This window comes from Streptomyces sp. NPDC047981 (genome assembly GCF_040653315.1).
Lineage (GTDB): Bacteria > Actinomycetota > Actinomycetes > Streptomycetales > Streptomycetaceae > Streptomyces.
This window is the reverse complement of sequence record NZ_JBEZNQ010000019.1, coordinates 31,122-119,790: the sequence shown is the minus strand read 5'-3', so window position 1 is coordinate 119,790 and position 88,669 is coordinate 31,122. Positions and strand designations below refer to the sequence as shown.

At 72.7% G+C, this 88,669-nt stretch carries 83 protein-coding genes; 29 read left to right on the top strand and 54 right to left on the bottom strand.

Annotated elements, in window-relative coordinates:
- Nucleotides 1-96 precede the first annotated feature (96 nt).
- The 8 genes from AB0E14_RS14450 to AB0E14_RS14415 form a co-directional block, all read right to left on the bottom strand.
- A complete protein-coding gene (locus AB0E14_RS14450; RefSeq protein WP_362416256.1) occupies nucleotides 97-894 on the bottom strand; it encodes a class F sortase in 798 nt (265 codons plus the stop codon).
- Nucleotides 881-1,615: a hypothetical protein gene (locus AB0E14_RS14445; protein WP_362416253.1), complete on the bottom strand. Its 735-nt coding sequence runs from the start codon at nucleotides 1,613-1,615 to the stop codon at nucleotides 881-883. The genes AB0E14_RS14450 and AB0E14_RS14445 overlap by 14 nt, the downstream gene beginning before the upstream one ends.
- A gap of 174 nt (nucleotides 1,616-1,789) precedes the next feature.
- The gene (locus AB0E14_RS14440) at nucleotides 1,790-3,226 is read right to left on the bottom strand and encodes a citrate:proton symporter (RefSeq protein WP_362416250.1); all 1,437 of its coding nucleotides are present in this window, start codon (nucleotides 3,224-3,226) and stop codon (nucleotides 1,790-1,792) included.
- Nucleotides 3,227-3,373: 147 nt separating this feature from the next.
- The gene (locus AB0E14_RS14435) at nucleotides 3,374-5,581 is read right to left on the bottom strand and encodes a molybdopterin oxidoreductase family protein (RefSeq protein ID WP_362416248.1); all 2,208 of its coding nucleotides are present in this window, start codon (nucleotides 5,579-5,581) and stop codon (nucleotides 3,374-3,376) included.
- Between the two features lie 85 nt (nucleotides 5,582-5,666).
- On the bottom strand, nucleotides 5,667-6,353 hold the full coding sequence (locus tag AB0E14_RS14430; RefSeq protein ID WP_362416245.1) for a TetR/AcrR family transcriptional regulator: 687 nt from the start codon (nucleotides 6,351-6,353) through the stop codon (nucleotides 5,667-5,669).
- Between the two features lie 120 nt (nucleotides 6,354-6,473).
- Nucleotides 6,474-7,769, bottom strand: coding sequence for a hypothetical protein (locus AB0E14_RS14425; RefSeq protein ID WP_362416242.1), 1,296 nt, complete (start codon nucleotides 7,767-7,769; stop codon nucleotides 6,474-6,476).
- Complete coding sequence (locus AB0E14_RS14420) at nucleotides 7,766-8,563, bottom strand: hypothetical protein (RefSeq protein WP_362416239.1); 798 nt, start codon at nucleotides 8,561-8,563, stop codon at nucleotides 7,766-7,768. Before AB0E14_RS14420 ends, AB0E14_RS14425 begins: the two co-directional genes overlap by 4 nt.
- On the bottom strand, nucleotides 8,560-10,764 hold the full coding sequence (locus AB0E14_RS14415) for a right-handed parallel beta-helix repeat-containing protein (protein ID WP_362416236.1): 2,205 nt from the start codon (nucleotides 10,762-10,764) through the stop codon (nucleotides 8,560-8,562). The genes AB0E14_RS14420 and AB0E14_RS14415 overlap by 4 nt, the downstream gene beginning before the upstream one ends.
- 221 nt (nucleotides 10,765-10,985) lie before the next feature.
- On the opposite strand from AB0E14_RS14415, the gene hmgA reads away from it, so the two are divergent.
- The 3 genes from hmgA (at nucleotide 10,986) to AB0E14_RS14400 (ending at nucleotide 14,316) form a co-directional block, all read left to right on the top strand.
- Nucleotides 10,986-12,308 (top strand): homogentisate 1,2-dioxygenase, encoded by a 1,323-nt coding sequence (gene hmgA, locus AB0E14_RS14410; protein WP_362416233.1) that lies wholly within the window; start codon nucleotides 10,986-10,988, stop codon nucleotides 12,306-12,308.
- Nucleotides 12,309-12,338: 30 nt separating this feature from the next.
- Nucleotides 12,339-13,088, top strand: coding sequence for a GntR family transcriptional regulator (locus AB0E14_RS14405; protein WP_362416230.1), 750 nt, complete (start codon nucleotides 12,339-12,341; stop codon nucleotides 13,086-13,088).
- 70 nt (nucleotides 13,089-13,158) lie between these two features.
- On the top strand, nucleotides 13,159-14,316 hold the full coding sequence (locus AB0E14_RS14400; RefSeq protein WP_362416278.1) for a type ISP restriction/modification enzyme: 1,158 nt from the start codon (nucleotides 13,159-13,161) through the stop codon (nucleotides 14,314-14,316).
- Nucleotides 14,317-14,359: 43 nt separating this feature from the next.
- Here AB0E14_RS14400 and AB0E14_RS14395 read toward each other — a convergent pair whose 3' ends face one another.
- Complete coding sequence (locus AB0E14_RS14395; RefSeq protein ID WP_362416227.1) at nucleotides 14,360-14,725, bottom strand: peptidase inhibitor family I36 protein; 366 nt, start codon at nucleotides 14,723-14,725, stop codon at nucleotides 14,360-14,362.
- 135 nt (nucleotides 14,726-14,860) lie between these two features.
- Here AB0E14_RS14395 and AB0E14_RS14390 point away from each other — a divergent pair, with 135 nt between their 5' ends.
- Nucleotides 14,861-15,673 carry a helix-turn-helix domain-containing protein gene (locus AB0E14_RS14390; protein ID WP_362416224.1) on the top strand — a complete coding sequence of 271 codons (813 nt, stop codon included), beginning with the start codon at nucleotides 14,861-14,863 and terminating at the stop codon, nucleotides 15,671-15,673.
- A 44-nt stretch (nucleotides 15,674-15,717) separates the two neighbouring features.
- Here the strand turns inward: AB0E14_RS14390 and AB0E14_RS14385 are convergent, their stop codons facing one another.
- A complete protein-coding gene (locus tag AB0E14_RS14385; RefSeq protein WP_362416221.1) occupies nucleotides 15,718-16,437 on the bottom strand; it encodes a TetR/AcrR family transcriptional regulator in 720 nt (239 codons plus the stop codon).
- A 63-nt stretch (nucleotides 16,438-16,500) separates the two neighbouring features.
- Here AB0E14_RS14385 and AB0E14_RS14380 point away from each other — a divergent pair, with 63 nt between their 5' ends.
- The 3 genes from AB0E14_RS14380 to AB0E14_RS14370 all read left to right on the top strand — a co-directional run bounded on the left by AB0E14_RS14380 (nucleotide 16,501) and on the right by AB0E14_RS14370 (nucleotide 19,492).
- Entirely contained in the window at nucleotides 16,501-17,439 is a 939-nt protein-coding gene (locus AB0E14_RS14380; protein ID WP_362416218.1) for an ATP-binding cassette domain-containing protein, read from the top strand.
- On the top strand, nucleotides 17,436-18,212 hold the full coding sequence (locus AB0E14_RS14375; RefSeq protein ID WP_362416215.1) for an ABC transporter permease: 777 nt from the start codon (nucleotides 17,436-17,438) through the stop codon (nucleotides 18,210-18,212). The genes AB0E14_RS14380 and AB0E14_RS14375 overlap by 4 nt, the downstream gene beginning before the upstream one ends.
- Before the next feature lie 83 nt (nucleotides 18,213-18,295).
- A complete protein-coding gene (locus AB0E14_RS14370) occupies nucleotides 18,296-19,492 on the top strand; it encodes a CaiB/BaiF CoA-transferase family protein (RefSeq protein ID WP_362416212.1) in 1,197 nt (398 codons plus the stop codon).
- Between the two features lie 116 nt (nucleotides 19,493-19,608).
- Here AB0E14_RS14370 and AB0E14_RS14365 read toward each other — a convergent pair whose 3' ends face one another.
- A complete protein-coding gene (locus AB0E14_RS14365) occupies nucleotides 19,609-19,872 on the bottom strand; it encodes a hypothetical protein (RefSeq protein ID WP_362416209.1) in 264 nt (87 codons plus the stop codon).
- Nucleotides 19,873-20,207: 335 nt separating this feature from the next.
- On the opposite strand from AB0E14_RS14365, the gene AB0E14_RS14360 reads away from it, so the two are divergent.
- A complete protein-coding gene (locus AB0E14_RS14360) occupies nucleotides 20,208-21,824 on the top strand; it encodes a serine/threonine-protein kinase (RefSeq protein WP_362416206.1) in 1,617 nt (538 codons plus the stop codon).
- On the opposite strand, the gene AB0E14_RS14355 is transcribed toward AB0E14_RS14360, so the two are convergent.
- Nucleotides 21,808-22,614 carry an SGNH/GDSL hydrolase family protein gene (locus AB0E14_RS14355; protein ID WP_362416203.1) on the bottom strand — a complete coding sequence of 269 codons (807 nt, stop codon included), beginning with the start codon at nucleotides 22,612-22,614 and terminating at the stop codon, nucleotides 21,808-21,810. The two genes, AB0E14_RS14360 and AB0E14_RS14355, sit on opposite strands and share 17 nt — an antisense overlap.
- A 608-nt stretch (nucleotides 22,615-23,222) precedes the next feature.
- On the opposite strand from AB0E14_RS14355, the gene AB0E14_RS14350 reads away from it, so the two are divergent.
- From AB0E14_RS14350 to AB0E14_RS14340, 3 genes are read left to right on the top strand one after another with little or no spacing between them, the layout of a single operon-like run.
- Entirely contained in the window at nucleotides 23,223-24,062 is an 840-nt protein-coding gene (locus AB0E14_RS14350) for a glycosyltransferase family 2 protein (RefSeq protein WP_362416200.1), read from the top strand.
- A complete protein-coding gene (locus tag AB0E14_RS14345) occupies nucleotides 24,059-25,132 on the top strand; it encodes a glycosyltransferase family 2 protein (RefSeq protein WP_362416198.1) in 1,074 nt (357 codons plus the stop codon). The genes AB0E14_RS14350 and AB0E14_RS14345 overlap by 4 nt, the downstream gene beginning before the upstream one ends.
- A complete protein-coding gene (locus AB0E14_RS14340) occupies nucleotides 25,129-25,926 on the top strand; it encodes a polysaccharide deacetylase family protein (RefSeq protein WP_362416195.1) in 798 nt (265 codons plus the stop codon). Before AB0E14_RS14345 ends, AB0E14_RS14340 begins: the two co-directional genes overlap by 4 nt.
- A 75-nt stretch (nucleotides 25,927-26,001) precedes the next feature.
- On the opposite strand, the gene AB0E14_RS14335 is transcribed toward AB0E14_RS14340, so the two are convergent.
- Nucleotides 26,002-26,250 carry a hypothetical protein gene (locus AB0E14_RS14335; protein WP_362416192.1) on the bottom strand — a complete coding sequence of 83 codons (249 nt, stop codon included), beginning with the start codon at nucleotides 26,248-26,250 and terminating at the stop codon, nucleotides 26,002-26,004.
- Nucleotides 26,247-28,865, bottom strand: a complete 2,619-nt coding sequence (locus AB0E14_RS14330) for a DNRLRE domain-containing protein (RefSeq protein ID WP_362416189.1) — start codon at nucleotides 28,863-28,865, stop codon at nucleotides 26,247-26,249. Before AB0E14_RS14330 ends, AB0E14_RS14335 begins: the two co-directional genes overlap by 4 nt.
- A 266-nt stretch (nucleotides 28,866-29,131) precedes the next feature.
- Between AB0E14_RS14330 and AB0E14_RS14325 the strand changes: the two genes are divergently transcribed.
- Nucleotides 29,132-30,277, top strand: coding sequence for a DUF5925 domain-containing protein (locus tag AB0E14_RS14325; RefSeq protein ID WP_362416186.1), 1,146 nt, complete (start codon nucleotides 29,132-29,134; stop codon nucleotides 30,275-30,277).
- 51 nt (nucleotides 30,278-30,328) lie between these two features.
- Here the strand turns inward: AB0E14_RS14325 and AB0E14_RS14320 are convergent, their stop codons facing one another.
- Nucleotides 30,329-30,703, bottom strand: coding sequence for a GntR family transcriptional regulator (locus AB0E14_RS14320; RefSeq protein WP_362416183.1), 375 nt, complete (start codon nucleotides 30,701-30,703; stop codon nucleotides 30,329-30,331).
- A 73-nt stretch (nucleotides 30,704-30,776) separates the two neighbouring features.
- On the opposite strand from AB0E14_RS14320, the gene AB0E14_RS14315 reads away from it, so the two are divergent.
- Together AB0E14_RS14315 and AB0E14_RS14310 are read left to right on the top strand one after the other, a co-directional pair.
- Nucleotides 30,777-31,697, top strand: a complete 921-nt coding sequence (locus tag AB0E14_RS14315; protein WP_362416180.1) for a GNAT family N-acetyltransferase — start codon at nucleotides 30,777-30,779, stop codon at nucleotides 31,695-31,697.
- A complete protein-coding gene (locus tag AB0E14_RS14310; protein ID WP_362416177.1) occupies nucleotides 31,678-32,172 on the top strand; it encodes a DUF402 domain-containing protein in 495 nt (164 codons plus the stop codon). The genes AB0E14_RS14315 and AB0E14_RS14310 overlap by 20 nt, the downstream gene beginning before the upstream one ends.
- Nucleotides 32,173-32,238: 66 nt before the next feature.
- Here the strand turns inward: AB0E14_RS14310 and AB0E14_RS14305 are convergent, their stop codons facing one another.
- The 5 genes from AB0E14_RS14305 to AB0E14_RS14285 form a co-directional block, all read right to left on the bottom strand.
- Nucleotides 32,239-32,652 carry a DUF6299 family protein gene (locus tag AB0E14_RS14305; RefSeq protein WP_362416174.1) on the bottom strand — a complete coding sequence of 138 codons (414 nt, stop codon included), beginning with the start codon at nucleotides 32,650-32,652 and terminating at the stop codon, nucleotides 32,239-32,241.
- A gap of 75 nt (nucleotides 32,653-32,727) precedes the next feature.
- Nucleotides 32,728-33,189: a GNAT family N-acetyltransferase gene (locus AB0E14_RS14300; protein WP_362416171.1), complete on the bottom strand. Its 462-nt coding sequence runs from the start codon at nucleotides 33,187-33,189 to the stop codon at nucleotides 32,728-32,730.
- A complete protein-coding gene (locus tag AB0E14_RS14295; RefSeq protein WP_362416168.1) occupies nucleotides 33,186-34,682 on the bottom strand; it encodes a tripartite tricarboxylate transporter permease in 1,497 nt (498 codons plus the stop codon). Before AB0E14_RS14295 ends, AB0E14_RS14300 begins: the two co-directional genes overlap by 4 nt.
- A gap of 3 nt (nucleotides 34,683-34,685) precedes the next feature.
- Entirely contained in the window at nucleotides 34,686-35,231 is a 546-nt protein-coding gene (locus AB0E14_RS14290) for a tripartite tricarboxylate transporter TctB family protein (protein WP_362416165.1), read from the bottom strand.
- The gene (locus tag AB0E14_RS14285; RefSeq protein WP_362416162.1) at nucleotides 35,228-36,211 is read right to left on the bottom strand and encodes a tripartite tricarboxylate transporter substrate binding protein; all 984 of its coding nucleotides are present in this window, start codon (nucleotides 36,209-36,211) and stop codon (nucleotides 35,228-35,230) included. Before AB0E14_RS14285 ends, AB0E14_RS14290 begins: the two co-directional genes overlap by 4 nt.
- Before the next feature lie 121 nt (nucleotides 36,212-36,332).
- Between AB0E14_RS14285 and AB0E14_RS14280 the strand changes: the two genes are divergently transcribed.
- Nucleotides 36,333-37,001 carry a response regulator gene (locus AB0E14_RS14280; RefSeq protein ID WP_362416159.1) on the top strand — a complete coding sequence of 223 codons (669 nt, stop codon included), beginning with the start codon at nucleotides 36,333-36,335 and terminating at the stop codon, nucleotides 36,999-37,001.
- 21 nt (nucleotides 37,002-37,022) lie between these two features.
- Here AB0E14_RS14280 and AB0E14_RS14275 read toward each other — a convergent pair whose 3' ends face one another.
- The gene (locus AB0E14_RS14275; protein WP_362416155.1) at nucleotides 37,023-37,646 is read right to left on the bottom strand and encodes a hypothetical protein; all 624 of its coding nucleotides are present in this window, start codon (nucleotides 37,644-37,646) and stop codon (nucleotides 37,023-37,025) included.
- Nucleotides 37,647-37,830: 184 nt separating this feature from the next.
- On the opposite strand from AB0E14_RS14275, the gene AB0E14_RS14270 reads away from it, so the two are divergent.
- On the top strand, nucleotides 37,831-38,841 hold the full coding sequence (locus AB0E14_RS14270; protein ID WP_362416152.1) for a lytic polysaccharide monooxygenase: 1,011 nt from the start codon (nucleotides 37,831-37,833) through the stop codon (nucleotides 38,839-38,841).
- Nucleotides 38,842-38,855: 14 nt separating this feature from the next.
- On the opposite strand, the gene AB0E14_RS14265 is transcribed toward AB0E14_RS14270, so the two are convergent.
- The 3 genes from AB0E14_RS14265 to dnaE form a co-directional block, all read right to left on the bottom strand.
- Nucleotides 38,856-39,728, bottom strand: coding sequence for an alpha/beta fold hydrolase (locus AB0E14_RS14265; RefSeq protein ID WP_362416149.1), 873 nt, complete (start codon nucleotides 39,726-39,728; stop codon nucleotides 38,856-38,858).
- A gap of 126 nt (nucleotides 39,729-39,854) precedes the next feature.
- Nucleotides 39,855-40,895, bottom strand: a complete 1,041-nt coding sequence (locus AB0E14_RS14260; RefSeq protein ID WP_362416147.1) for an ImpB/MucB/SamB family protein — start codon at nucleotides 40,893-40,895, stop codon at nucleotides 39,855-39,857.
- Nucleotides 40,892-44,377: a DNA polymerase III subunit alpha gene (dnaE, locus tag AB0E14_RS14255; RefSeq protein ID WP_362416144.1), complete on the bottom strand. Its 3,486-nt coding sequence runs from the start codon at nucleotides 44,375-44,377 to the stop codon at nucleotides 40,892-40,894. Before dnaE ends, AB0E14_RS14260 begins: the two co-directional genes overlap by 4 nt.
- A 220-nt stretch (nucleotides 44,378-44,597) precedes the next feature.
- Between dnaE and AB0E14_RS14250 the strand changes: the two genes are divergently transcribed.
- Complete coding sequence (locus AB0E14_RS14250) at nucleotides 44,598-45,686, top strand: DUF3533 domain-containing protein (RefSeq protein WP_362416141.1); 1,089 nt, start codon at nucleotides 44,598-44,600, stop codon at nucleotides 45,684-45,686.
- Nucleotides 45,687-45,828: 142 nt separating this feature from the next.
- Here AB0E14_RS14250 and adhE read toward each other — a convergent pair whose 3' ends face one another.
- Nucleotides 45,829-48,444 (bottom strand): bifunctional acetaldehyde-CoA/alcohol dehydrogenase, encoded by a 2,616-nt coding sequence (adhE, locus tag AB0E14_RS14245; RefSeq protein ID WP_362416138.1) that lies wholly within the window; start codon nucleotides 48,442-48,444, stop codon nucleotides 45,829-45,831.
- 225 nt (nucleotides 48,445-48,669) lie between these two features.
- On the opposite strand from adhE, the gene AB0E14_RS14240 reads away from it, so the two are divergent.
- The gene (locus AB0E14_RS14240; RefSeq protein WP_362416135.1) at nucleotides 48,670-49,533 is read left to right on the top strand and encodes an alpha/beta hydrolase; all 864 of its coding nucleotides are present in this window, start codon (nucleotides 48,670-48,672) and stop codon (nucleotides 49,531-49,533) included.
- Nucleotides 49,534-49,568: 35 nt separating this feature from the next.
- On the opposite strand, the gene AB0E14_RS14235 is transcribed toward AB0E14_RS14240, so the two are convergent.
- The 6 genes from AB0E14_RS14235 to AB0E14_RS14210 form a co-directional block, all read right to left on the bottom strand.
- Nucleotides 49,569-50,201: a hypothetical protein gene (locus AB0E14_RS14235; protein ID WP_362416132.1), complete on the bottom strand. Its 633-nt coding sequence runs from the start codon at nucleotides 50,199-50,201 to the stop codon at nucleotides 49,569-49,571.
- Nucleotides 50,202-50,298: 97 nt separating this feature from the next.
- Nucleotides 50,299-51,048 carry a hypothetical protein gene (locus AB0E14_RS14230; RefSeq protein ID WP_362416129.1) on the bottom strand — a complete coding sequence of 250 codons (750 nt, stop codon included), beginning with the start codon at nucleotides 51,046-51,048 and terminating at the stop codon, nucleotides 50,299-50,301.
- Between the two features lie 97 nt (nucleotides 51,049-51,145).
- Nucleotides 51,146-52,036 (bottom strand): S1 family peptidase, encoded by an 891-nt coding sequence (locus AB0E14_RS14225; protein ID WP_362416126.1) that lies wholly within the window; start codon nucleotides 52,034-52,036, stop codon nucleotides 51,146-51,148.
- 241 nt (nucleotides 52,037-52,277) lie between these two features.
- On the bottom strand, nucleotides 52,278-53,075 hold the full coding sequence (locus AB0E14_RS14220; RefSeq protein ID WP_362416123.1) for a DUF1684 domain-containing protein: 798 nt from the start codon (nucleotides 53,073-53,075) through the stop codon (nucleotides 52,278-52,280).
- Nucleotides 53,062-54,897, bottom strand: coding sequence for an FAD/NAD(P)-binding protein (locus AB0E14_RS14215; protein ID WP_362416121.1), 1,836 nt, complete (start codon nucleotides 54,895-54,897; stop codon nucleotides 53,062-53,064). The genes AB0E14_RS14220 and AB0E14_RS14215 overlap by 14 nt, the downstream gene beginning before the upstream one ends.
- A 104-nt stretch (nucleotides 54,898-55,001) precedes the next feature.
- Nucleotides 55,002-56,258 (bottom strand): DUF5685 family protein, encoded by a 1,257-nt coding sequence (locus tag AB0E14_RS14210; RefSeq protein WP_362416118.1) that lies wholly within the window; start codon nucleotides 56,256-56,258, stop codon nucleotides 55,002-55,004.
- A 322-nt stretch (nucleotides 56,259-56,580) separates the two neighbouring features.
- On the opposite strand from AB0E14_RS14210, the gene AB0E14_RS14205 reads away from it, so the two are divergent.
- Nucleotides 56,581-57,015, top strand: a complete 435-nt coding sequence (locus AB0E14_RS14205) for a cell division protein SepF (RefSeq protein ID WP_362416115.1) — start codon at nucleotides 56,581-56,583, stop codon at nucleotides 57,013-57,015.
- 74 nt (nucleotides 57,016-57,089) lie between these two features.
- Here the strand turns inward: AB0E14_RS14205 and AB0E14_RS14200 are convergent, their stop codons facing one another.
- Complete coding sequence (locus AB0E14_RS14200; RefSeq protein ID WP_362416112.1) at nucleotides 57,090-58,763, bottom strand: MFS transporter; 1,674 nt, start codon at nucleotides 58,761-58,763, stop codon at nucleotides 57,090-57,092.
- 407 nt (nucleotides 58,764-59,170) lie between these two features.
- Here AB0E14_RS14200 and AB0E14_RS14195 point away from each other — a divergent pair, with 407 nt between their 5' ends.
- Nucleotides 59,171-60,202 carry a phosphatase PAP2 family protein gene (locus tag AB0E14_RS14195; RefSeq protein WP_362416109.1) on the top strand — a complete coding sequence of 344 codons (1,032 nt, stop codon included), beginning with the start codon at nucleotides 59,171-59,173 and terminating at the stop codon, nucleotides 60,200-60,202.
- Between the two features lie 80 nt (nucleotides 60,203-60,282).
- Here the strand turns inward: AB0E14_RS14195 and AB0E14_RS14190 are convergent, their stop codons facing one another.
- Nucleotides 60,283-60,486: an I78 family peptidase inhibitor gene (locus AB0E14_RS14190; protein ID WP_362416106.1), complete on the bottom strand. Its 204-nt coding sequence runs from the start codon at nucleotides 60,484-60,486 to the stop codon at nucleotides 60,283-60,285.
- A gap of 329 nt (nucleotides 60,487-60,815) precedes the next feature.
- On the opposite strand from AB0E14_RS14190, the gene ctaD reads away from it, so the two are divergent.
- The gene (gene ctaD, locus AB0E14_RS14185; protein ID WP_362416103.1) at nucleotides 60,816-62,519 is read left to right on the top strand and encodes a cytochrome c oxidase subunit I; all 1,704 of its coding nucleotides are present in this window, start codon (nucleotides 60,816-60,818) and stop codon (nucleotides 62,517-62,519) included.
- Here ctaD and AB0E14_RS14180 read toward each other — a convergent pair.
- From AB0E14_RS14180 to AB0E14_RS14165, 4 genes are all read right to left on the bottom strand, one after another.
- Nucleotides 62,467-63,444 carry a YafY family protein gene (locus AB0E14_RS14180; RefSeq protein WP_362416100.1) on the bottom strand — a complete coding sequence of 326 codons (978 nt, stop codon included), beginning with the start codon at nucleotides 63,442-63,444 and terminating at the stop codon, nucleotides 62,467-62,469. The genes ctaD and AB0E14_RS14180 overlap by 53 nt on opposite strands.
- Before the next feature lie 87 nt (nucleotides 63,445-63,531).
- Nucleotides 63,532-64,809: a glycosyltransferase family 4 protein gene (locus AB0E14_RS14175; protein WP_362416097.1), complete on the bottom strand. Its 1,278-nt coding sequence runs from the start codon at nucleotides 64,807-64,809 to the stop codon at nucleotides 63,532-63,534.
- 122 nt (nucleotides 64,810-64,931) lie between these two features.
- Nucleotides 64,932-66,221: an ABC transporter substrate-binding protein gene (locus AB0E14_RS14170; RefSeq protein WP_362416094.1), complete on the bottom strand. Its 1,290-nt coding sequence runs from the start codon at nucleotides 66,219-66,221 to the stop codon at nucleotides 64,932-64,934.
- On the bottom strand, nucleotides 66,199-66,714 hold the full coding sequence (locus AB0E14_RS14165) for a hypothetical protein (protein WP_362416091.1): 516 nt from the start codon (nucleotides 66,712-66,714) through the stop codon (nucleotides 66,199-66,201). The genes AB0E14_RS14170 and AB0E14_RS14165 overlap by 23 nt, the downstream gene beginning before the upstream one ends.
- Before the next feature lie 150 nt (nucleotides 66,715-66,864).
- On the opposite strand from AB0E14_RS14165, the gene AB0E14_RS14160 reads away from it, so the two are divergent.
- Genes AB0E14_RS14160 through AB0E14_RS14150 form a run of 3 tightly spaced genes read left to right on the top strand, consistent with a single transcriptional unit; the run spans nucleotide 66,865 to nucleotide 70,504 of the window.
- Nucleotides 66,865-67,299, top strand: coding sequence for a hypothetical protein (locus tag AB0E14_RS14160; protein ID WP_362416088.1), 435 nt, complete (start codon nucleotides 66,865-66,867; stop codon nucleotides 67,297-67,299).
- Complete coding sequence (locus AB0E14_RS14155) at nucleotides 67,287-69,857, top strand: ATP-binding cassette domain-containing protein (RefSeq protein WP_362416084.1); 2,571 nt, start codon at nucleotides 67,287-67,289, stop codon at nucleotides 69,855-69,857. Before AB0E14_RS14160 ends, AB0E14_RS14155 begins: the two co-directional genes overlap by 13 nt.
- The gene (locus AB0E14_RS14150) at nucleotides 69,854-70,504 is read left to right on the top strand and encodes an ATP-binding cassette domain-containing protein (protein ID WP_362416081.1); all 651 of its coding nucleotides are present in this window, start codon (nucleotides 69,854-69,856) and stop codon (nucleotides 70,502-70,504) included. The genes AB0E14_RS14155 and AB0E14_RS14150 overlap by 4 nt, the downstream gene beginning before the upstream one ends.
- Here the strand turns inward: AB0E14_RS14150 and AB0E14_RS14145 are convergent.
- Nucleotides 70,497-71,063, bottom strand: a complete 567-nt coding sequence (locus AB0E14_RS14145) for a transglycosylase family protein (protein WP_362416078.1) — start codon at nucleotides 71,061-71,063, stop codon at nucleotides 70,497-70,499. The genes AB0E14_RS14150 and AB0E14_RS14145 overlap by 8 nt on opposite strands.
- 194 nt (nucleotides 71,064-71,257) lie before the next feature.
- Here AB0E14_RS14145 and AB0E14_RS14140 point away from each other — a divergent pair, with 194 nt between their 5' ends.
- Both AB0E14_RS14140 and AB0E14_RS14135 read left to right on the top strand, forming a co-directional pair.
- Nucleotides 71,258-72,040 carry a hypothetical protein gene (locus tag AB0E14_RS14140; RefSeq protein WP_362416075.1) on the top strand — a complete coding sequence of 261 codons (783 nt, stop codon included), beginning with the start codon at nucleotides 71,258-71,260 and terminating at the stop codon, nucleotides 72,038-72,040.
- A 131-nt stretch (nucleotides 72,041-72,171) separates the two neighbouring features.
- Nucleotides 72,172-72,501, top strand: coding sequence for a hypothetical protein (locus AB0E14_RS14135; RefSeq protein WP_362416072.1), 330 nt, complete (start codon nucleotides 72,172-72,174; stop codon nucleotides 72,499-72,501).
- Between the two features lie 90 nt (nucleotides 72,502-72,591).
- Here the strand turns inward: AB0E14_RS14135 and der are convergent, their stop codons facing one another.
- The 6 genes from der to AB0E14_RS14105 form a co-directional block, all read right to left on the bottom strand.
- Complete coding sequence (der, locus tag AB0E14_RS14130; RefSeq protein WP_362416069.1) at nucleotides 72,592-74,040, bottom strand: ribosome biogenesis GTPase Der; 1,449 nt, start codon at nucleotides 74,038-74,040, stop codon at nucleotides 72,592-72,594.
- Between the two features lie 78 nt (nucleotides 74,041-74,118).
- Nucleotides 74,119-74,706, bottom strand: a complete 588-nt coding sequence (locus AB0E14_RS14125) for a lysophospholipid acyltransferase family protein (RefSeq protein ID WP_362416275.1) — start codon at nucleotides 74,704-74,706, stop codon at nucleotides 74,119-74,121.
- Nucleotides 74,707-74,759: 53 nt separating this feature from the next.
- Entirely contained in the window at nucleotides 74,760-75,446 is a 687-nt protein-coding gene (gene cmk, locus AB0E14_RS14120) for a (d)CMP kinase (RefSeq protein ID WP_362416066.1), read from the bottom strand.
- A gap of 105 nt (nucleotides 75,447-75,551) precedes the next feature.
- Nucleotides 75,552-76,640, bottom strand: a complete 1,089-nt coding sequence (locus tag AB0E14_RS14115) for a prephenate dehydrogenase (RefSeq protein WP_362416064.1) — start codon at nucleotides 76,638-76,640, stop codon at nucleotides 75,552-75,554.
- Nucleotides 76,637-76,999, bottom strand: a complete 363-nt coding sequence (gene aroH, locus AB0E14_RS14110; RefSeq protein WP_362416062.1) for a chorismate mutase — start codon at nucleotides 76,997-76,999, stop codon at nucleotides 76,637-76,639. Before aroH ends, AB0E14_RS14115 begins: the two co-directional genes overlap by 4 nt.
- A gap of 137 nt (nucleotides 77,000-77,136) precedes the next feature.
- Complete coding sequence (locus AB0E14_RS14105) at nucleotides 77,137-77,565, bottom strand: YidB family protein (RefSeq protein ID WP_362416060.1); 429 nt, start codon at nucleotides 77,563-77,565, stop codon at nucleotides 77,137-77,139.
- 121 nt (nucleotides 77,566-77,686) lie between these two features.
- On the opposite strand from AB0E14_RS14105, the gene AB0E14_RS14100 reads away from it, so the two are divergent.
- From AB0E14_RS14100 to AB0E14_RS14090, 3 genes are all read left to right on the top strand, one after another.
- The gene (locus AB0E14_RS14100) at nucleotides 77,687-78,022 is read left to right on the top strand and encodes a DUF952 domain-containing protein (protein WP_362416272.1); all 336 of its coding nucleotides are present in this window, start codon (nucleotides 77,687-77,689) and stop codon (nucleotides 78,020-78,022) included.
- A gap of 92 nt (nucleotides 78,023-78,114) precedes the next feature.
- The gene (locus tag AB0E14_RS14095; protein WP_362416058.1) at nucleotides 78,115-78,600 is read left to right on the top strand and encodes a Rieske 2Fe-2S domain-containing protein; all 486 of its coding nucleotides are present in this window, start codon (nucleotides 78,115-78,117) and stop codon (nucleotides 78,598-78,600) included.
- A gap of 10 nt (nucleotides 78,601-78,610) precedes the next feature.
- Nucleotides 78,611-79,306 carry a nucleotidyltransferase domain-containing protein gene (locus AB0E14_RS14090; protein ID WP_362416056.1) on the top strand — a complete coding sequence of 232 codons (696 nt, stop codon included), beginning with the start codon at nucleotides 78,611-78,613 and terminating at the stop codon, nucleotides 79,304-79,306.
- On the opposite strand, the gene AB0E14_RS14085 is transcribed toward AB0E14_RS14090, so the two are convergent.
- From AB0E14_RS14085 to AB0E14_RS14040, 10 genes are all read right to left on the bottom strand, one after another.
- On the bottom strand, nucleotides 79,303-80,073 hold the full coding sequence (locus tag AB0E14_RS14085; protein WP_362416054.1) for a nucleotidyltransferase domain-containing protein: 771 nt from the start codon (nucleotides 80,071-80,073) through the stop codon (nucleotides 79,303-79,305). The two genes, AB0E14_RS14090 and AB0E14_RS14085, sit on opposite strands and share 4 nt — an antisense overlap.
- Nucleotides 80,074-80,096: 23 nt before the next feature.
- Nucleotides 80,097-81,116, bottom strand: a complete 1,020-nt coding sequence (locus AB0E14_RS14080; protein ID WP_362416052.1) for an ADP-ribosylglycohydrolase family protein — start codon at nucleotides 81,114-81,116, stop codon at nucleotides 80,097-80,099.
- Complete coding sequence (locus AB0E14_RS14075; protein WP_362416050.1) at nucleotides 81,113-81,862, bottom strand: NUDIX domain-containing protein; 750 nt, start codon at nucleotides 81,860-81,862, stop codon at nucleotides 81,113-81,115. Before AB0E14_RS14075 ends, AB0E14_RS14080 begins: the two co-directional genes overlap by 4 nt.
- A complete protein-coding gene (locus AB0E14_RS14070; RefSeq protein WP_362416048.1) occupies nucleotides 81,859-82,938 on the bottom strand; it encodes an AAA family ATPase in 1,080 nt (359 codons plus the stop codon). Before AB0E14_RS14070 ends, AB0E14_RS14075 begins: the two co-directional genes overlap by 4 nt.
- Nucleotides 82,935-83,591, bottom strand: coding sequence for a nicotinamide riboside transporter PnuC (pnuC, locus tag AB0E14_RS14065; protein WP_362416046.1), 657 nt, complete (start codon nucleotides 83,589-83,591; stop codon nucleotides 82,935-82,937). The genes AB0E14_RS14070 and pnuC overlap by 4 nt, the downstream gene beginning before the upstream one ends.
- 116 nt (nucleotides 83,592-83,707) lie before the next feature.
- Complete coding sequence (locus tag AB0E14_RS14060) at nucleotides 83,708-84,817, bottom strand: pseudouridine synthase (RefSeq protein WP_362416044.1); 1,110 nt, start codon at nucleotides 84,815-84,817, stop codon at nucleotides 83,708-83,710.
- Nucleotides 84,817-85,437 (bottom strand): SMC-Scp complex subunit ScpB, encoded by a 621-nt coding sequence (scpB, locus tag AB0E14_RS14055; RefSeq protein WP_362416042.1) that lies wholly within the window; start codon nucleotides 85,435-85,437, stop codon nucleotides 84,817-84,819. The genes AB0E14_RS14060 and scpB overlap by 1 nt, the downstream gene beginning before the upstream one ends.
- Nucleotides 85,434-86,534 (bottom strand): segregation/condensation protein A, encoded by a 1,101-nt coding sequence (locus AB0E14_RS14050; protein ID WP_362416270.1) that lies wholly within the window; start codon nucleotides 86,532-86,534, stop codon nucleotides 85,434-85,436. Before AB0E14_RS14050 ends, scpB begins: the two co-directional genes overlap by 4 nt.
- A gap of 93 nt (nucleotides 86,535-86,627) precedes the next feature.
- Complete coding sequence (locus AB0E14_RS14045; protein WP_362416267.1) at nucleotides 86,628-87,167, bottom strand: hypothetical protein; 540 nt, start codon at nucleotides 87,165-87,167, stop codon at nucleotides 86,628-86,630.
- Nucleotides 87,164-88,189 (bottom strand): ParA family protein, encoded by a 1,026-nt coding sequence (locus AB0E14_RS14040; RefSeq protein ID WP_329125763.1) that lies wholly within the window; start codon nucleotides 88,187-88,189, stop codon nucleotides 87,164-87,166. The genes AB0E14_RS14045 and AB0E14_RS14040 overlap by 4 nt, the downstream gene beginning before the upstream one ends.
- Nucleotides 88,190-88,669: the final 480 nt, after the last annotated feature.

Here is an 88,669-nt window from a genome sequence, read left to right as displayed (position 1 = left end):
GGTTCGACAGGGCGGCGGCGCTCGCGGCGGAGCTGCCGTATCCGGCGGGCTCGCTCCGGGTGGCCCGGGCGCGCGGCGACGCGGGCGGCGCCCCGGTCAGATCGTCCGGGCGACGTCCGTGAGATGCGCGAAGACGACGATGTTCGACGCGTAGCCCTTCTTGGCGTCGAAGGCACCGCCGCAGGTGAGCAGCCGCAGTTCGGGGCGGCCCGTGGAGCCGTAGACCTCCTGGTCGGGGAACTGCTCCTTGGTGTACGTCCGGACCTTGTCGACCTTGAAGACGGCGACCTTGCCGTCCGCGCGGGCGACCCGGACGGTGTTGCCGGGGGTGAGCGAGTCGAGGTTGAGGAAGATGGCGGGCCCGGTGCGGGTGTCGCGATGGCCCACGACGACCGCGGTGCCGAGTTCGCCCGGGGCCGGGCCGCGCTCGTACCAGCCGACGAGCCGGGGGTTCTCGATCGGCGGTGAGCCGAGTTGCCCGGACCCGTCGAGGCCCAGGCCCATGACGGGGGCCTCGATGGTGATCGCCGGGATGGCGAGGTCGGTGGCGCGCGAGCGGGCCAGGGGCGCGGGCGACGGTACGGGTCTGACCGGGGCCGTCCTGGGGCGGGCCTTGGCCGGAGCACGCGCGTCCGGTGCCTTGGTCCGGCCCTCGGCCCTCGTTTCGGCCTTCGACTTCTGGTCGCGCTCCCGCGCCGCCTGCCCCGGGGGTCCGGCCGCGCCCGGTTCCACCGCGCGCGTGGCCGCGGCGGCGGCCGCCGATGGGTCGGACGGTTCGTCGTCCGTGGCCCACCAGATGCCGCCGCCGACCAGGGACAGCGTCACCGCCACGGTCCGGGCGAGCCGGAGGCGGCGGCGCTGCCTGCGCGAGGTGCGGTACCTACGACGCGCCATGCGTGCGGCGTCGCGACCGGCGTACGAGGATCAGGCCCGCCGTGCCCGCGAGGCCCGCGGCGAGGGCCGCTCCGACCCCGAAGGCGGAGTCGCCTTCGGGGGACGAGGCGTCCACACTGCCGCCTCCGCCCGCCCCGACAGCACCGTGCGGGGGCTTGTGGGTGGTGCCGCCGCCGTTCTGCTGCCAGCCGCTGCCTCCGTTGCTGCCGTTGCCGCCGCTGCCGCCGTTGTTGTTCGGTGGGGCGGTGCCGTTGCTGCCGTTCCCGTTCCCGCCGTTCTCACCGCCTCCGTTCGGTGGCGGGCTGGTGATGTCGTCGAGGCACTTGACGGTGAACTCCTTGCTCTTCTTGGCGCCGAGCTGGCCCACCCAACTCCATTCGATCCGGTACTTGCCGTCGGGCAGTTCCATGTCGGCGGTGAAGCCGTCGCCCTCGGCGTTGATGGCGATGTCGCCCTCCTTCACCGGGCTGACCTTGTTCTCGGGGACGATCTCCCAGTGGACCGAGAGCAGGTCGTCGAAGTTGAAGGCCGCGAGGTGGAACTTGCACACCCTGGGGTGGTTGCTCTGATTGGGTTCGGTCGTACCCTCACGGTGGATCTTGACGTCGCCGTTGTCGCCGGGCGCCGCGTAGGCGGCGGGAGCGCCGGCCAGGGCGACGGCTCCGAGGGCGATCGACGCCGCGGCGACGGACAGCAGGGGACGTACTGCCAGAGCGGTCATGCGGGGGTTCCTCCAGTCATGCAGACGCGGACAGATCAACAGATAATCTGACTATCTGCCATGACAAGAACACGGAGAGTGGTAGCGTCGCCGCACCACTCTCCGAGATTCACTCCCCCAGCGGAGGGCCGGTCGCCCTCCGCGACGCCCACCTCCGGCCGGTCCGCACCCGCCCTAGATGATCCCGAACAGAATCCCCGCCGCGAGGACCACCAGCGAGGTGAGCGCCGCCCACTTCACGGTGAACCGGGTGTGGTCGCCGAACTCGACCTTCGCCATGCCGACCAGGACGTACACGGCCGGGACCAGCGGGCTGGACATGTGCAGCGCCTGGCCGACGATCGAGGCCCGGGCGATCTCCAGCGGCGACACGCCGTGCGCCGCGCCCGCCTCCGCGAGCACCGGCAGGACGCCGAAGTAGAACCCGTCGTTCGACATGAAGTAGGTGAGCGGAAGGCTCAGCACGCCGGTGACCAGCGCCATGTGCGGACCCATGCCCTCCGGGATCGCACCCACGAGCCAGTCGGCCATGTGCTTGACCATGCCCGTACCGGTCAGGACACCGGTGAAGACGGCGGCGGCGAAGACCATGCCCGCCACGTTGAGGACGTTCTCGGCGTGTGCGGCGATCCGGGCCTTCTGGTCGGCCATCCTCGGGTAGTTGACCGAGAGCGCGAGGGCCGCGCCGAGGAGGAAGAGGACCGGGATCGGCAGCAGTTCGAGGATCATCGCGGTCAGCAGGGCGACGGTGAGGCCGGCGTTGAACCAGTACAGCTTGGGCCGGAGCGTCGCGCGGTTCGGGTCGAGCCCCTGGAAGCCCCCGTCGGGCGCCTCCTCGGCTCCGGAACCGGAGGCGACGGAACCGGCGGGACCTCCGGAACCGGCGGAACCGGATCCGGTCACCTGCCCCACGCCCGCACCCCGGCCGTCGTCGCCGCCGCCCGCCTTCACCAGAACGGTCTCGGTCTGCGGCTCCAGCACCTCGTCCAGGGTGAGATAGCCGATCCGCTTGCGCTCGCGGCGGCCGAGGACGTACGCGAGGGCGAAGACGAAGAGCAGACCCACCCCGAGCGCGGGGATCATCGGGACGAAGATGTCGGCGGCGTCCACCTTGAGCGCGGTCGCGGCGCGGGCCGTCGGGCCGCCCCAGGGCAGGGTGTTCATGACGCCGTTGGCCGTGGCGGCGACGCCGGTCATGACGACCAGGCTCATCCCGAGCCGCTTGTAGAGCGGGTACATCGCCGAGACGGTGATCATGAAGGTGGTGGACCCGTCGCCGTCGAGCGAGACGATCGCGGCGAGCACCGCCGTACCGACCACCACCCGCACCGGGTCGGCCTTGCAGAAGCGCAGGATGCCCCGGACGATCGGGTCGAAGAGGCCGACGTCGATCATCACGCCGAAGTAGACGATGGCGAACATGAGCATCGCGGCGGTCGGCGCGAGCTTCTCCACGCCGTCGATGACGTAGTCGCCGAGCTGGGCGCCCTGCCCGACGGCGACACAGAACAGCGCGGGAATCAGCACGAGCGCCGCGATCGGCGACATCTTCTTCGTCATGATCAGGACCAGGAAGGTCGCGATCATGGCGAAGCCGAGGACGGTCAGCATGGAGGACACCTCACGTTCACCCTTGAACTCACACCGGGGCGGCTCCCTCCGGTGCGGCGGTCCGGATGACGTTAGGTGCCCCCTTCTGCCGTCAGCAAGACGTCGACGCGTGAGCAATACGAGCAAAACCCCAGGTCAACGCCGCCTCTACGGCAGGGGCGCCAACTCGACCGGGAACCCGTTGAGCACGGCCGTGCCGGAGAGCGGGTCGAGCCGGGAGCCGTCGAGGAGCTGGTTGACGTTGACGCCGGGGCGGGCGGCGGCGACCGCGAGGCGAGTGCCGTCCCGGTCGTGGCCCCAGCCGTGCGGCAGGCTCACCACCCCGCTCCGTACCGCGTCGGTGATCTCCACCTCGACGTCGAGCGAGCCGCCCTCCGCGGCGATCCGGGCGGGTTTGCCGTCGGCGAGGCCGAGCCGGTCGGCATCGGCCGGGTGGACCTGCAGGGTGCACCGGTTCGAACCGCTGTTGAGGGACGGCGCGTTGTGCATCCAGCTGTTGTTGGAGCGCAGATGGCGGCGCCCGACCAGGACGAGGCCGCCCGGCTCGGCGTCGAGGGCGGCACGCAGCCGCGGCAGGTCGGCCGCGATCGGGGCGGGCAGCAGCTCGACGCGCCCGCTGCGGGTCTTCAGGAGCCCGGGGAGCCGGGGCTTCAACGGGCCGAGGTCGATGCCGTGCGGTGCCCGGCGCAGGTCGTCGAGGGTCAGGTCGTACGGGCCGAGGCGGAGCATCAGGTCGAGCCGCCGTTCGGGCCCGGTCGTACCGCTCAGGCCGGCGGCGACGGCCTCGGGGTCGGCGCCGTGGACGGGCGAGTGCGGCTGGGTGACGGCCTTGGCCAGGGTGGTCTCGATCGCGAGCTCGTCCACCGCCGACGGCGGGGCGCCCCGCATCCCCGAGACGGCGAGGATCAGCCGGGCGTGGATCTCGCACTCGTCCATGCGCCCCTCTTCCAGAGGGACGGCGGCCGGGGTGAAGCGGACCTGGTTGCGGACGGCGAAACCGTTGAAGGCGAAGTCGAAGTGGGCACTGCGCGAGGGCGGCGGCGGGGGCAGCAGGACGTCGGCGTGGCGGGTGGTCTCGTTGAGGTACGGGTCGACCGAGACCATGAAGTCCAGGGTGCCGAGCGCCCGGTCGAGGCGCAGCCCGTCGGGCGCGGACAGGACGGGGTTGGCGGCGAGCGTGATGACCGCGCGGATGCGGCCGTCGTCCTCGGTCGCGCCCGCCGTCTCGATCTCCTCGGCGAGCGCCGCCATCGGGAACTCGCCCTTGGCCTCGGGGTGGCCGGAGACCCTGCTGGTCCAGCGGCCGAGCGCGAAGCCCTTGCCCGGACCGGCCGGCCGGGGCGCGGGGGCGGTGGCGGAGAGCGGGAAGAGCGCGCCGCCGGGCCGGTCGAGGTTGCCGGTGAGGACGTTCAGGACGTCGACCAGCCAGTTGGCGAGGGTTCCGTACGCGACGGTGGAGCTGCCCATGCGGCCGTAGACCGCCGCGGTGGGCGCGGCGGCCAGCTCGCGGGCGACGGTACGGACGGTGGCGGCGTCCAGGTCGCAGGCGGCGGCGACGGCCTCGGGCGTGAACTCCCGTACCGCTTCCCGTACGTCCTCGATGCCCTGGACGTGGTCGGCGAGCGGGCCGGGGGCGGCGAGGTCCTCGGCGAAGAGGGTGTGGACGAGCGCGGCGAGGAAGAGGGCGTCGGTGCCGGGGCGGATGGCGAGGTGGCGGTCGGCGAGCCGGGCGGTGCGGGTGCGGCGCGGGTCGACGACGGTGAGGGTGCCACCGCGCCGGCGGAGCGCCTTGAGCTTTCCGGGGAAGTCGGGGGCGGTGCAGAGACTGCCGTTGGAGTCCAGCGGGTTGGCACCGAGCATCAGCAGATGGTCGGTGCGGTCGAGGTCGGGGACGGGGATGGCGAAGGGGTCGCCGTAGAGCAGGCCGCTGGAGACGTGCTTGGGCATCTGGTCGAGCGTGGAGGCGGTGAACAGGTTGCGGGTGCGCAGGGCGCCGATCAGCAGGGGCGGGTAGAGCGCGCCCGCCATGGTGTGGACGTTCGGGTTGCCGAGCACGAGGCCCACCGCGTTCGGCCCGTACGTCTCGATCAGGGGCCTGATCCGGGCGGCGATGGTGTCGAACGCCTCCTCCCAGGTGGCTTCCTGGAGCCTGCCGTCCTTGCGGACGAGGGGTCCGGTGAGCCGGTCGGGGTCGGCGTCGACCTCGCCGAAGGAGGCGCCCTTGGGGCAGATGAAGCCCCGGCTGAAGACGTCGTCGCGGTCGCCCCGCGCACCGGTGATCCTCGTGCCGTCGAGGGTCAGGGTCAGCCCGCAGGTGGCTTCGCAGAGGGGGCAGATGCGCAGGGCGGTGGACATGGCGACTCCCTGGAGCGGCGACGGTGGCGCGCGGGCACCAGCGAGCATACCGACCGGTACGGACGGTGGGGAGGGGCCGGATCCGTCAGCTCAGCGAGGGCGCGAGATAGGCGTAGAGGAGCTCCCGCGTCTCGGCGATGAGCGCGGGGTCACCGGAGGGCGCGGCGCGGAAGGCGAGCTGGAGCAGCGCGTCGGCGGCCTCGACCCCGACCAGGACCTTGCGGCGCAGGGCCTCGTCCGGGTCGAGGCCGAGGTGGTCGGCGAGGAGGCCGCAGAGGCGGTCGGCGACGAGGTGGTTGGCGTCGAGGTGGTGGGCGCTCGGGTCGCTCTCGCCGGGCGCCCCGCGTTCGCCGTCGCCGCCGGGGGCCCCGTCGGAGGCGTCCTCGCCCGAGGTGGGCGCGGGGACACCGAAGTCGACGAGCGCGAAGCCGGGAACGGTGCGCTTCATCGCGATGTACTCGTCCAGGACGCCGTCGATCGCACCGTACGCGTCCACCTTGCCGGCCGCGGCGAGGCGGGCGGAGATGCGGTCGGCGTAGCGGTCGAGGTTGCGGTGGGCGAGGGCGTCGGCCATCGCGCGCTTGTTGCCGAAGAAGCGGTAGACGGAGCCGATGGGGACACCGGCGCGCACGGCGACCGCGCGGGTGCTCAGCTGCTCGTAGCCGGTCTCGTCGAGGAGTTCGGCGCAGGCGTCGAGGATCCGGGCGAGACGCTCGGCGCTGCGCTGCTGGACGGGGGTGCGGCGGAGGGATGGCTGGGGCACGGGGTCCATGATGCCGCTCCGTTCCCGGTCGGGTCAGGCGATGGGCGTGGCGTCCGGCGGCGGGAGCCGGCGATGGGCGGGCGTCCGGTGCCCCGGGCAAGGCGACGGGCGGGCCGTCCGGCGCCCGGGTCAGGCGATGAGGAGGCCGATGCCGCCGAGGGTGTACGCGATCATCAGCGCGAACAGCGGGAGTTGGCCGGCCACGGCCCGCGCGGGCGGGAAGAGACGCACGGCCCGGTCGTGGGCGGCGACGACGCCCAGGACGTGGCCGGTGACGATGGCGCCGACCTGGAGGGCGGCGAGGGCGCCGGGGGCCAGTGGCGGGGCGGGCGCGGAGGCGTTGTCAGTGCCGGCTGCCAACATGACGGTACGTGGCCCTTCGGTGACGAAGAGTGTGAAGTAGTGGGCGACGAGATAGCCGAGGGCGATCGGCAGGAGGGAGTGGGCGAAGGACGTGAGGGGGCTGGTGAGCGCGCGGGACATCAGACGCAGGGTGCCGGCGCAGAGGCCGTAGAGGGCGGCCACGAGGGCGATGGCGGCGAGGAGGCCGAGGGTGGCGGTGGCGGTCGGGCCGAGGGGGGAGGTCTGGAGGGCGGTGCTCCAGCGGGGGTTGTCGGAGAAGCCGTCGTAGGCGGTCGAGCCGAGCAGGACGCAGACGGTGGCGACGAGGCCGGGGAGTTGGGGGGTGGAGTCGAGGCTGTGGAAGGGAGAGCGCAGGACGAGCCGGCCGTCGGCCCGGCGGCCGAGCGGTGAGAGCCGGCCGAGGAGGGCGGAGTAGACCTCGAAGGGGTCGGCGTGGGCGAACCAGTCGGGGCCGTGGCGGGCGGCGCCGAGGAGGCCGGTGGCCGTGAGGACGGCGAGGAAGGTCAGGAGGGTGGTGGTGGACGCGGGGTCGGGGGCGGCCAGTTCGAGCCAGGCGAACAGGAGGAGTCCCGCGGCGGCGGGGCGGATGCCGAGACCGGCGGGGAGGGGGCGGGGCGTTCGGGGAGCGGGGAGCAGCGCGTGGACGGCGCGCAGGGGGTTGAGGAGGCGCCAGACGGGTCCGAGGAGGAGGGAGGCCGGGACGAGGCCCACCCAGAGCAGGACGTAGACGGCGCCGGGCGCCGGGTTGCGCTCGGGGTCGTCGGGGCCGAGGAGGAGGTGCAGGAGGACGGCGGTGGCGGCGGCCGCGCCGACGAGGCGCAGCGCGGTACGGGTGGCCGGGGCGTCGGCGAGGCGTTGGACGGCGGCGGGCAGCGGGCGGCCCGCCCGGTCGCCGCGGAACCGGGAGGTGGGCCAGAGCAGGCCGAGGGCCAGGAAGGAGACGAAGAGCGCGGCGAAGGCACCCGCGTAGGCGTAGAAGGGCGAGAGCGGGAGGTCGTGCTGGGAGCCGATGCCGTGGGCGAGGAGCTGGGCGGGGGTCGGGGGGTGCGCGGCGGGGGTCACCGGACGACGAGTTGGGTGAGGAGGAGCCCCGAGCCGTGGGTCTCGACCTCGAAGAGGCCGGTGCGGTCGGCGGTGAAGGTGAGGGTGCCGGGTTCGCCGGGGGTGAGGGGCAGTTCGCGGTCGTAGCCGTGGACGTGGAGGGTGTCGGCGCGGTCGGCGGTGACGCGGAGGGTGATCTGCTCGCCCTTCTTCAACTCGATACGGGAGGGGGGTGGTTGGACGGACTTTCCGGTGACGGTGATCTCGACGGCCCGGCCGGGGGCGGGGGTGGTGGGGACCGCCGTCGGCGCCGGCGGGGTGGCGGCGCCGGTGGCGGCGGGCGCGAGGGGGACGGTGGCCTCGACCGGCTTGCCCGCGACCGCCCAGACGGTGTGGTCGTCGGCGTGGAGCCGGACGGTGACCGAGCGGGCGCCGGGCGGGACGTGGTGCCAGGGGCCGTAGATCCGGCCGGTCTCCTTGCCGTCGACGAGGAGCCGGGCGTGGCCCCGGCCGGGGATGGCCGCCCCGCCGACGCTCTCGGGGGTGAAGCGGAACCTCTCCACGGTGAGGTGGACGTTCCAGCCGCCCTCGGTGTCGGGCCGTGCCTCGACGCGGACGGCGGGTGCCCCTTCGGCCGGTACCTCCCGCAGTCGGTGCCCGGTCTCGTCGGTCGCCGCGAGCAGGGTGCCACTGCCCCCGGTCGCCTCCTGGTGGCTGGTGCCCGGCTTGTGGTGCGTGGTCGCCCGCCCGCCGCAGCCGGTGGCGGTCAGGACGACGGCGAGCAGGACCCCGGCGAGCGCGCCCGCCCGCCTCACGAGGCACCTCCGCCGCGCGTCTCACCGCGCGAGCCCTCGTCCGCCCGGCCACGCGTACCGCCGCGCATCCCACCGCGCGCGCCGTCGTTGCCGTCGTTGCCGTCGTTGCCGTCGTACGCGTGGCGCGCCGCCGCGGTCACCGGAGGTGGGCCCGGGTCCGCGGCGGGTGCACGGTCGCCCGTCTCCCCCGGGGCGCGGCGGCCGGCGGCGATCACGGCCCAGAGCACCCAGACCACCGCGAGGAGCCCGCGCAGCCAGGCCGGGCTGAGGGGGATCCAGGGGATCATGAGGACGGCCTTGTCGAAGGCGTCCAGGAGGGTGAGGGCGCCGAGCACGACCGTGGTCCAGGCGAAGGCGGGGCGGGTCGGGCGCAGCGCGAGGCCGACGACGGTCCACCAGGCGCCGATCAGGAGGAGCGCGAGGGCCGGGAGCGGTCCCGAGGCGAGGCCGAGCGTGGAGCCGGCCACGTCGAGGGCCAGGCCCACGAGCCCCAGGAGGGTCGCGAGGGTCGCCGCCCGGTGACCCCGGAGACGGCGCCACCACAGGGCGCCGCCCACGAGGGCGAGGACGACGGCGATCCCCAGGGCGAGCTGGGTCTCCACGCGCTGGATCCCCCGCGCGCCGTACCAGTCGCAGCCGGCGGGCAGTCGGCGCGCCTGGACGTTGTAGTCGGCGCACACCAGCAGGTGGGCGAGCTTGGCGGGTTCGCCGACGAGCCGGTCGGTGTCGCCGGTGACCTCGCCGCGCCGCTCGCCGCACTCGGGCAGCGCACCGGGGCTGGAGGCCCCCGTCGGCCTGCCCTCGGCCTGCCAGCAGTTGCCGCCGCCCTGCCCGTCCCACCACACGTCCGTGCGGTTGGGGCGGGAAGCGCCCGACGTGTCGACGCCCAGGTGGTTGCCGGCGTAGCGGTTGTGGTGGGAGGTGTCGGTCTGCTTGCCCCAGGCGGACTCGCCCCGGATGAAGGCGGGGACGGCGCTGAGGAAGAAGGCGGCGCGCTGGTGTCCGTACACCCAGTTGTTCTCGTACAGGTTCCAGTTGCCGCCCGCCGTGATGATGCCGGTGCCCGGCGGCATGGAGATCTGCGGGCAGACGACGCCCTGCTCGTAGCCGCGCTCGACCGGCGGCTTGGCGCAGGTGCCGTCGGCGACGTACCGGTAGTAGTTCTGGTTGTTGTCGTGGATCAGGTTCCGCTCGAAGCGGGCGTGGTTCTGCGGGAGTCCGGGGTGGCCGGGGAAGGCGGAGTCCATCGAGGCGCCGCCCATGTTGTGGTCGAACTCGTTGTCGTGGACGTAGACGGAGTCTCCGGCCGTGCCGCTGTAGCCGACCATGTTGTGGTGGCTGCGGCAGCCGGTGATCTCGATCGAGTAGCGCGGCACGTCGTAGCCGCGGCCGTCGTTGATGTCGGAGGCCGAGCCCGGGTAGATGCCGGAGTCGCCGTTGCCGTACGACTCGCAGTTCTTGTAGAGGCCGTGGTCCGAGGCGAAGGTGAGGAAGCCGTACTCGTCGTTCCACCGGGTCAGCACGTCGTCGATGACGAAGCCGTCGGCCGCGAGGACGTACAGCGAGTTGAAAGTGGTGCGCTGGGCGGTGAAGTTGCGGAAGTAGATGCCGTCGGAGGCGTCGGCGCGCAGCGCGTTGAGCTTGGTGTACTTCGCGTCGAAGACGACGTCGAGGCGGGAGGCGCCGGTGCCCTCGATCTGCAGGTTCTTCTTGCCGAGGATGGCGACCAGGTTCTGGTTGTGCGGGCACTGCTTCTGCTGCTCGTACGACAGGATCTGGTAGCCGAACGACGACTTCGGGGCCTTCAACGCGGCGCAGGCGCCCGTCGGCGCGGGCTGTGAGGGCTCCTCCTCGTAGAGGCCGGGCAGGACGGCGATGGTCATGCCGGGCCGGTCGACGGCGTCGACGGCCTGCTGGAGATGGCGGTAGCCGCTGCGGGCGCAGCGCTCGAACAGGGCCAGGTTCCGGGCCTTCAGCTCGGCGGGGAAGCCGGAGATCCGGCGGTCGAACGCGGCCCGGTCGGTCTTGCAGACCAGGAGATCGGGCTCCCCGGTACGGAGCTTCGGCACGCTGCCGGTGCCGTCGGGAAAGGTGACGGGCCGCTCCTCGTGGGCCTGGGCCCCGGGGGCGGCGACGAGGGCGGCGACGAGCGCCGCGAGAACGACCGAGAGCGCGACAAGGAGCCTGCGGGTCCACGACATGGCGGTGAGAGTAGAGCATTGTTCATCTTTTGGAACCCCTCATGCACACATCACGTCGAATCGAGACCTCGGGCGACCCCGGGCGACCCCGGGCGACCCCGGGCGACCCCGGGAAGACCTCGGGAGATCCCGTAGACCCTCGGTGCCCCGTTGACGCGGGCGGGCGCGGAATCCTACGGTCATGCATAGGATTGTTTTGGGCGTCAGGACAGGAGCGTGCGATGACCACGGAGAACATCGAGCAGGCGAGAAAGACCGCCGACGGACTCCCGTACTCCACCGGCTTCGGCAACGAGCACAGCTCGGAAGCCGTACCCGGTGGGCTGCCGCACGGCCGCAACGCACCACAGCGCGCACCTCTCGGCCTGTACGCGGAGCAGCTGAGCGGCAGCGCGTTCACCGAGCCGCGCGCCCACAACCACCGCTCGTGGCTCTACCGGATCCGCCCCTCGGCCGCGCACCCCCCGTTCAGCCGGATCGAGAACGGCGCCGTCCGCTCCGCGCCGTTCACCGAGACCGTCCCCGACCCCAACCGGCTGCGCTGGAACCCGCTCCCCGACCCGGCGCGGGGCACGGACTGGCTGGCCGGCCTCTGGACGCTCGGCGGCAACGGCGACGCCACGCAGCGCACGGGCATGGCGGTGCACCTGTACCACGCGAACGCCTCCATGGAGCGGGTCTTCAGCGACGCCGACGGTGAGCTGCTGATCGTCCCCGAGCGCGGCGGCCTGCTCCTGCGGACGGAACTCGGCCTGCTCGCCGCCCGCCCGGGCGAGATCGCCCTGATCCCCCGGGGCGTCCGCTTCCGTGTCGAGCTCCTCGACGCCACCGCCCGCGGCTATGTCTGCGAGAACTACGGGGCGCCGTTCCAGCTCCCCGACCTCGGCCCGATCGGCGCCAACGGCCTGGCGAACGCCCGCGACTTCCGGGCGCCGGTCGCCGCGTACGAGGACGTGGAGGGCCCGGTCGAGGTCGTCAACAAGTTCTGCGGCAACCTCTGGTCGGCGACCTACGACCACTCCCCGCTCGATGTCGTCGCCTGGCACGGCAACCACACCCCGTACGTCTACGACCTGCGTACCTTCAACGTCATCGGGTCGATCTCGTACGACCACCCGGACCCGTCGATCTTCACGGTGCTCACCTCGCCGACCGACACCCCCGGTCTCGCGGGCGTCGACTTCGTCGTCTTCGCGCCGCGCTGGTTGGTGGGCGAGGACACCTTCCGGCCGCCGTACTTCCACCGCAACGTGATGAGCGAGTACATGGGCCTCATCGAGGGCGCGTACGACGCCAAGGCCGAAGGGTTCGTCCCCGGCGGTGGCTCGCTGCACAACATGATGTCCGCGCACGGGCCCGACCGGGAGACCTTCGACCGGGCCAGCGCCGCCGAGCTGAAGCCGCAGAAGATCGACGACGGTCTGGCGTTCATGTTCGAGACCCGCTGGCCGGTGACCGCCACCGCCCAGGCTGCCGGCGCCGACCACCTGCAGAACGCCTATGACGACGTATGGCAGGGTCTGCAGCGCCACTTCCGGCCGTAGAGTCTCGTTGTCGTCGTACGGAGAATCGCCGTGACCGCCTTCGCCCCCGACTCGCTGGTCCTGAACCGCAAGCTCCCGCTCTGGTATCAGGTCTCGCAGTCGCTGCGCGCCTCCATACTGGGCCGCACGCCCGACGCCTCGCTGCGGCTGCCCACCGAGGAGCAGCTCGCCGCGCACTACGGCGTGAGCGTGCTGACGATGCGCCAGGCCCTCAAGGAGCTGGAGCAGGAGGGCCTGATCAGCAGGCACCGGCGGCGCGGCACCTTCATCGAACCGGGCGCCCGGCGGGCCTCCCCGCGCCGGCTGCTCGGTTCGATCGACGCGATCGTGGCCCAGCAGTCCGGCGAGCGGACCACCGTCCTGGACCACGGCACCGAGCCGGTGCCCGGTGAGCTCGCCGAGTTCTTCCCCGACGTGACGGAGGTGGTCGCGTACAAGCGGCTGCGGCGCGACGGGGAGAGCGGCGAGCCCACCAACTGGGCGGAGAACGCGGTCCGGCCGGAGGTGGCGGCCGGGCTCGACCCGGCCGACCTGGAGCGCTGGCCGATGACGAAGGTGCTGCGGGACGTGGTGGGGGTCCGGATCAGCCGGATCACGGACACGGTCGAGGCCCGGCTCGCCGATCCGGAGACGGCGGCCCTCCTCCAGGTTCCGCTGCTCTCGCCGATCCTGCACTACACGGGCGTCACGTACGACGACGAGGGCCGGGTGGTCGACGTGGCCCGGATCCGGTACCGCGGCGACCGCTTCTCCTTCACGGTGACGGTGGAGGCGCACTGAGCCCGCTCGCTAGCATCCGGGGGTGACCGAAGACGTGCGGCTGGACGAGGCGCCCCTCCTGGACGAGCTGATGCCGTGGTCCGTCGCGCCGCTGCGGCTCGGCCGTTCCTGGGTCGTGGCGCCGGACGTGCGGACCCTGCGCGAGCGCTGGAACCGGCTGGTCGCCGCGGGCCCGGAGGAGCGCGAGGAGCTGTTCCGGCCCAGCCGGGCGCGTACGCCGTCGAGTTCGGTGGCCGCGCTGCCGGGGCAGCGGACCGGCACGGTCCGGTTCGCCCGGGAGGCCGGTCCGTGCCCGGATCCGGTACGGCTCGCCCACGGCCCCTTCGACGAGCAGTGGCTGCTCCCCGACCATCGGCTCATCGACACCGCCCGCCCCGAGCTGTGGCGCGTCGCCGACGAGCACCAGCTCTTCGCCGTCGAGCAGGGGTACGTGCCGGGCGCGGCCGGCACCGCGCTGCTCGTGACGGCCGCGCTGCCCGCGGGCCGCTCCCCCGCCGGGCGCCCGGGCCGGATCCGTCCGCTGTTCCGCCGCCCCGGGGGCGAGGAGCCGAACCTCGCGCCCGGGCTGCTGTCCTGGCTGAGCGAGCGGTACGGGCGTGAGGTCGGCGCCCCCGAGATGCTGGCCTGGGCCGTGGCGGCCGCCCGCCCCTCCCCCGCCGGCTGCCGCGTACCGCTCCCGGCGGACCCGGACAGCTGGGCGACGGGTGTGGCACTCGGCCGCGGGCTCCTGGACGTCCAGCTCCGGGGCGCCCGGGGCGGCGAGCGCCCCCGGTTGCCCGGCGGCCGCAGGCCCTATGTGCGCGCCCCGATCCCGGCCCGGCCGGCCACGCTCGCGTACGAGCCCGGGGAGGAGACCCTGACGCTCGACGGCGGCAGGATCTCGCCGGTGCCGGCCGAGGCCTGGGACTACCAGGTGGGAGGTGTCCGGATGCTGGAGCAGTGGTTCACGCACCGGACTGCGGCCGCCGAGCCGGGCGCCCTCGAGGCGATCGGCCCGGCGGCCTGGCCGCAGGAGTGGACCTCCGAACTCCTGGAGCTCATCACCGTGCTCGCGCTGCTCGCCGCCCGTGAACCGGAGTGCGCAGCGCTCCCCGGCGCCGGACCGCTCCTGTCCCGGACCGCGCTGCGCGAGGCGGGCGTCCTGCCGGTCCCGGACGCGTCCCGCCGCCCCGCCTCCGTCCTCGACCATCAGGAGGAGGGCCCGGAAGGGCAGTTCGCGCTGCTCTAGAGCGGCCGGTGGACCGAGGGACCGCGAGCGTGTCCCCGGGCGGTCACTCCGTGCAGGCTATGCCGTAGTACCCGAAGGCGAGGCCGGCGTTGCTGCTGAACCGACCGGGGAGGATCGTGCCGTCCAGGTAGTAGCGGCCGTCGGAGCCCCGGTCCCAGACAGTCGCCTTGACCGACATGTTGTTCACGTACGACTTGACCGAGGTGAGGCCGTACGAGGGCAGGTCCCAGCACGTGTCGACGCTGCCCGTCCGCAGCTTCATGTTGGTGAAGCCGGTGCCCGCGTACAGGCACAGTTGCCCGGCCGGGCACGCCTCGGCGGCTGCCGCCGTCGGGGCGGTCGCCACCATCCCGGTCACGGCCAGCCCGGCGGCGAGTGCGATCGATGCCAACTTGCGCTTCAGCTTCATCAAAGTCCTCCGTTGAACGAGTAGTTGCTCAGGAGGAGAGTCTTGTGCCGTGTGATCATCGTTTCCAGGGACCGTTGTTGCAGATAAACGGGCCGTCCGTTCGCGGACGGACACAGCGCGAGGGAAGGGTGCCGGATGAAGCCGTCGGCCGGGGACCGGAGCCGCCTCAAGGAGATGCTCCGGGCGCGTCGAGCGGCGATCGACCCGGTGGCCATGGGATTTCCCCGGCGCATGCCAGGTCCCGGCCGGCGCGCCGCCGGTCTGAGCCAGGAGCAGCTGGACGTGCTCCTCCACCGCACACCGGGGACGTACAACCGGTTCGAGAACGGTCAGCTCGCCTGTCCCGGCGTCGAATTCCTCACCGCCGTCGCCAGGACGCTGCGGCTGGGCGAGCAGGAGTGGGCGTTCCTGTGGCTGGTCACCCGCAAGGAGAACCCGCCGCACGCCCTGTACGACACCTCGGGGACGTCCGTCGCCCACGTGTGGCAGCAGGTCGTCGACCGGATCACCGGCGCGACGGCGTACATCAGTGATGCCGAGTGGAACGTCGTCCTGCACCACGAGGACTTCCGGCTGCTCTTCCCCCGCGGGCGGGCGCCGGCCAACATCATGCGCTGGATGGTCCTCGACCCCGAGGCCCGCACCGAGGTCCTGACGCACTGGGAGACCCGCTGGATGCCGGCCCTGCTGCCCGCCTTGAAGGAGAGCGTGGCGCTGCGCCCGGAGAACGCGTCGCTCGCCCGCCTCGAGCGCGATGTGCTGGCCGATCCCGCGGCCGGAAGGCTCTACCGCGACCACGCCTGCGCACCCGTGCCCTACGTCGACGGCTCCGAACTGCCCCTCCGCCACGCCGTCCACGGCCCCGGCACGCTCACGACCTGCCTCGCCGAACCCTTCGCGCAACCGGGTGCCCGCCTCAACCTGAGCCTCTTCACGCCCGCGGGCTGATGCCCGTCCGGCGGGGTGACCGGCCGGTCACCCCGACCGGCCGGTCACCCCGCCGGGACGAAGGAGTCGAGGGCGCGTCCCAGGGTCCGGTCGAAGACCTCCTCGGGGTCGAGGGGCTCGATCCCGGCCGCGCCGATCACCGCCGCCAGTCTCGGGTACTCGCCGCCCGCCAGCCGGCCCGCCAGATAGGCACCGCGCGCGGCCTGTTCCTGCTCCTCGGACCAGGGCAGCCCGCGGGCGCGCTCGGCGAGGGCGAGTTCGTTGGCGACGATCGTCATCACGGTGCCGTTGACGGTGGCGATCAGCTCCATCTTCGTGCCGCCGGGCAGGTCGAGACCGTCCAGGCAGGCCAGACACCCCTCCAGGAAGCGCAGCGCGTGGGGGCCGAACGCGTACCCGGTCGTCATCAGCCTGATCACCCACGGGTGGCGGCGCAGGATGTCCCGGGCCTGCCGGCCCACGTGGAGCATGTCCGCGCGCCAGTCCCCGCTCGGCGGGTCGGGGAGGTCGTACTCGGCGCTGACGGCGTCGACCATCAGCTCGTACAGGTCCTCCTTGCGCGGCACGTAGTTGTAGAGCGACATCGTGCCGCAGCCGATGTCGGCCGCGATCCGTCGCATGGAGAGCGCCTCGATGCCGTCGGCGTCGGCGATGCGGACGGCGGCGGCCACGATGTCGGCCCTGCTGTACGCGGGTTTCGGGCCGCGGCCCGTGCGCTCGGGGCGCGCCCAGATCACTTCGGGTTCGGCCGCTCGGCCCGCCATGGATCATCACCTCGCCCACCATCGTAGTTACGTACACCGTACGTAGTGCGGTACGGTCGACCCATGACTACTACGTACGCTGTACTTAGTGAGGGTCTGCAGAAGCGCTACGGCGAGGTCCACGCGCTGCGCGGGCTCGACCTGGCGGTCCCCGAGGGCACCGTCTGCGGGGTGCTCGGCCCCAACGGCGCGGGCAAGACGACCGCCGTCAGAGTCCTGACCACGCTGGCCGCCCCGGACGCGGGCAGCGCCCGCGTCGCCGGGTGCGACGTGGTGCGCGACCCGGCGGGGGTACGGAAGCGGATCGCGGCCACCGGGCAGTACGCCTCGGTCGACGGCGACCTCTCCGGCGCCGAGAACCTCCGGCTCTTCGCCCGGCTGCTGCGCGCCCCGCGCGCCCGCGCCGACGAACTGCTCGACCGGTTCGGGCTCACGGAGGCGGCCGGACGGCCCGCGCGCACCTACTCGGGCGGGATGCGCCGCCGACTCGACCTCGCGGCGAGCCTGCTCGTACCGCCGCGGGTGCTCTTCCTCGACGAGCCGACGACGGGGCTCGACCCGCACAGCCGGAACGGGATCTGGGACGCCGTACGGGGGTTGGCGTCCCGGGGCACGACCGTGCTGCTCACGACGCAGTACCTGGAGGAGGCCGATCAGCTCGCCGACGACATCGTGCTGATCGACGAGGGCCGGGCCGCCCAGCGCGGCACTCCGGCCGAGCTCAAGGCGCTGATCGGGAGCTGGGCGGAGGTCGTGGTCGCCGACGCCCGGTACCTCGACGCGGCGGCGGGCGTGCTCGACCGGCTGACCGGCTCGGCCCCGGCGCTCGACGCCGAGCGCCGCACGGTCGGCGTGGTCACGACGGACGGCACGCTCACCCTCCCCCGGATCGTCCGCGAGATCGACGCGGCCGGGGTTCCCCTCATGGACGCGTCCCTGCGCCCGCCCACCCTCGACGAGGTGTTCCTCCGCCTCACCGGCCACAAGGAGCTCGCCGCATGAGCGCACTGGTCCACGACGGGGCCGCAGTCCTCGGCAGGCATCTGCACAAGGTCCGCCGGGCGCCGGCGATCACCGTCATGACGCAGACGATGCCGATCGTCTTCCTGCTCTTCTTCGGGTACGTGTTCGGCAGCGCGCTGGCCATGCCGGGCACCGAGTACCGGGCGTACCTGGTCCCGGGCCTGCTCGTGGCGACGGCGGCGGGCGGTGTGATGACGGGGATGTTCCAGGCCGCGCAGGACGCGCACCGGGGCGTCATGGACCGCTTCCGGACCATGCCGGTCAGCCGGGCCGCCGTGCCGCTCGGTCAGGCCCTCGCCGACCTCCTGACCAGCGCGGTCGGCATGGTCCCGCTCATGCTCGTGGGGCTCGCGATGGGCTGGCGGATCGAGGGCACGGCCCTGGAGGCGCTGGGGGCGTTCGGGCTGCTGCTGCTCTTCCGGTTCGCGGCGACCTGGGTGGGGATCCTGCTCGGCCTCGCCTCGAAGAGCGAGGAGGCGGCCGGCCAGCTGGGCAGCGCCACCTTCATGCTGCCCCTGCTCTCGAACGCGTACATCCCGACCGAGAACATGGCGGGCTGGCTGCGGACGGTCGCCGAGTGGAACCCGATCTCGGCGGTCACGACGGCCGTACGGCAGCTCTTCGGCAACGGGGCCGTGCCGGCGGACGCCGCCTGGCCGGTGGCGCACCCGGTGGCCGGCTCGCTGCTCTGGTCCCTGGCCCTGATCGCCGTCTTCGCGCCCCTGGCGGTCCGGCGGTACGCGCGCGGGTGACGGGGCGACCGGCGGGGGCGACCGGCGGCGGGTGACGAGGGCGACGGTGACACGAGGCCGCCCGCAGGGTAGGCAGGGCTGTCATGAGCACTCAGCCACTCCCCCTGGAGGGGATCACGGTCGTCGCCGTCGAGCAGGCCGTCGCCGCCCCCTTCGCCACCCGCCAGCTCGCCGATCTGGGCGCCCGGGTCATCAAGATCGAGCGCCCCGACGGCGGTGACTTCGCGCGGGGTTACGACACGGCGGCCCGTGGCCTCGCCTCGCACTTCGTGTGGTGCAACCGGGGCAAGGAGTCGGTGGCCGTCGACCTCAAGGACGGGCGCGGTCTCGACCTGGTCCGCCGGCTCGTGGCCCGCGCGGACGTCTTCGTGCAGAACCTGGCACAGGGGGCGGCGGCCCGGCTCGGCCTGGACGCGGCGACCCTGTGCGCCGCGCATCCCCGGCTGATCGCGGTCGACGTCTCGGGGTACGGGCCGGGCGGGCCGTACACGCACAAGCGGGCCTACGACATGCTCGTGCAGTGCGAGGCGGGCCTGGTGTCGGTGACCGGGACGGCGGAGCAGCCGGTGAAGTCGGGGATCCCGGCCGCGGACATCGCGGCCGGGATGTACGCGTACTCGGGTGTGCTCGCCGCGCTCGTGCGGCGCGGGACGACCGGACGGGGCGGTCCGGTGGAGGTGTCGCTGCTCGACTCGCTGGCCGAGTGGATGGGTCACCCTCTGCACCACGGGATGCACGGAGGCACGGCCCCGGCGCGCACGGGGCTCGCGCACGCCGTGATCGCGCCGTACGACGCCTATCCGACGGCCGACGGGAGCCTGGTGCTGCTGTCGGTCCAGAACGACCGGGAGTGGCGCCGGCTGGCCGAGCGGGTGCTCGATCGGCCGGACCTGGCGGAGGATCCGGCGTTCGCGACGAACACGGCCCGGGTGGCGGGCCGCGCGGCGACGGACGCGGTGGTGGCCGCAGCCCTCGCGCCGCTGACGGCGGCGGAGGCGCTGGCGCGGCTCGACACGGCGGGGATCGCGTGCGCGCGGTTGAACACGGTGGCGGACCTCGCGGCCCATCCGCAGCTCGCGGCGCGGGAGCGGTGGCGTGAGATGGGCTCGCCGGTGGGGCCGCTGAGGACGCTCGTGCCGCCGGTCACGTTCCCGGACGGGCCGGACGCACCGATGGGGCGTGTGCCGGGTCTTGGCGACGACACGGACGTCGTACTGGGGGAACTGGGCGTTCCCCCGGAGGAGCTTCGGGCGCTACGGGCGGACGGTGTCGTGGCGTGACGCCCGACGGGGTGGGCGCACCGCGGGGTGGGAGCACCGTCACCCGGGGTGAAAGCCCACCTCGCTCCGCCTCGGCGGAACGAGGGCTCACACCCCCACCGGTCGGTCCTTCGTCCTCAGCCCCGGCTGCCGAAGAGGCTCCGGCGGAGGCGACGGAGGGGGGCGAAGAGCGAGACGCGCGCGCTCTTGTGACGACGGGTGTGCGTGGCGTCGCGCGAGGTCAGCTCGCGCATCAGCAGCGTCGCCTCGGCCGCCTCGCGCTGGGGCACGACGGGGCCGCCGAGCACCGCGAGATGACGGTCGAGCCGCGAACTGGTCGCACTGCTCCCGCATGTGATGGCAGGCACTCGCGGCCTGCTGCGCATTGCTATCTGTTCCATGAGACTCCCCACCCTAACGAGGGCACCCGGCCCGGGCAGGTTAACCCTATCGCTCCGCTGTGACACTCGTGTATCCCGACGGCAGGATTCACCACACTCGTACGGGGGTTGACGACTACTGTCCGAATCCATCTGATTTCAGGGTGAGTTGGACAGGGCTCGAACACCTGCCGAACCGTCACGAACCATCCTGCGCCCACGGCCGCCGTCTGTCGCCACCTGACGGTGTGTGATCTCCGCCACCAAGATCACTCCACGTTCTCCACGCCGTGTTCGAAGTCCGCGGCCCGGGGGCAGAAATGGACCACCGAGGCCGACGACGGACGGGGAACGCCATGACCGTGATCGCGGGGCGGTACCGGCTCCTGGACGTCCTGGGGCAGGGCGGCATGGGCACGGTCTGGCGCGCCAGGGACGAGGCGCTCGGCCGTGACGTGGCCGTGAAGGAGGTCCGCGCCCCCGCGGGGCTGAGCGGCCCCGACGAGCGGCGGCTGTACGCGCGCCTGGAGCGCGAGGCCTGGGCGGCGGCCCGGATCACCCACCGGAACGTGGTGACCGTCTACGACGTGGTCACCGAGGACGGCCGCCCCTGGATCGTGATGGAGCTGATCCACGGGCTGACCCTGTCCGACGTCCTCGACGCGGAGGGGCCGATGCCGGCGCGGCGCGCCGCGCTGATCGGCGCCGAGGTTCTCGCGGCGCTGCGCGCGGCGCACGAGGCCGGTGTGCTGCACCGGGACGTGAAGCCGGGCAACGTCCTGCTCGCCAACGACGGCCGGGTCGTGCTGACCGACTTCGGGATCGCGGCGGTGGAGGGGACGTCCCCGCTGACGATGACGGGCGAGCTGATCGGCTCCCCCGAATTCCTGTCCCCCGAGCGGGCGTTGGGCCGCACACCCGGCCCGCCCTCGGACCTGTGGTCGCTCGGGGTGCTGCTCTACGCCGCGGTGGAGGGCGGTTCGCCGTTCCGCCAGGACACGCCCCTGGCCACGTTGCGCGCCGTCGTGGACGAGGAACTGCCGCCGCCGCGCAGGGCGGGAGCGCTCGCCCCGGTCATCGAGGGCCTGTTGCGCAAGGATCCGGGCGAGCGGCTCGGGGCGGAGTCGGCCGAGCGGCAGTTGAGGCTGGTCGGCGCGGGCGGTGCGCCCCGTTCGGGACCGGTGCGCTCGGAGCCGTACGGCGCGGGCGGCCGGCCTCCCGAGGGGGAGCAGGGCGGGCCCGCGCCCCGGAGCGCGCCCCCGAGCCCCACGCCGCCGCTCCCCCTGCCGACGCCGGCGCGGCACGACGATCCGGCCTCCCAGGAGCGGTCCGGGCGGGCCGTGGCCGTGCTCGCCACGGGGGTGGCGCTGCTGCTGCTCGCCGTGGGCGGACTCACGTACGCGCTGCTGCGGAACCAGGACCGCGACGGCGGGGGCGGCGCTCCGGTGTCGAGCCCACCGACGACGGGTGCGCCTCCGACCGGCTCCCCCACCGCGGCGACCACTGCGGCACCGACGCCGACCCGCACGACCGCGACGGCCACCACCACGGCGCCGCCCACCACGGTCCTGGTGTACGTGCGGGCCGTGCGCGGCAGTTACAGCGGCGCCTGCCCGCCGGCCGAGCACCGGGCACCGGCCTTCACCGCCACGCTCACGGTGGGCCGGACGCCTACGTCGGTGGAGTACCGCTGGGTCACGGACAGCGGGGAGAGTTCGGCGGAACAGGGCTGGCGGACGCTGGAGTTCCCGGCGGGCGGGCCCCAGGAGAAGAACGTAGAGCACACGGAGTCGACGCACCGGGCGGGTGGCACCTGGCGCGACCGGATCCGGATGGAGGTGCGCGCTCCGGTCGAGAAGCGCTCGAACCGGGTGGAGTTCTCGGTGACCTGCGAGCAGGTGACCCCGACCGGCGGGGCCACCCACCCGAGTGGTTCGGCGACGCCGACCGCTACACCTACGCCACAGCCCTGAAGCTGGGCAGGTAGCCACCGGACTGGCCGGCGGCGGTGGGGTGGTACGACTCACCGATGTTGAGCCAGTTGACGCTGTGCAGCCAGGACGCGCTGGAGCAGATCTCGTGGCCGGTGAAGGCGGGGACCACGCTGGCGAAGGTGTAGCCGTGGTCGGCCGCGCGCTTGGCGGTGGCCTCGTTGAGGACGTCCGAGCCCTCGTTGATGGCGCGCCGTTCGTTCTCGCTCAGTCCGGCGACGCAGCTGCCGCCGAGCTTGTAGAAGCGGGGGTAGCCGAGGACGACGACCCGGGCGTTCGGGGCCTTGGCTCTGATGGCCGCGTACACCGAGTCGAGCTTGCCGGGCAGGGTGCTCGCGACGTACGCCTTGGCTTGATTCACTCGGTCGATACAGGCGGACTCCGACTGGAGGACGCAGGTGGTCATGACGTCGGCGAAGCCGGCGTCATTGCCTCCGATCGTGACGGAGACCAGGTCGGTGGCGGTGGAGAGGGGTCCGAGCTGACCGCTCGTGACATCACCCGTTCGGGCGCCCGAGCATGCCGTGAACGCGAACGACGAGGGTGCGTTCGCGTTCTTCCAGAGGACGGGGAAGGCCTTCGTGGAGCGCTTGCAGTCGCCGCTGGCGCTGTCGTAGCTGCCGGCTCCGACGCCGGAGGAGTACGAGTCGCCGAGCGCCACGTAGTCGACGGCGGCGGCTTCTGCGGCCTGAGCGGCTCCCGCCCCGGTGAGGGCGAGGACGGCGCCGAGCAGGAGTGAGGACGAGAGTGCCGCGAATCGGGTCAGTTTCATGGAATCTCCCTGTAGCAGGATCACTGCGCTACTAGGTAGTAGCAGCCGATCCCGGCTTGTTGGAAGTGTCCATGCCAAGAAGTTTTGGCGAGATGTTGCCGACCACCCGTCAGCGACCGTCGAGATCAAGCCACCTGATGGATCATCCGTCGAAAAGAATTCGCACAACCATATTCAGGAGTTCCATTCGACCTCAACAACACCACCAGAAAAGCGGATTGCAAAATGACGATCGGGACGCTTCCGTAACCGACCGCACAAGGACCGGCAATTACCGGAAACGGGAGCATCAGATCCAGGGCTTGCCATACAGTCGCATTCATCAATACCGTCGTACATCTCACCCGCTTCGACCCGTCGCGCTACAGCTCAGGGGAGGGCTCAAGCGACGCGAAGGGCCGGGGCGGGGCGCGGTAGGGGGGTGCTGGTCCGGCGTGCGCGCAAGCGCGCGTCCGGGTCGCGTGCCGCGCGGTCTGAGATGCCACCCACCCATGCCCGAACGGCGATCGTCGCTGCTCGGACGGGGTGGGGACCCCCCTTTCGTAACCGGACAGACCACGGGACAGCCCGGGGGTGGGCGGTCCACCGGACGAGAGGGAAACACCATCATGAGCTCATTCCTGCGCCCGGCCGTCGGCAGCCATGAAGCGGTGGAGCAGAGCGATCACCGCAGAATAGCCGCGCAATACAAGGCGATCACCTCGCATTTGGCCATCACACCGCCGGTGAGCGTGGTCATCCCCGCGATGAACGAAGCAGAAAATCTTCCTTACGTCTTCAAGTCCCTGCCGGACTGGATCCACGAAGTCGTTCTCGTCGACGGAAACTCCACCGACGACACCGTGCACGTGGCCCGCGAACTCCGGCCCGACGTCAAGGTCGTCAAGCAGGTCGGCAAGGGCAAGGGCGACGCGCTGATCAGCGGCTTCGCCGCCTGCACCGGCGACATCATCGTGATGGTCGACGCCGACGGCTCGGCCGACGGCCAGGAGATCGTCTCCTACGTCTCGGCGCTCGTCGGCGGCGCCGACTTCGCCAAGGGCTCCCGCTTCGCCAACGGCGGCGGCACCGACGACATGACGCCGATCCGCCGGCTCGGCAACTGGGCGCTGTGCGCCCTGGTCAACCGCAAGTTCGGGGCCCGCTACACCGACCTCTGCTACGGCTACAACGCCTTCTGGCGGCACTGCCTCGACAAGGTCACCCTGGACTGCACCGGCTTCGAGATCGAGACCCTGATCAACATCCGGGTCGTCAAGGCCGGCCTCAAGGTCCAGGAGGTGCCCAGCCACGAGTACCTGCGCATCCACGGCGTCAGCAACCTCAACGCCGTGCGCGACGGCATCCGGGTGCTCAAGGTCATCCTCAAGGAGAAGGGCGTGAGACGCGCGGCGCGCCGTCGGCCGACCGCCTTCTCGGTCAACGTCCCCCGGGGAGAGACCTCTTGAACGGTCGGCAGTTCTCCGTCGTGATCTGCGTCTACACGGAGGAGCGCTGGGAGGACATCCTCGCGGCGGTCGACTCCGTACGGAACCAGTCGCGGCCGGCCCGGGAGATCCTGCTCGTGGTCGACCACAACGAGCGGCTCCTGGCGCGGCTGAACCGGCGGTTCGCGGACGGCACGGACGGCTCCGTCCACGGAGAGGAGGTGCGGGTGCTCGCCAACGCGGGCCCCCGCGGCCTGTCCTCCGGACGCAACACCGGAATCGCCGCGTCCCGCACCGAGTTCGTGGCCTTCCTCGACGACGACGCCGTGGCCGAGCGGGACTGGCTGCGGTACCTGGCCTCGGGCTACGACGACCCGCACGTCATGGCGGTCGGCGGCCGGACCCTGCCCGCCTGGGCCTCCGGCCGACGGCCCGACTGGTTCCCCGAGGAGTTCGACTGGGTCGTCGGCTGCACGTACCGCGGGCTCCCGCCCGGACGGGTCCGGGTGCGGAACGTGCTGGGCGGCAACGCCTCCTTCCGGCGTACGGCCTTCGACGCCGCGGGCGGCTTCGCCACCGGCATCGGGCGGGACGGCGACCGGCGGCCGCTCGGCTGCGAGGAGACCGAGCTCTGCATACGGCTCTCCCAAGTCCTGCCGGAGGCCGTCCTGTTGATCGACGACCGGGCCGTGATCCACCACAAGGTCCCGGCCGTACGCGAGCGCTTCGGCTACTTCCGCACCCGGACCTACGCCGAGGGCCTCTCCAAGGCGCTCGTCTCCAGGAGCGTCGGCGCGGGCAAGGGTCTGGAGGCCGAACGGCGGTACACCACAAGGGTGTTGCCAGCCGGAGTCGTACGCGGTCTGCGCGACGCGCTGCTCGGGCGACCGGGCGGCGCGGGCCGGGCCGGCGCGATCGTGGCGGGCGTGGCGATCACGGCGGGCGGCTACGTACGGGCGGCGCTACGGGTGCGCGGGGGCGGGGTGACGTTCTCCTCGGGCCCGATCCCGCGACTGCCGGAGTCCGCCGACGCGACGCCGGCGGAGCCCACCGGTGCGCCCGCGCAGTCCGCGCCCGAGGTGGCCGCGTGAACGATCCGGTACCGATCCTGATGTACCACGCCGTCGGCCACGAACCGGCTCCGGCCGCGCACCGGCTGTCCGTCTCCCCCGAGGCGTTCGCCGCGCAGATGGAGGTCGTGGCCGACCGCGGGCTGACCCCGCTGACCACGGCGGAGCTGGCCGAGGCGTGGCGCACGGGTGGTCCGCTGCCCGCGCGCCCCGTCCTGATCACCTTCGACGACGGCTACGAAGGCGTGCACCGGCACGCGCTGCCCGTGCTCGCCAAGCACGGCTTCGCGTCGACGGTGTTCGTCTCGACCGGCTGGCTGCGCGGCGCGTACGACGAGGGCGGGGCCCTGGACACCATGCTCGACTGGGCCCAGGTGCGCGAACTGGCCGCCGCCGGTACGGAGATCGGCGGCCACAGCCACAGCCACCCGCAGCTCGACCAGGTCGACGACCGGCGGCTCTGGTACGAGACCCTGCGCTGCAAGGAGATCCTGCGCGAGGAGCTGGGCCGGGCGCCGGTCTCCTTCGCCTACCCGTACGGCTACTCCGACCGCCGCGTCCGCCGCACGGTCCGGGCGGCCGGCTACGCCCAGGCGCTCGCGGTGGGCAACGGCGTCGCGCGGCGCCGCCAGGGACCGTACGCCCTGGAACGGCTGACCGTGCGGCGCTCCACCGGGATCGAGGAGTTCGCCCGGCTCGTGGAGGGCCGGGCGATCGGCCGGACGTTCGCGGCGGACCGGGTGCTGACCAAGGGGTACGCCGTGGTCCGCAGGGCCCGGGGCGCGGCGCGGGCGGCGGGCAGGCTCGCGGTCTGAGGCGCGGCGGGAAACGGCCGGAGGCCGTACCGGAGCGGTGTCCGGTACGGCCTCCCTGCGTCGGGCCGCCCGCCGTCAGCGGCGACGGCCCAGGGCGCGGACGACCCGCGCGCCCAGGTGGAGGCGGGTCGCGCCGGCCGCCGTGAAGGCGCCGATCGCGATGGCCGCCCAGGTGGGCAGGGTGGTGAACGTGCGCAGGCTGAGGGCGACCACCGTCAGGACGACGATCATGACGAGCAGATCGAGCACGGCCGCCGGCCGGCCGCCGGGGCCCGGGGCCCCGGTCCACCCGAGGGAATCCCGCCGGCCCTGCCCGCGGGTCATGACAGCTGGCCCATCAGGCAGCCCGCGGCCGCCACGGAGACGTAGCCCCAGGGACCGCCCGCGAACTTGACCATCCGCAGTCCGGCGCGGGCGCGCTGAATGTTGACGGAGACGTGGTGCGACTGGACGGGCACGTAGGCGGCGAGGGCGCCGACGCCGCACTTCTTGGCGGCGTTCTTGACGACCCTGCCGATCTTCTTCCACTTCCAGCTGAAGGGGTTCCACCACGGGTCGGCGACGACGGGGAACGCGGTGTTCGCGTCGAAGCTCACCGTCTGGATCAGGGTCTGACCGTCAAGGCGGTACGAGGTGGGCACCGGCTTGCCGTGCGCGTCCTTCGCCCAGGGGGCGTTGATCGCCGCGACCGGCTCGTTCGGGTCGGACGAGACGATCACGATCGACCCGTCCGGCTGCTGTCGCAGGCTCGAACCCGGGGCGAGGCTGAGGGGGACCCGGTACTCACGCGGCGCGGCGGCGTTCTTGATGACCTGGAGCGTGCGGCTGCCACCGGCGAGGGTGGGCTGGACGACGGTGTCCACCGAGGAGGCGGCGTCGGCGTGGACCACGCTGCCGTTGACGTTGACGCCGCGCTGCGGGCCGGCGCCGGTCCCGATGCCGACCGCGGGGATGTCGTCCGGCTTGACCTCGATGCGGCCCTGGGAGTCCCAGGGCACGGTCACGGTGCCGGTCGCCGTCTCGGCGATGGCCGCGAACCGGGTGTCACTGGTGGTCGCGGGGGTGATGTCGGCGGCGTCGAGGGCCGCGTTGGCCGCCCCGAAGGCGTCGATGGCCGGGCCCGGCCGCCAGGAGGTGTCCACGGTGAAGGTCACCGGGTCCGACCAGCCGTTGGCGTAGTGCTGGCCGTCGTAGGTCGTCGTGCGGAAGGTGTACGCGCGGCCGGTGGCCAGCTTGCCGGCCGGGACCTTCGCGGAGGCCGTCTCGCCGGAGCGCACGAACGGGGCGTTGAAGAGGGCGACGACCTCGCCGGTCGCCTTGTCCTTGACCTCGAAGGTGCCCTGGACCTGGTCGTCCTCGTTGACGTCCTCGGTGGTGAATCGGAGCGTGGGGGTCAGGCTGTTGACCTTGTAGACGCCGCCCTCGCTGTAGAACGGGGTGCCGGCCTGGAGGTTGGCGCCGTTCTTGGGACGGTAGTTGAAGGTGACCGTCAGCTGCGGGACCTTGTCCTCCGTCGTCTCCGAGGAGTAGAAGCGCTTCCAGGCGTACGTGTCCGACTCGTCGACGGCCTTGAGGGCCACCGAGCCGGTCGCCGCCTTGGCGCTCGCCCAGGTCTTCGCCAGTTCGGTGACGTCGGCGGTCACCCGGCCCGCGTTGTTGCAGGTGCTGCTGCGGGTCTCGGTGGAGGTGGCGAACTTCTGGCGCAGCGCGGGCTGCTTGGTCCAGCGGCTGGAGGTGTCGGCCGGGTCGGCCGCCCACACCTCCCAGCCGCGCTTCTCGCAGGACCAGGAGTGGTAGTTGTACAGCGACAGCTTGGCGTCGGTGACCAGCGCGTCGGCGAACTGGCCGGTCTCCCAGGTGAGGAAGGAGCGGGCGGTGCGCTTGGTGCTGCCCGCGTAGTCGCCGGGCCAGCCGATCTTGAGGTCGGTGGAGGCCGACTGGTCGGTGGTGTCACCGCCCTGCACGAAGGTGTCGAAGAGCACCGAGAGGGTGTCGGTGGCCGGGTCGACGGTCACCGGGTACTTCGTGGCGGGGTCGGCGAGGAAGGCCCGGTCGGGGGTGAGCCGCAGTTCGACCGTGTCCCCGTCCTGGACGACCGTCATCGGCACCCGGGCGGTGCGCTTGCGCTCCCCGGAGCGCTCGTCCACCTGCGCGTCCCACATGACGGGCGCGGGCATGGTGGCGACCGGCTCGCCGCTCTCCCGGTCGGCGAACACGACCGAGTCGTCCGGCTGCTGGGTGGCGGTCAGGCCCGGGATCCGCAGGGGCAGGGTCATCGGGGCGGCCCCGTCGGCCGGCCGCTGCTTGAGGCTGAGGAACTGCTCGAAGCCGGTGCGGGTGGCGTCGACCACGAGGTCCGCGCCCGGGACGGCGTCGGGGTAGGTGGCCTTGGGCCCGTCGAGGACCGGAGCGGGCAGTCCGCCCTTCCACTGGACGCCGATCGACTGGTCGCCGGTGCCGAGGGTGATGAGGTCGCGGGCGGCGGAGGCGGGCGCCTCGGCCGCAGCGCGGGCGGAGCGGGCCCGCGCGCCGCCGGGTCCGGCCAGCTTCAGCTCACCGGGGTGCGCCTCGGCCTCGACGGTGCCGTCGGCCTGGCGGCGCAACGTGGCGTCCACGTCGGTCCAGGTGCCGTCCTTGAGCATGCGGACGGGGCCGCCGGAGACCGTGCTGGTCAGCGTGCCATCGGGGTTGGCCCAGGTGGTGCTGGTCTCGGTCCGGCGGTCGAGGACCTCGATCCGCCGGTCGTACACCTGGGCGGCGAGCAGGGCCGATTCCGCGGTGACGGCCTCGGTCACGGTCCCGCCGAGCGGGTTCTTCGCGCGTACGGCGTCCCGTACCGCCTGGTCCTGTGCTGCCTTGTCCTGTTCGGGCTCCGCCGCCAGGGCCGGGGTGGCCGCGCCGAGCAGAGCGAGCGCAGTCAGCGCCGAAACGCCCCCCACCGCGATGGATCCGGAAAATCTACGCCGTATCGACGACATGCAGGTCCTTGCTCGAACGACAGGTCCGCGACCGCCGTTCCAGCGGGCGCGGGCCTGATCAACTTTGGTTGACCTGCAAGATCCAAACAGAGGTAAAGAGCAGGTAAGCAGGGTCGAAAGTCCCTCTTTGCAGGGCCGACAGGCCTTTGTCCGCAAAGTCCGATCGGCCCTTTCCTTCCTGCCAAAACCTGGTGCGGGCCCTCCCCCGTTGCCGGATCATGGTCGCCATGTCTGCCACGCCATCCGAGCCGTCCGGGCCATCCGAGCCGCCTGAGCCGTCCGAGCCCTCCGAGCCGCATCGGGCGCTGCCCGTCCGCCTCACCGTCGACGACAGCGACTCGCCCTCGGACGTCATCGACGCGCTCTTCCTCGGCCGGTTCACCACCGGCGAGCAGCCGCACGCGCAGAGCACGACCCTGGACCGGGTGAAGCCCGCCGCGACGCTGCTGCCCGCCGGGGCGAAGGTGCTGCGCGCCGCCAAGGACGACGACCGCTCCGCCCTCCTCGCCGAGGGCGAGGGCTGGACGCTGCTCGTCTCGCGCTGGAACCGGGGCGCGGACGTCACCGTCACCGCGACGGAGCCCGAGCTCGCGGAACGGATCCTCGGGGAGGCGACGGACGGGGCGAAGGACGAGCCCGAGCCGCAGCCCGAGAACGTGACGATGGGCTTCTGGTACGTGTCGCCGCGGCGCGGCCCGCACCGCACGACCCGGCAGATCAGCGCCGGGACGTGGGAGGAGATCCGGCCCAACTACACGGCGCCGGTGGCCGATGCGCTGGACCGGCTGATGAAGGTCACCCCCGACGACATCGCCGGCCGGCTGCTGCTGCTCCACGGGCCGCCGGGGACCGGCAAGACCTCCGCGCTGCGCACGCTGGCCCGCTCCTGGCGGGACTGGTGTCAGGTGGACTGCGTCCTCGACCCGGAGCGGCTCTTCAACGACGTCGGCTATCTGATGGACATCGCGATCGGCGAGGACGAGGGCACGGCGAAGGGCCGGTGGCGGCTGCTGCTCCTGGAGGACTGCGACGAGCTGATCCGCGGCGAGGCGAAGAACACGGCGGGGCAGGCCCTGTCCCGGCTCCTGAACCTCACGGACGGGCTGCTCGGCCAGGGCCGCAACGTCCTCGTCGGCGTCACCACCAACGAGGACCTGGAGCGGCTCCACCCCGCCGTGGTCCGCCCCGGCCGGTGCCTGGCCCGGCTCGAAGTGGGCGGTCTCACGCGGGCGGAGGCCGTGGGGTGGCTGGGGACGGAGGACGGGGTCGGGCGGGACGGCGCGACGCTCGCGGAGCTGTACGCCCTGCGCCGCGGCACGTCGCCCGCCGGCATCCCGGAGTCCCGGGCCCCGGAGTCGGGGCTGTACCTGTAGGACCCGCCGGGTCAGCTGCCGTACGCCGGAATCAGCCGCCGTACGACCGGATCAGCTGCCGTACGTCGCCCGCAGGGCGTCCGAGATGGCCGCCGTCGCCGCCTCCCGGCTCAGGCCGAGACGCTTCGCCTCCGCCGCGTACGTCGCCGCCGCGCTCGCCGCGAGGCGGGCCGCCGCGTCGCCGGCCGCCGCGACGAACGTGCCGAGGCGGCCGCGCGTCTCGATGACGCCGTCCGCCTCCAGCGACTTGTACGCCTTGGCGACCGTGTTCGCCGCCAGGCCGAGGTCCTCCGCCAGGCCCCGTACCGTCGGAAGCTTGTAGCCGACCGGCAGCGCTCCCGAGCGGGCGCGTTCCGCGATCTGGGCGCGGAGTTGTTCGTACGGGGCGGTCGAGGAGCCCGTGTCCATGGTGATTCGCAATGTCACCCGCCGATTCTCCCCCCGCCGCGGGGGAAAATGGGAGGCGGCCGCGCCACTCCCGCGCATAGCGTGCGGCACCATGACTGTGATCGTCCGAGATGTACGCCCCGAGGACGCCGAGGACTTCGCCCGTGTCCGGCGTGCGGCGCTCCCCTACATGCTCGCCAGTGGCACCCAGGTCGCGTACGACTGGGCGCACGCCCATCCCGACGCGCACGCGCGCCCGCTGGTCGCCGAGGTCGACGGGGAGGTCGTCGGCACGGCCCAGCTCCGCGTCGCGCACGACGCGCCCGAGCCCGGGGTCGGTTCGGTCAATGTCTACGTCCACCCGGAGAAGCGCGGCCTGGGCGCGGGCACGCTGCTGGTACGGGCGTCGGAGGAGCATCTCGCGCAGTGCGGGGCCACCACCCTCTACAGCTGGGTGCTCGACGCGCCGGAGTTCCGGGCCTTCGCCGAGCGGCACGGCTACGAGGCCCGCCGCTCCGCGCACTTCCTCCGGCTCGACCTCGCGTCCGCCGAACTGCCGCCGCTCCAGGTTCCGCCGTCCGGTGTCGAGCTGCGGACCGCCGCCTCCTTCGCCGCCGACCCCCGTCCGCTGTTCGCGCTCGACGCGGTGACCACGGCCGACGAGCCGGGTGACGTCGGTGCCGAACTGACGGACTACGAGCACTGGCTGGCGACCACGTGGCACCACCCGCTCTTCGACGCCGAGCTGACCACGGTCGCCGTGGTCGACGGTCGCCCGGCCGCGTTCAGCGCCGCCCAGACCGACGGCTCGGGGCGCTACAGCACGGGGATGACCGGCACCGACCCTGCCTTCCGGGGCCGGGGCCTGGCCAAGCTCGCCAAGAACGACTCCCTGCACCGGGCGCGCGCGGCGGGCTGCACGGAGGCGTTCACCGGGAACGACGCCGGCAACGGGCCGATGCTGGCGATCAACGAGTGGTTCGGTTACGAGATCTGTGCGACGGAGGTGCGCCATGTCAGGGCGCTCGGTTGAGGTGGTGCTCGTCAAGGCGGGGCGGACGAAGATCCGGTATCCCGCCGAGGTCGTGGCCGACGACGGCGCGCGGCTGACCGTACGCGCGCCCTGGGCGGCCGAAGGCGTACGGGACTTCGGGTTCGTGCGGTTCGAGCCGGGCGACGTGTTCGTGGAGCACTACTGGCGCGACCGCTGGTACGCGGTCAAGGAGGTCCGGTCCTCGGACGGCACGCTCAAGGGCTGGTACTGCGACATCACCCGGCCGTCCGTCGTCGGCGGCTCCGAGGTCGTGGTCGAGGACCTGGACCTGGATCTGTGGGTGTCGGCGGACGGCAGCGAGGTGCTGCGTCTCGACGAGGACGAGTTCGCGGCGAGCGGCCTGGCCGCCGCCGACCCGGAGGCGGCGGCCCGCGCCGTCGGCGCCCTCGACGAGCTCGAACACCTGGGCCGCGAGGGGCTGGTGCGGCTGCTCGCCGGTCTGCCGGACCGGTGACGCCGGCGTCCCCCGGCCGCAGTCGAGGACGGTGTCGGCCGGGGGCGGTGTCACCCGGGGGCGGTGTCAGCCGAGGATGACGTCCGTCTCCTCCGTAGCGAGGAAGGCGGGCATCGGCACGCCCAGCGGGCCCGAGGGTGTGAGCTGCATGAGGGTCGCCTTCACCTGGGCGACTCCGGACCGGTAGGCGGGCTCCTTCACCACGCCCGAGTTGGTCCAGTCGTGGACCTGGCCGTCGCAGACGGCGCGCGTGCCGCCGATACCGGCGGAACGGTCCTGCTGGACCAGCGTGCTGGAGACGAAGACCGGGCCCGCGCTGTCGTCGAGGCAGCGGTAGGTGCCCGAGAGGGTGACCGTGCCGTCGGCGGCGACGGTGCCGTACGCGTCGACGGAGAGGGCGTCGGCCGGGGCCGCCTGGGCGGTGCCGGCGGCGGCCGCGACGAGCAGGGTGCCGGCGGAGAGGGCGAGGCGGAAGCGCATGAGGAATGATCCCTTCGGGGTGGGGGGTGTATCGCCCGCCAGGGATACCGGATCACGCCATGAGCTGGCCGAAACTCACCCTATCGGGGGCGAGTTGAGGCGCTTGCGGTAGTGCATACGATCGTACGGTCCGTCCACGCGGCGCTCGACCAGCTCGTAGCCGTACCGCTCGTACATCTTCTGGTTCTCCCACATCATCGCGTTGGTGAGCAGCCGGACCTCGGGCAGGCCGAGCGCGCGGGCGCGGGACTCCACGAAGGCAAGCAGACGGCGGCCGAGGCCGGTGCCCTGGGCGTCGGGGTGGACGGCGATGTTGTCGAGGTACAGGTGGTCGGCCTCGGTCCTGAGGACCACGAGGCCGACCACCGGGTCACCGGCGACGAACACCCTCCCCGCCGCCACGTCCGCAGCGTGGTCCGCCTCCATCGGGGCCGGCACGAGACCGATCCGCTCGATGTAGTGGTGGTAGGCCGCGTCGGTGACGGCCTTCACGCGCGGAACGTCGCTCGGCTCTGCGGGGCGGATGTCGTCGGTCATGCCGACACGTTACGGCGGCGGACGATCACCTTCTTCAGCAGGGGCCAGGCCAGCAGGAGTGCGACGACCGCGTAGACGGCCACCGAGAAGGGGGTGTTGACCAGGCCGGTCAGCGAGCCGTCGCTGATCTGCAGGGCGCGGCGGAGCTGCTGTTCGGCGGCCGGGCCGAGGATCACGCCGATGACGGCGGGCAGGACGGGCAGTCCGTACCGTCGCATGCCGAAGCCGATCAGGCCGATGATCAGCAGGATGACCAGGTCCAGCGCCTCACCGCCGACCGCGTACGCGCCGACGGCCGCGAAGAAGAGGATGCCGGCGTAGAGGTACGGGCGCGGGATGCGCAGCAGCTTGGCCCAGACGGGCGCGAGCGGCAGGTTCAGCGCGAGCAGCAGGACCATGCCGACGAAGAGCGAGGCGATCAGGCCCCAGACCAGCTCGGGTTCGCGTTCGAAGAGCAGCGGTCCCGGCTGGATGCCGTACTGCTGGAAGGCGGCGAGCATCACGGCGGCGACGGCGGTCGTCGGCAGGCCGAGGGTCAGCATCGAGACGAGCGTTCCGGCGGCGGAGGCCGAGGCGGCGGACTCGGGGCCCCCGACGCCTTCGATGGCGCCCTTGCCGAACTGGTCCTTGTGCTTGGAGAGCCGCTTCTCGGTGACGTACGACAGGAACGTCGGGATCTCCGCGCCGCCGGCCGGGATCGCGCCGAACGGGAAGCCGATGACGGGGCCGCGCAGCCAGGACTTCCAGGTGCGCCGCACGTCGTCCCGGCCGAGCCAGGGCCGGCCGACCGGGATGGCCTCGCCCGCGGTGCGGCGCAGGTGCGCGGCGACCCAGAGGGCCTCGCCGATGGCGAAGAGGCCGACCGCGACGATGACGACGTCGATGCCGTCGGCGAGCTGCAGCGAGCCGAAGGTGAGGCGCTGCTGCCCGGTCATCTGGTCGAGGCCGACCAGGCCCAGGGTGAGGCCGATGAGCAGCGAGGCGAGTCCGCGGATCCGGGAGGAGCCGAGGACGGAGGTCACCGCGATGAAGGCGAGGACCATGATGGCGAAGTAGTCGGGCGCACCGATGTCGACGGCGAGCGCGGCGACGGTCGGGGCGAGCGCGACGAGCAGCAGCGTGCCGATCATGCCGCCGGTGAAGTGGCCTATGGCGGCGGCCGCGAGCGCCTGCGCGCCCCGGCCGGCCTTGGCCATCGGGTTGCCCTCGAGGGCGGCGACGACGGCCGCGCTCTCGCCGGGGGTGTTGAGCAGGATCGAGGTGGTGGAGCCGCCGAACATGGCTCCGTAGTAGATACCGGCGAACATGATGAAGGCGCCGGTCGGTTCGAGTCCGTACGTCACCGGGAGCAGCAGGGCGACCGCCATGGCGGGGCCGATGCCGGGCAGGACGCCGATGGCGGTGCCGAGGAGCACGCCGATCGCGGCCCACAGCAGGTTCATCGGGGTGAGGGCCGTACCGAAGCCGTCGATCAGGGAGTTGAGTGAGTCCATGGGTCAGAGCACTCCCATCAGCGGGCCGCCGGGCAGCGGAACTCCGAGCAGGTTGTTGAAGACGACGTAGGTGAGGAGCGACAGTCCGGCGGCGATCAGCGGGTCGCGGTGGAGGTGGCGGCTGCCGAGGGCGTACGCCGCGCCCCAGAAGAGCAGGGCTCCGGAGACGGGGAAGCCGACGGGCCCGATGAGGACGGCGAAGCCGAGGAAGACCCCGGCGAGGAGCAGGACCGTGCGCCAGTCGCTCGGCTCGGAGAGGTCGACGTCCTCGCCGCCCTCGGACTCGCCCCGGCCGCCGCGCAGGACGTCGACGGCGAGCAGGACGGCGACGACGAGCAGGCCGGTGCCGACGACCACGGGCACGGTCCTGGGGCCGACCGGTCCGCGCTGGGCGAGGTCGACGGTCATGGTGAGGGCGTCGGTCAGGACGAGGACGCCGAGGGCGAAGAGGAGCAGGCCGACGCCGAGTTCGGAGTGCTCGCGCAGCCAGGAGCGGCTACCCGCCTTGTCGATGGACGGGGTGTCGGTGTCGGTGTCGGTGGTCGTCACAGTCCCAGCTCCTTCAGTACGGAGGCGACCTGCTTGTCCTGCGCGGCGAGGAAGGCGCCGAACTCCTCGCCGGGCAGGAAGGCGTCGTTCCAGCCGTTCTTCTTCAGCGACTCGCGCCACTGCGGGGAGGCGTGCAGCTCGGTCGCGAGGCCGACGAGCTTGTCGCGTTCGGCGTCGGAGAGGCCGGGCGGGGCGACGATCCCGCGCCAGTTGATGAACTCGGTGTCGAGCCCGGCCTCGCGCAGGGTGGGGGCGTCGAGCCCGGGGACCCGCTCGGGCCCGGTGACCGCGAGCAGCCGCAGCTCGCCGGACTCGATCTGGTCGAGGTACTCGCCGACGCCCGAGACGCCGAAGGCGACCTTGTCGCCGAGGATGGAGGCGAGGAGCTCGCCGCCGCCGTCGAAGGGGATGTAGTTGACGCTCTTCGGCGCGATGCCGGCGGCCTGGGCCATCAGCATCGGGGCGAGGTGGTCGGGGCCGCCGGGCGAGGAGCCGCCGCCGACGGGCAGCTTGCCGGGGTCCTTCTTCCAGGCGGTGAGCAGGTCCTGGATGGTCTTGTACGGGGAGTTCTTTCCGACCACCACGATGTCGGGCTCCATGGTGAGGCGGGCGATCGGGGTGGTGTCGGCGAGGGTCTTCGGGGTCTTGTTGGTGTGGACCGCGCCGACGACGCCGAGGCCCATGGACATGGCGAGCTTGCCGTTGCCGTGCTCGCCGACGAGCCGGGTCAGGCCGACGGTGCCGCCGGCGCCGGGCAGGTTGAAGACCTCGATGTCGGTGGTCAGACCGGCGTCCTCGGCGTTCTTCGCCGCGGTGCGGGCGGTGATGTCGTAGCCGCCGCCGGGGGTGTTGGGGACCATGAAGCGCAGTCCGGGGATCTGGGTGCCGGTGTCGGAGCCGCCGCCGGCGGAGAGCAGGGGCGGCCCCACCAACACCAGCAGCGCGGCCCCGAGCAGGGCGAGGGGGGTGCGCAGACGCACGTGTGCCGCCTCTCGATAGGTGTGTGAAGTGGCCCACATGTTGCCCGCGCGTTAAGAACCTGTCTCTCTTCCGCAATCAACGGACGTTGTGGTCCTTGTGGTCGCGACCTAGCGTGTCGGCGTGACGAAGGTGCTGGTGGTCGACGACGACTTCATGGTCGCGAAGCTGCACAGCCGTTATGTGTCGACTGTGGACGGTTTCTCCGTCGTCGGAGTCGCGCACAGCGGCGGTGAGGCGCTGCGCCTCGCCGACCGGCTGCGCCCCGATCTCGTCCTGCTCGACATCTACCTGCCGGACATGGACGGCATCTCCGTCCTGCGCGAGCTGCGCGGTTCCGGTCTCGCCGTCGATGCGCTCTTCATCACGGCGGCGCGGGACGCGGGCATGATCCGCTCGGCGCTGCGCGCGGGGGCGCTGCACTATCTGATCAAGCCGTTCAACCAGAGCGCGCTGCAGGAGCAGCTGCGGCACGTGGCCGGTCTGCGGACCCGGCTGGACGCGCTGGAGGAGGCGCGCCAGGAGGACGTGGACCAGATCTTCGGCACCCGCCCGCCGGGCTCGCGCGAACTCCCGAAGGGCCTCGCGGCCCACACGGCGGAGCTGGTGGACGGCATCCTGCGGGCCCACCCGGAGGGCCTGTCGGCGACGGAGTGCGCGGAGGCGGGCGCGCTCTCCCGGGTGAGCGCGCGTCGCTACCTGGAGTACTTCGCGGAGACGGGCCGCGCGGAGATCACCCTGCGCTACGGGGGCACGGGCCGCCCGGAGCGCCGCTACCGCCGGCTGGGGTAGCGGCACCCGGCCCGGCGCCGGTCAGGGCGCGGTCTCGTCCCCGTCCTCGCCGAGCCGGCGCGCGATCCACTCCCGGGTCTCCTGGTCCACCTCCGGGTCGACGGCGAGGGCGTTCAGGGCCGTACGGGCCGAGGCCAGGGAGCGGACGTTGAGCAGGGCGAGGGTCGCCCGCTCGACCGCCATCCGGCGGCGGATGTAGAGCGCGGCGAGCTCCGGGAACCAGGGGTCGAGGGCGTCGACGTCGTCGGCGAGGCCGCACCAGTCGAGGGCGGGCTCCACGAGGAACCCGGCGAGCCGCCAGGTCCAGCGGCCCTCCCGGAAGTCACCGGTGTCGAGGCCGACGGCGGTGCAGGCGGCCTCGGCGGCGGCCAGCTGCCCGACGGTCGCGCGCGGCAGGTCCGCCACCGTCTCGCGCAGGATCTCGTGGCAGTACCAGTCGTCCGGCGGCACCTCGTCGTCGGCGAAGTACTTGTCCTTCGGGTAGACACGCGGCTCGGGCCCGTCCAGCCGACCGGGCGGGAGCCCTGCCTCCAGGGCCCCGCGAGCGAGGGCCCACGTCTCGGGGGTCTCCTCGTCGGGCCACTGTCCCCAGCTGTACGGGAGCGCCCGCAGCCCCTCGCGGAAGAGGGGCGTGTCGTCGGTCATCCGGCCTCCGGTCGGCCTCTCGGGGGCCCGATTCTCAGGCCCTTCTTTCCTCTGCCTTAAGTCGATCCTAAGGATCGCCGTCCCGACCGCTCCACGGGCTTTTTCGCGCTTCCCGAGGGCTAGCTTGCTGTGCGTCCCCCCACGTACCACCCACGTACCACCCTCGTGAAGGAGCTGTCCCCCCATGGTCTCTCGCCGTACCACCGCCTCTGCCGTGACCGCCACCGCCGTGCTGGCCCTGTCGGGTCTCGCCACCGCCCCGGCCTTCGCGCACGGGTCGATGACGGACCCGGTGAGCCGGGTGTCCGCGTGTTACGCGGAGGGTCCGGAGAGCCCGAAGTCGGCGGCGTGCAAGGCGGCCGTGGCGGCGAGCGGGACGCAGGCGTTCTACGACTGGAACGCGGTGAACATCGCCAACGCCGCCGGCAAGCACCGTGACCTCATCCCGGACGGCAAGCTCTGCAGCGCCGGCAACGACAAGTACCGGGGTCTCGACCTGGCGCGCGGCGACTGGCCGGCCAGCACGCTCGCCGCCGGCAAGCACACCTTCCGCTACAAGGGCACGGCCCCGCACCGGGGTTCCTTCGAGCTGTACGTGACGAAGGACGGCTACGACCCCTCGAAGCCGCTGAAGTGGTCGGACCTGGAGGCCAAGCCGTTCGCGACGGTGACCGACCCGCGGATGGAGAGCGGTGACTACGTCTTCGACGGCACGATCCCGAACAAGTCCGGCCGCCACCTGATCTACTCGATCTGGCAGCGCTCCGACTCCCCCGAGGCGTTCTACACCTGCTCCGACGTCGTCTTCGGCAAGGACAACGGCACCACCGGCGGCGCGCCCGCCCCGACGGCGTCCGCGCCGACCGACGAGGAGATCGAGGCCGGCACGGACGAGTCCTCCGTGGAGCACGGCGGCCACGGCGACCAGCACGCCGGGACCGGCGCGGAGGCGACGGCCGCGGCGCCGGAGACCTCGCAGCCGGCGGCTCCCTCGGAGCCCGCCGCCTCGGAGCCGGCCGCGTCGACCGCGCCCAACGAGCCGGCCGCCGCAGGTGAGGGCGAGCGGCTCGCCGAGACCGGTGGCGACGCCACCACGTCGTACGTGGCGATGGGTGGCGCCGCCGTCCTGGCGCTCGGCGCGGCCGTGCTCTTCGGGACGGCCCGTCGGGGCCGCGGTCGCCGCGCCGCGCGCTGAGCACCGAGCGCGCGCTAGCCGATCACGGAGAGGCAGGTGGTCGGGGTCGCGTGGGCCGGGTCGAGGGCGTTCTCCACCTCGTGGAACGTGACTCGGTCCACCGTCCCGATCGCCACGTGCTCGGAGAGGTCCAGGGCGCACTTGTCCTGGATGACGATGTTGGTGACGTTCGGACCGCTGAGGAAGCCGGAGCGGTACGGGGTCACCACCTCGTCGTACTTGGTCGCGATGACCGTGTACGTGACGCCGGGGACCGTGTCCCCGCCCTCGTTGAGGCGGGTGATGAACGGGGATCCGGCGACCTGGTCGGCGAGGCCCGGGGTGTTCTCGGAGATGAACTTCTCGACGCCGGGGAAGTACGGCAGCAGCTTGGTGAGGCCGAGGAGGGTCGTGCCGTGGTTGTCGGGGGCGATCCCGACGAGCGCGTTGATCTTCTCGGCGCCGCCGAGGAACTTCAGGTAGTGACGGGGCATCATGCCGCCCTGCGAGTGCCCGACGAGGTCGGCCTCGGCGGCGCCGGTGGCCGCGAGCACTTTGTCTACGAAGACGTCGAGCTGTTCGGCCGATTTCTCGATGGGGCCGAGTCCGTGGAAGAAGGGCACGTTCGGCAGCTGGCCGTAGTCGAGCGAGAAGACGCAGTACCCGCGGTTGACCAGGTACGGCGCGAGGACCAGCCAGTTGTCGATGGAGTTCCCGAAGGTGCCGTGGACCAGCACGACCGGGCGCGGGTGAGCGGCCGAGGGCTTGCAGGAGAAGTCGTTCCAGCCCCTGCTGGTGGCGGCGGTCTGGGCGGGCGCGGCCTGCGCGGAGGCGGTGGGGGCGAGGGTCGCGGCGGCGGTCAGCAGCAGGACCGAGAGCGTTCTGAGCGCGTGTTTCCAGGGCAGCATCGTGCGATCTCCTTGCGGCTCAAGGGAAATCAGGAACGAACGAGGCAGTAAGCCCTGCGGCCCGGACCACAAGTGGGGATGCTCTGCTTCAGGCCAAGCTACGCACGAGTAGCCTTCGCTGGGAAGTTACGCGTCGGTAAAAAGTGACTTCTCGTCAATACGGAGTAGGGGTACTCCACTTCGGGCCGTTCCGCCCAGCGCGGCCGGACGGACAGCCTCCGGGCCGAAGCGGCGGCGGGCCCGATCGGCGGCGGCCTCGGCCGCGCGGGCGCGGGAGTCGCCGGGGTCGAGGGAGAGCTGCCGGTAGGCGCTGCCGGCCGGCAGCAGGTCGTCGGCGCGGAGTGCGAAGGCGCGTACCCGGGCCCGCTGCAGGCCGAGCGCGGCCAGCAGCCCGAGGGCGGTCGCGGCGAGGGCCGGCGAGTGGCCGGTGGACTCCGGCAGGGCGCGGGTACGGGTGGTGGAGCTGCGGTCCGCGTACCGCACGGTGAGGGTGAGTCGCCCGGCGGCCAGGCCCTCGCCGCGCAGGCGCTGCCCGATCCGGTCGGCGAGGCCCAGGACCGCCCGGTGGTGCTGCGCCGGGTCGAGGCAGTCCCGCTCCAGGACCAGGTCGGCGCTCAGGTGCGCGGCGGGCTCGGACGGGGTGACCGGGCGGGGGTCGTGGCCGCGGGCGCGCTCGGCGAGGAGCCGGGCGGGGCCCGCCCCGAGGAGTCGCTGCAGGGTCGCCGGGGGCAGCTCGACGATCTGGCCGACGGTGTGCAGCCCGTACCGGCGGAGCGCGTCGGCCGTGGCGCGCCCGATCCCGGGCAGCGCGGTGACCGGCCGGGGGTACAGCCATTCCGCGGCCCGGTCGGCGGGGACCCAGGTGGTCTCGCCGGGCGCGGACGCGTCGGCGGCCATCGCCGCGAGCATCCGGTTGCCCGCGAGCCCCGCGCTGCTGTCGATGTCGTAGTGGGCCTTCAGTCGGAGTTTCGCCAACTGGACGACGTCGTAGGGGGGCAGGCCGAAGTAGCGGAGCGCCGAGGTGAGGTCGAGCTGGACGGCCTGCGGCGGGACGGCCTGGACGCGAGGCGTGATTCCGGACACCAGTTCGATTATATCTCCGTACTGGTCCCCGTTCGGCACCGTGTGCAGGTGGAGGTGGGCGATGTGCCGCTGACGTACCGTCATCCCGCGCTCCCCGGACTGGTGTAGCCGAACTTCTTCAGGTCGGCCGAACGGCTGCCGGCCGGCTGCAGGTCGGCGTACGGGTGCAGCCGGGCGCCGGTGGTGCCGTTGACCAGGACGCGGTGCGGGGCGGCGGGCGCGCTCCCGGCGGCCGGGTGCGGCTCGGCCGGTGTCGGGTGCGGCCGGTCGGCGCCGAGCAGGGCGAGCGCCGCCTCGGGTCCCCGGTCGCGGCGGGCGGCGGCGATCTCGTCCAGGTCCCAGGCCATGGTGCCGACGACGGTGCGGCGGGTGCCGCGGACCTGGACCGTGCCGCGCACGAGCAGCAGTCCGCTGTGGAAGACGGTGTGCGCGCAGGCCGGGTGGGAGTCCTCGAAGAAGGCCAGGTCGACCAGGCCGGAACCGTCCTCCAGGGTGACGAAGATGATCCGCTTGCCGCTGGCGATCGGCGGGGTCTGGGTGGAGGCCCGCACCCCGGCGACGAGCACCTGCTGCCCGGCGCGCATCCCGGCCAGGTGGGCCGCGTCGGTCGCGCCGATCTCGCGCAGCAGCCGGTGGTGGTGCTCCATCAGGTGCCGGGAGACGTCGATGCCGAGGGTGTTCAGCTCGGCGCTCAGGGCCTCGCGGCCGGTCATCTCCGGCAGCCCGCTCGGCTCCGCCCCGCCGACGGCGCCCGCGTCCAGGGGCAGTTGGCCCTTGCCGGCGGAGCGGGTGCGGGACTGCCGGTGGAGTTCGGCGATCTGCAGCAGCAGGTCGCGCCGGGTCAGGCCGTCCTCGTGGAGACAGGCCAGGGCGCCGATCTCGGCGAGGCGTTCGGCGACGGGCCGGCTCGGGTGGGCCCGCTGCCAGAAGTCCGAGAGCGATCCGTAGGGCTGCCCCTGCTCGATCCGCGCGCACTCGTCCTCGCTGATCCCGTGCACGGCGGACAGGGCGAGCCGCACACCCCAGCGGTCTCCGTCGGCCTTCTCCACGGTGTGCTTCACCCGGGAGGCGTTGACGTCGACCTGGAGGACCGGCACGCCCCTGCGGCGGGCGTCGGAGACGAGCACCCGCTTGGGCCACATGCCGGGGTCGTGCTCGAGGAGCCCGGCGAGCAGGAACGCCGGGTGGTGCGCCTTGAGCCAGGCGCTCTGCAGCGCCGGCACGGCGAAGGCGACGGCGTGCGCCCGGCAGAAGCCGTAGGCGCCGAAGGCCTCGACCGTCTCCCAGACCTGCGCGCGCACCGCCGCGCTGTAGCCGCGTGCTCCGGCCAGGCGGTGGAACCACTCCTCGATCCGGGGCAGCCGCTTCCTGTCGCCGAGCGCCCGCCGGGCGACCTCGGCCAGGGCGCGGTCGCAGCCGGTCATCACCGAGAGCGTCTCGATGATCTGCTCGTGCCAGATGGTCACGCCGTAGGTGTCGGCGAGCACCGGCTCCAGGTCGGGATGGGCGTACTGGGGCGAGCCACCGTGCCGTGCGGCGATGTACCGCTCGGGCATGCCGCCGGCGACCGGCCCGGGCCGGAAGAGGCTGATGTCGGCGATGACGTCCTGCGGGTCGCGGGGCTGGAGCCGGGACAGCAGGTCCTGCTGGCCGGGCGATTCGAGCTGGAACAGGCCGAGGGTCTCGCTCTGCTGGATGAGCTTGAAGGCGAAGACGTCATCGAGCGGCACCTGCGCGGGGTCGTCCAGGTCGACGCGGTCGCCGGTGACGCGTTCGATCTCGGCGACCGCGTGGGTCATCGAGGACAGCATCCGTACCCCGAGGACGTCCAGCTTGATGTTGCCCAGCGCCTCGATCTCCTCCTTCGCCGCCATCGCCATGGGGTACTCGCCCTGCGGGGTCGGCTGGACCGGCAGCCGGTCCAGGAGCGTCGCGTCGCTGATGACCACGCCGCAGGGGTGCATGGCCATGCCGTGGACCAGGGAGTCGAGCCCTTCGGCCAGCTCCCACAGCGGCCCGTAGCGGTGCGCCTCGGCCGCGAGGCCGCGCAGCTCGGGCAGTTCGGCGAGCGCGCCGCGGATGTCGGAGGCCCGCAGGTGCGGGAAGCTCTTGGCGATCCGGTCGACGTCCGCGGGCGCGACGCCGAGGGCGAGACCGGTGTCGCGCAGGGCGCGGCGGGCCCGGTAGGTCTCGGGCATGGCGGTGACCGCGACCCGCTCCTTGCCGAAGCGGTCGAAGATCACGTCGTAGCACTCCAGGCGGCGGGCGGACTCCACGTCGATGTCGATGTCGGGCAGCGACTTCCTGCGCACGCTCAGGAAGCGTTCGAACAGCAGGCGGTGGTCGAGCGGGTTGGCCGTGGCGATGCCCAGCGCGTGGCAGACCATCGATCCGGCGCCCGAGCCGCGGGCCGCGACCCGGATGCCCTTCTCCCGGATGTCGGCCACGACCTGGCCGACGGCGAGGAAGTAGGAGTCGTATCCCATCCGGGAGATCACCGCGAGTTCGTCGTCGAGCCGGTCGAGCGCGGCACGGTCCCGGTCGAGGCCGCGCCGGACCAGCCCTGCCTCGCTCCGCGCGCGCAGCAGCCGCGCGGCGCCGTCCGCCCCGGGCGCGGCGCCGAGCAGCTCGGGCTCGGGGAAGTGGTGGGTGCCTAGCCCCAGGTCGGCGACCGGGTCGAGGGTGCACGCGGCCGCCGCGGCGGCGGTGTCGGCAAGGAGCCGGTGGGCCCGCGCGGGATCCGCGCCCGCGCACTCGGCGATCAGCCGCGCGATGCTCGTCATCCTTCCCTCGTCCTTGAGCCAGCGCTGCCCGCTGTCCAGGCGGCGCCGGTCGATCGGCCGCAGCAGCCGCGCGGAGTCCAGGACGTCGGCGAGCCGGTGCTGCTCCGGGTCGGCGTAGCGCACGGCGTTGGTGAGGACGGCGGTGGTACGGGTGCGGTCGGCGAGCGCCACCGTCCGGGCGGCGAGCCGGAGCGACCCGGGGCCGGTGCCGGCGGGCTTGTGCGCCACGGCCTCGAGACCGAGTCCGCGGCCGAAGATCTCCTGCCAGGGGGCGAGCAGCCGGGACGCGACGTCCTCACGCCCCGCCGCCAGCGCCCGTACCGGCTCCGAGAGCGGTCCGAGCAGCACGATCAGGCCGGGGCCGCCGTGCGCGCGCAGCGCCTCCCACGGCACCACCGGCGCCGTACCGCCGAGCGCGTCGACATGGGCGGCCGAGGTGAGGCGGCACAGTCGCGCCCACCCCTCGCGGTCCCGCGCGAGCAGCGTGAACCGCAGCGGCGGTTCGACGACATGGGCGCCGCCCCGGGCAGGGGTACGCCGTCGCCGGGAGGGCGGCGGGGGCGCCAGGGCCTCCACCGCCAGGTCGACGCCGAAGACCGGCCGGACACCGGCCTCCGCGCAGGCCTTCGCGAACCGGACGGCGCCGGTGACGGTGTCCCGGTCGGTGAGCGCGAGTGCCGGTACGCCCCGCTCGGCGGCCCGCCGGACGAGGTGTTCGGGGTGGGCGGCGCCGTAGCGGACGGAGTAACCGGACGCGACGTGCAGCTGGGCGAAGCCCGCCATGTCGCACCTCCATCACTCCACCCCTTTTCGACGATTCACCCGATATGTTCATCGTACGCTCGTTCGATTACTGTACCCCCTCATCACCCCTGGTCGGCGACCCGATTCGAACACATCATCGATTCCCGCGCGAGAGGTCATGCACGCCCCGCCCGTCCGGCCTCATCCGTTCGGCCCCAGCCCGCCTGCGCGATCACTCCCCTCCCCGGAGCGTGGGGGCATGAGCCTCGTCGACGAACTGAAGAGTGCCGTCACGCCCCGCGCCGCGCTGCTGGTCATCGGCGTCTTCGCGCTCCAACTGCTGTTCATCACCTCGTACGTCGGGGCGCTCCACAACCCGAAGCCGAGGGACGTCCCCTTCGGAGTGGTCGCGCCCCCGGCGGTCTCCGCCCAGCTCGTCGGCCGGCTCGACCAGCTCCCCGGCGGACCGCTCGACGCGCGGACCGTCACCGACGAGGCCGAGGCCCGGGAGCAGATCCTGAACCGGGACATCGACGGCGCCCTCCTGGTGAACCCGGCGCGGACCACCGACACCCTGCTCGTCGCCTCCGGCGGCGGCACCGTGCTCTCCGCCACCCTGGAATCGCTCTTCACCAAGGTCGAGGCCGCCAACGGGCGCACCATCAGGACCGTGGACGTGGCCCCCGCCTCGCCCCAGGACTTCGACGGCCTCTCCGCCTTCTACCTGGCCGTCGGCTGGTGCGTCGGCGGCTACATCTGCGCCGCGATCCTCGCCATCAGCGCCGGCTCCCGCCCCGCCAACCCGGAGCGGGCGATCATCCGGCTCGGCGTGCTCGCGCTCTACGCGATCCTCGGCGGCCTCGGCGGCGCCGTCATCGTCGGCCCGATCCTCGGCGCGCTGCCCGGCAGCGTCATGGCCCTGTGGGGCCTGGGCGCCCTGGTGGTCTTCGCGGTCGGCGCGGCGACCCTCGCGCTCCAGTCGGTCTTCGGCATCGTCGGCATCGGCCTGGCGATCCTGCTGATCGTCGTGGCGGGCAACCCGAGCGCGGGCGGCGCGTTCCCGCTGCCGATGCTGCCGCCGTTCTGGAACGCGATCGGCCCCGCCCTGCCCCCGGGCGCCGGCACCTGGGTCGCGCGGTCGATCGCGTACTTCAAGGGCAACGACGTCACCGTCTCGCTCCTGGTGCTCTCGGCCTGGGCGGTCGTCGGCACGGCGGTCACGCTGGTGATGTCCTCACTGAAGCGGAAGCCGGGCACCGAACCGATCGCGGAGGAGCTCGGCGCGACGGGCGGCACGGGCGGCGCGGCGGGCGGGGCGGACGGCGCGGCGGGCGGTGCCACCGCGTGAACATCCGCTCCCGGTCGGGCCCCCGCCGAGCAGTCGGTCTCCGTCAAGCGGACGAGCCGTACGGCGGGACGTGCCGTACGCGGACACGACGCCGGCCGCCCCGCGCTTCCTCGCGCGGGGCGGCCGGCTCGTCACCGAGGGCTCAGGCGCCGTAGTACGCCCGGGTCATCAGCTCCTTCATGTCGTCGATCATCGGCATCCGCGGGTTGGCGGGCGCGCACTGGTCGGCGTACGCGTTCATCGCCTGCTGCGGCAGGGCCTCCAGGAAGGCCGCCTCGTCGACGCCCTGCGCCTGGAAGGAGGCCGGGATGCCGCACTTGGCGCGCAGGTCCTCCACCGCCTTCGCGTAGGACTCCACGCCCTCCTCCGGCGTCGCGGCCGGCAGGCCCAGCATCTTCGCGATCTCCTGGAAGCGCTCCGGGGCGCGGTAGACCTCCGCCTTCGGCCACGGTGTGGCCTTGCCGCTGACCTGGCCGTTGTGCCGGATGACGTGCGGCAGGAGCAGGGCGTTGGTGCGCCCGTGGGCGACGTGGAAGGTGTTGCCGAGGGTGTGGGCCATGGCGTGCACCAGGCCGAGGAAGGCGTTGGCGAAGGCCATGCCGGCGACGGTCGAGGCGTTGTGCATCTTCTCGCGCGCCTCGGGGTCCTTCGCCCCGTTCACCACGCACCGCTCCAGGTTCTCGAAGATGAGCTTGATCGCCTGGAGGCAGAGCCCGTCGGTGTAGTCGTTGGAGTAGACCGAGACGTACGCCTCGGTGGCGTGGGTCAGCGCGTCGAAGCCGGAGTCGGCGGTGACGTGCGCCGGGAGCCCCACGGGGAGGACCGGGTCGACGATGGCGACGTTCGGGGTGAGCGCGTAGTCGGCGAGCGGGTACTTCTGGGCGGCCGCCGGGTCGGAGATGACGGCGAAGGGGGTGACCTCGCTGCCGGTGCCGGAGGTGGTCGGGACGGCCACCAGCTGCGCCTTGTCGCCCAGACCGGGGAACTTGTAGGCGCGCTTGCGGATGTCGAAGAACTTCTCCTTCGTGTCCGCGAACTCGACCTCCGGGTGCTCGTACATCAGCCACATGATCTTGGCCGCGTCCATCACCGAGCCGCCGCCGAGCGCGACGATCGTGTCGGGCCCGAAGTCCCGCATCCGCGCGGCGCCCGCCTGGACGGTCGCGAGTTCGGGGTTGGGCTCGACGTCGTCGATGACCTGGAGGACGACCGCCGAGGGGCGGGCCTGGAGGATGTCGGTGACCTTCTGGACGAAGCCGAGCGTGCCCATGGTCCTGTCGGTGACGACCGTGACCCGCTTGAGGCCGTCCATCTCGCCCAGGTAGCGCAGGGAGTTGCGCTCGAAGTAGATCTTCGGCGGGACCTTGAACCACTGCATGTTGGTGTTGCGCCGTCCGATCCGCTTGACGTTGACCAGGTTGACCGCGGTCACGTTGTTCGAGACCGAGTTGTGCCCGTACGAGCCGCAGCCGAGGGTGAGCGACGGCAGGAAGGAGTTGTAGACGTCGCCGATCCCGCCGAAGGTGGAGGGGGCGTTGACGATGACCCGGATCGCCTTGACCCGCCTGCCGAACTCCTCGGCGAGCGCCTCGTCCTCGGTGTGGATCGCGGCGCTGTGCCCGAGTCCGTGGAACTCGACCATCCGCGCGGAGAGTTCGAGGCCCTGCTCGGTGGTGTCGGCCTTGAGGGCGGCCAGGATCGGGGAGAGCTTCTCCCGGGTGAGCGGCTCGCCCTCGCCGACCTCGTGGCACTCGGCGAGCAGGAGCGTGGTGCCTTCGGGGACCTCGAAGCCGGCCTGTTCGGCGATCCACCGCGGCGACTTCCCGACGACGTCCGCGTTCAGCTTGGCGCCGGAGCAGGAGGTGGCGTAGGCGGTGGTGCCGAAGACGTACTCCTCCAGCTTGGTCTTCTCGGCGGCGGTGACGACGTACGCGCCGAGCCGCTGGAACTCGGCGATGCCCTGCTCGTACACCTCCCGGTCGAGGATGACGGCCTGCTCGGAGGCGCAGATCATGCCGTTGTCGAAGGCCTTGGAGAGCACGATGTCGTGGACGGCCCGCTGGAGCTTGCCGCTACGGGTGACGTACGCGGGGACGTTTCCGGCACCGACGCCGAGGGCGGGCTTGCCGCAGGAGTAGGCGGCCTTGACCATCGCGTTGCCGCCGGTGGCGAGGATGATGGAGACGCCGTCGTGGTGCATGAGGCGGCCGGTGGCCGCCATGGAGGGCTCCTCGATCCACTGCACGCAGTCGGCGGGCGCGCCGGCGGCGACGGCGGCGTCGCGGACGATCCGGGCGGCCTCGGCGGAGCACCGCTGCGCGGAGGGGTGGAAGGCGAAGACGATCGGGTTACGGGTCTTCAGGGCGATCAGCGCCTTGAAGATCGTGGTCGAGGTGGGGTTGGTGACGGGGGTCATCGCGCAGATGACGCCGACGGGTTCGGCGATCTCGGTGATGCCGTTCAGTTCGTCGCGGCGGATCACGCCGGCGGTCTTCAGACCGGCCATCGAGTTCGTCACGTGCTCGCAGGCGAAGAGGTTCTTGACGGCCTTGTCCTCGAACAGTCCGCGGCCCGTCTCCTCCACGGCCAGCTGCGCGAGCTCGCCGTGGGCGCCGAGCGCCGCGAGCGACGCCTTCTTGACGATGTGGTCGACCTGCTCCTGGTCGAGCCCCTCGAACCGCCCGAGCGCCGTGAGCGCCCTCTCGACGAGTCCGTCCACCCTCTCCGTGGCCGTCTCCTCGGCCGCCGTGACCTCCATGGCAGGTACTCCTTCTTCGATCCCTTTTCTCCGACGACTCCATTCGACACCCAGGGAATACGGAAAGGGCTCGGACAAAGCCCTGACCGGGCAGGCCGAAAGCCCCTCCAAGATCGCGTGAATGCCACCGAAACAACCCCTGACCTGCGACGACGATCCAGGACTTTGGACCCTTGGCGACTTGTGAAAACTTTCACAAGAATATCGCCGGTAGGCTCTCCGGCCATGGGAAAGCATGTGCGCACCGCCGACGGCCGCCTGCTGCTGGCCGAGGAATGGGGAAATCCCGCCGGGACCCCCGTACTGCTCCTGCACGGCACACCCGGCAGCCGGCTGGGGACCGCGCTGCCCGACCTCCCCGAGCGCCGCCCCGACCTGCGCTTCTTCGCCTACGACCGGCCCGGGTACGGCGGCTCGGACCGGCACCCCGGCCGCCGGGTGGCCGACGCGGCGCGGGACGCCGCCGCCGTCGCCGACGCGCTGGGGGTGGACCGCTTCGCCGTCGTCGGACGCTCCGGCGGCGCCCCGCACGCGCTCGCCTGCGCGGCCCTGCTGCCCGAGCGGGTCCTGGCCGCCGCGGCGCTCGTGAGCATCGCGCCCCGGGACGCGGCAGGGCTCGACTGGTTCGGCGGCATGACCCCGTTCAACGTGCGCGAGTTCGGCCTCGCCACCGAGGCGCCCGAGCGGCTCGACGCGGACCTCGCCGCCCGGGCGGCGGCCATCCGGAAGGACCCGGAGCGGCTCGTCGAGGACCTGCGCGCCGAACTCTCCGACCACGACCTCCCGGTCGTCTCCGACCCCGCCGTACGCGCCACACTCCTGCGCGCCTACCGCGAGGCACTCGGCACCACGCACCACGGCTGGACCGACGACTGCCTCGCCTTCACCCACCCCTGGGGCTTCGACGTCTCCGCCATCACCACCCCGGTCCTGCTCTGGCACGGCCTCGACGACGCCTTCTCACCCCCGGACCACACCCGCTGGCTGGCCGCCACGATCCCGGACGCCACCCTCGAACTCGTCCCGGCCGCAGGCCACTTCGCCGCCCAGTACGCCCTCCCGTCCGTCCTGGACCGGCTGCTCCGGTAGCCGGGCACATCTGCCCGCTACCGGCCCTCGGTGACCTACTTGCTCCTGCCCATGACGGAGAGCAGGAGCGCGAAGATCACCAGTGCCGACAGAAAGACTCTCAGTACCGTGTGGTTCAACTCTCGTGTCGAGTAGGAGACCTCGGGTTCTTCGTCGAATCCGACGTCGATGAGGGCATGCCAGTGGGAATAGCTCGGATCACCGTCGACGAGCAGAAAGAACGTGACGGACTCCCGCCGCCCCAGCCTCCCTGGGCCGACATGAAGTTCATCTCCCTGAACCGTCACCGGTGGGGCCGCAGCACCTTGCGGCCTCGTCTCAGCACTGAGCAGCTCGAGGATCTGACGCCCGACCGCTATCTTGATCGGCTCGTTCCGGTCGAATGATGCGCTGGAGACATCCCGGCGGCTGACGTTCGTCAGGCGAATCTGTACCAATCGCGGCTCCGCGAGCGAGGTGCCGGTATGCCGGACCTCAATACGCCCGTTGAGCTGCTCCTGAAGCAAGGAGGTACTGCTCATCGCATACAGCAGACGCCGCCGTTGGGGTACACGCGATCTCAGAGTGGCCCACATCGCCCCCAACCCGACCAAGAGGGCCACGAACACTCCAACCGCAGCCCAGAAGGTGCCGGATTCATAGAAATCGCCAGTCGCGAGTGTCAGCACCTAGGCAGTGAACCAGGTTCGGACCTGGCTCCGCGTGCAAGTCGCCCAAAGCCGAGGGGCGGCACCCGGAGCCGCACGACGGCCCGGGTACCGCTCCTCACGAGGCCGGTGGCGGGTAGCCCGTCGAGCGGGCGCCCTTGAGGAGGTTCATGATCCGCTCGTGGCTGTCGCCGACGGTGTCCAGCACACGCAGCCGGATGTGGAAGGCGTCGACCTCGTCGACGAAGCGTCGGGAGAAGGAGCCCATCGTCACGGTCTCGTACGTCCCCGTGCCCACCAGCGGGAAGTTGCCGAAGAGCGGGATCCGGAAGTCCTCGCCCGCGACCAGGCCGGCCCCGGCCAGGGTGGCCACCGCTCCGGGGAGGTCCGTCCAGGGGGTCGAGTCGGGGGCGTTCTCCCCCGCCAGGACGAGCCGGAAGTCGTAGCGCTCGATCACCGCGGTGTACTGGCCGCCGTTGTAGACCCCGGCCCGCCACTCGACTCCGTTCCCGTTGCTCCCGTTCCCGTTGCCGTTGTTCCCGTCCCCGCTCCCGCTCAGCCGGCCCGTCGTCCAGTCGGCCCGCCAGCCGAGCATGGGCCGTACCGTACGGGCGTACTGGGCCCGCGCGAGGACGGCGGCCGCCGCGACCGCGAGCAGGCTGCCCAGCGGCTCCATGTCCAGCAACTGCAGCCGCCACGGCCAGTCGGTCCTGGCCTGCTCGGTCATGTTGGCGCGAACGATCTCCCAGCCCAGGACGCCCGTGAGCAGGCCGAGCAGCACGATCGGCGCCGTGTAGAGCAGCGGGCTGCGCCGGACCCTGCGCTGGGCGTCTGAGGCGGGTATCGGTCCACCGGGCCGGACGGTCACACGTTTCTCCCCACCACGAGTCCACGCGCCGGTCCCCCGGCCCACGAGGGGCCGGGGGACCGGCTTCTGTTCGGATCATGGTGCCCGGTCGGACGCTCTAGTACACGCTGACCCCGTACGCGCTCAGCGCCTCGGTGACCGGCTGGAAGAACGTCGTACCGCCGCTGGAGCAGTTGCCGCTGCCGCCGGAGGTGAGGCCGATCGCGCGGCTGCCCGAGTAGAGCGGGCCGCCGGAGTCGCCGGGCTCGGCGCAGACGTTGGTGCGGATCATGCCGTACACGATGTCGCCGCCACCGTAGTTGACGGTCGCGTTGAGACCGGTCACGGAGCCGCTGTGGGTGCCGGTGGTGGAGCCGCGACGGGTCACGGACATGCCCACGGTGGCGTTGGCGGCGCTGGTGATGTCGACACTGCCGACGGTGCCGGACTTGGTGACACTGGAGTTCGTGTAGCGGACGATGCCGTAGTCGTTGGTCGGGAAGCTGGATCCCGAGGTGGTGCCGAGGACGGTCGTGCGGCCCGAGTTGGAGTACCAGGTGCCCGCGCCGTCCGTGCAGTGGCCGGCGGTCAGGAAGAAGTAGTTGCCCGCGCTGTCACGGACGTTGAAGCCGAGGGAGCAGCGCCAGCTGGTGGCGTAGACGGCGTCGCCGCCGGAGATCAGCTTGTTGAACTTGCCGGGGGTGCGCTCGATACGGATCGCGCCTGCGTTGGCGCCCGCCTCGCGCTTGATCTCGGCTATCTCGGCCTTGGACACCGTGGAGTCGGCGGTGACGACCAGGGTGTCGGTGGCCGGGTCGACGTGCCAGGCGGTGCCTGCCACGTCGGCCGCGAGGACGGCGTCGCCCGCGGCGGTGAGCTGGGACGCACTGAAGGTCTGCGCCGTGTCGGCGTTCGCGGCGGGGACCGCGACGGCCGCGGCGGCGGCGAGACCGGTGGCGACGGCGAGCAGTCGGATGGTTCTCGTGGGGGTGGTGCGCTTGATCCTCACTTCGCGTTCCTCCAGAGGGGAATCGGGGGTCCGCCGTGGGGTGCCGGACCCGTGAGGCGCGGCCCGGGGGCCGGCGCTGTGGGGGAGTCTCGGTCCCGCCGACCGGCCGCCGCAAGGGCGCCTTTCGGCCGTGCGACGCTCAACTACCCGCCACTACAAAGGAGTTGATCACGCCAGCGGTGTGGACGGCGCGCGCGACGCCGTCCACGGTCATCCCCGGCCCGGCCCCTCCGGCCCCGCCTCAGCCCTCGGCGAGCCGCCGCTCCCCCGCCGGCACGGCGGTGTCGAGCGTGTTCCCGGGCGGCGGGAACGGGCAGATGAAGTGGTCCGCGAAGGCGCACGGCGGCAGCAGCGCGCGGTTGAAGTCGACGGTCACCGAGCCGTCGGCGGCGGGCGCGGGCGGACGCAGGAAACGGAAGCGGTAGCTGTCCCGGCCGCTGGTCGCGTCGGCGAAGACCGCCCACAGCGTGCCGTCGTCCTCCACCGCGACCTGCAGGGTGTGCTCGACGCCCCGCAGCTCGAAGGAGAGTTCGCCCGCGAGCCCGAGCCCCCGCTCCTTCCCGTCCGCGTTCTCCACCCGGACGCTCCGGGACTCCTCGTACGCGCGGAAGGCGCCGGGGACCACCCAGTTCTCGTCGTACGGGGTGGCTTCGATGCCCCGGAAGGCGCGCCGCGCCGCGGACTCGGGGTCGAAGTCCCGTACCGCCCAGAGCCCTTCGCGGCGCAGCACGACGAGCCGCCGCCCGGCGGACTCGGCCCGGGACTCGTGGATCGGGGGGTGGTCGGCCATGAGCCGAACGCTGCCGATCAGGGGCTTGCCGTCGACGGTGACGGCGTCCTCGGCCCCGGCGCTGAGGACCACCTCGTCGCCCTCGTCCCGCCACCGCCCGGGAACGGCCGGAATTCGCCCCTCCGGGTAGTCGGAGAGCCAGTACGTGCCGGTGAGGGAGAGCGGACCGTACGACGAGGAGACCGCCGCCGTGCGCTGCTCGTGCCAGTGCTGCCAGTCCTGCTGGGGATCGGTGCTATCCGTGCTCATGGTGTTCCACCTTTCCATACGGGTCCGGGAAGCCCGGGATGCGACGCTTCGGGGGATGCGCGGGCCGGGCCGGCTCGCGCAGCAGGGCGAGCACCGTCCGCGCGGTCGCGTCGTTCTGGCGGAGTGCCAGGCCGTTGCCGCCGGGCCGGGTGAACCCACCGGGCCCGCGCGCGTCCGTGCCCGGCCCGAGCGCGAACCGCCGCGGGTGGGGCACCCCCGTCCGGTCCAGGACACGCCCGTCGGCGGGGTCGACCGCGAGCAGCCCGGCCGGGGTCGCCGCCGCGCCGTCGGCGTACAGCGCCCGCAGCAGCGGGTCCCTGGTGGTGCCGACCGTGGGCTCCGGGAGCCGTGCCTCGACGAGCGCGCGGGCCTCGGTGACGTGCCCCGGCAGCGTCGGGCTCTCGGCACGGAACACCCCGTCCCCCGTGGTGATCCGGAGGTCGGCGCCGAGGAACCGCACGACCCCCGCGTGGGAGAGCGCGAGCAGGTCGCGCAGGCGCGAACTCGGCGGTCCGGACGCGAGGGAGCTGTAGAAGCCGTGCCACCAGGGGCCCAGGTCGCCGAGCCGGGCCAACTGCCCGTAGACGGCGAGCAGCGCGTGGGACAGAGCGAGGTCGGCGCTGTGCGCCGGGTCGCGGCGGCGGGCGAGGCCGGCGGCGATGTACGTCCGCAGATGTTCCTGGAGCGCCTCGGCGGAGGCGTGGCGGACCCCGGCGAGCGGGCGGTCGAGCGCGCCGAGGTCGAGCCGGTCGGCGGGGTCGGGCACGGCGCCGGCGACGAGGGTGCCGAGTACGGGGCCGCCGCCGGGCGGGATGCCGACGTGGGCGCGCTCGAACACGTCCCAGGGGACGCGGGTGCGCTCGGGGTGCGCGGTGAAGAGACGGTGGTAGTGGGCGAACCGGAGTTCCCTGGCGACCAGCGGCCAGACGTCCCGCCGGAAGTCGGGCCCGCCGGGCAGCGCGAGCAGCCGGTCGATCTCCGCCGGGCCCAGGTGGCGCGGCAGCGGCGGCCGTTCGCCCACGAGCGGGTACGGGATCTTCGCGTGGTACGGGACGCCCCGCCGCGATCCGACGTACAGCACCGGCTCGCGCCCGGACGGCAGGTACGTCCCGTCCTCCCCGTACCGGCCGCCGCGCCCCTCGGTGAGCAGCACCATGAGGTCGACGAAGGCGAGGCCGAGTCCGCGCACGAGCACCGGCGCGCCGGGCGCGAGCCGGGACAGGTCGCTGTCGGCGGTGAACTCGGGCGGCAGGTGCACCAGGCCGTGTCGTGCGGCGAAGTCGGCCAACCCGGCCTGCTCGGCGTCGGGTTCGGCGTCCAGATGCCCCTGGGCGAGGATGACGGCGTCGGCGACGAGCGGGGTGCGGAGCCCTTCCAGCCTGACCGTCTGGCGGCCGTGCCGCGTCCCGGAGACGTGGAGCGCCCGGCGCGGATGGTGATGGACGGCGATTCCGGGCGGCAGGGCGGCGACGGCCCGGTCGTACACCCAGCGCAGATAGCCGCTGTGCGTGCGGCGGCTGACGAAGGCCCGCCCGTCCCCGCCGGCCCACTCGTGGACGGTGGGCCCGGCGAGGACCGGCCCGGCCATCTCCACGCCGGCGTCGGTGAACATCGTGACGTCCTGTGCCTGCGAGTTCATCCGGAGCAGTGGGGACTGGTCGTGGCGCCAGATCCGGCCGCCGCCGGGCGGGTAGGGGTCGACGACATGGACGTCGAGGCCGGAACCGTCGTACAGCTCCGGCGCGTTGGCGGCGATCCGCTCCAGGACCCCGGTCCCGCGCGGCCCCGCGCCGACGATCACGAGGGACGCCTTGCGCGTCATCGGAGCTTCCGCGTCACCGGAGGTTCCGCGTCATCGGAGGTTCCGCATCAGCGGGCGCTCCACGACACCGCGCCCCTTCTCACCACGTACCACCCCCGTGGGCCTCAGCAGCCGCAGTCACACCCACAGTCGCAGTCGCCACAGCAGCCGTCCCCCTCACCGCAGCAATTGCTGCAGCAGTCACAGCAGTCGCACCAGTTGCCCACATCGTTGCAGAGCCCCTCCCGGCGCTCCCCGCTCCAGGGATCTTCGTGCCCGCAGCACAGCTGGCAGGTACACGCGAGGCCCATCCAGACCGCGCACCCGGCAAGGAGGCCGCGGCGCCGGTTCGGCGGCTCGGGCGGCAGCGGGGCTCCCGGTCCCCCGGGCCCGCCGGGGGCGTACGGATTGCCCGGCAAGGGTCCGGGACCGTACGGCCCCGGCTGGTGCGCCGCCCCAGCGGACCCAGCCCCAGCGGACCCAGCGGCCCCGGTGGCCCCATGGGCACCCGCGCCGTGCGAGCAGCTCGTGGTGCCGAAGGCCCGGTCCACCGAGACCCTCAGCTCGTGGGCCAGGAGCACGTGCACGAGCCGGCCGTTCGCGAACTCCGCGTCCCGCAGGGCGAGGCGGATGCCGTGCAGCGCGTCGTCCGCGAGCCGCCGGGCCTCCGTGAGCGAGGTGCCGGTCGCGGTGAGCGGGTTCCACGCGCCCGAGGCCGCGTCGGCCTCCCGGTCCTCCACGGCGTCGAGCAGGTGCGCGAGCCGGCCGAAGAGCCGGCCCGCCTCGGAGAGCGGCTCGACGTTCCCCGGCCGCCCGGCGAGGACGGCGGTGTGGGCGAAGGCCGCAGCCGTCGCGGTCTCGGTCGGCTCGGTCACGACGAGGAGCGGCGTGCCGAGGCCGGCGAGCGTCTCGATCCCGGTCTGCCGGTCCACGGCGTCCACCAGGAGGGCGGTGTCGAAGCCGAGCGCGCGCCCGGTCCGCTCGCCCGCCCGGTCCCAGGACCTGGCGACCCGGCGGGCCGCGGCGGCGACCGGCCGGCGGGCCAGCAGGCCGTCCCGGTCGGCGACGTGATCCCGGACCTTCGCCGAGGCGAGGACCAGCGAGACGGCCGCGGCGAGCCGCGCGCCCTCGCCCTGGGCGACCGGCGCGCTCCGCATCCCGCGCAGCGGACAGGGGCCCGCCGTGCGACGTATGCCGTCGATCGGACCTGTCTGAGCCTCCGTCAGAACCGAGACGATGAGCCCGTCGTAGTTGGTGACCACCCGGGCGAACTGCCCGTGGTCGGCCCGAAGTGCCAGGCAGAGGCCGCAGAGATGGGCCATCCACTCGACCTTGAGACCCTCGCTGAGCCGGTGCGTGCAGGGCCTGACGATTCCGAACAAGAGACTCCCCCGTGAGTCGTGCGCATGTGCGGGTGCCGCGTGTGCCGGGCATCGTACCGAGCGCTCCGTTCACCCGGACGCTCCGGCCGTCACCCTTCTGGACCGACTTTCATATTTTAAGTTGCACAGCCCCTGCGGAACCTCCGTCAGGCCCCGCATACCGCAAGATTCCTGACGAATCGCCAGAAACAGGGCCTCACGTTCTGCACCAGTACCGTCACGAAACACGCGCGCGCCGACTATCCACTTGGCGCGCGATCCGCATCATGGACGACGATAGGGATTGCGGAACCACAAGTGACCGCGCTGAAAGGAGGCGTCCATGGGATCGGTGCGCAAGGCGAGCGCCTGGCTGGGACTCGTCGAGGACAGCGACGAGCGTTACTACGACGACGAGTACGCCGAGGGTAACGAGAGCGGCGACGCCTGGGTGACGGACCCCCGGGTCCGGGTGGCGTCCGACTCGGCCCAGGAGCAGGGCCGCCGGATCGCGACCGTCTCCCCGGACGGGTTCCGGGACGCCCGGGGCATCGGCGAGCTCTTCCGGGACGGCGTCCCGGTCATCGTGAACCTCACGGCCATGGAGCCCTCCGACGCCAAGCGCGTGGTGGACTTCGCCGCCGGACTCGCCTTCGGTCTGCGCGGCTCGATCGAGCGGGTGGCCACCCGGGTCTTCCTGCTGACTCCGGCCGACACGCAGATCATCAGCGGAGACCCCGCCGCGCGTGCGCAGGACGGTTTCTTCAACCAGAGCTGAGCGGTGGGCGCACCTTCCGGCAACGGCGCCGAAGGACGCCCACCCAAGGCCGGCCGGTGCCCCGAGAGGCTGCCCTAGCGCGCCGGGCGGCCGGAGCGGGCGGGCTCGACCGGTTCGCGGCTGGCCGGCAACCGCACGTCCTCGCACACCGTCTTCTCCTCGCACACCGGCGTCTCCGCGGGGACCGGCGCCACCAGGTCCTCCGGATCCACCAGGCACTCCATGACGCGCGGCAGCCGCAGCGCCATCAGGGCGCCGAGAAGCAGCAGCCCCGCGCTGACGAACAGCGTGATGTGCAGACCGTCCACGAAGGCGTGCCGGGCCGCGTGGTACAGCGCCGCGCCCGCCGTGCCGCCGAGCTGGTCGGCGACCTGGTAGGCCTCGCCGAGCGAGTTCGCGGCGGCCTTGCTCGCGGCGGCCGGGACCTCGGGGACCGAGGCGAGGCCGGGGGCGTACGCGGCGTTCATGACGCTGCCGAGCAGCGCGATGCCCATGCCCGCGCCGAGCTGGTACGAGGTCTCGCCGATCGCCGCCGCGCCACCCGCGCTCTCCGCCGGCGCCTCGCTGAGCATCGACTCGTAGGCGGAGAAGAGGGTCGTCTGCAGGCCGAAGCCGAGCAGGACGAAGCCGACGGTGAGCAGCAGGGGCCGGTCGGTCTGGCCCATCAGGACGAGCAGCAGCACGGCGCCCGCGGTGAGGACGAAGCCCCAGCCGACCATCCGGCGCGGCCCGATCCGGCGCAGCGTGTACGAGCCGGTGGCACCCGCAGCCATGGCGGCGAAGGTGAGCGGCAACAGCCTGAGCCCGGTCTCCAGGGGGCTGAGCCCGAGGACGAGCTGGAGGTACTGGACGGCGATCAGCTCCAGGCCGACCAGGGCCAGCATGGCCAGCACGATGCAGCCGACGGAGGTGGTGAAGGCGGGCCGGGAGAACAGCCGCATGTCGATCAGCGGGTGCGCCCGGCGCTTCTGCCGCCGTACGAAGAGGATCAGCAGCGCGGCGCCGACGAGCAGCGGGCCGCAGGTCGCCGGGGCGAACAGGTTCTCGCCCGCGCCGATCCGCTTCACCCCGAGCACCATGCCGAGCACGCCGGCGGCGGCCATCAGCGCGCCGAGGACGTCCCAGGGGCCGTCGTCGCGCCCCTTGGACTCGGGCAGCAGCCAGCGGCCGAGCGGCAGGATCAGCGCCATCAGCGGGATGTTGATCAGGAAGACCGAGCCCCACCAGTAGTGCTCGACCAGGAAGCCGCCGAGCACGGGACCCGTGGCGGCGCCGATCGCGGCGACCGCCGTCCAGATGCCGATGGCGGTGGCCCGCTCGCGCCGGTCGGGGAAGACCGCCCGGAGGATGGAAAGGGTGGCGGGCATGATCATCGCGCCGCCGACACCGAGGAGGGCGCGGGCGCCGATGAGCACCTCGGGAGTGGTGGCGAGGGCGGCGACCAAGGAGGCGACGCCGAACAGCGCGTAACCGAGGAGCAGCACCCGCCGCCGGCCGACCCGGTCGCCGAGCGTGCCGAAGAGGATCAGCAGCGAGGCGCAGATCAGCGGATAGGCGTCGACGATCCAGAGCAGTTCGGTGGCGCCCGGCCGCAGGTCCTCGGTGAGGGAGGGGACGGCGACGTGGAGCACGGTGGCGTCGAGCGCCACGAGGAGCAGGCTGACACAGAGGACGACGAGGACGACCCAGCGGTTGGCGCCGCCGCCGTCGGCGCGGAGCCGTGCTCCGGCCGTGATCGTCCGCTGCATGTACGTACCTCCCAGTGAAGCCCTCGCACTCGGCGGGCGCCGGCCGGGGGTTCGGGTCCTCGGGGCGGCCCGGCATCGACGGGCGAGTGAGCCGTCAGCGTACGCGAGTTCAGGGCGCGAGCGCGTGGCGCACCTCTCACCCCGGCGGGCCGCCCGGTGTGGCGTACGCCACTCCAGCAGGGCCGCGCGTCGCGCCGAATTCCTCCCGCACAACCGTTTGAGAAATTTCCGTGACGTACAAACAGACTTCCGGAAAGTCGACCGCACCCAATAGGGCACAAGGTCATCGGATTCTCAGACAGTCGCCAGGAATAAACCCCGGACTGAGACCTACTCCACATCACATCGTCATCACGAAGAGACCGGAACGACCAAGGTCGACACTCACTCCCTGTAACGTCGATTGGGTGCGTACCGACATCTTTGCCCGGCTGGACCGGGAGCCGGAACCGCCGAAGATAGAGGTCCCGCGGATGACTCGCACGCGTCTCGCCCTCTTCGGCGGGACGCTGGCGTTCTATCTCGCCATCGTCGTGGCCGTGCTGCTCTCGACCTGGCTGGTGACCCTCGACTGGAAGATCATGCTCTTCCGGCCCTACCAGCAGTGGCCGGACCTGCACCCCTTCCTCGACTACTACGTCGTCCTCGGCCAGCGCGGCCCGACGGCCGTGATGGTGGCGGCCTGGCTGGGCTGGCGCTCCTGGCGCCAGCACACCCTGCGCCCCCTGCTCACCCTCGGCGCCGCCCTGCTCCTGCTCAATGTCACCGTCGGCGCGGTCAAGCTCGGACTCGGCCGCCTCGGTCCCCACTACGCGACGCAGATCGGCTCCGCCGAGCTCTTCGCGGGCGGCGATATATTTCCGTCGGGGCACACCGCCAACGCGGTCGTGACCTGGGGCATCCTGGCCTATCTGGCGACCACCCCGCGCGCCCGCCGCTACCTCTCGGCGCTCTCCGCCGTGGTCGCGCTCGGCGTCGGCCTGACCACCGTCTACATCGGCACGCACTGGCTGAGCGACGTCCTGCTCGGCTGGGCCGCCGGGCTGCTCATCCTGCTCGCGCTGCCCTGGTGCGAGCCGCTGATCGGCCGGACGGAGACCCTGGTGCTCGGCGTCCGCGACCGGCTGCGCGAGCAGCTGCGGGCCCGCCGCCGGCTGGTCCCGTCGCTGCCCGTGGCGACCGGCGGGCCGCGTCCCGCGCGGTACCCGCAGTCTCCGGTCACGGCCGGGGAGCCGGTCAGGGAGACCGTCGGCGCCCGCAGCGGACGGGCCTCGTCCGCCGCACGCGGGGACGGCCGTCTCGCGCCGCCGCTCACCGGCCCCCGGGCGCACACGGCGCATGCGGGGCACGCCGGGCACTCCGCCCGCGCGGAGCGGACGCCGGTCACCCCGACCGGCAGCCGCCGCCCGGCGCGCTCACGGCCGCTCACCGGCGGCTGAGCCGACACGACCGCAGCAGGAAGGGCCCCGGCAGCGCGCCGGGGCCCTTCCTTGTCGTACGTGCCGTGGGCGCCGTTCCGTCAGCCGAGCCAGCAGCGGGTGACAGCACCGTCCGTCACCTCGAAGTTGATGCGGCCCTCCAGGTACTCCATGGTGATGATCGAGCCCGGCGGCAGCGAACGGACCACGCTCCAGCCGTGGTTCCTGGCGAGCCGTTCGGCCTGCTCACGGTCGAGGCCCACATAGTCTTCCGGCGGTACGGGGGAGGTCGGCTTGGGTGTCATGGGCCTCACGTTAGTCCCTTACCGGTCACGCTTGTGTCACAGCTTCTCGACATATGTTTGACACGGGTGCCGTCACTCGGAAGGGCAGTTTCCGGCCGAATCCCCGGCAATTCCAGGCCCCTTACCGCACTTCCCGCAAGCGCTTCCCGAATTCCGTTCCTCCGCCCGTCCGGCGAATTCACCGGGGCGCCACCACCTCGCGGTTTTCACGATTTCCCCGCAGGACGCGCACACGTTCGGCCGACCGGAGCACTCCGGGGCCCGCCTCCCGTGTCCCCGCCCTCCTGGCGCGCATCATGTCCGGACGATCGGACGCACCGGAGGCATCGATGGGCACCGACACCGCGACCGCGGCCGTCGAATCACCTCGGGAACGGCATGGGCGGGTCCTGATCGACTGGCTCACCACGACCGACCACAAGAAGATCGGCCACCTGTACCTGGTGACCTCGTTCCTCTTCTTCCTGGCCGCCGGTGTCATGGCGATGCTGATGCGGGCCGAGCTGGCCCGCCCCGGGACCCAGCTGCTCGACAACCAGCAGTTCAACCAGGCGTTCACGCTGCACGGCACGATCATGCTGCTGCTCTTCGCGACGCCCACCTTCGCCGGCTTCGCCAACGAGCTGGTGCCGCTCCAGATCGGCTCCCCCGACGTCGCCTTCCCGCGGCTGAACATGTTCTCGTACTGGCTGTTCCTCTTCGGCGGCCTGATGGTGATCGGCACGCTGCTCGTCCCGAGCGGGCCCGCCGCCTTCGGCTGGACCGCCTACGCCCCGCTCAACGGCCTGGAACGCTCCCCAGGGATCGGCGCCGACCTCTGGATCATGGGGCTCGCGCTCTCCGGCTTCGGCACGATCCTCACCTCGGTGAACTTCCTGGCGACGATCATCGGGATGCGGGCGCCGGGGATGACGATGTTCCGGATGCCGATCTTCACCTGGAACGTCCTCTTCACCGCGATCCTGGTCCTGATGGCCTTCCCCGTGCTGGCCGCGGCGCTGCTCGTCCTGGAGTCGGACCGGCGGTTCGGGTCGGTGGTCTTCCAGCCCGAGAACGGCGGGGCGCTGCTGTGGCAGCACCTCTTCTGGTTCTTCGGCCACCCCGAGGTCTACATCATCGCGCTGCCGTTCTTCGGCATCGTCAGCGAGATCATCCCGGTCTTCGCCCGCAAGCCGATCTTCGGCTACGCGACGCTGATCGCCGCGACCATGACGATCACCGGGCTCTCGGTGGTGGTCTGGGCGCACCACATGTTCGCGACCGGGGCCGTGCTGCTGCCCTTCTTCTCCCTCCTCTCGTTCCTGATCGCCGTGCCGACCGGGGTGAAGTTCTTCAACTGGACCGGCACGATGCTCAGGGGTTCGCTCTCCTTCGAGACGCCCATGCTCTGGTCGGTCGGCTTCCTGGTGTCCTTCCTCTTCGGCGGGCTGACCGGCGTCATCCTCGCCTCGCCGCCGATGGACTTCGCCGTCACCGACTCGTACTTCGTCGTGGCCCACTTCCACTACACGGTCTTCGGCACGGTCGTCTTCGCGACCTTCGCCGGCTTCACCTTCTGGTGGCCGAAGTTCACCGGCCGGATGCTCGACGAGCGCCTGGGCAAAGTCCACTTCTGGACCCTCTTCGTCGGCTTCCACCTCACGTTCCTGGTGCAGCACTGGCTCGGCGCGGAGGGCATGCCCCGGCGGTACGCCGACTATCTGGACGCCGACGGTTTCACCGCGCTCAACACGGTCTCCACGATCGGCGCGTTCCTGCTCGGCGCCTCCACGCTGCCGTTCCTGTACAACGTCTGGCGCACCGCCCGCTACGCGCCGAAGGTCGAGGTGGACGACCCCTGGGGGTTCGGCCGTTCGCTGGAGTGGGCGACGTCCTGCCCGCCGCCCCGCCACAACTTCGACGCGGTCCCGAGGATCCGCTCCGAGTCGCCGGCCTTCGATCTGCACCACCCGGAGTTCGCGGCCTTCGAGCGGATGCGGATCACCGCCCCGAGCGCTCCGAGCGGTCCACCGCGCGAGAAAGCCGGTCCCTGAGCGCACGGACCCGGTCGTCCAGTTCACGCGGGGCGACCACCTCGAACTCGACGCCCAGCATCAGCACATGGACGACCATGCCGGCCAGGCTGCCCGCCCCCGTGCGCAGCAGGCAGGCCGCGTCCCCGTCCGGTTCCAGGACGCCGTCCAGCGGGCCGACGGCGGCGGCCGCCTCGGCGAGCGGGACGTGCAGCCGGATCGTCGCCTCGGCCGCGTAGGCCGCCCCCGAGATGCCCTGGGCGACGTAGCCGGCCAGGTCCTCGGCGGGCGGCTCGCGGGGTGGGAAGCGGGGGCCGTGGGGCGGCTTCGGCTCGATCCGGTCGACCCGGAACGTACGCCAGTCGGCCCGGTCGAGGTCCCAGGCGACCAGGTACCAGCGGCGCTCGGTGCAGACCAGGCGGTGCGGCTCGACCGTGCGGCGGGTGGCCGAGCCGCCGTGGTCGCGGTAGGCGAAGCGGAGCCGCTCGCTGTCCCGGCAGGCGTTCGCGAGTTCGGTCAGGACGGCCGGGTCGACCTGGCTCGCCGGGGTGCGCAGCATCGGCACGGTGAAGGCGTTGAGGGTGCTCACCCGGCGGCGCAGCCGGCCCGGCAGCACCTGCTCCAGCTTGGCCAGGGCGCGTACGGAGGCCTCGCCGATGCCCTCGACGCCCTGCCCGGCGGCCGTCCGCAGCCCGACCGCGACGGCGACGGCCTCGTCGTCGTCGAGCAGCAGCGGCGGCAGTTCGGCGCCGGCGCCGAGCTGGTAGCCACCGCCCGTGCCGGGGCTCGCGTTGACCGGGTAGCCGAGTGCGCGCAGCCGGTCGACGTCCCGGCGCACGGTCCGGGTGGTCACCCCGAGCCGGTCGGCGAGATCGGCGCCCGACCACTCGCGGTGGGCCTGCAGCAGCGAGAGCAGGCGCAGGAGCCGTGCGGAGGTGTCCAGCATGGGGCCGAGTCTGCCAGCACTCGCGGACAGCTCCGGTCCTGAAGGGCACGCGGGCGGCCGTCGACCGGCGGCGGCTCGCTCCCGGCCTCAGCGGAAGCGGCGGACGAGGACCCCGATCCGGCGCTTCAGCTCGTACACCGCGTCGACGAGGGAGCCGACCGCGCGGTGCCGGGTCTCGCTCAGCCGGCCGTGGGCGCGGCCGCTCGTGCCCCGGGCGACCAGCTCGCTCCAGATCTCCTCGTGGCGGGCCGCGATCCGGACCGGGTCGAAGCGCTCGGACGCGGTGAGGGCCGCCTTCGCGGTCCTGGCGCGCAGTTCGTCGTCCTCGACGAGTTCGAGCAGCGCCCGGGCCACGGCGGAGACGTCGTCCACGGGCACGAGACGGCCGTCGACACCGTCCTCGACGATCTCGCGGGGGCCGTACGGGCAGTCGGTGGAGACGACCGGAAGACCGCATCGCATCGCCTCGACCAGCGTCATGCCGAAGGACTCGCGCCGCGAGGTGACGGCGGCGATGGAGCCCTTGGCCCACTCCGGCTCCATGGGGTTGGCCATGCCCATGAGGAAGACGTTCTCCCCGAGGCCGAGCCGCTCGATCTGCCGGGTCAGCGCGGGCCGCGTGTCGCCGCCCTGGTCGCCCTCGCCGTAGATCCGCAGCCTCCAGTCCGGGTGGGCCGCCGCCACCTGGGCGAAGGCTTCGACGAGGACGTCGTACCGCTTGACCGGGGTCAGCCGGCCCGCCGCGACGACGATCCTCGAGGCGGGGTCGGCGGGCGGAACGCCGGGCGCGGGCACGCTGTTGGGCACCGCGTCGATCCGTACGCCCGGCAGCCGCAGCCGGGTCCGGTACGAGCGGGCGTCGGCCTCGGTCACCGTGGTGACGGCGTCGAGGACCGCGTACCGGTGGGCGATCTCGCGGCGCAGCCGGAAGGTGTGGCCGTCCAGGATCAGGTGTTCCTGGCCGACCAGGACCGGGCCGCTCCGGGTCTGCCGGGCGAGGTGGACGTTGAGCCCGGGCCGGGTGGAGACCACCACGTCGGCCTCGACGGAGGCCAGGTGCGCGCCGATCCGGTCGTCGGTGAGGGCGCTGTACTGCTTCCAGCGGCCGTCGCCGCGCGGGAAGACCCGGGCCGGCCGGGCGATGTCGGGGTGCTCGCCGTCGTAACCGGGGCTGTCCTTGCGCAGGTCCACGAGGTGACGCAGGGTCACACCGGCGGGCAGGCCCAGGACGGGCGTGTCGCGGTGCCGGAAGACCGAGACGATCTCGACCTCGTGACGCTCGGCCAGCACCTGGGCGAGGGTGAACGTCGTCCGGATGGTTCCGCCGATGTGGTAGGCGTTGTGGAGCAGGAACGAGATGCGCATCGGCCGCCGGATCCCCCGTCAGTATGGTCGGTCGGTCGCGACTTTACTGCCCCGCCGCTTCCGGTTCACGGCCGGTCTCCTCACGGTCGGTGGCGGATTCACGTGCGAGGCCGGGGGCCCGCTCACGGTCGGTAGCCGATCTGCGGGACCGTGGCGCAGTTCGTGTTCATGTCGCCCTGCGTGACCCAGCCGCGGCCGTCCTGCCAACGGGCCACGGAGAGACAGCTCTCCCGGGTCTTCGGCGGCTCGGGGAGCCGCTCGAAGCGGACGGGCAGCAGCAGCCCGCGCGCGGTGTACGGCTCCGCCCGGTTCAGGTACTCCTCGACGCAGCCGCGGGTGAGCCGGTCCCCGCAGGAGAGCGCCGCGTCCGTGAACCACATCGCGGCCGCCCACCCCTCCAACTGCCACTGCGAGAGCGGCCGGTCGCCCATCGCCGCCCGGAACTCGCGGACCGCCGGGTGCCCGGTGTCCTCGTAGTTGCGGCTGGAGCCGGTGACGAAGAGCGAGGCGCGGCAGGAGGGGGAGGCGGCGTAGTCGCGGGGCACGGTCGAGGACCAGTTCTGCACGTTGGTCACCTTGGCGGTGACCTTCACGCCCAGTGCCTCCATCGCCTCGCAGAGCTGGGCGTTGCCGTGCGTGTCCAGGGCGTCGAAGACCAGGTCGGCGCCCTGCGCCCGCAGATCGGCGGCGACGGCGCGGAAGTTGGGCAGCGCGAAGTCGACCTGCTCGTCGACGACCCGGTACCCCTCGGCCCGCAGCCCGTCGGAGATCAGCCGCGCGTACGCCGTCGACGCGGCCTGGTTGTAGGCGACGACGGCGGCGGTACGGGCGGAGTGCTCGCGCTTGAACCAGCGGTAGACCTCGGTCCCGCCGTAGAGCACGCCGTTCCAGCCGGGCGCCGCTCCGGTGCGCGGGGCGAGGCTGCCGTAGATCCCGTACAGGTGCGGGTAGGTGTCGTACGCGGCGGTCAGCGGCTGGCCGCCGACGTCGGGGACGCCCGCCCTGGCGACCAGGGGCGCGCCGGCGTAGTCGAGCGCGGTGGTGGCGACGAGGGCGAACACCTTCTGTTCGTCGATCAGCCGGTGCACGCACTCGTTGTTGCCGACGCCGCTGCCGCCGTCGTCGCAGGTGACGACCTCGACGCGGCGGCCGTTCAGGCCGCCCTCGGCGTTGAGCGCGTCGAACCAGGCCCGGGCGCCGTCGCGCGGGCCGGTGAACGCCTCACCGCCGACGGGGCTGGTGGCGCTGGTGATGATGCCGACCCTGAGCGGCTCACCGCCGGAGGGGGAAGTGGCGGTGGGCCGCGTCTCGAACGCGTTCTCCGGGAGCCGGCTGCCGCACGCCGCGGTCAGGGCGAGCAGCGCGGCGAGGAGCAGCGCCCCGCCGGTCTCAGCAACCCGGAACGCTCGCACCGCTGAGCTGCGCCAGGCCGCAGAGGGTCTTCGCGGACACCTTCCAGGTGTCGTCCTGCAGGACCGAGGTGCCCTTGGCGTTCGGTACGGCCACGGACTCGGCGACCAGCAGGTCGTACGTCACGGCGGCGTCGTTCGGCGAGGTGAACTCGATGCCCTTGACCTTCGCCGTGGCCTGGGACGCGGCGTCGTTGGTCATGAGGACCTCGAGCGCCGGGCCCAGTTGCTCCCCGTTCTCCAGCAGCTTCACCCGCTCGTCGGCCGGGGTCCGCGGGTTGAAGAACAGCAGCCAGTTCTTGGTGATCTCGGCCTTGGCGGCGACCGGGTCGGAGGGGGCGTCGGCCGGGACCGAGCGCGTGCCCGTGGCGATCGGGTCGCCGGCGACGTCGTCGTCGCCGCAGCCCGCGAGCACGGGCCCGAGGACGAGGGCCGAGGCCGCCGCCAGAGCCGCGAACGAAGTGCGCGAGCGTCGACCACGTCGCTTGAGAACCATCTGGCTCACCACCGGGTGTCCGTCGGGGCCGGGCGGCCTGATGATTCCAGGGTGGGCCGATTCCCGACATAGCGCAAGGAAGAGAACATTCAGCGTGAATCGGGTGGAGGAGGCCGAGCCGAGGGAGGTCCCGTGCCGACCGTGCCGACCGTGCCGACATCCCGCGGGCTGCTGTGGGCCGGCGTCGCGGCGGTGGCCGGGGGCGCGGTGCTCTGCGTCCTGGGCTGGTACGGCGTCTCCGGCGAGCGCTTCGCGGAGCGCCAGCTGCCCTACCTCGCCTCGTGCACGGTGCCGGGGGCCGCGCTGATCGTGGCGGGCGCGGTCCTCGTGGCCGGGGCGGTGCTGTCCTCGGCCCGTGCGCCGGACGGGCGGACCTCCGGGCCGGCCGGACCGGAAGCCGCCGCCGAGGCCCTCGCGGCGGACGGCGCTCCGCCGCCCTCCTCCACCGACCCCCCGGTCCGGGTGCCGGGCGGGACGCTGGCGCACCGCCCCGACTGCCCGCTGGTGGCGGACCGGTCGGACGCCGAACCGGCCGGGGAGGCCGAACTCGACCCCTGCCCGGTGTGTGAGCCGTGGCCTCGCTGACGTACGACCTCACGCTCGCCGGGCTCGCGGTGGGCAGCGCCGCCGCGCTCACCGGCATCGGGCTGATCGTCACCTACCGGGCGACCGGGGTGCTCAATCTGGCGCACGGCGCGATCGCCATGGTCTGCGCGTACGTCCTGCGGCAGGTGGTGGTCGAGTGGGGCTGGCCGCTGCCGCTGGGCGCGCTGGTGACGCTCCTCGTGGTCGCGCCCGGCATCGGTCTGGCCCTGGACCGGGCGGTGTTCCGGCCGCTGGCGGTGCTCGGCTCGAACCCGGCGCAGACCCTGGTGGCCTCCATCGGGGTCTTCGTCCTCCTGGTGGGCGGGGCGGCGCTGCTGTGGGGCACGGGGGCGCGGGCGGACGCGCCGGTGCTCCTCGGCGACGATCCGTGGACGCAGCTCGCGGCGGTGGTCCTGCTGGCGGTCGCGGTGGGCGTGGTGACCCGGTGGACCCGCTTCGGCCGGGAGCTGCGGGCCGTGGTGGACAACCGGCCGCTGGCGATGCTGGGCGGCATCGACGCGGACCGGGTGGCGGCGGGCGGCTGGGCGTTCGGCGCGTTCACGGCGGGGCTCACGGGTGTCCTGCTGGCCCCGTACGTACGGCTCGACCCGTACGGGATGCCGCTCCTGGTCGTCGAGGTGATCGCGGTCGCGGTGGTGGCCCGGATGCGCAGCCTGCCGGTCGCGATCCTGACGGCCCTCGCGCTGGGCGTGGCGCAGGCGCAGCTGACCCGCCTCCACCCGGAGGGCTGGGCGGGCCCCCTGGTGCAGGCGCTGGGGGCGAACCTGTTCGTGGTGGCGCTCCTGGTGGCCGCCCTGGCCGTGCCGGGGATCGGGGGGCCCGGCAGGGACGCGCTGCCTCTCCCGTCCGTGGCCCCTCGCACCCCTACGGGGGTGTGGTTCACGGTCGGGGTGCTCTTCCTGCTGCCGCTGGGCTTCGCCGGTACGGACCTGCACACGGCCGTCCAGGTGCCGGCGCTCGCGATCGTGCTCCTGTCCCTGGTGGTCGTGACGGGGCGGGGCGGCCAGATCGCCCTCGGCCAGGCGGCGTACGCGGGCCTCGGCGCCCTGTTCACGGCGCTGCTCGCGACGGACGGCCTGCCGGAACTCCTCGCGCTCGCGCTCGCCGTGCTCCTGGTCGCCCCCCTGGGACTGGTGACGGGGTGGCCGGCGATCCGGCGCCACGGTCTCGCCCTGGCGCTCGTGACGCTGGCGGTCGGGGTGGCCGTGAGCCGGTTCGTGTTCGCGCAGCCGTACGCGACGGCGGGCCTTGAACTCGGCCGCCCGGCGGGCTTCGCGGACGACCGCCGCTACTACGCCCTGGAGCTCGTGGTCCTGGCCGGTTGCCTGGTCCTGGTCGCGGCGCTGCGCCGGGGCCGCACGGGCCGCGCGCTCGCCGCACTGCGCGACCACGAGGCGGGCGCGGAGGCGTCCGGGGTACGGGTGAGCCTGCTGAAGCTCCTCGCCTTCGTCCTGGGCGCGGCCCTGGCGGCCCTGGGCGGTGGCCTGCTGGGCATGGGCCTGCGCGCCTTCGACCCGGAGGCCTACGACCCGGTCCGCGGCCTCCTCTGGTTCGCCGCGATCGTCGTCCTGGGCGCCGACAGCCTCCTGTCGCCCCTGGCGGCCGCGGCGCTCCTGGTGGGCCTGGACGCGGGCACGCGGGGCGGTGTGGCGGCGGCTACGATCGGCGTCCTCGCGGCCCTGACGGGCCGCATCCCCCCACTGACGTCCTGGCTGCCAGGGCGCGAACACACACCCGCAACCGCCGACGGCGGGCCACCACCCACAGGTGGACCCGCACCTTTGTCGACAAGCAGTACGGGCGGTGCGGGTGGTATCCCCAGCCCGGCCGAAGGCCGGGCGCACCCCCACCGGCCGGCACCGGCCCACCGCACCTCACCCGCACCCGCCCCCGCGAGGCTCACCGCTCACGACCTCACCCTCACCCACCCCGGCGGCCTGACCGCCCTCTCCCACGTCACCCTCGCCCTCGCCCCAGGGCGCGTCACCGCCCTCGTCGGCCCGAACGGCGCCGGCAAGAGCACCCTCTTCGACTGCCTCGCCGGCACCCTGCGCCCCACCCACGGCCGCGTCACCCTCGACGGCGCCGACATCACCGCCCGCCCCGCCCACGCCCGTACCCGCCTCGGCGTCGCCCGCTCCTTCCAGCAGCTGGCCGTCTTCCCCTCCCTCACCGTCGAGGACAACGTCCGCATCGGCGCCGAGCAGGGCCACCACCGCTCCCCCGCCCACACCGAACAGGCCCTCCGCCTCCTGGGCCTGGCAGGGCCCGTCCGCCGCCTCCCCGCCGCGGACCTGCCCACCGGCACGCTGCGCCGGGTCGAGCTGGCCCGCGCCCTCGCCGGCCGCCCGCACACGCTCCTCCTCGACGAGCCCTCCGCCGGTCTGGACGCCGCCGAGACCGAGGCCCTCGCCCGGATCCTGGCCGCACTTGCCGCGGACGGCCTGACCGTCCTCGTCGTCGAGCACGACCCGGACCTTGTCGCGGGGCTCGCCCACACCGTGCACACCATGGAAGGGGGCCGGATCGTGTCATGAGCGTCGAGATCGCGCTGCGCGCGGCCCGCGTCCGCTACGGCCCCCTGGAGGCCCTGCACGGCCTCGACCTGCCCGTCCCGGCCGCGACCGTGACCGTCCTCGTCGGCCGCAACGGCTCCGGCCGCACCTCCGCGCTGCGCGCCCTCGCCGGGACGGTCCCCCTCGCCTCCGGCCGGGTCCTGTGGCGCGGCGCGGACGTGACCCGCCTGCACGCCCACGCCCGGGCCCGGCGCGGACTGTGCTTCGTACCCGACCTCCGAGCGGTCTACGCGACACTCACGGTCGCCGAGAACCTGGACCTGGCACCGGGGGACCGGGATGCGGCCCTCGCCGCGTACCCCGAACTCGACCCCCTCCTCCCCCGCACCGCCGGCACCCTCTCGGGTGGAGAGCGCCGGATGCTGGCGCTCTCCCGGGCCCTGCTGACCCCCGCCCGCGTGGTCCTGGTCGACGAGCCGTCCCTCGGTCTGTCGCCCGAGGTGTCCTCCCGTACGTACCGGCTGCTCGCCGCCCTCGCCCGGACGGGCGGCGCCGCCGTCGTCCTCGCCGAGCAGCGCCCCCCGCCCGGTCTCCCGGCCGGCACGCTCCTGCACGAACTGCGCCGCGGCTCCCTCGCCTTCAGCGGGGAGGCGGCGGAGTTCACCTGAGCACGGTAAGCGGCGAGATCCGCAGCATCGTGCCGACGAGCAGCCGGTTCGGGTCCGCCCCCACCACGCTCCGGTTCGCCTTGTACAGCGCCTGCCAGCCGCCCGCGATCCCGAACCGCGTCGCGACCTTGCTGAGTGTGTCGCCCGGCTGCACCACATGGGCCCGCCCGCTCAGCTTGTACCGCTTCGAGCAGACCGGCCAGGCCTCCCAGCCCTGGGTGCGGAGCACCGCCTCGGCGACCGCGATCTGCTGCTGACGGGTCGCCAGGTCGGCGCGCCTGGCGTACTTCAGACCGCCGTGCTCCTCCCAGGTCGGCTGCCAGAACTGGAGTCCGCCGTAGAAGCCGTTGCCGGTGTTGATGTGCCAGCGGCCGCTGCTCTCGCACTCGGCGACGCAGCCCCACGGCCACTGGTCCTTGGCGCAGGCGTAGGCGGGCGCCGCGGGCGTCCGCCGTTCGGCCGCGGCCCGGGTCGGCGCCGCCGACTGCGCCGGTGCGGGAACGAGCGCGAGGAGCGCGGCCGCCGACGCCGCTGCTGTCCACCATCTGATCTTCGACATCGCGGCAGGCTAGGCAGCACAAGCGGGTGCGGGCGCCGTGCCGCGCGGGAGGACGCGCACGCCCCACCCGGTCGGAGTCACACAAGTTGCCGCACCCGGACGCGTGACCCCGGCCGATCCTTCCCCGTTGAACTCGTCATGAGACGAGCCGGGAACCGCCCGGCGTCGCACGTACCGAGTCCAGGGAGCCCCCCGTGCCGCGCATGCTCGACGTCAGCGAGGACGTACGCGCCGAGATCGGCGACGAAGAAGCCGACCGGCTGCTCGCCGGCGACAATGCCCCGGGCAGCTACGACTGCACCTCCTGCCGCACGCCGGGCGACTCCGAGCAGGAGCGCACGAGCACGGTGCTGTTCGTCGGCGAGGAGACCGCTGTCCTGGCGTTCGCCCACGCCAGCTGCATTCCGTCCCAGGTCGTCAAGGTCGCCGAGGAGCAGCTCCAGGGCGCCGTCCGCTCCATCGCCGCCACGGACGCGGCGGACGAGCTGAGCGCCGCCCACCCCGAGCAGGCGGTCCTCGGTGTCACCAGCGGTCTCGTCCTGATCGAGGGCGAGCTGCACCCGGCCCTGGTCGTCGAGCCGACGGCGCCGGTGGCCCGCCCGGGTACGGACGGGCTGAGCGACGAGTTCCTGCCGCTCCTGGTCGAGCAGGGCTTCCAGCCGGTCGCCGACGTGAACCAGAAGCCGGGCACCCTCCCGGGCTGGTCGGTGCTCGTCGCCATGGGCCAGCTGCACTCGGTGCTCCAGCCGGGCACGGGCGGCACCGGTCAGGCCGCCTGGTGGCAGGCGCACCAGCCGCTGCAGGTCACCGAGGGCTGGCGCGCGGCGGCGAACAAGTCGCACACGGTGCTGGTCTTCGCCGCCCCGGTGGGCTCGATCGGCCAGCAGCCGCGCGAGGACCTGCTCCGCGACGCCCTGGAGAAGGCCGCGGCGAACGGCCGTCTGGTGGCCGCCGCGATGCCGCTGGCCGGCACGTGACGGAGCACGGGCGCCGAGGCATAGGACCACCGGGTTTCGGCCCCTGGGTCCCGACCGTGCCCCGGCCTCGGCAGGCGCCTCTTTCGGAGAGCCGCCCGCATCCGACGGAGGGCGGGGTCGTTGGCACGTACGTGCACACATACGACCCACTCCGCCAGCCCGTTCCGAGTCCGATCCCGTCCATGCGCCCGGCGCAGGACCTCGTGGGAGGCCAGTCGGCGACGCCGATCTACGACGCGCTGTACTCGGAGTACCGCCGGTCGTTCCGCGCGCTGCCGGGTGATCGCAGCGGCGAGGAGGACCTCGGCTTCCGGGCCTTCGGGACGCCGGTGAGCACGGGGCTCTACGGGAGCCACGGGAGCCAGGCACAGGGACACCGGTACACGGCGCATCCGACGGCGTGGTCGGCGCAGCACCACGTCCCGGCGGCACTTCCGCCGGGGCCCCGCAGGGGTTTGTAGCACCGAGCGGGACGGACCCGTGGAACACGGCGGAGGGCCGGGGCGGATCGCCCCGGCCCTCCGCCGTTGTCCGTACCGCCGTACGGCTGCCTACTTCTTCCGGCCGCGCTTCTCGCGGACCCGCACCGAGATGTGGATCGGCGTGCCCTCGAAGCCGAACTCCTCGCGCAGCCGGCGCTCGACGAAGCGGCGGTAGCCGGCCTCGATGAAGCCGGAGGCGAAGAGCACGAAGCGGGGCGGCTTGGTGCCCGCCTGCGTACCGAAGAGGATGCGGGGCTGCTTACCGCCGCGGACCGGGTGCGGGTGGGCGGCGACCAGCTCGCCGAGGAAGGCGTTCAGCCGGCCGGTGGGGACGCGGGTCTCCCAGCCGGCGAGCGCGGTCTCGATCGCCGGGACGAGCTTCTCCATGTGGCGGCCGGTCTTGGCGGAGACGTTGACCCGAGGCGCCCAGGAGACCTGCTGCATCTCGGTCTCGATCTCGCGCTCCAGGTAGTAGCGCCGCTCCTCGTCCAGCTCGTCCCACTTGTTGTAGGCGATGACGAGCGCGCGGCCCGACTCCACGGCCATCGTGATGATGCGCTGGTCCTGGACCGAGATGTTGTCGGTGGTGTCGATGAGGACGACGGCGACCTCGGCCTTCTCGACCGCGGCGGCGGTGCGCAGGGAGGCGTAGTAGTCCGCGCCCTCCTGGAGGTGGACCTTCTTGCGGATGCCGGCGGTGTCGACGAACTTCCAGACCTTGCCGCCGAGCTCGATCAGCTCGTCGACCGGGTCGCGGGTGGTGCCGGCCAGCTCGTTGACGACGACCCGGTCCTCGTTGGCGACCTTGTTCAGGAGCGAGGACTTGCCGACGTTCGGGCGGCCGATGAGGGCGACGCGGCGGGGGCCGCCGATGGCGTTGCCGAAGGTCTGCGCGGGCGCCTCGGGCAGGGCCTCCAGGACGGCGTCGAGCATGTCGCCGGTACCGCGGCCGTGCAGCGAGGAGACCGGGTGCGGCTCGCCGAGGCCGAGCGACCACAGGGCGGTCGCGTCGGCCTCGCCGGAGGGGCCGTCGACCTTGTTGGCGCACAGGACGACGGGCTTGCCGGCCCGGCGCAGCAGCTTGACGACGGCCTCGTCGGTGTCGGTGGCGCCGACCGTGGCGTCGACGACGAAGACACAGGCGTCGGCGGCCTCGATGGCGTACTCCGCCTGGGCGGCGACGGAGGCGTCGATGCCGAGGACGTCCTGCTCCCAGCCGCCGGTGTCGACGACCTTGAAGCGGCGGCCCGCCCATTCGGCCTCGTAGGTGACGCGGTCGCGGGTGACGCCGGGCTTGTCCTCGACGACGGCCTCACGGCGGCCGATGATCCGGTTCACCAGGGTCGACTTGCCGACATTGGGGCGGCCGACGACGGCGAGGACGGGGAGCGGGCCGTGCCCGGCCTCCTCGATCGCGCCTTCGACGTCCTCGACGTCGAAGCCCTCTTCCGCGGCGAGCTCCATGAACTCCGCGTACTCGGCGTCGCCAAGTGCCCCGTGGTCGTGCTGGTCGTTCATGAAGTCCGTTCCTTGATCATTCGTGGTCGGTGGGTCTTCGGCGGTCCGAGCCGCCGGGCCCACTACTGAGAGTGTCGCTCAGCGCCCGGTGAGGCGCCTGGCGTTTTTCAGGTGGCCGGTCAGCCGCTCCTGAATGCGGACGGTGGCCTCGTCGAGCGCCTTGCGGGTGCGTCGGCCGGTGCCGTCGCCCGCTTCGAAGGCCTCGCCGAAGACGACGTCGACGCGGCTGCGCAGCGGAGGCAGTGCCTTGACCAACCGTCCGGAGCGCTCGGAACTTCCGAGCACCGCCACCGGGACGATCGGCGCGCCGCTGCGGACCGCGAAGTACGCGAGGCCCGCGCGCAGGGAGGCGAAGTCTCCTTCGCCGCGGGTGCCCTCGGGGAAGATCCCGAGGACTCCGCCGTGCTCCAGGACCGCGAGGGCGTTGCCTATCGCGTTCCGGTCGGTGCTGTCCCGGTCGACCTTGAGCTGCCCGATGCCCTCCAGGAAGGGCCCGAGGGGCCCGACGAAGGCTTCCTTCTTGATCAGGAAGTGCACGGGCCGGGGGGCCGTGCCCATGAGCATGGGGCCGTCGATGTTGTGTGCGTGGTTGACGGCGAGGATGACGGGGCCGGCGGCCGGCACCCGCCAGGCGCCGAGGACGCGCGGCTTCCACAGGCCGTACATCAGCCCGATGCCGATGCCACGCCCGACGGCGGCGCCCTTCGCGGAGGGCTGGGTCACTTCGCGGCCGCCCTCTTCTCCTCCACCAGCGTGACGACGCACTCGATGACCTGGTCCAGGGTGAGGTCGGTGGTGTCGACCTCGACGGCGTCGTCGGCCTTGGCGAGCGGGGAGGTCTTACGGCTGGAGTCCGCCGCGTCCCGCGTGATCAGGGCCTGCTGGGTGGCGGCCACGTCGGCGCCCTTGAGCTCGCCGGAGCGGCGGGCCGCACGGGCCTCGGGGGACGCGGTGAGGAAGATCTTGAGGTCGGCGTCGGGCAGGACGGTGGTGCCGATGTCCCGGCCCTCGACGACGATGCCGCCCTCGGCGTTGCGCGCGATGGTCCGCTGCAGCTCGGTGATCAGGGCCCGGACCTCGGGGACGGCGCTGACGGCGCTGACCTTCGAGGTGACCTCTTCGGTACGGATGGGCCCGGCGGCGTCGGCGCCGTCGACCGTGATCGTCGGCCGGGACGGGTCCGTGCCGGAGACGATCACGGGCTTGGAGGAGGCGTTGGCGACGGCCTCGGTGTCGTGGACGTCGACGCCGTTGCTGATCATCCACCAGGTGATGGCCCGGTACTGCGCGCCGGTGTCGAGGTAGCTCAGCCCCAGCTTGGCGGCAACCGCCTTCGAGGTGCTCGACTTGCCCGTGCCGGAGGGCCCGTCGATGGCGACGATCACGGTTTCCACGGTGGGGAACACCTTCCTGGGGTGAGCGGAGAGGCCTCGCGGAACGCGGGGGGCCACCCCAAGGTTACCGAGTCCCGGCCACCCGTCCGGCCGAGTCCCCCCTGAGGGCCTTCCCGGTCACCCCGCCCGCAGCGCCCAGCCCCGTTCCCGCAGCGCCGCGCCGAGCGTGGGCGCGGCCGACGGCTCCACCATGAGCTGGACCAGACCCGCCTGCTGCCCGGTCGCGTGCTCGATGCGGACGTCCTCGATGTTGACGCCCGCGCGACCCGCGTCGGCGAAGATGCGGGCCAGCTCGCCCGGCTGGTCGCTGATGAGGACGGCGACGGTCTCGTACGTCGTCGGCGCGGCGCCGTGCTTGCCCGGGACCCGGGCGCGCCCGGCGTTGCCCCGGCGCAGGACGTCCTCGACGCCGTCGGTGCCCTCGCGCCGCTTGTCCTCGTCGGAGGACTGGAGCGAGCGGAGCGCCCGGACGGTCTCGTCCAGGTCGGCCGCGACGCCCGCGAGGACGTCGGCGACGGGGCCGGGGTTCGCCGACAGGATCTCGACCCACATGCGCGGGTCGGAGGCGGCGATCCGGGTGACGTCGCGGATGCCCTGCCCGCAGAGGCGTACGGCCGTCTCGTCGGCCTCCTCCAGGCGGGCGGCGACCATCGAGGAGACCAGCTGCGGGGTGTGCGAGACGAGGGCGACCGCGCGGTCGTGGGCGTCGGCGTCCATGACCACGGGGACGGCGCGGCAGAGCGCGACCAGCTCCAGGGCCAGGTTCAGGACCTCGGTGTCGGTGTCGCGGGTCGGGGTGAGGACCCAGGGGCGCCCCTCGAAGAGGTCCGCGGTGCCGGCCAGCGGTCCGGAGCGCTCCTTGCCGGACATCGGGTGTGTGCCGATGTAGGCGGTGAGGTCGAGGCCGAGCGCCTCCAGCTCCCTCTTCGGGCCGCCCTTGACGCTGGCGACGTCGAGGTAGCCGCGCGCGGCGCCCTCGCGCATGGCGGCGGCCAGGGTGGCGGCCACGTGCGCCGGGGGTACGGCGACGATCGCGAGGTCGACGGGTCCCTCGGGCGCCTCGTCCGTGCCGGCGCCGAGCGCGGCGGCCGTGCGGGCGCGGGCGGGGTCGTGGTCGCGGAGGTGGACGGCGATGCCGCGGCCGGCCAGCGCGAGCGCCGCCGAGGTGCCGATCAGGCCGGTTCCGATGACGAGCGCGGTTCTCACTGGGCGATGTCCTTGCGCAGGGCGGCCGCGGCACCGAGGTAGACGTGCGCGATCGCGGACTTGGGCAGCTCCGACTCGATGTGCGCGAGGAGTCGTACGACCCTCGGCATGGCGCCCTCGATGTCCAGCTCCTGCGCGCAGATCAGCGGCACGTCGACGATGCCGATGCGGCGCGCGGCGGCGGCCGGGAAGTCGCTGTGCAGATCGGGCGTGGCGGTGAACCAGATGCTGATCAGGTCGTCGGCCGTGAGGCCGTTGCGTTCGAGGACGGCGGTGAGCAGCTCCTCGACCTGCTCGCTCATGTGTCCGGCCTCGTCCCGTTCCAGCTGGACGGCGCCTCGGACCGCTCGTACCGCCACGTCGTGCTCCTTACCTGACCTGCCCATGACCCGCGCGCTCGGTGCGAGAGTGCTCCGATCAGCCTAGTCAGCCGCGCGGACAGCCCGTCGCGGCGACCGCCCTCCGAGACGAGGGGGCCGCCGCGGGGTGGGCCGGGTCAGAGCTGCTGCGCCTTGATGAGGTCCTCCAGGGAACCCGACGGCACCTGGCCCGAGGGGGTCAGCTTGTCGACGGCCTGCGGCAGGAGGTGGGCGATCTCGTCGGCGGCCTGCTCGGTGCTGACCCCGTTCTCCTGGGCGACCTTCTGCAGGGCCTCGTCCGGGAGGGCCTCGGCGATCTGGGCGCCGCTGACGGGCTGGTTCTGACCGTTGCCGACCCAGGACTGGGCCTGGTCGGCGAGGCCCGACCTGGTCAGCATCTCCATCAGACCGCCGAGCGGGTTGGAGCCGTTGCCGGCGCCGCCACCCGCGCCGCCGCCCATCAGCGCGCCGAGCAGCGAGCCGAGGATGTTGCCGCCGCCGGCGCCCTGCTGACCGCCGCCGCCGAGGAGGCCGCCGAGCAGACTGCCGAGATCGTTTCCAGCCATGGTCCTGCCTTTCACTCCGGTACGGAACACGGCCAATGTCACCCAGACCACCCCCTTCCGCCACTCGGGGTATCCGGCGCCGACGGGAGGCGTCGACGGGCGGCGCGGTACAACTGTCGGCATGCTGCTGCACGTCGTACCGCTGGACGAATGGTCCGCCGATCCCGGACTCCCCTACGCCCCGCCCTCGCTGGCCTCGGAGGGCTTCGTGCACTGCTCGCCGGACGAGCACGCGGCCCTGACGGTCGCGGACGCGCACTACCGGGGCGTGCCGGGACCGCTGCTGGTCCTGGTCGTCGACGAGCGCCTGCTGGGCGCCGAGGTGCGCTGGGAGGGCTCGGAGGACGCGCTCTTCCCGCACGTGTACGGGCCGATCGAGCGGGCGGCCGTCACGGGCGTCCTGGAGGTGCGCCGGGACTCCGACGGCCGTGCGAGGGAGCTGACACCCTGGTCCTAGGGCGCGCCCGGACGCCGCACACCGGGCCGTACTTTCCGGGCCCTAGGGCGTGTTGCCCGCCCCGGGCGGGGTGCGCGGCCAAGCTGTACGGCATGAATCCTGAAGCCACGAACCGCCGTACCGTGCTCCTCGCCGGGGCGGGTTCCGTCGCCGTGCTCGCCACCGGCTGCGGCTCCGACGGCGACAACGGCGGATCGGCCGAGAGCCCGACGCCGAGCGGCCCGGCCACCACGGCCGAGCCGACCGCCTCGGCGTCGGAGACCGCCGCGCCGCCGCCCACGGCTCCGGGCGGGGACGCCCTGACGAGCACGACCGACGTCCCGGTCGGCGGCGGCACGATCTTCAAGGAGGAGAAGGTCGTCGTCACCCAGCCCACCGCCGGTGACTTCAAGGCCTTCTCGGCGATCTGCACCCACCAGGGCTGCATCGTCGCCAAGGTCGAGAACGGCACGATCGACTGCGCGTGCCACGGCTCCAAGTTCCGAATCACGGACGGCTCGGTCGTCAACGGGCCGGCCACGCGCCCGCTCCCGGCCGAGGAGATCACCGTGTCGGGAGACAACATCACCCTCGCGTAGCCTGACCCGCATGACTTCGGCAGACCTGGTGCGCGACCACACGATCTACTCCTGCGTCATGGGGTCGCGCGCCTTCGGTCTGGAGACGGAGGACAGCGACACCGACCGCCGGGGTGTCTTCCTCGCCCCGACCCCGCTGTTCTGGCGCTTCGACAAGCCGCCGGCGCACGTGGAGGGGCCGGCGGAGGAGCAGTTCAGCTGGGAGCTGGAACGATTCTGCGAGCTGGCGCTGCGCGCGAACCCGAACGTCCTGGAGTGCCTGCACTCCCCCGTCGTCGAGCACATCGACGACACCGGCCGCGAACTGGTCGCGCTGCGCGAGGCCTTCCTCTCCCGCCGGGCGCACCAGACCTTCGTCCGGTACGCGGGCGGGCAGCGCAGGAAGCTCGACGCGGACGTCCGCCAGTACGGCCGTCCGCGCTGGAAGCACGCGATGCACCTGCTGCGGCTCCTGATGAGCTGCCGCGACCTGCTGCGCACCGGTGAACTGACCATCCACGTCGGCACCGACCGCGACCGCCTCCTGGCGGTGAAGCGCGGCGAGGTGCCGTGGGCGGAGGTCGAGACCTGGATGAACCGGCTCACCGAGGAGGCCGACGCGGCCGCGAGCGGTTCGCCGCTGCCGGCCGCCCCGGACCACGGCCGCGTCGAGGACTTCCTGATCCGCGCGCGCCGCGCCTCGGCCCTGCGCGCCCTGGGGGCCTAGCGGCCCAGGACGCCGTCCAGCCGCACCCGTACGACGAGGTCGTGCAGTGCCTCCTGGGCCTTGGGCGCGTCCCCGAGCGCCGTCGCCGCGTGCGCGGCGTCCAGCTCTCCGTGCAGCGCCTCCACGTCCTCGCGGAGCCGGGCCAGGTCCACCTCGGCGCGCCCGTGCTCGGCCTCCTCCTTGGCGGCGATCAGCTCCGCCCCGTAGGCGGGCGCCTCCGCGACCTCTTCGAGCAGCGTGGGCAGATGCGCCTGGACCTCGCCGGAGCGCATCAGATGGATGCCGGTGAGCAGCGCCCGGAGGGTGTAGAGCAGCGGCTTCAGCTCCTCCGTCTTCTCGAAGAGCCGCCACTGCGTCGCGGCGAAGCCACGGTAGTGATGGGCGTGGTGGTGGGTGAGCACATCGGGTGCCAGGGCGACGAGTTCGGTGTGCGCCTCCGAGGTATGGGCCACCAACGGGGAGAGCAGCTGCTCCAGTACGTATCCGTTGCGGCGCAGCATGAGCCGGACGAACTTGCGCAGGTCGTGCGTGACGAGATCCATCTCCACGCCGTCCCGGTCCCACATCCGGCTGCGGGTCTCCTCGGGCTCACGCAGTCCGATCAGCCCCGCCACCGGCAGCAGGTGCACACCACGCAGGTCCACGTCCGAGTCGCGGGACGGGAATCCGTACAGGTGCGCCCCCGAGACGGTGGCGAAGAGCAGGGGATCGGGCTGTTCCGCGACGACGGCGGAGAGGTCGACTTGCGGTACCAGGGCTACGGTCATGGCCCCAGCTTCGCAGCCGCGGCTCACGCGTCCCAGAGGGCACCGAAGGTGAGGAGTTCGGAGTGGTGCTCGATCTGCTCCTCCCACTCCTTGGGCCACGCCCCCGCGCCCAGGTGGGCGCCCGCGAAGGCACCCGCCAGGCAGGCGATCGAGTCGGAGTCGCCGCGGGTGCAGGCGGCCCGGCGGAGGGCGGTGAGGGGCTCCTCGGGGAAGAGCAGGAAGCAGAGCAGGCCGGTGGCGAGGGCCTCCTCGGCGATCCAGCCGTCGCCCGTGTAGGTGCAGGGGTCGAGCTCCGGGTCCGCGGTGCGCTGGACGGCGTCGAGGCGTTCCAGGACCGCCAGGCACTCGTCCCAGCCGCGCTCGGCGAAGTGCCGGGCCGACGGGTCCTGGGAGCGGGTCCACAGGTCGCCGAGCCAGCTCTCCCGGTACACGGACCGGTTCTCGTACGCGTACGAGCGCAGGTGCCCCACCAGGCCCGTCGGGTCGACGCCCTGGGCGAGCAGGTACACGGCGCGGGCGGTCAGGTCGGAGGCGGCGAGCGCGGTGGGGTGGCCGTGGGTCAGGGCCGCCTGGAGCTGGGCCGCGCCGGCCCGCTGCTCCTCGCTGAGTCCGGGCACGAGCCCGAGCGGCGCCACGCGCATGTTGGCGCCGCACCCCTTGGAGTGGATCTGGCTGGCGTCCTGCCACACCCGGTCGCCGTCGAGGAGGTCGCAGGCGCTCAGACAGGTGTTGCCGGGCGCCCTGTTGTTGTCCGGGGAGTGGTACCAGGCGACGAACTCCTCGCGGACCGGCGGCTCCATCGACTGCGGGGCGAGCACGCCCCGGTCCATGGCGGTCCTGATGCCGCGTGCCAGGGCGAGCGTCATCTGGGTGTCGTCCGTGATGTACGCGGTGCCGCGCTGCACCGGCAGCTCCATGGCCCGCCAGGGTCCGGACTTCGCCAGGATCGCGGGCACGTCGTGGAACTCGGTCGGGAAGCCGAGCGCGTCCCCGAGCGCGAGACCGATGAGGGAGCCGGTGGCGGCCTGCTTGGGCATGGTCATGAGTATGTTCGTCCTTCCGGTCGCAGCAACGGCGGGTGGAGGGCCGTGGCCTCCCCCGCCCGGTAGAGAGCGGCCGGTTTCCCCCGTCCGCCGGTGAGGCGCGGCGGTCCCTCCACGGCCTGGACGAAGCCGGGCGTGGTGAGGACTTTGCGCCGGAAGTTGGGGCGGTCGAGTTCGACGCCCCAGACGGTCTCGTACACCTGCCGCAGCTCGCCGAGGGTGAACTCGGGCGGGCAGAAGGCGGTGGCGAGACCGGTGTATTCGAGCTTGGCGCCGACGCGGTCGTGCGCGTCGGCGAGGATCCGGTCGTGGTCGAAGGCGAGCGGCGCCCCGGACCCCCGGCGCCCGTACGGCACCCACTGGGCGTGCGCCGCGTCGCCGCCGCCGCGCGGCTCCGGGGCGTCGGGCACGAGAGCGGCGAAGGCGACGGAGACGACCCGCATCCTCGGGTCGCGGTCCGGTTCGCTGTACGTCCGCAGCTGTTCGAGGTGGAGCCCGGAGACGGTGTCGTCGGACAGGCCGGTCTCCTCGGCCAGTTCGCGGCGGGCGGCGGACTCGGCGGACTCACGCGGCAGGACGAAGCCACCGGGGAGCGCCCAGACCCCGGCGTACGGCTCCTGGCCTCGTTCGACGAGCAGGACGTGCAGCTGCTCGTCGCGGAGGGTGAAGACGGCCAGGTCCGCGGTGAGGGCGAACGGCTCGAAGGCGCGGGCGTCGTAGCCGTGCGCGGTCGGGGTGGGGTTCATCGGCGCTCCGGAAGCGGGTCGGCGAGGTCCCAGCCCTCGGCGAGCAGCGCGTCCACGGCGGCGACCGCCGCGGCGAGGCGTTCCTCGTGCGGTCCGGTGAGCAGGGCCGTGCGGCGCCCGGTGTGGGCGAGCTGGGTGTGGAAGCGGGCCGTCATCCAGGGCCGCAGGTGCTCCCCGTCGCGCAGCCCGTCGTCCTCGAAGGCGACCCCCCGGTGGTCGGTGAGCAGCCACAGATGCTGCCGGCCGCGCGCGGCGATCTCGCCGGTCGCGGGGCTCGTGGTGCCCATGTACCGCTCGTGCCAGATGGTCGTGGCGAAGGCGTCGGTGTCGCAGAAGAGGACCGGCGAGCCGGTCCGTGCCGCCTCCTCCTCCCGCTCGGCCTGGCGCAGCGCGATGAGCGGGAAGTCCTCGGAGTGGAAGGACACGTCCTCCCAGCCGGCCTCGGGGCGCAGGGCCCGCAGCTCGGCGAGCTTGAGTTCGCTGAACTCCCGGCCGAACTCGGGCACCCAGCGTGTCCGGGCCCAGACCCCGCCGCGGGCGCGGTAGTGCTCGGCGAGCGCGCGGGCCATCGTGGTCGTGCCGGTGGACTCCGCGCCGAGGACGACCACGCGGCGGGTGAGCGCGGCGCGCACCGGGGCTTCGAGGAAGTCCCAGGAGCCGACGGGGTCCTTGCGGACGGCGGTGCCGGAGACGGGGAAGAGCGTACGGTCCGGGTCGACGCAGACGGCGTCGGCGCCGAAGCGACGGCCCAGCTCCTCCCCGTACGGCTCCGAGGTGAAGACCGCGTCGACCGGCTCGCGCACCGCGCCCCGGAAGACCGCCATGTGGGCCTCCCACACATCGGGGTCGTGCAGATCGACGGGGATGTCGTCGACGGCCCCCACGACCAGCGCGTCGGGGTGGACCTCGCGCATCCAGGCCACGCGCTCGTCCAGGGTCAGGCTCTCCACGGAGGAGGCGCAGACGAGCACGGTGAGGCGCTCGCACCGGTCGCGAGCGGTGCGGACGAGATGGTGGTGGCCGGCGTGCGGCGGGTAGAACTTGCCGAGGACCAGGCCGTGCCCGTAGCGCTTCATGCGACCGCCTCCCTCTCGACGGTACGACCGCGGGCGGCGAGGTCGCGGCTCCAGCCGCGCAGGCCGAGGACGCAGAGCGTCATGAAGCCGACGTACAGCAGGGCGGTCAGGTACAGCTCCTTGTACGCGTACAGCGGCACGTACACGATGTCGGCGGCGATCCAGAGCCACCAGGACTCCAGGCGCTTGCGGCACTGGCCGTAGGTCGCCATGAGGGAGAGCGCGGTCGTCAGGGCGTCCCAGAAAGGGACGGTCGAGTCGGTCGCGCGGTCGAGCAGCAGCGTGAGGCCGAGGGTCCCCACCACCCCCGCCGTGAGCAGCCAGGTCCATTCGGCGCGCGTGGTGCGACGCACCGGGAGCGTGTCGGAGCCTGGTCCACCCCCGTGGGTCCAGGTCCACCAGCCGTACACGGCGAGGGTGATGAAGACGATCTGGAGGCCGGCGTCGGCGTAAAGACCCGCCTGCGTGAAGAGCAGGACGAAGAAGAGGTTGTTGGCGATGCCGACGGGCCAGTTGGCGAGGTGCTGGCGGGCGACGAGCCAGACGCAGAGCGCCCCGCTGCCGAAGCCGAGCACCTCGGTCCAGCTGACCGGGGTGTCGAGCAGGGTGAAGAGCGGCTGCTGCAGGGGTTCGAGTACGTCGGCGAGGCTCACGCCCACCTCCTTAAGAGTCACGTTGACTATAAAGGGCGGCGGGCTTCGCCCACAAGTACGAAGAAGCCCGCGACCGCCGAGCGGTCACGGGCCTCTTCGTGTCGGGCGTGTACGGACTACATGCCGACTTCCTTCATCAGCATGCCGACCTCGGTGTTGGTCAGGCGGCGCAGCCAGCCGGACTTCTGGTCGCCGAGCGCGATCGGCCCGAAGGCCGTGCGGACCAGCTTCTCGACCGGGAAGCCGGCCTCGGCGAGCATGCGGCGCACGATGTGCTTGCGGCCCTCGTGCAGCGTGACCTCGACCAGGTAGTTCTTGCCGATCTGCTCCACGACGCGGAAGTGGTCGGCGCGGGCGTAGCCGTCCTCCAGCTGGATGCCGTCCTTGAGCCGCCGGCCGACCTCGCGGGGCAGCGGTCCCGTGATGGCCGCCAGGTAGGTCTTCTTCACGCCGTACTTCGGGTGCGTGAGGCGGTGGGCCAGCTCACCGTGGTTGGTGAGGAGGATGATGCCCTCGGTCTCGGTGTCGAGCCGGCCGACGTGGAACAGCCGCGTCTCCCGGTTGGTGACGTAGTCGCCGAGGCACTGACGGCCGTCGGGGTCCTCCATCGTGGAGACGACACCGGCCGGCTTGTTCAGCGCGAAGAAGATGTACGACTGGGTCGCCACGGTCAGACCGTCGACCTTGATCTCGTCCTTCTCCGGGTCCACCCGCATGCCCTGCTCGAGCACGATCTCGCCGTTGACCTCGACCCTGGCCTGCTCGATGAGCTCCTCGCAGGCACGCCGCGAGCCCATGCCGGCGCGGGCGAGCACCTTCTGCAGCCGCTCGCCCTCCTGCTCGGCGCCGGGGAACGTCTTCGGGGTCTTCACCTGCGGCTTGTTCGCGTACCGCTCCCGGTTGCGCTCCTCGGCACGGGCGTCGTACTCACGCGAGCGCGCCGGTGCCGTACGCCCGCCACCGCGCTGCGGGGACTGCTTCGGTCCGCCCTTGGCGCCACCGCGGGCGGCCGAGCCACGGCCGCGCTTGGGGCCGTCGGAGGGGCCGCTCACGTCGTACTGGCGCTCCTCGGGGCGCGGCTTGCGCGGGCGACCGCCGCCACCGCTGCCGCCGCCCTGCCGGTCGTCACGGCTGTTGCCGGCGCCCCGGTAATTGCCGCGGCCACCGCTGTTGCCACCACGGCTCCCGCCGTTGTTTCCGCTGTTCCTGCCGCTGCTGCTTCGCATCAAATGTCCGTCGTCTTGTCGTCTTCGTCTTCGCGGTCCGGGAGATCCGGATCGAACGACGGGACCCCTTCCAGCGTGTCCGCCTCGATCGCGTCCGCCTCGGGGAGGAAGGGCGCGAGCTCCGGGAGCTCCTCAAGGCCGCGCAGGCCCATCCGCTCCAGGAAGTAGTTCGTCGTCCTGTACAGGATCGCACCTGTTTCGGGTTCCGCGCCCGCCTCCTCCACGAGACCGCGCTGAAGGAGGGTGCGCATGACCCCGTCGCAGTTCACTCCGCGCACGGCGGAGACGCGGGAACGGCTCACCGGCTGGCGGTACGCGACGACGGCGAGGGTCTCCAGGGCCGCCTGGGTGAGCCGGGCCTGCTGGCCGTCGAGGACGAACGCCTCGACGGCGGCGGCGTGCTCCGGGCGGGAGTAGAAGCGCCAGCCGCCCGCGACGAGCCGCAGCTCGAAGCCGCGCCGCTGGACGGTGTACTCGTCGGCCAGCTCGCGCAGGGCGTCGCCGACCTCGCGCGGCGTCCGCTCCAGGACCTTGGCCAGGTGGGCCTCGGTGGCCGGCTCGTCGACGACCATGAGGACGGCTTCGAGGGCGGGCTTGAGGTCGTGTTCCGTCTCGCTCACGCCTTCTCCTCCACTACGTGGTCGAACTCGTCGGTGACCTGGGCGTCCTGCTCCCCGCCGACCCAGGTGACGGTCAGCTCGCCGAGCGCGTCCTCCTGGTCGAGGGCGACGGCCTTCTCCCGGTAGAGCTCCAGGAGGGCGAGGAAGCGGGCGACGACGGTGAGGGTGTCGGCGGCGTCCTCGGCGAGCTCCCGGAAGCTGACGCTCCCGCGCTCGCGCAGCAGGGCCATCACGAGACCCGCCTGTTCGCGGACGCTGACCAGGGGGGCGTGGATGTGGTCGACGTACACCTGCGGCTTGGCCCTGGGCTGCATGGCCTTCACGGCGAGCTTGGCGAAGCCCTCGGCGCCGATGGAGATGACGACCTCGGGGAGCAGCTCGGCGTGGTGCGCCTCCAGCCCGACGGTTCGGGGGTGGCGCCGGCCCTCGGTCTCCCAACGGTCCTCGAAGATCGTCGCGATCTGCTTGTACGCCCGGTACTGGAGCAGGCGCGCGAAGAGCAGGTCCCGCGCCTCCAGGAGCGCGAGGTCGGCCTCGTCCTCCACCTCGGCGGCGGGCAGCAGCCGGGCGGCCTTGAGGTCGAGCAGGGTCGCGGCGACGACGAGGAACTCGGTGGTCTGGTCGAGGTCCCAGTCGGGCCCCATGGCCCGGATGTGCGCCATGAACTCGTCGGTGACCTTGGAGAGGGCGACCTCGGTGACGTCCAGCTTGTGCTTCGAGATGAGCTGGAGGAGGAGGTCGAACGGCCCCTCGAAGTTCGCCAGCCGAACGGTGAACCGCCCGTCGTCCCCGCCGGGCGCCTCCGCCTCGGAGTGCGACGGCGCCGCGGGAGGCGGCGGCTCGGCGGGTTCGGACACATCGACGGGCTGGAGGGGCTCCGACCCGTCCGACGGGTCGCTCGCGATGCCGTGCACGGCGGCCGGCTCGGCCTCCGCAGGGGCCTCCGCGGGCAGGGGCTCGGTGGCCGGCGGCGTTCCCGGTCCACCGGCGGACGGGGGGGCCTCGGCGGCCTCCGTCGGCTCCTGCGGGGCCGGGCCCGCCCCGGGGGCCTCGGGCCCCGCGGACCGGGGCGCGCCCGTGCCCGGGCCCTGGCCCAGGGCGCGGCGGCGCGGTGGGCGGGACGTTTCGGCAGGGGGTGGGGGGATCGGGGTCCAGAGAGGGGCAGGGGCTTCGCAGCCCGCAGGCTACCCTCAGCGGCCGCGCAGGCGGCGCACGAGGATGCTCGCGTCGCCCCGGGACTCCAGGTCGGCGAGGACCACCGCGACCGCCTCGCGGACGATCCGGCCCCGGTCCACGGCCAGGCCGTGCTCGCCACGGAGCACCAGACGGGCGTGCTCCAGGTCCATCAGCTCCTCGGCGGAGACGTAGACCGTGATCTTCTCGTCGTGCCGCTCGCGCCCGCTCGGCCGCCGGTTCGGCGACCGCCCGCGCCTGCGCGCCTGGGCGGCAGGCGCCGGTGCCGGCGCGGGAACCTGGGACTCCGCGGCGCGTGACCGCGGCTCGGGCTGCTCGGCGGACTGCGCCGTCGAGTGCTCGGCGGAGGCCGAGCCGGCAGCGGGACCCGGGGCGGACCCGGAGCCGGAGCCGCTGCCCGAGCCGGAAGCCGCGCCCTCCGCGGCCTCCGTGTCGCTCTCACCCGCGGGGGCCGGTACCCGGCCACGGGGCGAGGAGGACTGCAGCGCCATCCCCCCGGTCGTACGGAACAGTTCGTCGGCGCCGGGCAGACTCACTCGGCGTGACACCGGGCGAGCACCTCCCTGGCGAGCTGACGATAGGCGGCTGCACCCACCGAGTTCGACGCGTACGTCGTGATCGGCTCACCGGCGACGGTGGTCTCCGGGAAGCGCACGGTACGGCCGATGACCGTGTGGTAGACGTGGTCGTCGAAGGCCTCGACCACCCGCGCCAGGACCTCACGGCTGTGCACCGTACGGGAGTCGTACATCGTGGCGAGGATGCCGTCGAGCTCCAGCTCGGGGTTGAGCCGCTCCTGGACCTTCTCGATCGTCTCGGTCAGCAGCGCCACACCGCGCAGCGCGAAGAACTCGCATTCCAGCGGCACGATGACCTTGTGAGCCGCCGTCAGGGCGTTCACGGTCAGCAGGCCGAGCGAGGGCTGACAGTCGATCACGATGTAGTCGTAGTCGTTCATCAGCGGCTTCAGGGCGCGCTGCAGCGTCGACTCGCGCGCGACCTCGCTGACCAACTGCACCTCGGCGGCCGAGAGGTCGATGTTGCTCGGCAGCAGGTCCATGTTGGGCACGGCGGTCTTGAGGAGCACCTCGTCCGCCGACATGCCCCGCTCCATGAGCAGGTTGTAGACGGTGAGGTCGAGCTCCATCGGGTTGACGCCGAGGCCGACCGACAGGGCTCCCTGCGGGTCGAAGTCGACGAGCAGCACCCGCCGTCCGTACTCCGCGAGCGCGGCACCCAGGTTGATGGTCGACGTGGTCTTGCCGACGCCGCCCTTCTGGTTGCACATCGCGATGATCTTCGCGGGGCCGTGGTCGGTCAGCGGACCCGGGATCGGGAAGTACGGCAGGGGCCGTCCGGTGGGGCCGATCCGCTCGCGGCGCTGCCGGGCAGCGTCGGGTGCGAGGGTGGCCGCGTACTCCGGGTCGGGCTCGTACTCGGCGTCGGGGTCGTAGAAGTGCCCCTCGGGCACCTCGTCGTAGGCGGCGAAGTGGGTGGACTCTCGGCCACTCTCGTTGCCGGCCGTGGCGTTCACGTGTAGGCCGTCCATCATCTTCATCGTGTGGGCTGTCGTCACGGGCTGAAGCGTCGCGTGGGTCTCGTGGTTCGCGGCGGTCGCGAACGTCCGGACGGCGACGGAGCCGACAGGGATTCCTGGCTGTCCGCCCCCGGGAGTAAATGTCGACTCATTCACAAGTCGTCTTACCTCCTTGGATGTGACCAGGAACATTTATCGATAGGTCAGCGTGGCACCATGCCGACGGTTGGCGACTCTATGGCGTGTCACCGCTCCGCAGCAACACAATCCGCCGGACCCGGCCCGATGTGTCGGCAACCGAACACCTCTCTGTCAAGGGTGCACGGCCACGCATCCGCACGTTTCGGGGGTGTGCGAAACGGTTAAAGGGTTACGTTCGAGGCGAGTTGCACGGCGCCCCGGACGTGGCCGGATGCGTGAGGTTGACGGCGCGCCTTGACGCGACGTCCGGGAGACTCAGCCCAGGAGGGTGGTCAGCTCGACGTGCTCGAGGCCGTGCGC

Coding starts and splice junctions, on each gene's coding strand:
- AB0E14_RS14215 (WP_362416121.1), bottom strand. CDS start 54,897: ATGACGCGCAAGGCGTCCCTCGTGATCGTCGGCGCGGGGCCGCGCGGG.
- ctaD (WP_362416103.1), top strand. CDS start 60,816: ATGGGCACCGACACCGCGACCGCGGCCGTCGAATCACCTCGGGAACGG.
- AB0E14_RS14305 (WP_362416174.1), bottom strand. CDS start 32,652: ATGCGCTTCCGCCTCGCCCTCTCCGCCGGCACCCTGCTCGTCGCGGCC.
- adhE (WP_362416138.1), bottom strand. CDS start 48,444: ATGGAGGTCACGGCGGCCGAGGAGACGGCCACGGAGAGGGTGGACGGA.
- AB0E14_RS14350 (WP_362416200.1), top strand. CDS start 23,223: ATGAGCTCATTCCTGCGCCCGGCCGTCGGCAGCCATGAAGCGGTGGAG.
- AB0E14_RS14175 (WP_362416097.1), bottom strand. CDS start 64,809: ATGCGCATCTCGTTCCTGCTCCACAACGCCTACCACATCGGCGGAACC.
- AB0E14_RS14450 (WP_362416256.1), bottom strand. CDS start 894: ATGGCGCGTCGTAGGTACCGCACCTCGCGCAGGCAGCGCCGCCGCCTC.
- AB0E14_RS14205 (WP_362416115.1), top strand. CDS start 56,581: ATGGGATCGGTGCGCAAGGCGAGCGCCTGGCTGGGACTCGTCGAGGAC.
- AB0E14_RS14165 (WP_362416091.1), bottom strand. CDS start 66,714: ATGGTTCTCAAGCGACGTGGTCGACGCTCGCGCACTTCGTTCGCGGCT.
- AB0E14_RS14300 (WP_362416171.1), bottom strand. CDS start 33,189: ATGACCGACGACATCCGCCCCGCAGAGCCGAGCGACGTTCCGCGCGTG.
- dnaE (WP_362416144.1), bottom strand. CDS start 44,377: ATGGCGGGCTTCGCCCAGCTGCACGTCGCGTCCGGTTACTCCGTCCGC.
- AB0E14_RS14415 (WP_362416236.1), bottom strand. CDS start 10,764: ATGTCGTGGACCCGCAGGCTCCTTGTCGCGCTCTCGGTCGTTCTCGCG.
- AB0E14_RS14325 (WP_362416186.1), top strand. CDS start 29,132: ATGTCTGCCACGCCATCCGAGCCGTCCGGGCCATCCGAGCCGCCTGAG.
- der (WP_362416069.1), bottom strand. CDS start 74,040: ATGAACGACCAGCACGACCACGGGGCACTTGGCGACGCCGAGTACGCG.
- AB0E14_RS14370 (WP_362416212.1), top strand. CDS start 18,296: ATGAGCACTCAGCCACTCCCCCTGGAGGGGATCACGGTCGTCGCCGTC.
- AB0E14_RS14395 (WP_362416227.1), bottom strand. CDS start 14,725: ATGAAGCTGAAGCGCAAGTTGGCATCGATCGCACTCGCCGCCGGGCTG.
- AB0E14_RS14375 (WP_362416215.1), top strand. CDS start 17,436: ATGAGCGCACTGGTCCACGACGGGGCCGCAGTCCTCGGCAGGCATCTG.
- AB0E14_RS14390 (WP_362416224.1), top strand. CDS start 14,861: ATGAAGCCGTCGGCCGGGGACCGGAGCCGCCTCAAGGAGATGCTCCGG.
- AB0E14_RS14270 (WP_362416152.1), top strand. CDS start 37,831: ATGGTCTCTCGCCGTACCACCGCCTCTGCCGTGACCGCCACCGCCGTG.
- AB0E14_RS14095 (WP_362416058.1), top strand. CDS start 78,115: ATGAATCCTGAAGCCACGAACCGCCGTACCGTGCTCCTCGCCGGGGCG.
- AB0E14_RS14380 (WP_362416218.1), top strand. CDS start 16,501: ATGACTACTACGTACGCTGTACTTAGTGAGGGTCTGCAGAAGCGCTAC.
- AB0E14_RS14040 (WP_329125763.1), bottom strand. CDS start 88,189: ATGAAGATGATGGACGGCCTACACGTGAACGCCACGGCCGGCAACGAG.
- AB0E14_RS14275 (WP_362416155.1), bottom strand. CDS start 37,646: ATGACCGACGACACGCCCCTCTTCCGCGAGGGGCTGCGGGCGCTCCCG.
- AB0E14_RS14200 (WP_362416112.1), bottom strand. CDS start 58,763: ATGCAGCGGACGATCACGGCCGGAGCACGGCTCCGCGCCGACGGCGGC.
- AB0E14_RS14385 (WP_362416221.1), bottom strand. CDS start 16,437: ATGGCGGGCCGAGCGGCCGAACCCGAAGTGATCTGGGCGCGCCCCGAG.
- AB0E14_RS14100 (WP_362416272.1), top strand. CDS start 77,687: ATGCTGCTGCACGTCGTACCGCTGGACGAATGGTCCGCCGATCCCGGA.
- AB0E14_RS14355 (WP_362416203.1), bottom strand. CDS start 22,614: ATGAAACTGACCCGATTCGCGGCACTCTCGTCCTCACTCCTGCTCGGC.
- AB0E14_RS14400 (WP_362416278.1), top strand. CDS start 13,159: ATGCCGTGGTCCGTCGCGCCGCTGCGGCTCGGCCGTTCCTGGGTCGTG.
- AB0E14_RS14315 (WP_362416180.1), top strand. CDS start 30,777: ATGACTGTGATCGTCCGAGATGTACGCCCCGAGGACGCCGAGGACTTC.
- AB0E14_RS14190 (WP_362416106.1), bottom strand. CDS start 60,486: ATGACACCCAAGCCGACCTCCCCCGTACCGCCGGAAGACTATGTGGGC.
- AB0E14_RS14360 (WP_362416206.1), top strand. CDS start 20,208: ATGACCGTGATCGCGGGGCGGTACCGGCTCCTGGACGTCCTGGGGCAG.
- AB0E14_RS14310 (WP_362416177.1), top strand. CDS start 31,678: ATGTCAGGGCGCTCGGTTGAGGTGGTGCTCGTCAAGGCGGGGCGGACG.
- AB0E14_RS14060 (WP_362416044.1), bottom strand. CDS start 84,817: ATGCGAAGCAGCAGCGGCAGGAACAGCGGAAACAACGGCGGGAGCCGT.
- AB0E14_RS14265 (WP_362416149.1), bottom strand. CDS start 39,728: ATGCTGCCCTGGAAACACGCGCTCAGAACGCTCTCGGTCCTGCTGCTG.
- AB0E14_RS14145 (WP_362416078.1), bottom strand. CDS start 71,063: ATGTCGAAGATCAGATGGTGGACAGCAGCGGCGTCGGCGGCCGCGCTC.
- AB0E14_RS14260 (WP_362416147.1), bottom strand. CDS start 40,895: ATGACGGTACGTCAGCGGCACATCGCCCACCTCCACCTGCACACGGTG.
- AB0E14_RS14430 (WP_362416245.1), bottom strand. CDS start 6,353: ATGGACCCCGTGCCCCAGCCATCCCTCCGCCGCACCCCCGTCCAGCAG.
- AB0E14_RS14445 (WP_362416253.1), bottom strand. CDS start 1,615: ATGACCGCTCTGGCAGTACGTCCCCTGCTGTCCGTCGCCGCGGCGTCG.
- AB0E14_RS14440 (WP_362416250.1), bottom strand. CDS start 3,226: ATGCTGACCGTCCTCGGCTTCGCCATGATCGCGACCTTCCTGGTCCTG.
- AB0E14_RS14080 (WP_362416052.1), bottom strand. CDS start 81,116: ATGACCATGCCCAAGCAGGCCGCCACCGGCTCCCTCATCGGTCTCGCG.
- AB0E14_RS14150 (WP_362416081.1), top strand. CDS start 69,854: ATGAGCGTCGAGATCGCGCTGCGCGCGGCCCGCGTCCGCTACGGCCCC.
- AB0E14_RS14250 (WP_362416141.1), top strand. CDS start 44,598: ATGAGCCTCGTCGACGAACTGAAGAGTGCCGTCACGCCCCGCGCCGCG.
- AB0E14_RS14295 (WP_362416168.1), bottom strand. CDS start 34,682: ATGGACTCACTCAACTCCCTGATCGACGGCTTCGGTACGGCCCTCACC.
- AB0E14_RS14075 (WP_362416050.1), bottom strand. CDS start 81,862: ATGAACCCCACCCCGACCGCGCACGGCTACGACGCCCGCGCCTTCGAG.
- AB0E14_RS14220 (WP_362416123.1), bottom strand. CDS start 53,075: ATGAGCACGGATAGCACCGATCCCCAGCAGGACTGGCAGCACTGGCAC.
- AB0E14_RS14125 (WP_362416275.1), bottom strand. CDS start 74,706: ATGTACGGCCTGTGGAAGCCGCGCGTCCTCGGCGCCTGGCGGGTGCCG.
- AB0E14_RS14105 (WP_362416060.1), bottom strand. CDS start 77,565: ATGGCTGGAAACGATCTCGGCAGTCTGCTCGGCGGCCTCCTCGGCGGC.
- AB0E14_RS14435 (WP_362416248.1), bottom strand. CDS start 5,581: ATGTCCACCGCCCTGCGCATCTGCCCCCTCTGCGAAGCCACCTGCGGG.
- AB0E14_RS14365 (WP_362416209.1), bottom strand. CDS start 19,872: ATGGAACAGATAGCAATGCGCAGCAGGCCGCGAGTGCCTGCCATCACA.
- AB0E14_RS14180 (WP_362416100.1), bottom strand. CDS start 63,444: ATGCTGGACACCTCCGCACGGCTCCTGCGCCTGCTCTCGCTGCTGCAG.
- AB0E14_RS14090 (WP_362416056.1), top strand. CDS start 78,611: ATGACTTCGGCAGACCTGGTGCGCGACCACACGATCTACTCCTGCGTC.
- hmgA (WP_362416233.1), top strand. CDS start 10,986: ATGACCACGGAGAACATCGAGCAGGCGAGAAAGACCGCCGACGGACTC.
- AB0E14_RS14085 (WP_362416054.1), bottom strand. CDS start 80,073: ATGACCGTAGCCCTGGTACCGCAAGTCGACCTCTCCGCCGTCGTCGCG.
- AB0E14_RS14335 (WP_362416192.1), bottom strand. CDS start 26,250: ATGACCCGCGGGCAGGGCCGGCGGGATTCCCTCGGGTGGACCGGGGCC.
- AB0E14_RS14070 (WP_362416048.1), bottom strand. CDS start 82,938: ATGAAGCGCTACGGGCACGGCCTGGTCCTCGGCAAGTTCTACCCGCCG.
- AB0E14_RS14240 (WP_362416135.1), top strand. CDS start 48,670: ATGGGAAAGCATGTGCGCACCGCCGACGGCCGCCTGCTGCTGGCCGAG.